The organism is Pseudomonas sp. 05N432 (genome assembly GCF_056396945.1).
In genome coordinates, this window is the sequence record NZ_JBFTMM010000013.1 from 115,343 (window position 1) to 202,356 (window position 87,014).

The following is an 87,014-nucleotide window of genomic DNA, read 5'->3' on the forward strand; positions in this document are numbered from 1 at the left end:
TTTGATCGTGCCAGCCATGGTTATGTCGGCACTGTAGGTCGTGTGATCCGCAGCAGCGGTATCGCCCTGCTGCTGTACGCCGGCCTGATGGCGCTGACGTTCCTCGGTTTCTCGAACACGCCAACCGGTTTCGTGCCGGGCCAGGACAAGCAATACCTGGTGGCCTTCGCCCAACTGCCGGACGCAGCGAGCCTGGACCGCACCGAAGATGTGATCAAGCGCATGTCCGACCTGGCCCTTAAACAGCCTGGCGTGGAAAGCGCGGTGGCCTTCCCTGGCCTGTCGATCAACGGCTTCACCAACAGCCCTAACGCCGGCATCGTGTTCGTCACCCTGAAACCGTTCGACCAACGCAAAGACCCAAGCCAATCGGCTGGTGCCATTGCCGGTGCCTTGAACGGCCAGTACGCCGGGATTCAGGAAGCCTACATGGCGATCTTCCCGCCGCCGCCGGTACAAGGCCTGGGCACCATCGGTGGTTTCCGCCTGCAGATCGAAGACCGGGGCAACCTGGGGTATGACGAGCTGTACAAAGAAACCATGAACATTATTGCCAAGAGCCGCAGCGTGCCGGAACTGGCCGGGCTGTTCACCAGCTACACCGTGAACGTGCCACAGGTCGATGCCGCCATCGACCGTGAAAAAGCCAAGACCCACGGCGTGGCCGTCAGCGACATCTTCGATACCCTGCAGATCTACCTGGGCTCGTTGTATGCCAACGACTTCAACCGCTTCGGTCGCACCTATCAGGTCAACGTTCAGGCCGAGCAGCAGTTCCGCCTCGAACCGGATCAGATCGGCCAGCTGAAAGTGCGTAATAACAAAGGCGAGATGATCCCGCTGGCGACCTTCATCAAGGTCAGCGACACCTCGGGGCCGGACCGCGTGATGCACTACAACGGCTTTATCACCGCTGAAATCAACGGTGCCGCAGCCCCTGGCTACAGCTCCGGCCAAGCGCAACAGGCCATCGAAAAACTGCTCAAGGACGAACTGCCTAACGGCATGACCTACGAGTGGACCGACCTGACCTACCAGCAGATTCTGTCTGGCAACACCGCGCTGTTCGTGTTCCCGCTCTGCGTACTGCTGGCGTTCCTGGTATTGGCGGCGCAGTACGAGAGCTGGAGCCTGCCACTGGCGGTGATCCTGATCGTCCCGATGACCCTGCTGTCGGCGATTACCGGGGTGATTCTCTCCGGTGGCGATAACAACATCTTCACCCAGATCGGCTTGATAGTACTCGTGGGACTGGCCTGCAAGAACGCGATCCTGATCGTCGAGTTCGCCAAGGACAAGCAAGAGGAAGGCCTGGACCCGCTCAGCGCGGTACTGGAAGCCTGCCGTCTGCGTCTGCGGCCGATCCTGATGACCTCTTTCGCCTTCATCATGGGCGTGGTGCCTCTGGTGTTCTCCAGCGGTGCCGGTGCAGAAATGCGTCACGCCATGGGTGTGGCGGTGTTCTCCGGGATGCTCGGGGTGACCTTCTTCGGTCTGTTGCTGACGCCGGTGTTCTACGTATTGATCCGTCGTTTTGTGGAGCGCAGCGATGCCCGCAAAGCGGCCAAGGCCCTGAAACTGGAGGCGCAACAATGAGCCTGAAAGCCTTCCTGCCGAGCTTGCTGGTACTGGCCCTGAGCGCCTGTGCCGTCGGCCCGGACTACAAGACCCCGGCAACGGAGGCGGCCAACATCACGGCCGCCACCGACGGCGCCAACGGCCAGAAGAACTTCGACCGCGCACGCTTTGAAGGTGTCTGGTGGCAGCAGTTCGACGATCCAATCCTCAATCAATTGGTGACCCAGTCGTTGCAGGGCAACCGTGATCTGCGAGTGGCGTATGCCCGCTTGAAGGCGTCTCGTGCGTTTCGCGATGACGCAGTCACCCAGACCACACCCAACGTCACCAGCCGCGCCAGCAGCGATTTGGCCAAGGGCCAGATTCCCGGCCAGACCACTCAGCGCGTCAACAGCGAGCGCTATGACCTGGGCCTGGACATGGCCTGGGAAGTCGACCTGTTCGGGCGCATCCAGCGCAACCTGGAAGCCGCTGATGCCGATCAGCAAGTGGCCGAAGCCGACCTGCACCAACTGCAAGTCAGCATGATTGCCGAACTGGTGGACGCTTACGGTCAACTGCGCGGTGCGCAACTGCGGGAAAAAATCGCGCTGGCCAACCTGCAGAACCAGCAAGAGTCGAGCAAGATCACCGTGAGCCTGCGTGATGCCGGTGTCGGCGATCAGCTCGATGTGGTTCGCGCCGATGCCCGCCTCGCCTCCGTCGAAGCCAGCGTGCCACAGCTGCAAGAGGTACAGGTACGCCAACGCAACCGCATCGCCACCCTGCTGGGTGAGCGGCCAGACAAACTGACCGTCGACCTCAGCCCGGCCAACTTGCCGGCGATTGCCAAGGCCTTGCCGATTGGTGATCCGGGTGAGCTGCTGCAACGCCGTCCGGATATCCGCAGTGCCGAGCGTAAACTGGCTGCCGCCACTGCGCGAATCGGTGTGGCCAAGGCCGATCTGTTCCCACGGGTCAGCCTCAGTGGCTTCCTCGGCTTCACCGCCGGGCGCGGCTCGCAGATCGGCTCCTCGGCAGCCAGCGCCTGGGCGCTCAGCCCAAGCATTACCTGGGCCGCTTTCGACCTGGGCAGCGTGCGCGCTCGCTTGCGGGCAGCCGATGCTAACGCCGAAGGCGCCCTGGCGACCTACGAGCAGCAAGTGTTGTTAGCGCTGGAAGAATCGGAGAACGCCTTCTCCGATTACGGTAAACGCCAGCAACGCCTGATCTCGCTGATTCGCCAAAGCGAATCGAGCCGCGCTGCCGCCGACCTCGCGCAAATTCGCTACCGCGAAGGCACCGTGGATTTCCTGGTGCTGCTCGACGCGCAACGTGAGCGCCTGGCCGCCGAGGACTCCCAGGCCCAGGCCGAGGTTGATCTTTACCGTGGCATCGTCGCCATCTACAAGGCCCTCGGCGGTGGCTGGCAACCCGAGACAGTCGCCAGCAGGTAACCCCTTTCAAGAGCTCCTTTGGTTGGCCGCAACCAACCAATTTCTTTGCCCCGCGCCTCATTCGGTCGCGGGGCTTTTTTTTGCCTGCAAACAGGGGTGACTCCCCACACTCTCCCGTGTTAGCGGTGATCGTCGGATTTGCGGGTTTCCTGGACAGTCACCGTAGCCGTGGTCCCGGCGCGCAGCGTGTTTTTGCCGGCGTAGTCGGCGTCGATCTGAATCCGTACCGGCACCCGTTGCGCCAGTTTGACCCAGGTGTAGCTTGGGTTGATGTTGGCCAGCAAACGGCCGCCGGGCAGGTTCTCCCGGTCGGCAATGGCGAAAGCGATGCTTTGCACGGTGCCGCCAAAATGTTCGCCACTCATCAAGTCGATATCGACCCGGTCACCCTCCGCGATTCGCGGCAGTTTGGTTTCTTCGAAGTAGCCGCTGATATAAAACGAGTCGCTGTCCACCAGCGCCACCAGCGGACCGCCCGCGGTCGCGTAATCGCCCTGCCGCGTCAGCAGATTGGTGACATAGCCACTGACCGGCGATTCGACCCGGGTGCGCTCCAGATCGTGTTCAGCCTCGGCCAATGCGGCGATGGCCAGTTGCACATTGGCCTGGGCAAACCCCAGGTTGGCCTGGCTGCGCAGCAAATCGGCCTGGGCCACCGACACCTCGGTACTGGATTTTTCCCACTCTTCGCCAGAGACCGCCATGCGTTCCTTGAGGGTCCGTCGACGCTGCTCCTCGCTTTGACGCTGCTTGAGCAGCGCCTGGCTGGCAACGATGGTGGCTTGCGATTGCCCCAGTGAGGCCTTCGCCACTTCCACCGAACGCTTGGCATGTTCCACCGCCAGGGTGTAACGCGAGGGATCGATTTCCAACAGCAGCTGCCCCTTCTCCACATGCTGGTTATCCTGCACGCCGAGGCGCACGATGCGTCCTGCAACATCGGCGGACAAGGTCACCACATCGGCACGCACCCGTGCGTCCCGGGTCCAGGGTGCGCGGGTGTAATGCTCCCAGGCAAACCAGCCGAGCACAAAAGCCAGCACGACCACTGCCAGTGTCGAGAGTTGGGCAAGGATCTTCTTCAAGGCATCAGGCTCCCATCGCCAGTATCAACATCGCGCACACGCAGGCGTACAACGCGCCTTCGAACAAGGCTTCATGCCAGACGAATTGCAATACACCGAGGCGCCGCAGGAACCAGTCCAGCACCAGGAAAATCGGCAAGCCCAGCAGCAGCGCCTGGGCAATCGGTGGCAGATAGACGCCGCCTATTTCCAGATCAATGGTCAAGCGCAGGTACTCCTTGCAAGGTGACAGGCTCAAAGTGGCCACGGTGGCGCTCCAGGAACGACACCACGATCAACAACGCCACACGCATGCGAAACACTGACCACAGGTGTTCATGGACGCTGCAGTGCAGCGCGTCCAGCTCATCGCCCAAGCCGTGCAGGCTGTCGAGCACACGATCCACTTCGATGTTCGGCCGACCGGCGACCAGCCGCCCGACTTCCCGAACGGTGGCGAACAACCGGGTTTGCGTCTGCGGGCTCAGTAGCACGTTGTTCTGCCCCTGCTGCCTGAGCTGGTTCAAGGCAATACCCAGGGCCAGACAGCCGAGGCTGACCTCGAACAGGTCGCGCGCCGGCTTGTCCTGGATGGCTGGCAACAGCCCCAGCATCGTGGTCAGACGGTCGACCAGACGACTCTCGAAGGCAAACTGGTTTTCATCGGTGGCCGGTTTTTTCAGCAAGGCATAGACCTGCTCGCAATTTTCCTGGTGCAGCCGGCGAATACGCAGAACGGGCCTGAAGGGAAAGATCAAGGCATACACACTCAACGCCAGCACGGTGGCGCAGGTGTAAGCGCCAGCAAATTCAAACCACTGGATCGCGGTGTTCTGCCCCAACCCGATGTTCTGCGGGCCCAATAACAGAAACGTCGACAATCCCAGCCCGATCCCCGTCCCCGTGGTTGACGGGCTGGACAACCCCACCGCAACGGCATACAGCAATGGCGCCAGCAACAGGGCCAACAGCTCGAAGCTACTGATCATCGGCACCAGCGCAAACTCAAGCACCGCCGACACCACCAGCGCCAGCCCCAGGCCCCGGGCATAACTCTGGGCAGCCAACAACGGGCGGGGAAACGTCGCCATCAACGAGCAGAGGATCCCCGCCACAATCATCCCGCCCCGGGCGCCGTCCCAACCGGTTTCGATCCATATCAGGCCAGCCACCATCAATGCGCAGAACGCACGGATGGCGTTCATCGTCGCCAGGGTGAAATCCAGGTGCAGCGGATTGGCCTGACCGCGAAACACGCTACTGGCCTTGCGTCCGCTCTGGATCGCGTCGCTCAACTCCAGAATCGTTTCAAGCTGCTGCAGCATTCGCGCCTGTTCCCAGCGCAGTGACCATGACAGAGAGCGCAAGGTGGCCTTCAAGGGCTCGGTCAGTTGCTCCGAACGGTAGGCCAGTGCATCGAAACGCTGTTGCAACGCCGCAAACTGGTGCCGTTTCTCGCTGGACAGCGCACGCCCCTGCCGGGCCAACTCATCGAGAAAGGTCAGCTCTTCGTTCAGCAAATGCTGGATTTCGGCAGGGATCTCGCCTTCCCAGCGTTCGAGCAACAGCTCGCGCTGATGGCGCAATGCGGTGAGCCGCGCGGTCAGCAACAGCAGTTGATTGCCAAGCAATTGCACCAGGTCGTCGGCACTGCGCAAACGCGGCGCGTCGTAATACAAATGCCGGCGTACGCCCTCCAGCGCGCTGATCTGCCCAAGCAGCTGCATTTGCCGACGGTGGAAGTCTTCCTCGCTTTCCTCGGTCCGAATGACCGCGCTGGCATGGGTTGCCAGCAGCTTGATCACCTGATCGATCCTGGCAAAGTAATCCTTGGCCACAGCCTCCGGACGCGCGGTCAGCAGGCTGACGACACAGACACAGGCAACCGCCAGCAACGTCTCGGTCACGCGAGTCACGGCCAACAGGAAGGTGCCCTCCAGATCAGGCACTGCCAACAGCCCCACCACTACTGCCGTATAGCCGCTGAGCACAAATGCCTGGGAACTGGTGTAGCGCAACAAGGTGCCACCGGCGGTGCACAGCGCCAGCCACAGGGACAACGTCATTACGAAAGGCACCGGCGCCTGGGGGAAGATCGCCATGATCACCACGGCCACGGCCGCGCCGAGCGTAGTGCCGATGACCTGGCCAAAACTGCGGGCAAGCGCCATCCCGGCCAGGGGCTGGCTGACGATGACCACGGCCATGATCGACCATTTGGGCTGATCGAGGTCAAAAAGAAAGGCCAGGTACAGTGTCAGCAACCCGGCGGTGATCGTTCTCAAGGCAAACAGCAACACCCCGGGACCGGGGTGGAGGATCGCCTTGAAGTACTGCAGCAACGCTTGCATGGCAACGCTCGTCGAGTCATCTCCAGCAAGCGTAGTCACTGCGACGACACGTGAGAGGTTTCAGCTCGACATGTACCGATCAAGTATGGTTTTAACCATGTCCCGGGTTTGACTCGCAGCGCCAGCTGACCGATGCTGGCAGCTTTGCAAACACTGTCAGATTCCGGATTCCTGCATGCCCATGCCTCGCCGCTACCTGTACATCAGCCTGCTGGTCCTGTTTGCCGTCGGCATTGCCTGGTTTTCTCTGCGCAGTACCACGCCAGAGGTGCCTCCTGCGGTCAAGCAGGGCTATCACGACGCCATGGAAAAGGCCCGTAACGGCCAACCTGGTGCGGCGCGAGTGCTCTACCAGCAACTGGCACGTCCGGACTTGTCGGATACGCGCCGTGTCCTGTTGCATGCCGAACTGGCGAATTACCCGAGCCCGCAGGCACTGAAACTGGCAGACGCCGACCTGCAAAGCCCTGTGGCCGAGGTTCGCCAGGCGGCGATCAAAAGCATCGTCGGGCTGGTGCCCAATGGCCAACGCAGCCTGTTACTCGGGCCATTGCTCGACGACCACGAGCAAGCCGTGCGTTTTGCCACCGCGAACGCGTTGCTGGGGCTTTCGCCGGATGATCTGGGGTTGTACTTCGGCCCTTTGCAGCAGGTCATCGACGAGTATGAGCACTCGCTTAACAGTCAGCCCGAAAGCGCCGAGACCCAATACCAACTGGCTCGCCTGCACCTGCACAACGCCCAATTGAAAGAAGCCCAACAAGCGCTCGATCAGACCTTGCGCCTGGACCCGGGCAACTTGCCGGCGCTGGTGATGCAGATCGAGGTCCTGGATAAACAGGGCCAGGCCGATGCAGCCCAACAAATGCTGGCCAGACAGTTGCAGGCCCAACCCGACTCCGCCTACCTGCAACATGCCTTGGGGCTTTGGCTGCTGCATCACGGGCAAAGCGAGTTTGCCTTGCTCGGCCTTTCAAAAGCAGTGGAGCTTGCGCCCGACAACAGGGAATACCGCTACGACCTGGCAACCACCTTGCACGGCCAGGAAGAACTGGAAGCCGCGCAAAAGCAGCTTCAGGAAATCGTTCAGCGCCACCCGGCCGACCGCAAGGCGCGGGTAACGTTGATCAACTACTGGAAGGAAAGTGGCCAGCTGCAGAACGTTCAGGTGCTGCTGGCACAACTTGAGCAGATGAATCCGGATGATCCGGCGTTGCAGCAGGGACTCTAAAAGACCACCAGGTTCGATAGATGCGCGTGGGAACGATCAAACAGCCAATTACAGTGCCGCCCCCCGTAGCAGCTGTCGAGCCCGCGAGGCTGCGTTCGAGGACGCAGTCCTCGCCAATCCGGTGAACGCTGTTTTCCTGAACGAACATGTTGCTTGATATTACGACTGCTTCGCCGCCGAACGCAGCCTCGCAGGCTCGGCAGCTGCTACGACGGGTGTTTAAGCTTGCCTACGCGGTGAATCGTGCACTGGATATCCTCGATACACCTGAACCAGCGTAGGAGCTGGCGTAGCCTGCGATCTTTGATCCCGGAAAGATCGTCCGAACGCGGCCCGAGCCTTCGGCAGCTCGGAGGATTGCGTGGGGCTTACGAAAGCATTTCGTGCATCAAGACCTGCAACTCGTCGAGATCGAACGGCTTGGCCAGGATCGGCGCCTTTTGCGCGATCGGGCTGCCGGACTCACGAATTTCCTGCGGGTAACCGCTGATGAAAATCACCTTGAGTTCAGGTCGCAACTTCACAGCAGGTTCCGCAATCTGTACGCCGGAGATGCCACCGGGCAGACGGTAATCGGTGATCATCATATCCAGGTGCGGTTTGCTCGCGAGAATTTCGAAAGCCTGCTCGCCATCTACAGCCTGCAAAACCCGATAGCCCTCACCCGATAGATAGGCGACCAGTACCATCAGGATCGAGGGGTCATCTTCAACGATCAATACGACGTCTTGTGCATCTTCACTCATGGGAAGCCTTTGTTCGGTCAATAGCTGCTGATACGACCCTTCGGTCACGCAGAGGTTGCGTTGCTTTGTCTGTTTTCCTGCAGCGGTAGGCAAACACGAAATAACGAACCTTGATTAATCTTGCTCTCAACGGTGATGGATCCGCCATGGGCGGCGACGATTTGCTCGGAAATAAATAGCCCTAAACCCAGCCCGGCCACCACGGTTTTCGCCGACACACGCTCGAACTGCTGAAAAATACGTTTCTGGTTTTCCTCACTGATGCCAATCCCCTGGTCCCTGATCTCCATCCGCGCTTCGCCGTCCTGGCTGTACACGCGCACCTCGATCGGACGCTTGGCACCGTAACGCAGCGCGTTGGTCAGCAGGTTGGACACCACCTGTTCGATGCGAAACTCATCCCAATTGCCTTCCACCGGTTGCGGCGCGAAAAACGTTACCGACGACTCGGCAGACTCCACCTGCGGTGCAAAATTCTGCAACAGGTTACCCGTCAACTGTGCCAGGTCAAAACGACTGGGGCGAATGGACAGCTTGCCGGTGCGAATCCGCGACACATCGAGCATGTCCTCGATCAAGCGAATCAGGCTCTTGATCTGCCGCTCATCGCGATCGACCATCGCGTGCATCTTGTCCAGGGTAAACGCCGCAGCATTGTCCCGGGCCAGGTGCATCTTGCGCAGTTGGGTTTCAAGGATCAGCCCGTTCAACGGTGTACGGACTTCGTGAGCGACGATCGACATGAAGTCATCGCGCATGCGCACGGCCTGCTCCAGTTCGTTCTGCGTGACCTGCAATTGCTTGAGTAACGCCTCCTGCTCACAACGGCTTTGCTCCAGGGCGTCGACCTGCAGCTTCATCGCCTTGCGCTGCCGGTACAGGTCGACAAACACGTTGACCTTGCTTTTCACCGCGTGGATATCCAGCGGTTTATGCAAAAAGTCTACCGCACCACTTTCGTACCCCTTGAACGCGTAATTGCTCTCGCGCCCTGCAGCACTGACAAAAATTATCGGAATGCTCCGGGTCTTCTCGGTACCACGCATCAATTCGGCCAGTTCGAAGCCGTTCATGCCAGGCATCTGCACATCGAGGATGGCGATGGCGAACTCGTGTTGCAGCAGTAATGACAAGGCTTCGTCCGCGGATAGCGCCTTGTACACCGTACGGTTTTCACGGGCGATCAGCGCTTCGAGCGCCAGCAGGTTCTCTGGCAGATCGTCGACGATCAGCAATTTGGCCTGGATATTACTCAGCATGCTTGCGGTAGATCCGTTCTTGTTTGACCAAAGGTTCGAACTGCTTGCCATAAGTCGAGAAGTCCAGGGTTTCCTTGCCGCCCAGCACCAGGAAACCACGATGACACAGCGACTCATGAAACAGCCCGAAGGCGCGATCCTGTAATTTTTTATTGAAATAAATCAATACATTACGACATGAAATTAATTGAGTTTCTGAAAAGACACTGTCAGTCGCCAAGCTGTGATCGGCAAAGGTCACGTTCTCGCACAGGGTCTTGTCGAAAATCGCGTGGTCATACGCTGCCGTATAGTAGTCGGCGAACGAGCACTGACCACCGGCCTGCTGGTAGTTATGGGTGTAGGCGCGGATGTTCGCCAGCGAGAAAATCCCCTGCTTGGCCTTTTCCAGCGAGCGTGGGTTGATGTCAGTGGCGTAAATGATGGTGCGCTCCAGCAAGCCTTCTTCGCGCAGCAGAATAGCCATCGAATAGACCTCTTCGCCCGTGCTGCACCCGGCAATCCAGACCTTGATCGAAGGATAGGTCTTGAGCAGCGGCACCACTTCCTGACGAATGGCCTGGAAGTGCGCCGGGTCGCGAAACATCTCGCTGACCGGAATCGTCAGCAACTGCAGCAACTGCATGAACGCCGTCGGGTCGTGCAGCACCCGCTCCTGTAGCGCGGAAATGCTCTTGCATTCGAACTGATGCAAGGCGTGATTGACCCGACGCTTGATCGAAGCGCCGGAGTAATCACGAAAGTCGTAGCTGTATTTCAGGTAGATAGCTTCGACCAGCAACCGCAGCTCGATGTCGATATTGTTCTCCACTTAGATACGTTCCATCTTCGGCAACCACACGCGAATCAGCGAGAACAGGCGGTCCAGGTCGATGGGTTTGGCCAGGTAATCGTTGGAGCCTGCTTGCAGGCAGCGCTCCTGATCGTCCTTCATCGCCTTGGCCGTCACCGCGATGATCGGCAGCTTGCGCCAGCGCGGGTCCTTGCGGATCTCGAGGGTGGCTTCGAAACCGTCCATCTCCGGCATCATCACGTCCATCAGCACCAGGTCGATGTCATCCACCTCATTGAGTCTCTCGATCGCTTCACGACCGTTACGGCCAATCACCACGATAGCGCCCTTGTGCTCCAGCGCGCTGGTGAGGGCAAAGATATTGCGCACATCATCATCCACCAACAGCACCTTGCGGCCTTCGAAGACCCGGTCGCGGCTGCGGGCAGTCTTGAGCATCGTTTGCCGCTCATGGGATAACCGCGATTCGACTTTGTGCAGAAAGAGCGTCACCTCGTCGAGCAGGCGCTCTGGCGAGCGTGCGCCCTTGATGATGATCGAGCGTGAATACTTGCGCAGGTCCGCCTCTTCATCACGGGTCAGGTTACGCCCGGTATAGACGATCACGGGCGGGAACGAGCAGATATCTTCGGTGGACATGCGCTTGAGCAAGTCATTGCCGAGCATGTCCGGCAGTTTCAGGTCGATGATCATGCAGTCATAGATCGTCTCGCGCAGCAGGTCCAATGCTTCCTGGGCCAGGCCGACAGCGGTGATCTCGATGTCATCGTCACCGATCAGCCGGGCAATGCTGTCGCGTTGCAGGTCATCGTCCTCCACCAGCAGCACGCGTTTGACCTTTTGCGTCAATTTGGCTTCCAGTCGTGCGAAGACGTCCTTGAGCTCTTCGCGGGTGGTCGGCTTGAGCGCATAACCGATGGCGCCCATGTGCATGGCGGCCTCGACGCGGTCCTCGACGGAAATCACGTGAACCGGGATGTGCCGGGTTTCGGCATGCTCTTTCAGGCGCTGCAACACCGTCAGCCCCGAATGGTCCGGCAGGCGCATGTCCAGCAGGATCGCATCCGGCATGAAGCGTGTCGCCAGGTCGTAACCTTCGTCGGCACCGTGAGCCACCAGGCATTGATAGCCCAGCTCGTGGGCCAGGTCGAAGAGGATGTGTGCAAAGTTCACTTCATCTTCCACTACCAGCATGCAACGGCGAGTGAACGGCGCCTTGTCACGGTCATCCGCAAAGCGCGGAATCTTCGCTTCGACGATCAGCGGCGCAGGCGCGGCAGTCACCTTGGGAGCGGCGACGACCGGTACGATCTTCAGCAGCTCACGCGGCTCATCGCCAAGGTCGACATACTGCACAGGCAACACCAGCGTGAATGAGCTGCCCTGCCCCGGTTCGCTGATGACGCTGATCGAGCCGCCGAGCAACGCTGCCAGGTCACGCGAAATCGACAAGCCCAGCCCCGTGCCACCGTAACGACGGTTCGTACTGCCATCGGCCTGACGGAAGGCCTCGAAAATACTTTCCTGCTGATCGCTGGCAATACCGATGCCCGAGTCACAAACGATAAACCCAATGCCCTCGCCCGGCTGCCTGGTGACCGTCAGGCTGACGCTACCCCTCTCGGTAAACTTGATAGCGTTCGACAACAGGTTCTTCAGCACCTGCTCCAGACGCTGACGATCGGTGAACATCATCAACGGCACATCCGCTTGCAGTTCGACGTTGAACGCCAGGTGTTTGTGCGTTGCCAACGGCTCAAACATGCCGCGCAAGCCATCGACCAAGCGCGCGACACTGGTGTTCTCCGGGCGTATTTCAAGCTTGCCGGCCTCGACCTTGGAAATATCCAGAATGTCGTTGATCAGGTTGAGCAAATCGTTGCCGGCCGAGTAGATCGACTCGGCGAATGTCACCTGTTCAGCGCTGAGATTTTGTTGTGGGTTCTCTGCCAGCAACCTGGCGAGAATCAACGAACTGTTCAGCGGCGTGCGCAGTTCGTGGGACATGTTGGCGAGGAATTCGGATTTGTACTGGCTGGAGCGCTGCAACTCTTGCGCACGCTCTTCAAGTTGTACCTGGACCTGGTTCAACTCACCGTTCTTGCGATCCATTGCATCGCGCTGTTCGGCGAGCTGTTCGTTGGTCTGCTCAAGCTCGGCCTGCTGGGCCTCCAGCTGCCACTGCGACTCCTTGAGCACCCGCGACTGTTCTTCCAGCTCTTCGTTGGCCGTCTTCAGTTCTTCTTGCTGCACCTGCAACTCTTCATTGAGTTGCTGGGTTTGGGCGAGTACTTCCTGCAATCGTTGGCGATAACGCGCCGCTTCGATGGAGGTGCCGATATTCCCGGCGATCAGCTCCAGCAACTCGACATCGCGCTCGGTCAGGGCACGTAGAAACCCCAGTTCGATGACACCGTTGACCCGATCGTCATCACGGGTCGGCACCACCAGCACACTGCACGGCACGCCCTCACCCAACCCGGAGCTGACTTTGAAATAGCCGGTGGGTACTTCATCCAGACGAATCAGCCGGCCTTGCTGTGCCACTTGGCCAGTAATGCCCTCGCCACTGTCAATCGCTTGCTCGCGCCCTTCCTGCTCGCGGGAGAAACCATAAGAGGCAATGCGCGCGAGGCCTCCGTGCTCTTCTTTGACGTACATCGCGCCGACGGCGCTGCCGAGGTATTGCGCGCAAAACTGCAGAATATTGCGGCCCAACCGATTTAACGTCAGTTGCCCAAGCACCTGCTCCGCCAATTCGGTCTGGCCATTGCGCAGCCAGGCTTGTTGTTCCAGCCGTTGCGCGCTGTTCTGTTGCGCCGCGAGGTTGGCGCTGTACTTTTTCGACAGACTGAGCAAATCGCGACGGCCGACGTAGGCCAGCAAACCACTGATACCGGCCACCAACAGCAGATACAGGGAAATGCTCCAGATCGTCGTGCGTCGAACCTCTTCGTTGCGCGTGATACGCAACTGTTGCTCCATGTCGATGACATCTTCGTACTGCTTGCGGATTTCATCAGTCAGTCGCTTACCGCGGCCGGATTGCACCGCTGCTCGGTAATCACCGCTGCGATGCTGCAAATCGATCATGGTCTGCGCGTAATCGTTCCACTCGACCTGCAACGCCTCGAGCCTGCGCAGGCGATCAACCTGTGGCGGGTTATCGGCCGTCAGTTCCTGCAAGGTCTTGAGCGCAGCGATGATCCTCGGTTTGGCCGTTTCGTAGGGATCGAGAAAGTGCTCGTCACCGGACAACAGAAAACCCCGCATCCCGGTTTCCAGATCGACCGTCAGCGTTAACGCTTGGTTGGCGTTATTGATCACCCGGTCCGTGTGCTGGACCCATTGGATCACCGACAACAGATAGGTGATCAAAGAGACAAAAAATACCGCGCTAAGCACGCCCATACCCAGCGGCAAGCTGATATTGCGGCTCAGCAGTTTGCGAAAACCTTGCTCATCAACCGAAGACGAAGCAGTCATTGGATGGCCTTGGTGAACCGTTGTAAGTGAAGGAGTTTGCTCCATAAACGCTCTCGAATGCTTTTTTCTGACAACCTTGCGGCAATATCCTGCATCGTTCTGCATGATTCAGAGCGAACGGTTACCCTGTCGACTCACGCCGGTAACTACAATCAACCTGTGACCGACCGCCTTCTTCCGAGAGCCACCACCATGTCCGCCACAGCGCCCACCATCCTTGTAGTCGAAGACGATAGCATCGTGCGCATGCTGATCGTCGACGTGCTGGAAGAACTCGAGTTCAAGGTGCTGGAGGCCGACAGTGGCAAAGCAGCGCTTGCCCTGCTCAACGATAGCGCGCAAATCATCGATCTGCTGATGACCGATGTGGGATTGCCAGAGATGGATGGCCGGGAGCTGGCCGCTCAGGCGCGTGTACTGCACCCGGCGTTGCCGATACTGTTTGCCAGTGGTTATGCGGAAAGTATCGACGTGCCGGAAGGTATGTCGGTGATTGGCAAGCCGTTCTCTATCGACCAGTTGCGCGACAAGGTCCTGAGCATGCTCGCGGCTTGAGCTCAGCTTTTCTTGCGCACTTCATTCAAGGTACTGGCCACTTTCAAGTGCCGGTACAGCAAGGTCGACGCCCATTCCCGATCGCCCTGCTCCAGCGCGTCGATAATTTCCAGGTGCTCACGGCAGGAGGTGCGGACCCGTTCCAGGTTCGACACGGTATGAAATTCGGTCAGCCGGCGCAGGCGGTTTTGCTGCTGCAGGGTTTGCAGGATGAAGCTATTGCCGGATGCTGCAGCCAGTAACTCGTGAAATTCGGCATTGGCTTCGAAAAAGCTCAGGCTGTCTGGAGTCCCTTCGAGCAGCGCCTGCTGCTTTTCACGGCAACGCTGCAAGCGTTCACGCGGCAGATTGAAGGTCGGTTCGAGCAAGCCCGCGGGTTCCAGGAGCATGCGGAAGCGATAGCTTTCGAAGCGCTTTTCGGCCGAACCCAAGGTGGGTAAAAACATCCAGCCGTGCCCGTGTTTGCGCTGCATCACGCCTTCGTCGGACAACCGCAGCAAGCAACGGCGCAATACCGCTTTGCTGGCACCGTAGCGACGCAGCAGGTCACTCTCCATCACCTGATCGGGAATCGCCTGAGCCAGTCGATCATCGATCAGCCGCTGATACAGCTCCTCATCCTCACCGATCGGCAGACTGACCTTGGCCAACTCATCGCTGAGCGGTGTATCCAGCACGCAGTAACCCTGATGGGGCAAGCGCCCGATCACCTGCTCTTGCGCCAGATAGACCAGCGCCCCGCGAATCGGCGAGCGAGACACGCCAAAGCGCTCGGCCAGTTCGACCTCTTTGAGGTGACTGCCGGGGGTTAACTCGCCAGACCTGATCGCCATGAGAATCTGCGAAGCGACTTTGGTCTGGAGTGCGGTGGGTTGGGTCATCGAAAAACGTCCATGAATCAGCTGTCAGACGCTAACTCATGAATCGGCAAACTTCCAGTCAATACAAGCGCATAAGGCGTCGCTGGGCGATTGCCGGGCACAATAAACATCATCAGCTGTGGTTTAATTGCGCCCCTCATTTCTCCCCAGCCTTCTGCCCGCATCAAGGAAATCCCGTTCATGAGTCAGCCCCGCGCAACCAAAGTCCTGGTCATTGGTTACGTCTGGCCCGAGCCGCGCTCATCCGCAGCCAGCGGACATGTGATGCAAATCCTTGAAACGTTTCTACAGCAAGGCTGGGACATCACGTTCAGCAGCCCGGCCGGTATCGGCGAACACAAGGCCGATCTGGCGGAATTGGGCATTCGTGAAGTCCCCATCGAGCTGAACAACAGCAGTTTCGATGCCTTCGTCAGCGATCTGGCTCCAGATATCGTGCTGTTCGATCAGTTCATGATGGAAGAACAGTTCGGCTGGCGTGTCGAGAAACATTGCCCTGGCGCCTTGCGCGTACTTGAGACCTCTGATCTGCAGAGCTTGCGACATGCCCGCCACCAGCGGCTCAAGGACCGCCTCAAGGCCAGTGACGACGCCAATGACTTCAGCGAGTTGTTCGCCCCGGCGTTGCGCGAAGAGTTCGAGCTCATGGCCGATACCGATCTGGCCAAGCGCGAAATTGCCGCGCTGTTCCGCTGTGACCTGAACCTGATGATCTCGGAAGTGGAAATCGAGCTGCTGGTCGAGCAGTTCAAACTGCCGCGCCAGTTGCTGCACTGGTGCCCGTTGATGATCGACCCGATCACTCAGCCGTTCACACCCTTCGAGGACCGTGCGCATTTCCTCAGCATCGGCAATTTCCGCCATGCGCCGAACTGGGACGCCGTGCTCTGGATGAAAACCACCCTCTGGCCACTGATCCGGCAACAACTGCCCGGTGCGCAACTGCACATTTATGGCGCTTATACGCCGCCAAAGGCGACCGCGTTGCACAACCCGAGCCAGGGGTTCCACGTGATGAACTGGGCCGAAGACGCCTTGCAGGTCATGTCTGCGGCACGCATCTGCCTGGCTCCGTTGCGTTTCGGTGCTGGCATCAAGGGCAAGATTGTCGACGCCATGCTGTGCGGCACACCGAATGTCACCACGCCGGTCGGTGCCGAAGGCATGTCCGGGGACATGCCTTGGCCGGGCGCGATCGCCGAAAGCGCGCAGAGCCTTGCCGATGCAGCCGTGCGCCTGTATCAAGACAAGACGCAGTGGACCCTGGCTCAAAACGCCGGCATAAACCTATTGGCTGGTCGTTACCAACAGCGCGTCCATGGCCCGGCACTGATTGAGCGGCTGATGGATTGCCGCGAAAACCTGTTGAAACGGCGCAACGACAACTTTGTCGGCAGTATGTTGCGGCACCATCAGCACAAGAGCACTCAATATATGTCGCAGTGGATTGAAGAAAAAAACCGTTCCAATGGATAAGTCTTCGTTGACCTGGTGACCGTTTATGCTGACTTTTTGGCCGAGCCCAAAACAAAAGACCATCACTTTTGTTTGGCTTTCGCCTTCATAAGATTGGCTGTCATGCAATGAGCAACCAGCGCCGACTCTTCAAAGAAATCAACATTGATCACACTGCAATTCAAAACCTTCTCATGGCGAGCAGGGTCAAACCACTCGTTCAAATGAGTGGTTATATTCACGGGCCCTTGTGCCAAACCGTAACTCGTGGCGGACAATGACCATGGCATGCCCAAACCATCTGGACGCTCTATTGTTTTGGCAATAAACATCTTCACATCAGCGACACTGGCGAAATCGATCCCCGTCCATTCGCATCTCAGTCCCCAATTGAAGTAATTGCGGTCAATGTTTCCATAAGACGCCAGCATGACACGTTGAAATGGACTGATTCTTTTTAGTTCCCCCAATGTCAAATAACGATTTTCGGGGGGAATCACCCGCCCTCCCAAGTGTTGCGTCAGCAGTCGGGAAAATTCCTTTGCGTCGAACGGACTGCTATTGGAGCTTAGTTGCTGGAAGTTCAAGACAATGAACTCATCAGGATTTTGCTCAAGGAATCTGTCCACGGCCATGATCAGATCTTCCAGGGCCCGAGAAGATCGATATCCATTGTGCTGAAACCAGAAGCCGCCCTTGCCGTCATACTCAAGCCTGAGATCAAGTGCGCGGGCACCGTTGACCAGTTGATAGTAAAAACTATTATTCTGGCAAGCTGCCCAGTGGCTGACACCCGGAACCGCATAAGAAGCTTTTTTATCGACCCCCGAATTGTGAGCACCCGGCAATACCAACTCCCCCAGTGTCAGCACGTCGATGGCAGGCAGGCCGGTCATCCATTTATAAAAATCGTTAGCCATATTTCATCCATTACCTATGTTTTCGCGCAGTATGAAAGTTTGCACTTCGCAACGTTCGCCACCTTTATATCCACCTACACGCCAGTTGACCACTCACCCAGCACTCTCAAGATTGACAACATATTACTGTGCCGTCAGCGTATTCCTACGTAACAACAGGACCGTAGAAGCTGTCCCCCAGCACACATTGCACTTAACTTGTCACGCGCAGCCTGTGCCCGCAAAGGCCCAGACCCCCCCCTAAAAAACACTGCACGCCGATGGATTGACACGTGCAACAGAACGCAGGAGCACACATGCCACGAAACACGGTAAGACATTTAAACAAGCAGGCCTGGATGAGCGAAGTCCTGGATATTGACACCCTGAAGTTAACCGACATTATCTGGCCAGGCGCCCACAATTGTGGAATGGATAAAAAGGCCCCTAACTACGACGTGCTGATCGGTCATTGGACAACCTGTCAGAACGATACATTTTCCTGGCAACTGGCCCAGGGTGTCAGAGCGTTCGATATACGCCTGGGGTATAAGCCGGGACACGATCAGGATATTTTTTATTTCCACCACAATGGCCTGGAATCTCATCGCGTCCTGGATGAACTTATCGACGCCGTTCTGGCGTTTCTGGAACGCAATCCCAACGAGTTCATCGTGCTTGATTTTCACCTTCTGGCGGGTGGCAAGCACGCCTTCGACTATAAAAAGTTCAACGCCTTGCTCTCGAGGCGGCTGGGACACACGGCCATTCCATTTTCACAATCGCACCTCTCCATCGGGCAACTGAAGCGAGCCAGCCCTCGTCGCAGGCTAGTGCTGGCCGCCCATGGGCCGGATGATCTTGATGAAACCACGTTCTGGCCAAGAGTTGTTCACAAGTGGAGCGACAAGGCATTCACTGATATCGACGATTTGCGCAGCCACATTGCCAACACATTGAGTAGTGAGCATTCCGGCGATTTTCTATGGTCCCTGTCAGCCACCAGTTATTCGTTTCTTGGAGGTCCCGTGGACATCAAGCACTCTATCAACGACTGGTTTCACCAATCACGGGACTGGGTGAGCCGCTGCTGCATTATCAACACCGACTTTGTCGAAGAGTCCGAAATTGTTCGTTATTGCTGGATAGCCAGCAGCATGAAGGCCGTCAGCATGCGCTGATAGCGCTCGCGCCAGGCGCGTACTTCAAGACTGGTGTCCCTTTCTTGAAGAAGGCATTATCGGCTGCAGTTACCCACAAGCGTGCAGCCATGACCCGAGCGGCAAGAGTCACCGACCCCTCATACGAACTGATGGACGACCACAACGGGTTGTCCATCATTTATCGCCAGCACGGATTCCCCTGCCCGCTGGTGCGTTGGCATTTCCATAAGGAATACGAACTGCACCTGATTGTCGCAAGCTCAGGCAAGGTGTTCATCGGCGATTACATCGGCAACTTTTATCCCGAAACGCTGTTTCTGACCGGCCCTAACCTGCCCCATAACTGGATCAGCCAGGTCGCCGAAGATGAAGTGGTACCCAAGCGCGACATGCTGGTGAACTTCACCGATGAGCTGTTCGAAAGCGGCCATCAGGTGTTCAGCGAACTCAAGAGCCTGACACCCCTGCTGGAACGTGCGCAGTACGGCATCGAGTTTCGCTGTAAACACACGATCCGCCAGGCCATGGACCTGATGCAGCGGATCGCCGACGCCAAAGGCGTTACCCGCCTCGGGTACTTTTTCATTCTGCTGGAGTTGCTGGCGGCCACCGACGATTACCAGTTGCTGTCCGGTGCCACCACGCCGCAATTGGCCGACGAACACAACATCGACCGTACCAACCGGGCAGTGGATTACATCTTTGCCCACTACGCTCGCGAACTGCCACTGGAAGAAGTCGCCGAACACCTGGGCATGAAACCGACCTACTTCTCGCGAGTTTTCAAACAGGCGACCGGGCGCTGTTTCATCGAGTTCGTCAATCGCTTGCGCATCAGCAAATCCTGCGAGCTGCTGGCCGATGGCGATAAACCGGTAACCGAGGTGTGCTTCGAGTCGGGCTTCAACAATATATCCAACTTCAACCGGCGCTTTCAGCAACTCAAAGGCATGACCCCTTCCCATTACCGTCGGCTGGCGGTGCAGCGTTTGACTGAACAAAATCTCGGTTAGCCGAATAGGTTCAGGCTTCGGCAAAGCGCCGTAGTTGCATTTCCTTCAACCGGCTGTGGGTCCGGCGAAACGGGAACTCCAGGTAACCCTCGGTATACAGCTCATCCATCGGCACCTGCGCGTCGAGGTACAGCGGCACTTTGCGGTCGTAGCACTCGTCGACCAGCGCGATAAAGCGCCGCACGCTGTCGTCGTGAACCGACAACTGCGGCAGTTCGCGGTCGCCGGCCTCGACGCGCTCGGCACCATCCTCGGTGCCTCGGGCAATGCGACCGGGGCGCTGATGGGCGCTGAGGTTGGGGACTTCGCTCAACAAAATAGCGCTGAAGCGATCACACAACGCCATGAAGTCCATCGCCGCAAATGGCTGCTCGCACAGGTCCGCGTAACGGCACCAGAGCACGGTTTCACTGGCCTTGACGACCGTTACCGAGCGATAGCCGATGATCACCGGATCGCTGGATACCGACTGTCCTTCGGTCAGTTGTTTGAACACCTCACTCATCGGATCGGGCTGACCGGGTGCGCTGACCCAATAACGCTGCAGAGCTGCCCCAGGATGCAATCGGTGATCTTCGCCACCATCCACCGCCACCACTTGCATGTGGCCTTTGATCGCGGCAATCCCCGGCAAAAACCGGTCACGGTTGAAACCGTCTGCGTAGAGCTGATCCGGTGGTTGATTGGAGGTGCAGACCATCACCACGCCTTCGTCGAACATCACCTGAAACAGCCGCCCGAGGATGATCGCGTCACCGATGTCATTGACAAACAATTCGTCGAAACACAGCACCCGCACATCCCGGGCCAACTCACGGGCCAGAGCCCGCAGCGGGTCGGCGGTGCCGGTCAGTTGGAACGAGCGTTGGTGCACCCAGCCCATGAAATGGTGAAAGTGCTGACGCCGCGCCGGCACCCGCAGGCTTTGGTAGAACTGATCCATCAACCAGGTCTTGCCACGCCCGACCGGGCCCCAGAGGTAAACCCCGGTGACCGGCGTTCGGCCCTGATGCAAGGCTTCGTGACACTGCTGCAATGCCATAACGGCATGTTCTTGCGCGGCATCCGGCACGAAGCCTTTTTGCTTGATTGCGTATTGGTAAGCGCTGAGGGGTGAATCGAAGGTCATATCGGCCATGGGTCCGAACGCAAAAGTCCAGAGTATGCCACGACACACGTAGCAGCTGCCGCCAGGCTGCGCATGTATTCAGATAGACCGAGAAGACCGGATTACGAGTGCTTCGCCCTCGAACGCAGGCTTCGCCAGYTGCTACAGAACTCKCGGCGCACACCATTCCGTAGCAGTTGCCGCAGGCGACGTCCGGCTGCGCAGCAGTCGTAAAACCATSCCCCTCGGTGATTCAGGTTCACCGAGTCGTCAGCATTTACGACCGCTRCGCRATCGAACGCAGGCTTCGCCAGYTGCTACAGGGGGGGCTAGAGCGAGATATCGAGTCGGGCGATCTTGCCTTGCTCGTTCAGGCGGAACACATAGCGCAGTTCCAGCGGGCTGCCGGGGAACGTGCCGGAAATCAGGTTACTGACCAGAACTTTGCCGGTGCGTTGCTGCACCTCCAGCACTTCGACCCGAGGCTGGTAACGTCTTGCGGTGTCTTCCATCCATTGGGCGATGGCCTGGGTGCCGACCTGATGGGCGCCCTCATCGAAAACATTCGCATCCTCAGCGAAAAAACTGGCGACCGCCGAACTGTCACGGGCATTGGCGGCAGCGATATAGGCGGCAATGGCAGGTGCGAGTGAAACGGCTGGGTTCGACATGGTACGGCTCCTTGTTGGTTGATTCTGGAGCCATTTTAAAGCAGCGCTGTGTCAGTTCTTGTCAGGAGTGAATCGCCCTGCTTCATCCAGTTGCATCGCCTTGCGCCAGGCTCGCAACAGGTCGCTGCGACGCCCCGGATAGCGTTCACCCAGCTCTTGGGCGGCGGCAATCCGGTCGGTACGAAAGGTTCGATAATCCCCGCGCAACTCGCACCAGGCAACGATCACCCGTGCCTCATTCAGAAAACCCAGTGCCAACGGCCAGATCAACCGCTGGCTAGGGGTTTTGTTCACGTCTGCGTAATCGATATGCAACTTGGCCTGCGCACGAATCGCCTGGCGAAACACATTCAATTCCACAGCGTTTTGCGGATAACCGTAACCCGGTGGCCCCGGCAAAACCGTCGGGTTGCGCAAGGCTTCCTGAGCGTCCGGCGCCAATACGGCGGCAATCTTCGCCAACGCATCGGCGGCGGCCTTGCTCAACACCTCATCGCCACGCTGATCGACATAACGCAACCCCAGCACCACTGCTTCCGTCTCGTCGGCATTGAGCATCAACGGCGGCAGAAACAGACCGCTGCGCAGCACATAGCCGATACCCGCCTCGCCGAATATTGGCGCACCGAGGGCCGTCAGTTCGGCGATATCGCGGTACAGCGTGCGCTCCGAGATCTCCAACTCGCTGGCCAGTGTCGCCGCCGTCACCGGACGACTTTTACCGCGCAGCACTTGCAACAAGGTCAACAACCGACTGGTACGCGACACGATCAGCCTGCTCTGTGGAATGAAGGTTGACGGAGCTTAGCAGAGGCCACTGTCAGAAACTGTCAGCAGCAAAAGCCCCTTGTGGGAGCGAGCCTGCTCGCGATAGCGGTGTGACAGTAACTATTACTGCCGAATGTAAAACCGTCATCGCGAGCAGGCTCGCTCCCACAGGGTTAACGTACGATCAAAACGAACGTGTTGCCTGATTTTACGACTGCTTCGCAGCCGAACGCAGCCTCGCAGGCTCGGCAGCTGCTACGACGGGTGTTTAAGCTTGCCTACGCAGTGCCCATCAGAGGCTACAACGCCTTGCGTCATGGCCTACACCTGCGCCAGAATCCGCCGGCTTGTGCGCTTTGGTCCTCGCCTCTATCGTTTCCGTGTCGCTGATTATCAGCGATCGGGTTTGGTAGCCCGGGTAAGGCGCACAGCTCCGGCATTTCCATTCAGTGACGCTTTTTTGTCGTCTGCTGTTTGTTATGGCGGCTGTGCGCAGGGCGCCTTCGGGTGCGCCGGTTTCCTTACCCGGTCTACCAACCTGCGTTCAGTCGCCACCCTATCGTTTGGTAGCAATAGGTTGCGACTCCACTGTTAAGTAAGGAGATTCGCCATGTTCAAAGCCACGCCCAATCCCCCCGAAACCGATCCGGTTTCCCCCTACGCCTCCCTCAATTCAAAAGAACTCCACGCCGCCGCGCACCGTGCGCTGGATCATTACCTGGTGCTGCCGGAAACCAAGACATTGCTAGCCGACCGACGCCCCGGCTGCATTTTCGTCATCGCTCCCGACGTCGACAGTGAAACCCTGCTGGCCCACGCCTGCGAGACCCTCGCCTCGGCCAATGTCATGGCCAGCGATCTGGCGTTCGAACTTGAAGGCCCCAAACGCAATACCGCGCTGGCGATTCAGCAGATGATTTCCCTGGCCGAACTCGCCGTGAATCGCGCCCTCGATCACCTCGACCCACCTGATTCTCCGCAGTAGCCAATCCGGCTTCAGTCATAGTGGCGAGGGAGCTTGCTCCCGCGGGTCGGTCCGCGCTCGGGCGAAGCGACCCTAAAATCAGCCACCGCGAATATCCAGATGGAACGCGATTGCCGGATTACGACCGCTTCGCGGCCGAGCGGGAGCAAGCTCCCTCGCCACAGGTTCTCGGCCGTGTCTGCGAACAACACAAAACCCGCCACCTTTTCACAAGGCTGGCGGGTTTGTCGTTCCAGCCCCGTCCGTTTTGAACAACCGCGCGTTGCCCTCGATGCCTGCGGCTGGCATCCTGCGCCTCCCTTTTCTGACCTGGCCTTTTTGGCGCCCTCCCCGTGACCTCATCTGACCACTCGAAAACTGCGCTTCGTTCCGACCTGATCTACGGCCTCAACGACCGCCCGCATTTCACTGCGACCCTCTTCGCCGCGCTGCAACATGTATTGGCGAGCTTCGTCGGGATCATCACGCCGACCCTGATCATGGGCAGCGCCCTGGGCCTGCAAAGCGAAATCCCCTACCTGATCAGCATGGCGCTGTTCGTCTCGGGCCTGGGCACCTTCGTTCAGGCGCGGCGTTTCGGACCGATCGGTTCCGGCCTGCTGTGCCTGCAAGGCACCAGTTTCTCGTTTATCAGCGTGATTCTCAGCGCCGGGTTCATGGTCAAGGCGCGTGGTGGTGGCACCGATGAAATCCTCTCGACGATTTTCGGCGTGTGCTTCTTTGCCGCGTTCATCGAAGTGGTGCTGAGCCAGTTCATCGGTAAGCTGCGAATGCTGATCACCCCGGTAGTCACCGGCACCATCATCACCCTGATGGGTTTGTCGCTAGTCAAGGTCGCCATGACCGACATCGCCGGCGGCTTTGGCGCGACGGATCTGGGCGCCGCAAGCCACCTGGCGCTGGCCGCATTGGTGCTGGGCACCATCGTCGTGCTCAACCGGGTCGATGTACCGTTCCTGCGCCTGGGCGCCATCGTTATCGGCCTGACCCTCGGTTACGTCGTTGCGTGGCTGATGGGTGACGTCGATTTCGCCAACATGACCGCCGTGCCGCTGATGAGCGTTCCGGTGCCGTTCAAGTATGGCTTCAACTTCGACTGGGTGGCGTTCGTTCCGGTGGCAGTGATTTTCCTGGTCTCGCCGCTGGAAGCGGCCGGCGACCTGACCGCCAACTCGATGATTTCCCAGCAACCGGTCAAAGGCCCGATCTACATTCGGCGGATCAAATCCGGCTTGCTCGCCGACGGTCTCAACTCGGCGATGGCCGCAGTCTTCAACAGCATGCCGATGGTGACCTTCGCGCAGAACAACGGGGTGATCCAGCTCACCGGCGTGGCCAGCCGCTACGTCGCGTTCTTTATCGCCGGACTGCTGGTAGTGCTCGGGCTGTTCCCGATGATTGGCGCCGTGCTGCAACTGATGCCCAAACCCGTACTGGGCGGCGCTGAGCTGGTGATGTTCGGCACCGTAGCGGTGGCCGGGATCAAGATCCTCGCCGAGGCAGGCCTGCATCGGCGCAACATGCTGATCGTCGCCATTTCGCTGGGCATGGGGCTGGGTGTTGCGGCCGTACCGGAAGTGTTGCGCGAATTGCCCAAGGCGTTGCACAACATCTTCGAGTCGCCGATCACCGTCGGCGCATTGTGCGCTATCGTGCTGAATATCTTCCTGCCCGAAGAGTTCATCGAGCTGGAAGAAGACGATTTTGATCCGGAAGCTTCGATCCTCACGGTCATGGAGAACCCGGATGTCACGCCGCACGGCGAACCACTCAAGCCTTCCGTGGTCGCACAGGTGAACCGCTAACGCCGCTCGAGGGTCGAGCCGCCGGCGGTTCGACCCTTATCTTTACGAGAGCTCGTTCATGCGCAGATTCCTCGCCTTAAGCCTTTCCCTGCTGTTGCTCAGCCTGAGCGCCTGCGCACTGTTCCCCAATCGTGATCCGCTGAACATCAACGTGGTCGGCATTGAACCGCTGCAAAACCAGGACCTGGAAGTGCGCTTTGCAGTGAAACTGCGTCTGCAAAATCCCAACGAAACGCCCATTTATTACAACGGCGTGGCCCTGAGCCTCGAGGTCAACGGCCAACCCCTGGCCACTGGCGTGAGCGATCAAACCGGATCGATTCCGCGTTACTCGGAAGCGATCATCACGGTGCCCGTGAGTATTTCGGCGTTCTCCGTGCTGCGTCAAACCCTTGGCCTGAGCCAGACGCAATCGCTCAACAACCTGCCTTTTGTATTACGCGGCAAGCTGTCTGGCGGTGCGTCAGGCACCGTCCGTTTTGTCGACAAAGGCACACTCAACCTGCCTGGCTCGACAGCCGGCATCTGGTAAATCAGCCGCAGAGCACAGCGTCTCAGATAAACCGCACACCGGGTTTGGCCCGTTCATCCACGGTCAGCTCGAACACGTCCGGGCGCGCATAGTGCCCGACCACGTCGTAGTCGTAGCGCGCACGCACCAGTTCATCGATGTCGATCTCGGCCGTCAGTAAACCTGCACCGCCCAACAACGGACCGGCCAGCACGTCGCCCATTGGGCCGATGATTACACTGCCACCGGCAATCAATGGGCGCTCGGCCGGCCAGTTGGCAATTTCCAACCCCAAGGCTTGTGGCGATGGCTGGACCTGGCAGGCGCTGACCACGAAACAGCGGCCTTCATGAGCGATGTGGCGCATGCTGACTTGCCACATTTCGCGCTCGTCGACCGTTGGCGCGCACCAGACTTCCACACCTTTGGCGTACATCGCCGTGCGCAGCAGCGGCATCATGTTTTCCCAGCACACGGCGGCGCCAATGCGCCCGACCTGGCTGTCGATCACCGGCAGTGTCGAGCCGTCGCCCTTGCCCCAGATCAACCGCTCGGTGCCGGTGGGCATCAGTTTGCGGTGCTTGGCGACCAAGCCGGCTTGCGGTTCAAAGAACAACGCGGTGCAGTACAAGGTGCTGCCTGAACGCTCGATCACGCCTAGCACCAGATTCGCCCCGGTTCGCGCAGATAAACCCGCCAAGGCTTCGGTTTCAGCACCCGGCACATCGATGGCATTGGCGAAATAGCGCGCAAACGCCTCACGCCCTTCCGGCAAGCGATAACCCAACTGCGTGCCGAAGCCTTCGCCCTTGGGGTAACCGCCGAGCAACGCCTCGGGCATGACCACCAGCCCGGCGCCAGACTCGATGATCGCCTGTTCATAAGAAAGAATCTGTTCCAGGGTCTCGCCCTTGCCGCCTGGCAACGAACCGATTTGCAGTGCAGCAACAATGGACTTTGGCATCGCGGTAACTCCCTGAGCATTGAGGTATTGCTCATTCTCCGGCCACCGCCGATCATGAATAAAGCCCCGTTCACTGCTGAAAGATATGAGCCAAATGAATATCGCCGACATCGACCTCAACTTGCTCAAAGTCTTCGAAGCGCTGCACGACGAGTCCAGCGCCAGCCGCGCCGCCCTGCGTTTAGGTGTTACGCAATCCGCCGTGAGTGCAGCACTGCGCCGACTGCGCGACGTCTACGCCGATCAATTGTTTGTGCGCACCGGTCGCGGTCTGGCGCCGACATTGCGCGCCAATCAATTGAAACCGGTCGTCAGCGACGCGCTGAACAAGTGCCGACAAAGCCTGGCGATGGTCGATCCGGCGGCCAACCAGTACGAAGGTCGTTCAGTGATTGTCGGTTTATCGGATGATTTCGAGATTGCCTATGGCCGGCGATTGATCGAGGAAATCGCCCAGCGCGCGCCAAAGCTGCGGCTGATCTTTCGTCAGACCCACAGCCAGATCGTGGCTCAGGCCTTGATGGAGCGCAGCATTGACCTGGCGATCACCGCCGGCGGTTTTGCCGAACGCTTGCTCAGCCGTCAGGTGCTGGGTGAAGGGGGCTATCAGTGCCTGGTCGACCCCGATAGCCTGGCCGACGGACAACAGGAAATAGGCCTCGACGAGTTTGTCGCTCGCGAGCACATTCTGGTGTCGTCTGGAGGGTTTATCGGCATTACCGATGAGGGTTTGGCGGGGCTGGGATTGAGTCGCCGGGTGTGTGCGTCAACCACGCATTTTGCCGCGTTGCCGTTCTTGCTCAAGAGTAGCCGGGCCGTGGCGACCATTCCGGCCCATGCGGCGCAGAGCATCGCGGCACTCAGCGGGTTGACCGTGCTGCCCTGCCCGCTGGCATTGCCGCGCTACCCGATCGAACTGGGCTGGCGAACCAACAACCAGCTCGATCCGCTGTTGCTGAAAGTGCGTGAAGCGATCGTAGCGAGCTTTTTACAAGCGTCTACTTGGCGGCCATCAAGCGATTGACTTCGCTGCGGACCATATTCGCGTATTCCGGCGGTGACATGGCATCCAGTTCAGAGCGCACCCACTCGGCCCATTTGCCCTTACGCTTGGAGCGCTCGCCGAACAAGCGTGCTGCTTCGCCTTTGGATTTACCCAGGTTGCTCTGCCAGAGATCGAACAGACGGGACTTTTCATCTTCAAGCGCAGCGCGCTCGGCAAGGGGCTTGTCGGCCAGATTGAAGCTCATGGGAGTTACCTGCTGCATAAAATAGGCAACATCTTACACTGTAGGTGGAAATCTCCAGAGGCAGATTTTCCATTGGCGTTGATTTTCAGGGCAAAAAACCTGCAACTTTTCCGCCGCGCCTACACTCCATTGATCACTGTCCCTTAACCTGCAAGGAGTCACCTGATGGCCCGAAAAACCCCGGTGCAAGCAAACGACGAGCAAATCAAGGATCAAGTCTTCAGCGAGCTTCAAGCGTTGATCGAAGAATCGGAGAAACTGCTCAAAAGCAGTGCCTCGCTGGTCGGTGAGGAAGCTGAGAACCTGCGCGAACAAGTCGCGCTGAAACTGCGGCAGGCACGCGATTCTGTCTCCAGTGTGCGTGAACGGACCCGGCCAGTGGTCGAGGCGACCGAAACCTACATCGGCGGTCACCCTTGGCAAACCGTTGCGATCTCGGCCGGGTTCGGTCTGGTGGTCGGGTTGCTGCTGGGGCGGCGCTGAAATAACAAAGGCGAGCCATGGGCCTAATGCCAGCCAGTTAGGAGCTTCCGGGTACAACGCATAATCCGTAGCAGCTGGCGCAGCCTGCGTTCGGCTGCGAAGCAGTCGTAAAATCTGGTCATGCGGTATGTCAGACAGACCGTGCAAGTAGGACTTACGACTGCTGCGCAGCCGAACGCAGGCTGCGCCAGCTGCTACAGGTTACGTCATGGCTCTCAATTACCCGCCAGTTCGCGCAATTGCGCCAGGGTCTGCGCATCGAGCGCGATGCCCCCGGCCAACGACTTGGCCCGCTCGCGATGACGTCGGTCACCCGGCAAACGCCGCAGTCCCACAGCATGCATCTGCCTGACCAGTTCTTCACTGCGTTCGGCGAAGTTCTGCCCGGCGGCTTTGCTCGGGTCGATCACAATCAGTAACTGGCCGGTCCACGGGGTTTTCGCCCCGGGATGATTCGACCAGTCGAACTCGAACGAGAAGTTGCCACCGGTCAACGCCGCCGCCAGCAGTTCGACCATCATCGACAACGCCGACCCCTTGTGCCCGCCGAACGGCAGCAATGCGCCGCCCTCCAGAATCGCTTTCGGGTCCTGCGTTGGCTGGCCCAGGCTGTCGACACCCATGCCGGGTGGCAGACGCTCGCCCTTGCGCGCAGCGATCTGCACGTCGCCATGGGCGATGGCGCTGGTGGCCAGGTCGAACACGATCGGGTCTGCACCCGCGCGTGGCGCCGCGAAAGCAATCGGGTTGGTGCCAAACAGCGGGCGATCAGCACCGTGCGGCACCACGCAGGTCATGCTGTTGACCACACTCAGCGCCACCAGACCTTCATAGGCAAAGGGTTCGACGTCTGGCCAAAGTGCCGCGAAATGATGGGAGTTGCGGATCGCCATGACCGCGATGCCGGCGCTGCGGGCTTTCGCCACCAACAGTTCGCGGCCTGCAGCCAACGCCGGTTGGGCGAAGCCGTTGCCGGCATCCACCCGGACAAAACCCGAGGCCACATCCTCGACCACTGGAACGGCCTTGCCATTGACCCAACCGCTGTTGAGCGTCGAGACATAGCCGGGCATCCGGAACACGCCATGGCTGTGGGCACCATCGCGTTCGGCGCCCGCACAGTTTTGCGCCAGCACCCGGGCAACCTCGGGGCTTGTGCCATGCCTTAGAAATATCGATTCCAGTAAGCCAACCAACTCTTCGTACGACAAGTGTTGCGAGACTGCATTGACGGCATGATCGTGTGGCACAGACATCTGAAGCTCCAGGTTTTTTATTGGAGGGGGCAACAGCGTACGGGGACCTTACAGGCTGATTAAACACCGTTTTGCGAGCCCTCTGTCAACCTTCGTCGTTCAACGACGCCGAGACCTGCAACGGGCCTGATCATCAACGATGCAGGCGCCGCGCATGCACTAACTATCTACCACCGTTTGACGCTGCCAAGACGCTAGCCTTGGGCTTTCTTCCTGCGACGTAGAACCGTCGCTTCAGCTGAGGCAAAAACAATGACTGACGATTCGTTACCGCTTTTTTTTCCTGAAGCATTACGCGACACCAGAATATTGAGCCCACGCATCCGGGCCATGGGTTTCACACTCGCGGACCTGTCCTGGCTGCGTACCGTTGAACTGGCGACCCACGCACTGCGCTCAGCACAAACAATACCGATGACCGTCGAGAACATCATGCTGAAGGCTGCGGGTTCAGACGCCGAGCCCCTTGCGGGCAGCTTCATGATGCATCCGGTACCCAACGGCACACAGGCCATCCTCTACACGCCCTATGGCGGGCTGCAAAAGTTCGATGATCGACAAGCATTGTTGAAGGCGCTGGACGACAAACTGAAAAATGCTGCAGAGCGCAAGGACCTGTTGCGCTTTCTCCCCATCGCCCAACGCAATGCGTCAGGTACCAACGACGCACTCACATTGACAGGTCAAGTCATCGACGGTCTGGTATTCGAAGAACAGACCCGCATTCTGAAACAGAGCCATCGTAAAAATGTCGAGCTCATGCTCCAGGAGCTGAGCGCAATACCGACACTGACGGACATGCTCAATCAATTGCTCAACAACGCGCTGCGCAAGTCCTTTCCCAAGCTCGATCAAAGCGCCACCCATGTCAGCTTTTTCGTTGAAAGCCGGGCCGCTGGAGCGACGAACACTACCACCGCTCGACATCAGGTGGACTCCATGCCCCTGAGTGATGCGCTACTGCGCTTTTACCTGCATCAAACATGGCCTTTGGGACAGGTTCGCGAGTTCACCAATCCTCTGCAACCCTCCTCCCCCGTTAACCCGGTACATCAGTATCAGTGGGAGCAGGCCACAAAGGCGCTCGCGGCAAGTTTGATGCCCATGCTGGCAAGTCTGCTGCAGGTCTATTGGGCAACAGACGTTCATACCGGTGTTTCTCGCCGGGACTTCTTTGCTCAAGCCATGAGCGACAAGGCCCGAACGGATCTGTTGTTGAAGCGCCAGAGCGCAATCATCAGCCCTGAGCAAAGCCTGGCATTGACCGCACTCCTCGACCACGAAAGCGCTACACGCAGCAACGCTGCCAGCGACCTGAAACCGGAAAAAATCCGCATCTGGGAACACCGCGAGAATTACGTCGAACTGGCTGGCGCCATGATGCTGAACAGCGACTCCACGGCTTATCTGTATACCCAGTCCAATGGCTTGCAGGTCCTGAAAGATTACGCCGACCTTAAAGCGATCATACAAACCATGGTCAGGTCGGCCGGACACGACGACGAACTGTACAGCTTGCTGACACGGCAACAGCGTGATGTGTTTCTGGGCTTCGACAAGCCTGAGGTGTCGGGAGTACCGATGCTTGGTCCGGTGTTTCACGACATGGTCGACGACATCATTGCCAAGCAACAACACAGCATCACGGATGCACTGGACACCTGCCGACACAGCGATGGTGCCATCGATGTCCAGGCCTTGTTCGACCGGGCACTGGATGTGCGTGGCATGCTCGACAATCAATTGCTGGCGACAGCAATCTCGGAGCGCTGGAGTACGCGCCCGCTGATTTCCGGCGACAATCGTCCTTCGGTCCTGCTGGCAGAAAAGGCTGCCCTGTCGCTAAAAACATTTCAAAGCGTTCAATCGTCCCTTGACCTGAAAACAGCCGCTCAACCTTCAGGCAGTGTTGAACAACAAAGCACTTTTCTGGAGACCATCAAGGCCGATCTCGCCCATGCAATGTCGGTGGGAATCCGCGGTGAAGCCACGCTGAGAGTGAGCACCAAGACACTCCGTGCAGACGAAAAGGCCATGCTCGATACCCTGCTCAACCCCGACAAACCGACCCGAAATCAAAGGGAGGCGCTGAACGGGTTTCGACCAGATGCCTGGTCGTTGACGCTTGAGTGCTCGACTGAGCCGGATCCAATGCCGCTGGCCAACTGCTTTTTGCTGACCGAGCGTGGCGGGCTTGACCCGGCACACTCCGGTCGGGCGATCCTGTGGACGCCCGGGCGCGGGCTCGAAACCTTCAGTTCCGTCACCAGTGTCAAGGTCGAGCTGGGCAGGCGTCTCCTGGATGACGAACAACGAATGCTGCTCCTGGAAAATATCCCTCGCACGCAATATCGCCCACACCGAACCTGCACGCTTGGGCCTTTTCGACTGATTGAAAGAAATGTGCTTCAGGATCGTCAACAATCAGCCATCGAACAGTACCTGGACGCCCGAAGGCACACCCATTCACTTGAGTTGCCCAGCTCGGTGGTACAGGCTGATTTTGAGCAACACAAACAGACTCCCACCCCACTCAACCTTCAGCGTGCGATGCAGATTGCCGAGGGGATCGTCACGCAACAATCACTCCCCGTCTGGCTCGGGGCGGCGCCCGAGAGTGAAGTGCTGCGACACCTGGAAATACTGGAGCAATTACGACACAGCATAGAGAGCGGCAAAGACTACCTGCATGATGTCAAGCCGCTGACGGACTATGCCCGCGAACAACTGAAAGCGCTAATGACCAGGCAATTTCCGGGAGCCAGTCTCGATCCGGATCAACTGTTAGTGACGCCCAATCTGGCGCTGGCCGGTCCTGCGCGAACATTGACCGATTTTGCGCTGAACCATACCAATACCTTGCAAAACACCGGGTTCAGCATTGCCTCGAAAATCGCTCAGACGCTCCCGGCGGCCCTTGATGCCAGCGCAGTCAAAAGGCTTTTGCTACAGCTGGACATCAAGGCGACCTATCGTCAATTTCTTTCAAATACATTGGCGATCGACGCGCCAGGTGTCGCGACCCGACAGCTGCGATTCATCAAGCAACTGCCCTGGCAACTGCTGTTGCATGCCCACACGCTGAAGCTTCAGGGAAAACTTTCCGAACGCGGCTTCGGGTTGGTTCAGCAAGTTCTCGACATGCCGGACGCCCTGGCACGCGCAGCGGTAACGGGCGCCAAGGCAATCGTGCGTCCCCTGGAGCTGATCGCGACAGAAGGCGCCGCGGCCGTCAAGACATTAGGGCTCTACCTGATCGGAGAATCCGCTGCGGCGCCGCAGATTCTGTATGCGCCATACGACAGGCATCTGGGAATCACCGAGTATGAAAATGAAGCCAGCGTCCTGAACGCAATCAACCTTCCGGGGGCATTGCAGGATCTGCTGATCAGACGCCTGCCGGATCCGCATCAGGCGACCTACAAAAATTTGCTGGCCGGCAGCGGCACGTCCGACATTCGACTGGCATCCAGTCCTGTCGATGGAAATCTGTTGCACCAATTGTTCATCGATAACAAAGCGCTGCTGTCACACATGCTCGACAGTCAATCGCAACCTGCCGGGCAGTCCGACTGGGAGGCGCTCAAGGCATTGTTCAGCAAAGGCCTCAGGTACGGCATAGAGTTTCTGCCAGGCAAACTGGCGATCCCCCACCTTCTGTGGGAAAGCTACACGTCATTCAAACAATCGGCCGAGGCCCTGCAGGACCATCATTGGAAGGCTGCGCTCAAGACCTTTATCAACGGCGTGTCGCAAATGGCGACACTGGGCAAGTTGTTGCATCAACCTGGCGCTTCGACCGCTGAGCCGGTCGTGCACAGCGGACCCGTCGTCGAAAAGCCTTTCGTTGCCACCGACATTGCCAAGGTCGATCTCACCTCTCCTTCTCGCACTCTGCTGCAATCCTTTGAAGCCAGCACCATCGAGTTGAAAAAGCTGGGTGCCAAGGCTGTCGACGGCACTTACCTCGATTCAAAAACCAGGTACAAATATGCCCCGGTCAACGGAAAGGTTTTCCGGATCGAAAAGTTCGGTGTGGCACCACGCATCGTCGATGATCAACGACAAGGCCCTTATCTGAAGAACAGCGGCACGCAGTGGGTGCTGGATCCGGACGTGCATACCGTTCATTTCGGTAAAACCATGTCTCAGATGTACAACCAGTTCCAGTCCCACTTCAAGGCGCGAAAACACATCAACATAGAGGCTCAAGGCATGGAGGCCATCCGTCAGCTCTACCCGGAAAGGGCCCGGATGATTGAACAGTCGCTGGATCTGGCCCGTTCATACGCATTCAACAGTCTGCACAATCTGGTTCAATTGAGAGCCGTCACGCCCGGAACACGGCTGGATGGCTTTTTCAAAGCGTTCTTTGATGTGCCGACGGTCGATAAGTCCCTTCTGGATAAAATCAAGGCAACCATTGTTCCGCTGTGCAAGGCACTGGTAGATCCGACACTGGACAAACTCGACCATAAGCGCTTTGTCGTCGGTTCAAACCGTTATCCCTGGGAAGGCTTGATTGCCTTTGTATTCGACGATGACCAGCAACAGAAAGTGCACTTTACAGAGAAGTTCTTCGATCAAAATCTAAACCACTACAACCATGTGCTGACGGAGCCCTTTGATGTCGTTGCCCATGCGCAGGCGGCAACGCTGATCCATGAGTTCTCGCACCTGTTTTCAAATACGCTGGATATCGCTTACCTGGAATCGAGAAGACCCTTCAGCGACCTGATCTCGACGATCACCACTCAAGCCAGCAAGTTGAAACAGGATCAAGAGCAATTTCAGCGCGAGGCATTGTCGATACAGACCCCCATCGATGAATTGTTCGCCTACTGGAACAGCGCGGAGAAAGCCTGGCAGGACCTCGATGACATTCCTGCCGCCAAAAAACTGAGTGATGGGATCAAGACCATCACCGGCACCAGCAATCTGAAGGAAGCCCGCAGAGTGTTTCGCGACCGGGCTTCACCGGATCGGCGGATCGACACCATCCTTCGCAATGCCGATTCTGTCGCACGTCTGGTCTGTGAAATGGGACGTCAACTCGACCCGGTACCTGTGACCGAAAATTGATGCCCGTGAATCAAACGTGAAGGGTAGTTTTCGCCGGCTCATCGCGAAGGTTGGAATCCAGGAAAGACCACCCCGGCAGCTGGCGGGAATGTGCCTTGTCGAAGTAACGCGTCAGCATGAAGAAAATTTAATGTGGCCAGCCCCGGAAAAACAGTGCATCTCACCTTACGCTGACGTAACCCCGACAAATTTTCTACATCCGAGCCTTCATGATTTGCGCAGCTCATTCGTCATTAATCAATGAGAGCACCCATCACTTTTTTTCCTGATCAGGCTCTGAAAAGGAGTTTTTGCATGTACAACTCGCAACTGCCAACGGATGGCAACCTTGCGCCAAACGGATCACTGAAACTGGACGTTGGCGCGTTCGCCGAAAGCGCTGAACGCCACAGCAACGAGGACATCAGGCAACTGCTCAAAAGCTTCGGCCTGCGAACCAGCCTGATTCGCCTGAAAGTGATCGACGCGTTACTGACCGCCATCGAAAACGATCGTCCGCTGGGCGGACGCGGCGTGCACAGCCACTTGCTGGACCTGGGTATTCCCCTGTCCTTTCTCAGCGTTCGCGAAGTGTTGAAGCGACTGTGCAGCGAAGGCGTGATTGTCTTGAACGAAGACAAGAGCTACAGCCTGCACCCTCAAGCCGTAGCCGTGCTCTACGGCAGTCAATGACGCATACCGCGTCGTTTAAGGCTTGACCTTGCGGCGCATCACACCATTGATCACCACGACGATCACCGCAACGCCAATGGCGATGTACTGGAACAGTTTTTCGCTGATCATCCCGGCGTTCTGCATGTACGACAGACCAAGCATGATCCCCAGCACGACAAGGGAGATCAGAATCGAATATTTCAAACGTTGCGACTGGGTCATTGCGGGTTCCTGAACCTGAAAATATGTATCCGGTTTGTATCGTGATGCATGCCAAGCTCATACGCTTCTTCGGGGATGAGCGGCTGCAAGCGGGGTCTCATGTTACAGCCCATGAAGCATTTTGGCTGCATGCGGTTCAAACGATGAGGATTGAGAAATGTTCCGTCGAATCACACTGCTGATTCCCCTGCTGATTATCCTGACCATGAGCGGTTGCGTCTGTTTTCCAGGCGGAGGTGGCTGGCATGGCGACCATCGCTACCACCATGATGGTTACTACCGTCGTTGACCTGTACGCCCCCCCCCTCTTCAGTTACCTGAATCTCTGCGCACCAGCCCGTTACCTGGCTGAGCGCAGAGCTGCACCAACCAGTCGACAAACACCCGCACCCGCAGAGACAACTGTCGATGCGGAGGATAGAGCGCCGTCAGGGGTAACCCTGGCGGCGGCAGATGCTCCAACACCTCGCACAACGTTCCCTCGCGCAACTGCCGTGCAACGTGATAGTACGGCGTCTGGACCAGGCCATAACCCGCTTCACAGGAGGCCAGATAACCATCGGCGCTGTTGACCGCTACCTGTATGGGCAGGTTCACCGGGTGCACGTGTCCGTCTATTTCAAACTCCAGGCCGAAACGCTTGCCGGTGGTGCTGGAGAAATACTCGACCATCTGGTGCCCCGCCAGATCTTCCAGACACCGTGGAGTGCCCTGGCGTTGCAAGTAGCCGGGACTGGCGCAGGTGACCTGATCGAGCAACGCCAGCGGTCGCGCCACTAGCGAATCATCCAGCGATAAGCCGCCGCGCAGCACACAATCGACGCCCTCGCGAATCAGATCTACCGGGCGATCGTTCAAGCCGATTTCCAACTCTATCAGCGGGTAACGCCGGGTAAATTCCGGCAAGGCCGGGATCACCAGCAAACGCCCGATGCCGGCAGGCATGTCGATACGCAAAAGCCCGCGCGGATTTTGCCGGGAGCTGGAAAACGCCGCCTCTGCCTCCTCCAGATCAGCCAGCAATCGCACGCAGCGCTGGTAATACGCCGCGCCATCGGCGGTTGGACTGACGTGTCGTGTGGTCCGCTGCAACAGCTGCACACCCAAATGCGCCTCAAGCTGCTTGATCAGGATGGTCACCGAAGCCCTGGGCATTTGCAGGCTGTCCGCAGCCTTGGCAAATCCTTCCAGCTCGACAATGCGAGTGAATACTCGCATGGCATTAAAACGGTCCATTGCTCTTGGTTACCTGCGGATTATTTAGAAATTACAAACAGTGATAGCGTTTTTAGCCGGTTTATCTTGTTTTTGTCGAGCGCAACAATGGGTCCACATCAAAAAAGGAGCGACACCATGCACACTCGTCAATTAGGCAAAAACGGCCCTCAGGTTTCTGCGATCGGTCTGGGCTGCATGGGCATGACCGACTTCTACACCACGGGCGGCGATACTCGCGAGGCATTGGCGACATTGCATCGCGCCATGGAGTTGGGCGTCAATTTGCTCGACACCGCCGACATGTATGGCCCGCACACCAACGAAGAACTGATTGGCAAAGCAATTGCGGGTAAGCGCGACCAGGTGTTCCTGGCCAGCAAATTCGGCATCGTGCGTGATCCGGCCAACCCCACTGCACGTGGAGTCGATGGCCGACCGGAGTACATCCGTACAGCCATCGACGGCACGCTGAAACGCCTGGGCGTGGACACCCTGGACTTGTACTACCAGCATCGCGTCGATCCGGACGTGGCCATCGAAGAAACCGTCGGTGCCATGGCCGAACTGGTCCAGTCCGGTAAAGTGCGCTACCTCGGCTTGAGCGAAGCCTCAGCGATAACCCTTGAACGAGCGCATAAGGTTCACCCGATCAGCGCGCTGCAAAGTGAATACTCGCTGTGGAGTCGCGATCAGGAGCACAACGATTGCCTGGCCACCTGCCAGCGCCTGGGGATTGCCTTTGTACCGTACAGCCCGCTCGGTCGAGGCTTTCTGACCGGAGCCCTGAAAAGTCCCGACGATTTTGCAGCGGATGATTACCGACGCTTCAGCCCGCGTTTTCAAGGCGAAAACTTCAACAGGAATTTGCAGTTGGTCGAGCAGGTGCAAGCGCTGGCTGCGGAAAAAGACGTAACCGCAGGGCAACTGGCGTTGGCCTGGGTACTCGCGCAAGGCGATTACCTGATCCCAATTCCGGGCACCAAGCAACGCAAGTATCTGGAGGAGAATGTCGCCGCGCTGGACGTTGTATTAAGTCCGGAAGACTTGTCGGCGCTGGAGGCGATTTTTCCGGATGACGCAGTGCTCGGGGCGCGTTACCCGCAAGCCGTCATGCAGATGCTCGATCGATAATATTGAGCGTCGCAGGCCCGTTCATGCCGTGTATGACGGGCCTGTTGCACTTGAAGATCAGGCTTTGCCGCTGACACCCTTGGTGTTCGGAACGGCGGGGCCATTGCCCATGCCATACGTCTTCAGGTTCTGCAGTACGTAAATCGCCTTCTTGTACTCGGGAATCAGGTGGTTGGCGTACTTGTTGCCCTTGAGGTTGTTGTTCTGGATGGTATCCAGTTGCGTGGCGAAGTACTCCAGCGCATTGAATTTTTCGTCCAGGTTCTTCGGCACCCCAAAGCGATCGAACTTGTCGCCAGCATTGAGCAGCGTCAGGGCCGTCACATCGCTGATCAAACCGCGATCACGCAAAAAGGCGCTGATGTTTCCGAGCTGTTTGACCGTAACCGTCTCGGGGTCGAATCCCTTGAAGTTCTTGTAGAGCTTCTGCTCGTTCATTTTCGCGGTGTTCAGCGCCAATGGGTCGTTGCCCACCAGTGCGAGCATCTGCTTGACCTTGACGTTCTGCGGTACGGGTTTACTGCCACTCGTTCCGCCCTCGCGAATCAGTAATCCGGCCTTGCTGGTCCAGCCACCGACATAACCGATAGTCATGACAATGTCCCTGTGCGCAGACGTCCTTCTAAGGCGACCATAAAAAGTCCTTGTTCAACCGATGAATTGGTACGCGAGTATCAATGTGCCAGCGTCCCTCGGACTACAAATATTTCAGCTTTTTACAATTCTTGTACATTTCGGATACAAATCACCAAACCCTTGAATTCATTGACTTGAAACAATTGTTTAACAATCAGACCGTCACTGAATCAGGCTGATAACCCCCGAAAGAAACCACGTCACCAGCCCGGAATGAAACCGCACATGGCTCATGTCCATGACCAACCGGTCGTCTGTAAAAGACCCTATTTGGGACGATGGTACTAAAGTCGGCCTGCCACGGGCCGATAGCTGCTAAAAGCCGCAATAGATCAACAAGAGCGCTCAGCACAAGGACAGGTCCAATGCCCGCATTCCGTACCATTCAAGCCCGTTACACACTATTTTTGGTGTTGTTTATCCTGTTGTTATTCGCCTTGACGGTGGTGGGCATCAGCCAGTTGGTCGCGCCGAAACTGAGGCATACGGAAGAACAGGTGGCCCTGAACCGTATTGCCGAAGTGGCCGAACAGATCCAGGGCGAACTGAACAAGGTTCAAGCGCAACAACGCAGCATCACCCAGACCATTCCCCTGCTCGACAGCGCGACCATCGACACCGTGTTGCCTGGCCTGGTGGACCAGTACGGTGAGCTGAAGGTGTTTGGTGGCGGGATCTGGCCGTTGCCTGGCCAGCGCGAAGCCGGACGCAACAAATTCAGTACCTTCTGGCACCGGGATGCGTCGGGAAAACTGGCCGTCAACACCTTCTGGAACAGCGACGCGGCGCCCAACTATTACGATCAGCCCTGGTACAAGGGCGGCATGCAGACACCCCGCGGCCAATGCGCCTGGGCCGCGGCCTATAAAGACGACGCCAGCGCCGAACCGCGCACCAACTGCGCCATGGCGATAGCGCGCAATGGCGTGCCGTACGGGGTCGCGACCATTGACGTCACCCTTGGCTTCTTCAACGACCTGGTGGCGCGCAAGGAAAAAGACCTGGGCGCCGAAATGCTGATCGTCGAGGCCGACGGCAAGATCATCAGCAACAGCTCGCGCATCAGTGCACCGATTGTCCTGAAAAACATCCGTGAACTGGCTGGCAATTCACCGTTTGCGGCGCAAATCAAAACCGCACTGGAGCGCCGTGATGCTTCGCTGCAACGCGTCGAGTTCGACAATCAAGGCGTGGCGAACACGTTCTTCATGCGTCCGATCGAAGGCACACCGTGGTTCCTTGCCACTGCCCTGCCGACCCACCTGATCACCGCTCAACGCGACGATGTCTTGAGCACCTTGAGCCTGTTGCAGATCCCGATGGTTTTGCTGCTGGTGCTGCTGCAGATTTATGCAATCCGCCAACTGATCCAGCGCATGAAAGCCTTGAAAGCCAACATCGACGCGCTGTCCACCGGCGACGCCGACCTGACCCGGCGCATCACCATTCGCGCCGAGGATGAACTGGGCGCAATCGGTCATTCGGTCAACACCTTCATCGCCTACCTGCAAAACATGATCGGCGAAGTCACCCAGGCCACAGGCGCCATGGCCTCAAGCCTGGAAAAGCTGCAACAGACCTCGGCACACACCAACCAGATCCTGCAGCGTCATGCCTCGGAGACCGACCAGACCGTCACCGCCATCACCGAGATGAGTTCGACCGCCGACAGCGTTGCCGAGAACGCCGCAGAAACCGCGGCGTTTACCCAGCGCGCCAACGAACACGCGGACCGCTCGCGGGTGGTGGTGGGCGAAGCCTCGAGCAGCGTGATCGCCTTGATCGGTGAAGTGGCCAGTGCCACCCATAAAGTCGAAAGCATGCAGCAGGACGCCCAGCGCATCACCGAAATCCTCGGGGTGATCGGCGCGATTGCCGGACAAACCAACCTGCTGGCACTCAACGCTGCGATTGAGGCGGCGCGGGCCGGTGAACAAGGTCGAGGCTTTGCCGTGGTCGCCGATGAAGTCCGCGCCCTGGCCGCCCGCACCCAGGCCAGCACCTCGGAGATCAACGAGATGCTCAGCCGTTTGACCCAAGGTGTCAGCTCTTCGGTGGCGGCGATGGAAAACACCCAGGCCAGTTGTCAGTCCGCCGCCGATGCGACAGCGCGCGTCAACGCCGGGCTGGACGAAATGGCCGGCTCGGTCAGCCACATCAACAGCCTCAGCACCCAGATCGCCACGGCCGCCGAACAACAGAGCGCGGTGACCGAGGAGATCAACCGCAGCATGGTGCAGATCCGCCATATGGTCGAAGAGCTGGTGCAAAGCGGTCACGCCACCGACCTCAATACCCGCCAGCTGCTGGACGCCAATAGCCGGGTCAGTTCGATCATGGGACGCTTCAAGGTCAGGTGAACCCGTGAATGCCGCCCGCGCGTTTCGCGTGGGCATCACCTTCAAGGGATACCCATGAATAACTTTGAAACATAAGCCTCCTTTTTCATTGAGGAAAATGGTCAAAATGCGCAGCGTGAATTGATCAACGAGAGATAACCGATGAAAACCACACTGCGTCTGGCGGCCCTTGGTGCCCTGTTCATCAGCTCCCTGGCCCATGCCGCCGAGCTGATTCCGATCGATGTCCACCGCGATGCCAATTGCGGTTGCTGCAAAAAGTGGATCGCGCACCTGGAAGCCAATGGCTTCAAGGTCAACGATCACGTCGAAACCAACATGAGCGAAGTCAAGCAGCGCCTCGGCGTCCCGCCGCGGCTGGCTTCGTGTCACACCGCGGTGATCAACGGCAAATTCGTCGAAGGCCATGTTCCCGCTGATCAGGTTCTGGCCTTGAGCAAATCCGACCTGCTTGGCGTGGCTGCTCCGGGGATGCCCATGGGCTCGCCAGGCATGGAAATGGATGGCATGGCCGATGCTTATCAGGTCATTGGGTTGACTGAAAATGGCACCGATAAAGTGGTCGCCAACTACCCGGCCCGGTAATGCTCGTTGGCTATCTCGGGCTGTTCTTCGCGGCATTCGGTGCCGCGACGCTGTTACCGTTGCAGTCCGAGGCCGTGCTGGTGGGATTGTTGCTCAACGGCGAGCATGGGCTGTGGTGGCTGCTCGCCGTCGCCACGCTCGGCAACGTGCTGGGTTCGTTGCTGAACTGGTGGCTGGGACGCAGCATCGAGCGCTTCAGGGAGCGTCGCTGGTTTCCGGTCAGCCCTGTTCATCTGGACAAGGCCCGCACTCACTATCAACGTTATGGCCATTGGTCACTGCTGCTGAGCTGGGTGCCGATCATTGGCGACCCACTGACCCTGGTGGCCGGCGTGATGCGAGAACCCATGGGGCGTTTTTTGCTGATCGTGACCTTCGCCAAAGGTGCGCGTTATGGTGTGCTGGCGCTGGCGACACTGGGCTGGATACCTTGACCCTTGGGTGCGGCCACATTGTTAATGTCGCCCTAATCACCACGCTCCAGCATCGACCGATTCGCAACGGAGTTCACCTATGCCCCGCTCACGTCCTCTTCGGTTGTCCGGCCTGCTCCTGACGCTCGCCCTGCCCGTCCTGGCCCACGCCGACGGGCCTGCCTATGGGCCGGAGCTACAGGGTTTCGACTACCCCTATACCCTCAAGCATTTTGCTTTCGAGTCTCAGGGTAAAAACCTGCAAATGGGTTACATGGACGTCGCCGCCAGCGGCAAAGCCAACGGTCGCAGCGTCGTGCTGATGCACGGCAAGAATTTCTGCGGCGCAACCTGGGACAGTTCGATCAAGGCCCTGAGCGATGCTGGCTACCGGGTAATCGCCCCGGATCAGATCGGCTTCTGCACCTCCAGCAAACCGGAAAACTATCAATACAGCTTTCAGCAACTGGCGAGCAACACCCACGCACTGCTGACCAAACTCGGCATTCAAAAGACCAGCTTGCTGGGCCATTCCACCGGCGGCATGCTTGCGACCCGTTATGCGCTGCAATATCCCGAGCAAGTCGAGCAACTGGCGCTGGTCAACCCCATTGGCCTGGAAGACTGGAAAGCCCTCGGCGTACCTTATCGCACCGTCGATCAATGGTATGACCGCGAACTCAAACTGTCCGCCGACGGCATTCGCAACTATGAGCGCAGTACCTATTACGCTGGTCGCTGGAAACCTGAATTCGACCGCTGGGTGGACATGCTCGCCGGCCTGAACAAGGGGCCGGGTCATGCTCAGGTGGCTTGGAACTCCGCGCTGATCTACGACATGATCTTCACCCAACCGGTGTTCTACGAGTTCAAGAACCTGAAAATACCGACCTTGCTATTGATCGGCACGGCCGACACCACGGCCATCGGCAGCGACATTGCGTCACCTGCGGTCAAGGCCAAAATTGGCCATTACGACGTCCTTGGCAAACAGGTCGCACAACTGATTCCACAATCGACGCTGATCGAATTCCCCGGTCTGGGTCACGCACCACAAATGGAACAACCCGCACAATTTCATCAGGCGTTACTTGGCTGGCTGGCCAAGACCACGCCAACCCTTTGAAGAGGCAATGCTCATGGCTGTACAGATTGCGGTGATCGATGACTGGCAGGACGTGGCCCGAAACGTGGTGGATTGGTCAGTGCTGGAGGGGATCGGCAAGGTCAGCTTTTTGCATGATTACCCTGCCGACCACGCCACACTGAGCGAGCGCCTGCGATCCTTCGAGGTGATTTGCGTGATGCGCGAGCGCACGCTGTTCGACGAAGCACTCCTGCGCAGCCTGCCCAGACTCAAACTGCTGGTCACCGGAGGCATGCGCAATGCCGCCATCGACCTCAAGGCCGCCGCCGCGTTGGGGATTCAGGTCTGCGGGACCGACAGCTACAAACAGGCGGCGCCCGAATTGACCTGGACGCTGATCATGGCCCTGACTCGCAATCTGCTCGCAGAAGCCAACGCCCTGCGGGCCGGTCACTGGCAACAAGGCCTCGGTGGCGACCTGTACGGCAAGACCCTGGGTATTCTGGGCCTGGGCAGCATCGGCAAACGAATCGCCGAGTTCGGTCAAGTGTTCGGGATGCGCGTTATCGCCTGGAGCGAAAACCTCACCGCCGAGCGCGCAGCCGAAGCCGGGGTTACTTATGTCAGCAAGCGCGAACTGTTCGAACAAGCCGATGTGCTATCGATCCATCTGGTGCTCAGCGAGCGCAGCCGGGGCCTGGTCGATGAACAGGCACTCGGCTGGATGAAACCGTCAGCGTTGCTGATCAATACCGCGCGCGGACCGATCGTCGATGAAGCCGCATTGATCCAGGCCCTTGAACGGAACCGTTTGAAGGGCGCAGCGCTGGATGTCTTCGAGCGGGAGCCATTAGCCGTCGACCATCCGTTTCGGACATTGCCCAACGTACTGGCCACGCCGCATGTCGGCTATGTCAGCGAGCAAAACTACCGGCTGTTCTTTTCACAGATGATTGAAGATATTCAAGCCTGGACAACTGGCCATTCGATCCGGCTGTTGAATTAGGCCACAGCGTCCCGACCCACAACTTGTAGCAGCTGGCGTAGCCTGCGTTCGGCCGCGCAGCGGTCGTAAATACTGACGACTCGGTGAGCCTGACACACCGCAGGGAATGGTTTCACGACTGCTTCGCAGCCGAACGCAGGCTGCGCCAGCTGCTACAGGGTTGGTGGTGCCTGCTTCTGCAAGTTGTTCGCACCAATAGGGTGCGAGCGGCGCATTGCCACGCCCCACTCTCTGGCAACCTTCTCCCTGTTTTTGTGCCTTGGCTGCGAAAGAACCTGCACTTCGTCGGTGCGGGCGCGGCTTATTGAGCCCGGAAATCGTGACGTCAGACCGATTGTCGAACAATTTCAAATCGTCACACACCCCGCTCTACGTTCTGACCTAGACTCCATTTCGTGACTGGAAACCGGCCGGTCATTTTGTGGGGAAAAAATCGAAACTTTCTGCCGAAGCAACAGGTCAGGTTAAAGGTGGGGCCGCAGCGACTGGTGCAATCCTTGCAACAACCACTACAGCCTTTGAGATTCAGCGCATCGACCAGCGTTTGCTGCTCCTTGCGTAGCGCTTTTGCGCCCGGCCACGGGAACTGGCCGCCTGCATCATTGGGGTGAGATGCCTGAAACAGATCAATAAAACGGGAGAAACACATGAACAGTGCCGCTTTAGAAATCCAGGGAGAGCGTTCTCACCAGCAAGTCGGCGAGCCGACCTCCATGTCGGTTCTTGCCCCGGGTGCGAAAACGGTACTGCCCGCTCCACGTCAGAATCCAAACAAGAAGAAAGTGTTGTTTGTCACCTCGGAAATCGCCGACCTGGTGAAAACCGGTGGCCTGGGTGACGTTTCTGCCGCATTGCCCCGAGCCATGGCCCATCTGCACGATGTCCGGGTGCTGATTCCCGGTTATCCGCAAGTGATGCACAGCGAAAACCCAATCCATATCATCGGCGAACTGGGCGGACACGCCGCCTTGCCACCGTGCAAGATCGGCCGCATGGACATGCCCGACGGGCTGGTCATCTACGTCCTGATCTGCCCTGAACTGTACGAACGCGAGGGCTCGCCCTACGGCGCCAACAATGGCCGCGACTGGCCGGACAACCACATCCGTTTTGCCCGTCTGGGCCTGGCTGCCGCCGACCTCGCCGCCAACCTGGCACACATCCACTGGCGCCCGGATCTGGTGCATGCTCACGACTGGCCCGCCGGCCTGGCCCCAGCCTATATGCACTGGCGTGGTCAGCGCACGCCGACCCTGTTCACCATTCATAACCTGGCTTACCAAGGCGTGGTCAGCCTCGCTTCTTGCCCTGAACTGGGTATTCCCGAACATGCCCTGCAACAGGAAGGCATGGAGTTCTACGGCAAGCTGTCGTTTCTCAAGGCGGGCATGGCCTATTCGAGCCATATCACCACCGTCAGCGCGACCTACGCCCAGGAAATCACCACCCCGGCCTTCGGCTGCGGTCTCGACGGCTTCCTCGCCAGCAAGACCCAGCAAGGCCTGCTCAGCGGCATCCCGAATGGCATCGACGAAAGCTGGGACGCGGCGACCGATCCCCACCTGTTTTGCCCGTTCAGCATCGGCGACTGGGACGGCAAAGCGGTGAATGCCACCCACGTGCGCAAACTGTTCGGCCTGAAGGACTCCAAGGGTCCGCTGTTCGCCGTGGTTTCGCGACTGGTCTACCAGAAAGGCCTGGACCTGACTGAAGCCGTGTCCGAGTTCATCGTCTCTTCGGGTGGGCAAATCGCAATCATCGGCCGTGGCGAGCCGGAAGAAGAACAAGCCATGCGCGCCCTCGCCCTGCGCTTTCCAGGGCAAATCGGAGTGCGTATCGGCTTTAACGAAACCGATGCGCGACGGATGTTCGCCGGCAGTGATTTCCTGTTGATGCCTTCACGCTATGAGCCGTGCGGCTTGAGCCAGATGTATGCGCAGCGTTTCGGCTCGTTGCCGGTCGCACGCAACACCGGCGGGCTGGCCGACACCATCGACAATGGCGTCACCGGTTTTCTCTTCGATGAGTCGACGGTTGCCAGCTACGAGGGCGCCTTGCGCCGGGCGTTCAAGGTGTTCGCTCACCCGCCCCTGTTGAACGCCATGCGCTGCCGGGCCATGGCCGCACCGTTCAATTGGTGCAAAGCGGTCGAACCCTACGCTGAACTCTATGAACAACTGGTCGCCAAGGCGTTGGGTCATTCGGTCAAGCAGTGAGAGGGATTCTTGAATGCCGTTACGGACTCCGGAAACCTGGCCCCACGGCGCCGTCATGCTGGATGCCGAACACACCCGTTTCGCCCTGTGGGCGCCAGATTCGTTTTATGTGAGCGTCGAGCTGGAAGACGGGCAATCACTGCCGATGGTGCCTCAGGCGGACGGCTGGTTCGTGATCGAGACCCGTTGCCCGGCCGGCACTCGCTATCGCTACAACATCGATGGCGAACTCGACGTGCCGGACCCCGCGTCCCGAGCGCAAGCCGGCGGTCTTGCATCACCCAGTGTGGTGGTTGACCCGCACGCTTACCGTTGGCAGCACCTCTTGTGGCAAGGCCGCCCCTGGCATGAAGCGGTGATCTACGAACTGCATGTGGGTGTGTTGGGTGGTTTTGCCGAAGTCGAAAAGCACCTGCCACGACTGGCCGAATTGGGCGTTACCGCGATCGAACTGATGCCCCTGGCGCAGTTTCCCGGCGAGCGTAACTGGGGCTACGACGGCGTGCTGCCCTACGCGCCCCAGTCGTCATACGGCACACCTGATGCGCTCAAGCACCTGATCGATAGCGCCCACGGTCTGGGTCTGGCGGTGATCATCGACGTGGTTTACAACCATTTCGGCCCTGACGGCAATTACCTGCATCACTATGCCAAGGGCTTTTTCCGCGAAGACCTGCACACGCCTTGGGGTGCGGCCATCGATTTCCGCCGTCGCGAGGTGCGCGACTTCTTTATCGACAACGCGCTGATGTGGCTTCTTGAGTACCGTTTCGACGGTTTGCGTCTGGATGCGGTACACGCCATCGAAGATCCGGATTTCCTTCAGGAACTGGCGGCAACCGTGCGCGAGCACATCGACCCACCCCGTCATGTCTGGCTCACCCTGGAAAACGAGCACAACCAGGCCAGCCTGCTGGAGCAGGGGTTCGACGCGCAGTGGAACGACGATGGGCACAACGCGCTGCACGTACTGCTGACCGGAGAAACCGAGGCTTATTACGCAGACTTTGCCGAGCGACCCACCGAAAAACTGGCGCGCTGCCTGAGCCAGGGCTTCGCCTATCAGGGCCATACCAATCGCCACGGCCATGCCCGCGGCGAACCCAGCGGACATTTGCCGCCCAGCGCCTTCGTGCTGTTTCTGCAAAACCATGACCAGATCGGCAACCGTGCCTTTGGCGAGCGTCTCCACCAGTTGACTGCACCTCAGGCGTTGCATGCGGCGACGGTCCTTCTGTTGTTATCACCGATGATCCCGTTGCTGTTCATGGGCGATGAATACGCCGCTGGCGAGCCGTTCCTGTTTTTCACCAGCCACCATGGAGTCTTGGCCAGGCAGGTGCGAGAAGGTCGACGCAATGAGTTCGCAGCGTTCAGCGCATTTGCCGATCCGCACACCCGCGAGCAGATTCCCGACCCGAATGCGTTGCACACGTTCACGGCTTCGCGTCCGACACTGACCTCATCTGAACCGCTGACACAGCAAGCAACCCTGACGCTGTATCGACAGTTGCTGCTGATCCGTCATCGGGAAATCATCCCGCGCCTGCCCGGTGCTCACGCACTGGGCGCCACGGTTCTGGCAACGGGGGCGATAAGTGCGCGCTGGCATATGGGCGATGGCAGCCTGCTGTGCATCGACCTGAACCTCACGGCGGAGCCCGTGTCCCATTCATCACAAGCCCATTCCCGGTTGCTGTTCGAATACCCGCAGCGGTCCTTCGAAGCCCTGCAACAAGGCACCCTCGCCCCCTACTGCGCGCTGGTCAGTCTGACGGCAGCGGCACCTTTGCTACCCACCACTGGAGAGCGTCCATGAGCGATGCGCAACTGGAAATCCTCGCCAGCCGAGCCGGCCTGGCAGTCGACTGGATCGACGCCAATGGCCGCCCCCAAAAAGTCGCTCCGGCGGCACTGCGTGCGATCCTCACCGGGCTCGGCCACCCGGCTGGCAGCGCTCAGGAAATCGACGCCAGCCTGCAGGAACTGCAACAGAACCAGCAAAAAAAGCGCTTGCCGCCATTGATGACGGTCGATGTCGGCACCGGGCTCGACCTCGGGCATCATTTTGCCCCTGAAACGCCCTGCGAGATTCACTTGGAAGACGGCGCGATCCTCCACCTGAAACTCGATGAGGAAGCGGTTCTTCCGGGGCTGATCCCGATCGGCTATCAGGACGTTCGCATCGCCGGCCAACGCTTCACACTTGCCGTCGCCCCCTTGCAGTGCCATAGCGTGGCCGCTGCCGTTGACAACCCGATACCCCGGGCCTGGGGCCTGAGTGTGCAATTGTATTCACTACGACGCCCCGGCGATGGCGGCTTCGGCGACCTGCAGGCACTGGAAAACCTCGCCCGCGTTGCCGGTGAGCGCGGCGCCGATGCATTGGCGATCAGCCCGTTGCACGCGATGTTCAGCAACGACACACAACGCTACAGCCCTTACTCGCCTTCCAGCCGTCTGTTTCTCAACAGCTTGTACGCCTCACCCGGGGAAGTTCTCGGCGAACGCGCGCTGCGCCTGGCCATCGACGCCACTGAATTGGCCGACGAGTTCAAACACCTCGAAGAGCAACCGCTGATCGACTGGCCCGCGGCTGCCAAGGCCAAACAGCAATTGTTGCAAGCGCTGTATGAAGGATTCTCCCAGGGTGATCATCCCTTGCTCGCGGACTTCAACAGCTTTCGTCACGACGGTGGCGAGGCCCTGGAAAACCACTGCCGTTTCGAGGCGCTTCAGGAAGCCTGTACCGCCCTTGGCGAAAGCCTCGACTGGCGCCAATGGCCTGAGCACTGGCGCGACCCGCGCAGTGTCGAACTGACGGTATTTGCCGAGAAAAATGCAGATCGCATCGGCTTCTACGCCTTTTGCCAATGGTTGATCGCCCGCAGTTTGCAACGTGCACAAACCGTTGCGCGTAGCAGTGGCATGGGCATCGGTTTGATCGCCGACCTGGCGGTCGGTGCGGATGGCGGTGGCAGCCAGGCCTGGAGTCGTCAGGACGAATTGTTGGCGGACCTCACCGTCGGCGCCCCCCCGGACATTCTCAACCGCACGGGTCAAGGCTGGGGGATTTCTGCGTTTTCCCCCGAAGGGTTGATACGTAATGGGTTTCGCGCGTTCATTGAAATGCTGCGGGCCAATTTTGCCCATACCGGCGGTCTGCGCATCGACCATGTCATGGGTTTGCAGCGGCTGTGGGTGATCCCCCTCGGCGCGCCGCCGAGGGACGGCGCGTATCTGTATTACCCCGTAGACGACCTGCTGCGTCTGGTGACGCTGGAATCCCATCGACATCAGGCGATCGTGCTTGGCGAAGACCTCGGCACCGTACCCGATGGCCTGCGCAACAAACTCATCGCCCGCTCGATCCTGGGAATGCGCGTACTGCTGTTCGAGCAGGAGCACGGGACACACTTCAAACCGATTCTTGATTGGCCGGATAACGCCCTCGCCACCACCAGCACCCATGACCTGCCAACGCTCAACGGTTGGTGGCATGGCCGCGACATCGAATGGAGCGTCCGCTTGGGGCTGGTCGACAGCCACGGTGAACAGCAATGGCGCGAGCACCGTCAGCGCGAACGCGAAGGTTTACGTCGAGCCTTGAGTCAGGACCCGCAAAATTTCCGTGAAGAGAGCCACGAGACCGATCAGGTACTCGACGCCAGCGTGCGTTTCCTGGGTCACACCCGCGCCCCCTTGGTGTTGCTGCCGCTGGAGGATGCGTTGGGCATTGATGAGCAGGCCAACCTCCCCGGCACCACGGACAGTCATCCGAACTGGCGCCGGCGCTTTGCCGATGAAAGCGACGTACTGCTGGACGATGCGGATGCCGCACGACGGCTGGAACTGCTTGCTTGCGCGCGCCTTCAGGCAGCCGAGCGTGATCAATGAGTGAGGTGCAAACCCTCTCGGTACGGGCGACGTTGCGCCTGCAGTTTCATCAGGGGTTCACCCTGGATGACGCCGTGCCGCTGGTGCCGTATTTCAGCGGTTTAGGCATCAGCCACCTCTATGCCTCGCCGCTGTTGAGTGCGCGCGCCGGGTCGATGCATGGCTACGACGTGGTCGACCCCAGCCGGGTCAATCCCGAACTGGGCGGCGAGGCAGCCCTGCGGCGACTGGTGAGTGCGCTGCGCGCCCAGGACATGGGGCTGATTCTGGACATCGTGTCCAACCACATGGCCGTAGGTGGCGCCGACAATCCCTGGTGGCTGGACTTGCTGGAGTGGGGGCGATTAAGCCCCTACGGTGAGTTTTTCGACATTCAATGGCATTCGCCAGACCCATTACTCGAAGGCCAGCTATTGCTGCCGTTCCTGGGCAACGATTACGGCAGCGCCTTGCAGGACGGTACGCTGACGCTGCACTTCGATCCCGGACGGGGCAGTTTCCATGTCGAACACCATGAGCACCACTTTCCGATCTGCCCCACCGACTACGCTGAACTGCTCAAGCCTGACGACTCGCTCGACGTTGAACGGGCACTGCAGCTCAAGGTATTGGCCGATCAGTTCACTACCCTGCACTACCAGACCGATGCCCATTCCCTTGCACGCCCCTTGCAACAAGCGCTCATCACACTGGCGTCTGATCCGGCGATCTTGCGTTGCATCGAACACAACCTTAGCCGCCATGACTCCCGCCAGCCCGAAGGTTTCAGCCGTCTGCACGAGCTGCTCGAACGCCAAAGCTATCGCCTGGCCAGTTGGCGCACGGCAGCCGATGACATAAATTGGCGGCGCTTCTTCGACATCAATGAACTGGCAGGGCTGCGGGTCGAACGCCCGGCCGTGTTCGAAGCCACCCATGCAAAAATTTTCGAGCTGATTGCCGAAGGGCTGGTGGATGGATTGCGTATCGACCACATCGATGGACTCGCCGACCCACGGGGTTACTGCCGCAAACTCAGACGTCGGGTGAACGTCCTGTCACCGTTGCGACACGTACCGATTTACGTCGAGAAAATACTCGGCGACGGTGAAACGCTGCGTCGCGACTGGCAGGTCGATGGCACCACGGGCTACGAGTTCATGAATCAACTGTCGCTGCTGCAACACGACCCGCAAGGCGAGCAAGTCCTTGGCGAACTGTGGAGCCGACACACCGAACGGCCCGCGGCGTTCGTCGAGGAAGCACAACTGGCACGCCAGCAAATCCTCAACGGTTCGCTGGCCGGCGACTTCGAAAGTGTCGCGCAGGCCTTGCTGCAAGTGGCCCGCGATGACCTGATGAGCCGAGACCTGACCCTGGGTGCGATTCGTCGGGCATTGCAGGAACTGATCGTGCATTTTCCGGTGTACCGAACATACATCGGCCCGTGTGGGCGCTCGGCACAAGACGAGGTGTTTTTCCAGCACGCGATGAACGGCGCGCGCCAGACCTTGAGCGAAGCCGACTGGCCGGTGCTCGACTATCTGGCGCAATGGCTGGGTGGGCAGCCCTGGCGCGAGCGCCCGGTAGGCCGTCAACGCAAGATCCTCAAGCATGCCTGTGTGCGCTTCCAGCAACTGACCTCACCGACCGCCGCCAAAGCCGTGGAAGACACCGCGCTCTATCGCTCAGGCGTGCTGTTGTCGCGTAACGATGTCGGCTTCAACACCGAGCGGTTCAGCGCCCCACTTGCGGACTTCCACACGGCGTGCAGCCAACGCCTCAGCGAATTCCCGGACTCGCTGCTGACCAGCGCCACCCATGACCACAAACGCGGTGAAGACAGCCGCGCACGTCTGGCATTACTCAGCGAGCGCAGTACCTGGTATGCCGAAACCGTCGAAGGCTGGCGGACACAGAGTGCTGCCCTGCGCCGCGATCCGTCGATGCCCTCACCCGCCGATGAACTGCTGCTCTACCAGACCTTGCTCGCCAGTTGGCCACTGGAGCTGCATTGCGAAGACCTGCCGTCGATGACGGCCTACACCGAACGCCTGTGGCAGTGGCAACAGAAAGCCCTGCGCGAAGCCAAACTCCAGAGCAGCTGGAGCGCACCGAACGAGCCTTATGAGCAGGCCACGCGGGCCTTCCTCGAGCGCCTTCTGCTCAGCCCCGAAGGCCTGCCTTTACGCAGTGCCATCGCCGATGCTGCGCAAGCGATCGCCTGCGGCGGCGCGCTCAATGGATTGGCGCAAACCTTGCTGCGCATGACAGTGCCGGGGGTTGCGGATCTGTATCAGGGCAATGAGTTCTGGGACTTCAGCCTGGTGGATCCGGACAATCGGCGACCGGTTGATTTCACCGTCCGCCAGCAAGCATTGCATACGCCGGTGGACACTCGACAGTTGCTGCACAACTGGCGTGACGGGCGCATCAAACAGGCGTTGATCGCCCACACGTTGGCGTTACGCGCGCGATACCCGCAACTGTTTCAGCGGGGCCGTTATCAAGCGTTGCAGGTGGTGGGCAGCCAGGCTGGGCGGGTATTGGCTTTCGCCCGCGAACTCAACGGCCAACGGGCGATTGTGCTGGTGCCGGTGCGAGTTGCGTCGCTGCTGGAAAGCAGTGCCACACCGCAAGTACCTGCCCTGCTCTGGGGCGATACCCGGGTCAAACTGCCGTTCACTGCCGCCGAAGAAAAGCTGAAGGGACTTTTTACAACAGGTGCAGTCACACACCACAAGGAATTGCTGATCAGCGCCGCGCTGGGAGATTTCCCGGTCAATCTGTTTATCCAGACTTGAGCTCAACTCAGGAGCATTACGATGAGTACCGATGACAAACGCATTCGTGAATTTGCCTATCTGATCTGGGAGTCCGAGGGGAAACCCGAAGGCCAGGAGACGCGCCACTGGGAGATGGCGTGCAAGCTGGCAGAAGCCGAAGCCCTGGCCCCGACCAAACCTGCCCGAACCGCCAAACCCAATAGCGGCAAAACCAACAGCAGCAAAACCGCAGCCAGCAAGCCCCCGGCGACCAAGCCTAAAACCAAAGCCGCCACAACCGCCAAGGTGGTAACGCCACCGGGTGAAAAGCCGGTGACCGCAAAAAAGCCTCGAGCACCGCGCAAGCCAGCCGGTTGAGAGTGCCAGGCTCTGATTGACCGCGTGGCGAGCAGATTCGCCACTTCGGGGTTGGCTCGGCGTTGAGAAACCAGCAATGCCGGCGCCGACACCCAAGCCCAATTGCAGGAGCAATGATGACCACGCCAAAAAAAACCGCGCCAGCACCTCACGTCGAGGCCTCGCGAATCCGTGAAGGCTTGCCCTTCCCGCTCGGTGCGACCTGGGATGGTCTGGGGGTCAACTTCGCGATATTTTCGGCTAACGCCACCAAGGTCGAACTGTGTTTGTTCGACGACGCCGGTGAAGTCGAGCTCGAACGTATCGAACTGCCGGAATACACCGACGAAATCTTTCACGGCTATTTGCCGGACGCTCATCCGGGGCAGATCTATGGCTACCGGGTTTATGGGCCTTACGACCCGCAAAACGGTCACCGCTTCAACCACCATAAATTGCTGATCGACCCCTACGCCAAACAGTTGGTGGGGAAATTGAAGTGGTCCGAAGCCTTGTTCGGCTACACCATCGGCCACCCCGACGCCGACCTCAGTTTCGATGAACGCGACAGTGCGCCCTTCGTGCCCAAGTGCAAGGTCATCGACCCGGCGCACACTTGGGGCCATGACCATCGGGTCAATGTGCCGTGGGATCGAACGATCATTTATGAAGCTCACGTACGCGGCATCAGCATGTGTCACCCGTCCGTCCCGCAAGCGCTGCGCGGGACCTTCGCCGGGTTGATGGTCGATGACCTGTTGGAGCACATCCGCAAACTGGGCGTGTCGTCGGTGGAGCTGATGCCGATACACGCCTTCGTTAATGACCAGCACCTGCTGCACAAGGGCATGACCAATTACTGGGGCTACAACAGCATCGCGTTCTTCGCCCCCGATCCGCGCTACCTGGCCAGCGGCAAGATCGCCGAATTCAAGGAAATGGTCGCGCACCTGCACGAAGCCAATCTTGAAGTGATTCTGGACGTGGTCTACAACCACACCGCCGAGGGCAACGAACAAGGCCCGACCCTGTCGATGCGCGGCATCGACAATGTTTCCTACTATCGACTGAAACCCGATGACAAACGCTTCTACATCAACGACTCCGGTACCGGCAACACCCTGGACCTGAGCCACCCCTGTGTATTGCAAATGGTCACCGATTCGCTGCGTTACTGGGCCACCGAAATGCATGTCGACGGGTTCCGCTTCGACCTGGCGACCATCCTCGGGCGTTACCACGACGGTTTCGACGAGCGTCACAGCTTCCTCGTTGCCTGCCGCCAGGACCCGATCCTGCGTCAGGTAAAACTGATCGCCGAGCCTTGGGACATTGGCCCTGGTGGCTATCAGGTCGGCCATTTTCCGCCAGGCTGGGTCGAGTGGAACGACCGCTTCCGCGACACCGTACGCGCCTTCTGGAAAGGTGATGACGGCCAGCTCGCCGACTTCGCCGCGCGCATGACGGCATCGGGGGAGATGTTCAATCAACGCGGCCGCCGTCCCTACGCCTCGATGAACTTCGTCACCGCCCATGACGGCTTCACCTTGAATGACCTGGTCTCCTACAACGAAAAACACAACGAAGCCAACGACGAAGAAAACCAGGACGGTAGTAATCACAACCTGTCCTGGAATCACGGCGTTGAGGGCCCCACCGACGATCCCGAGATCAATGCGCTGCGCCAGCGGCAACTGCGTAACTTCTTCGCCACCCTGCTGCTGGCCCAAGGCACACCGATGCTGGTGGCCGGTGACGAATTTGCCCGAACCCAGCACGGCAACAACAACGCCTACTGTCAGGACAGCGAAATTGGCTGGGTCAACTGGGACCTGAGCGAAGACGGCAAGGCCTTGCTCAAATTCGTCAAACGCCTGATCAAGCTGCGCCTGGCCTATCCGATTCTGCGGCGCGGACGCTTTCTGGTGGGCAATTACAACGAGGATATTGGCGTCAAGGACGTCACCTGGCTGGCACCCGACGGCAGCGAAATGTCCACCGAACAATGGCAGGATAGCCACGGGCGATGCCTGGGCATGCTGCTCGATGGACGCGCCCAGGAAACCGGAATCCGTCGCAAAGGCGCCGACGCCACCTTGCTGCTGGTGGTTAACGCTCATCACGACATTGTCAATTTCCTGCTACCGGAAGTGCCTGACGGCGGATTCTGGACCTGCATGATTGACACCAACCAACCCTCGATTCAGGGCCAGGAGCGGTTCGACTTCAATCATCAGTATTCGGTAACCGGACGCTCATTGCTGCTGTTCGAGTTGCAGCATGAGGAGCAAGACTGATACGCAACTGCCAGCCTCATCGGCAGCGCTTTAGCAAGCCACTTCATAAAAAAACGCTCCTCAGGGCGGTGACGAGGCGACGAATGGTGATCTATGAGCAATACTCTGCTCGCAGCAATCCAGGGTTTGGAGCGCTGTGCCCTGTGATCATCCGGCCGCAAGGGGTCTGCGCCGGAGTGTTCAGCCTGCCGTAATACGTGTGACGGCACACCAGAACAAGGACGTATCGCCATGAAATCCAGCACCCTCGTCGACAGTAGTTTGCCTGTGCAGATCTGGAACACTGCCCGTCAACTGGACAATATTCCCGTCATCAGCACATCCACCCTTATCCCAGCAGGCGCTCGCGCGGTGGTGATCGCCCCGCATCCGGGTGATGAAGTCGTGACCTGCGGTGGCCTGCTGCAGCTATTCGCCACCCTTGGCCACCCCCTGCAATTGATCTCGATCACCGATGGCAGCGCCAGTCATCCAGGCTCGAACCTCTGGTCGGAGAAGCGCCTGAGTGTGTTCCGCCCACAGGAAAGCGTCGAAGCCCTGCGTCGCCTCGGTTTGCCCATGCATAGCCTGAAATGGATTCGCGGCGGTTTCACCGACAACGGGCTGGCCGAGCGTGAACTCCAATTGACACAATTCATCGCACGCTACCTGCGAGCGGGAGATGTAGTGTTCAGTACCTGGAGCGAGGACGGCATCATCGACCATGACACGGTAGGTCGAGCCACCGCAAAAGCCGCCCTTATGGTGGGCGCGAGTTTCAATGAAGTGCCGGTCTGGGCCTGGCACTGGCCCGCACGCGATCATGGGCTGATTCCCTGGCACCGTGCCCGCAAGGTTCGCCTCGACACCTGGACCGTCGCACGTAAATGCCATGCCACCCATGCGTACGCCAGCCAGCTGAACGGTGAACCGGAGATCGGCATCGCGCCGATGCTGCCCAGGGCGATCCTGGCGCGAATGCGTCAACCCTATGAAATCATTTTTGTATGACCGCGAAAGAGGTGATGCGTTGGCGCTGTTCAAAATGCTGATTTACAGGCCAATGCACCCGTCGCCCCCAATAAACAACAACTTAGATAATTACTAAATATCAGTCAGTTGCAGAGCCTAAATTAGACATACCACTCATCGTTCAATTTCTTGACGCAACGCCAACGGTCTTCTTAGCTAAACGTTACTACCCCCGGAAATACCTCCTGGGGCACGCCTTGAAAACCCGCTGAAGCGGGGCGGAGGGGTTTGCCTCAATGAAATCGGTCGCCCCTCATTCGGGGTAGGAGAGACGCCAATTAGAAATATGGCATGCGATTGCAAGGTAGCCCTCCATGAACACCTCCTTCATCCAACACGAGATCAAAATCACTCTGTACACCGTTTCCACTTCGTTGTTGCTGTGCACATCCATGGAGATTCAGGCGTCCTCTGCCGAGGACGAGGCGATACCCTGGTATCAGCAAGATGTCCCGGCGCTCAACCTCCCGACGCCTGATAGGGGTAACAGCATCCGCTATATCCGCAATCCCGGCCTTGATAATCAGTTGCTGACAGTCGAGCAAGCCGCTCCTTCTGCCTGGGATCGGGTTTATGGCCAGCCTGCCAGGAGCGCAGAGCGCGACGTCCTCAGCTCACCGTTTTCCGGCATGAGCGGTTCCGAGCTCAAGGCCCCGGCGTTGATTACCCTGCAAAGCAGCGGCGGCAGCACTCAGCGCGTTGGCCTGATGGGCGGTACAAACCAGTTTCAGGGCAATGGCAATGGCCTGTTGGCCAGCTCTGCCATTGTCGACCCGAACAACACCCTCAACGTGCAAGGCCCCAATCTTGGCGCCTATTGGAGCCTGACCGGCGCAAACGGCTGGCACGTGGATTTGACCGCCAGCGGTGGTCGGGTCAATGGCTACAGCCTCAATGACCAGGGCCAGCGCCAAGCCGCTGAAGGCACCGCCATGACCCTTTCGGTGCAAGGCGGGTTCCCCATCGGCATCAGCGAAAACTGGATAATCGAACCCCAGGCGGAACTGATCAACCAGCGTATTAGCCTGGCCACCCCGTATGCCGGTAGCGCCAATGCCTCATCCACCGACCTGACGTCCTGGAGCGGCAGGGTCGGTGCAAGCTTGAAAGGCAGTTACGCCATCAAGGGCCTGCCGATCGAACCCTATGTTCGTACCAATTTCTGGCATACGGTCAATACCTCCGACACTGTGACCCTCGGTCAGGTCGACAAGCTCAGCAGCAGCCGGAACGCGTCCTCGATCGAATTGGGACTGGGCCTGGTGGCTAGAGTCACACCCACTGTCAGCCTGTATGTCAGCGGCGATTACAACAGCGCGACCGTCAACAACGACTTGTATGGATTGATCGGCAGCCTCGGGGTGCGGATGCGTTGGTGACTGTCAGGGAGATTTGCGAACCGTAGGCGCACGGCTTGCCAGCGATGGCAGCCGTAAGATCGCCATCGCCGGCAAGCCGTGCGCCCACCGGTCGCGCGCAAAACAGCGCTGATTCAGGCTCTGCACGGCAAAAAACCTGAATATCCCCCAAACCAGCCCACAAAACCCAAAAAATCCCTGATCGCCGTTAGTCTCCACCCCCTGCGATGGATTAAAGTAACGCCCCCAGCCCTGGCGTTATTCGAACGCCTTTGCTCACCCTCTCCAGGAACAGTCATCGATGGAACATCGTGAAGCGCTGCTTGCGCTGCGAACCTTTCTTTCAACGCAGATTCTCGGCCAGGAAAAACTCATCGAGCGGTTGCTCATCGCTCTGCTCGCTGACGGCCACATGCTGGTCGAAGGCGCCCCTGGCCTGGCCAAGACCAAGGCCATCAAAGAGCTTGCCGAAGGTATCGAAGCACAATTCCATCGCATCCAGTTCACCCCCGACCTGCTGCCTGCCGACATCACCGGTACCGAAATCTACCGCCCGGAAACCGGCAGTTTCGTGTTCCAGCAGGGACCGATCTTCCATAACCTGGTACTGGCCGACGAAATCAACCGGGCACCGGCCAAGGTCCAGTCGGCCTTGCTCGAAGCCATGGGCGAGCGGCAGGTCAGCGTGGGCCGCAGCACGTATGAGCTGTCGCCGCTGTTTCTGGTCATGGCGACCCAAAACCCGATCGAGCAGGAAGGCACCTACCCACTGCCTGAAGCCCAGCTCGACCGTTTCCTGATGCACGTCAAAATCGGTTTCCCGGACGCGGCCGTCGAGCGGCGCATCCTGCAACAGGCCCGCGGTGAAGCGCTGCATGGCGAAACCAAGCCCGAGCGGCGGATCAGCCAGCAGGCGATATTTGCTGCACGCAAGGAGATCCTTGGTTTGTACATGGCCGACGCCGTGGAGGAATACCTGGTGCAGCTGGTCATGGCGACCCGTACGCCGGGCAAGTTCGACCCGGAAATGTCCGAGTGGATTGCCTATGGCGCCAGCCCGCGTGGCTCCATCGCCCTCGACCGCTGCGCCCGTGCTCACGCCTGGCTGGCCGGTCGCGACTTCGTCAGCCCCGAAGACATTCAAGCGGTGCTGTTCGACGTGTTGCGCCATCGCATCATTCTTTCCTTCGAAGCCGAAGCCGCTGGCATTGACCAGGACCGCGTGGTCCAGCGGATTCTCGACGTCGTTGCCGTCGCTTGACCCCGATGACCAAGCCGCTTGCGCCCGAACCGGGTATCCGTGTCAGCCTCTCCGAGCTGATCGAGATGCGCCATCGCGTGCGCGAAGTGCAGTTGTTTTCCACGCCGAGCCAGCGCAGCCCGCTGATTGGCCTGCACCACTCCAAACTGCGCGGGCGTGGCGTGGACTTCGATCAGGTGCGGGTCTATCAGGCCGGCGATGATGTGCGAACCATCGACTGGCGCGTCACCGCACGCACCCAGGAACCGCACACCAAGCTGTTTCACGAAGAGCGCGAACGGCCGATTTTCATCATGGTCGAGCAAAGTCGCCGCTTGTTCTTCGGCTCGGGGCTGATGTTCAAATCGGTGTTGGCCGCACAAGCCGCGAGCCTGATCGGATGGGCTGCACTGGGACACAACGACCGCGTTGGCGGGCTGGTGTACGGTGACAACGAGCACTACGAAATCAAACCCCGGCGCAGCAAGCAAAGCCTGCTGCAACTGCTCAACCGCATGGTACGTGTCAACCAGTCCCTCACGACCGAAAGCGAGCCGGATCGCGACAGCCTGGGCATGGCCTTGCGCCGCGCTCGCGAAGTACTGCGCCCCGGGAGCCTGGTGATCGTGATCTGCGACGAGCGCGCCTTGTCCGAAGGCGCCGAGCAGCAACTGAGCCTGCTGTCGCGCCACTGTGACTTGCTGTTGCTGCCGGTCTCCGACCCTCTGGACCACGCCCTGCCCGCTGCCGGTTTACTGCGTTTCGCCGAGCGAGGGGCGCAACTTGAACTCGATACGCTGAACGTCGACCTGCGCCAAAGTTATCGCGCCCAGGCTGAAGCCCGTATCGCCCACTGGGAATTGCTGGCGCAGAAACTGCGCGTGCTGTTAATGCCGCTGAGCACTCAAAGCGAAATGGTCGAACAATTGCGTGAGTACCTGAACCCGAAACGTCCGGGCAAAAGCCAATGAACAGCCTCGATCAACTGCAACCCCTGATGACTCCGCCGCCCATCGAGTTCTGGCCGCCGGCACCGGGCTGGTGGCTGCTATTGGTGCTGCTGCCACTGATCGGCTTTGGCCTGTGGCAACTGCGTCGCTTTATTCCCGTCAAGCGCTCTATCGTGCGCGCCGAACAGCCGTTGGACCCGGTGCGTCTGGCGGCGTTGGCGGAACTGGCGCAGATGCCCAAACCCTATGACGGTGCGCCCGCCGGTGCCTGGTTGCAGCAACTCAACGGGCTGCTCAAGCGTCTGTGCCGCAACCATTACCCCTACAGCCAGAGCCACACCCTGAACGGTCGTAAATGGCTGGCGTTTCTCGACAACCGGTGCCCGGCCGCCGGCCTGACACGCTGGATGATTCTGGTTGAAGGCGCTTACAAACCGGAATGCAAACTCGACGACAAGGCCATCGCCGGCCTGACACAAGCCGTCGACACCTGGATTCGCAAGCATGTTTGAGTTCGCCTGGCCATGGATCTTCGCCCTGCTGCCACTGCCGTGGCTGATGCGGGTTGTGCTGCCGGTCGCTGACAGCGGCGAACCGGCGCTCAAGGTCAGCTTTCTGTCCGACCTTGAAGGCCTGGCCCGGCGTCGTGCGCGTGCCAACCTGCCGACCTGGCGCCAGCAAGCACCGTTCATCCTGCTCTGGCTGCTGCTGTTGATCGCCGCCGCACGCCCGCAATGGCTCGGCGAACCGCTGCCGATTGCCGCCAGTGGGCGCGACTTGCTGGTGGCCGTCGATGTTTCCGGCTCCATGGATTTCCCCGACATGGAGTGGCAAGACGAAGACGTCAGCCGCCTGACACTGGTCAAACACTTGCTCGGTGACTTCCTTGAAGGGCGCGATGGCGATCGCGTCGGCCTGATCCTGTTCGGCAGCCAGGCGTATCTGCAAGCACCGCTGACGTTCGACCGGCGCACCGTGCGTATCTGGCTTGACGAAGCGCGGATCGGCATTGCCGGCAAGAACACCGCCATTGGCGACGCCATCGGCCTGGCCTTGAAGCGCTTGCGCCAACGCCCGGCACAAAGCCGCGTGCTGATTCTGGTCACCGACGGCGCCAACAATGGCGGTGAAATCGATCCGCTGACCGCGGCAAGACTGGCCGCCGAAGAAGGCGTGAAAATCTACCCGATCGGCATTGGCGCCGATCCTGAGCAAGCCGGCCCCCTGGCTTTTCTGGCAGGAAACCCGACCATGGACCTTGATGAACCCGCCTTGAAAGCCATCGCCGAGGCTACCGGTGGGCGCTACTTCCGTGCGCGTGATGGCAAGGAATTGCTGGAGATCAAGAAGACCCTCGATCAACTGGAACCTGTGACTCAACAACCGACCCAGGCTCGCCCGGCGCAAGCGCTGTACAGTTGGCCGCTGGCCGCCGCGTTGCTGATGAGTCTGTTGCTGGTGATCCGCGAACGCTGGCCAGACAACCCGTTGCAACGTTTTTTCACCCGCTCGAATTTTCTGCAACAGCACCCTGACTGGCGCCAGCGGCTTAAACGCCTGCGTCTGCGGAGGCGCCGATGATTGCGCTCTGGCCGTATTGGTTCCGCCCCTGGTGGCTGCTGTTGCTGCCGCTATTGGGCTGGTTGCTGTGGCAACTCTGGCACCGGAAAAAACGCGCGGGTCGCTGGCAGATGATCCTGCCGCCGGCCTTCCATGCCGTCCTGCTCAGCGGTGGCAACGGACGTGAAAGCAAGTTGCCGTGGGTTGCCCTGGGCCTGGCCTGGGTTCTGGCGGTATTGGCGTTATTGGGACCGAGTTGGGAACGGGTTGAACAATCCGCGCAGAAACCTGCCGACCCCTTGGTGGTTCTGCTTGAACTGACCCCGGAAATGCTCGCCACCGACGTGCCGTCCACCCGTCTTGAACAGGCCCGGCGCAAGCTGCTCGACCTGTTGCAGGTGCGCAGTAACGCGCAAACCGCCATCGTCGTCTATGCCGGCAGCGCGCATACGCTGGTGCCGCTCTCGGACGACCTGGCCACCAGCAGCAACCTGCTGGAAGCGCTGAAACCGTCGATCATGCCCGAGCCCGGTCATCGCGCCGATCTGGCCGTGACCAAGGCGCTGACATTACTCAACCGCGGCGCCCTCGGCCAGGGCCGGATTCTGCTGATTGGCTCATCCCTCAGCGAACAGGAGCGCCAGGGTATTCGTCAGGCCCTGCGCGGTCAGGCACCGCAATGGTTGATGCTCGGCATCGGCACCCCGCAAGGCGCACCGATCGCTGACGAACACGGCAGTTTCCTCAAGGATGCACAAGGCGCGATCCTCGTACCGCGTCTCGACGGGCCGAGCCTGAAAGCCTTTGCCAGCGAAATGGATGGGCGTTACCGGCAAGCGCAACTGGACGACAGCGACCTGCGTGGTCTCGGGCTGCTCGATAGCCCGCATAGCGTGCGTAACGATGGCCAGACCCTGCGCCTCGATACCTGGGCCGATCAGGGCTATTGGCTGTTACTGCCGCTGTTGCTGCTGACGGCCTGCGCAGGACGCCGAGGCTGGTTGTTCTGCCTGCCATTGCTGTTCATGCTGCCGCAACCGAGTTACGCCTTCGAGTTCAACGATCTTTGGCTGCGCCCGGACCAACAGGGCCTGCACTTGCTCAAGCAACACCAGCCCGCGGAGGCCGCGCAGCGTTTTCAGGACCGGCAATGGCAAGGCGTAGCGCTGTATGAGGCCGGTGAGTATGCCGCTGCCGCCGAGCGTTTCGCCGAAGGCAACGACGCCCGCGCACACTACAATCGCGGCAACGCCCTGGCTAAAAGCGGTGAACTGGAAGCTGCCGTCGATGCCTATGAACAGGCCCTTGAGCTGCAACCTGATTTACGTCCGGCGCAGACCAACAAAGCGCTGGTAGAAGCGTTGATCAAACAAAAAGCCCCCACCCCACCCAATGAGCCCGATAAAACCGACGGCGAAGAGCACCCGCAAACCCAGCAACCCCCACCACCGGGTGCGTCGACACAAACCTCGACCGCTGACGAGCAAAAAACCGACACGCAAACCGCGCAATCGCGCAACGACACCAATAGCGAAAACCAGACGGACAGCCCGCCACAACCGGGCAATAATGACGTGCCGGGCAGTGAGCTGGGCGACGAACAACGCAGCACACCGCCGATCCGCACTGCCGACGCCAACTTCGACGACGAGCACCGGCAGGCCCTGGAGCAATGGCTGCGTAAAATCCCGGATGAGCCGGGCGAATTGCTTAGACGTAAATTCTGGTACGAACAGCAACAACATCAGGATCAGGGAAAAACTCGATGACCCGCTTCACCGTTCTATTGCTCAGCCTTTCGCTCTGGACCGTGGGTGCCCAGGCTGCGGGGCTGGTTGCCAGCATCGATCGCAGCCGCGTGAATTCCGGCGAGACGGTCGAACTGACCCTCGAATCCAGTGATGTCACGCAGTTCGGCAAACCTGACCTGAGCGCACTCGACCCGCTGTTCGAGGTTCGCGGCACCCGCCAGGTCAACCAGCTCACCACCCTGGGCGACGACAGCCACGCCACCACCCGCTGGATCATCACCCTCCTGCCCCGGCACAACGGCACGCTGGTGATCCCTCCGCTGCCGCTCGGCGAGTCCAAAAGCCAGCCGATCAACTTGCAGGTAGTCGAAAGCGAAAAGCAGGACAGCGCAGACAAACTGGCGCCCGTGTTCATCGAGACCAGCCTCGATCAGGACACCGTGTACGTGCAGGCCCAGGCGATTCTGACCTTGCGCATCTATCATTCGGTGTCGCTGTATGACGACAGCAGCCTGACCCCGCTGCAAATCCCCGATGCGCGCGTCGAACAACTCGGTGAGTCGCGCACTTACGAAAAAGTCATCAATGACCTGCGCCACGGTGTGATCGAACGGCGGTACGCAATTTACCCGCAACACAGTGGCCTGCTGACGATTCCCGCACAGATGTTCAGCGCCACCCTGGCGGAAACGCAACCCGCTCAGGAGCCGGCCCCGCAAGGGCCAAAAGCGGGCAAACTGATTCGCGTGAGTTCCACCGGGCTCAACCTGACCGTCAAGCCCAAACCGATCGAGTATCCCGCCGACGCCCCTTGGCTACCCGCGCGTAGCCTGAGTCTCAGTGAAAGCTGGAACCCTGCGCCTGATCACGTTCAAGTGGGCGACTCCATGACCCGCAGCCTGACCCTGAAAGCCGAAGGCCTGGCCAGCTCGCAACTGCCGCCCCTGCCCGCCACTGAAACCAGCGGATTGCGGCGTTATCCCGATCAGCCACAATTGAGCAATCAACCCAGTGACCGGGGGTTGATCGGCATCCGCGAAGACCGTGAAGCACTGGTGCCCACTCGCATCGGGCAGATCGAATTGCCGCCCGTGGAAGTGGTCTGGTGGAACACCCTTCAAGATCATCTGGAGCGCAGCAGCCTGCCCGCTCGCACCCTGAACGCCGTAAACAACCCGAGCCTGATGGTCGACGCTCCAGCGGGCAACGTGCCGGCTACCGTAGTGCTCGGCAATGAAGCACTCTGGTACTGGAAGCTCAGCACCTTGATCCTCGCCTGCACCACCTTGCTTGGCTTCGGCCTGTGGTGGCGTGCGCGTTGGCAGCCGGCGATTCTGCGCGCCGCGCAAACGGGCCCGAGCCCGCGCACGCTACTCGACGACCTCAAGCGAGCCTGCCAGGCCAACGACCCTCAAGCCACCCGCCAGGCGCTCGACGCCTGGGCCCGCCAACAGCCGGAAACCCTGGCCGACATGGCTGCACGCTTCGTACCGCTGTCCGACGCACTCGACGGCTTGAACGGCGCGCTCTACAGCGAAACCGGGCATTACTGGCAAGGCGAAGAACTCTGGCGCGCGATCCGCGCCATCCCGATTGCCGAACGGGTTCATGATCCGGTCGGTGACAGTGGTTTGCCGCCGCTGTATCCGAAGTAAAAGATGATGGTGGTATTTTCAGAATCGCCGGTAACTATCCCTGCGCTCCACTCGTTCCATATCTATGGACCCTCTGCGAATGGAGCCTTTCAATATATCCGCCTCGAAGTAACGTGAATTTTCAGGTGGTTCATGGCTATTTTGGACAGATGTCTCACTGTCCACCTCATTCGCCTGTCGAGCCGACAATTTGATCGTTTTGGGCTGCACACGAATCAGAAAATCAATCCTCCCCTCTGGCCCTTTAATTCTTTCCACGCTAACGGGTTCAAGATCGAAGTCTTCCATTATCCGCATCGTGCTTTTTCCATTAGGCGTCTTGGTAAAAAAAACATTCATCAAGTCTTTCCCATCATTCCCAGTGCTCACCGTATTAGCGAGAGCGATGTAACTCATGACATTCTCTCGTTTGATCACGGAAGGTAGCTTGCCAAAAAAGCTACGCTGGCTGGCGACCAATTCATATTGGTATCTGGCAACATCACTGGCATGGAACCTGTCAGGTTCACCGGAACCGGAAATGTCCCTGCGAGGTGGATTGGTTTTATAGTTCTGTTTGAAAATCCAAATATCTTCATGGAATTCGTTCACGAACCAACTTTCATAACTATGACCGCCTACCTGATGGAAATATGTTGAACTGACTTCATGAGAATTAGGCTCGAGTTCGTGGGCCTTAAATCTATCCTTTATAAAACGCTGCGCCGCTTGACTGGAGTCACCCAGGCTATCAAGTCGTGCCCTCAAACCCTCCTGCCAGAAGGATTGGTATGCGCTACTCGGCGGTACTGGTTCCAAGCCATACATGTCAACGAGCGTAGTGGGTCGGTTTTCGACCATTCTGTACAAATTCTGCCCATATAACGTGCCTGCTGGATCAGGGCTCATCCAGCGACACAACCAAGGTGCGTAATACCGATACCCATAGTAGTAAAGTCCGGACGCATCCCGCTCTTTTCCTGAGTAACGAATAGTTTTGTATTTAGCCTCCAACGTACTTCTACCCACCCACCAGGCCGTACCGCCAAACGGGTAATAACCCTCTTGGCTCAATAGTCCGGCTTTCTCATCCAGCTCCAACGTGCATGAACCCAGGTGATCACTCAGACTGAAGCGCACTTGATCATTGCTTATGCCGTCGGGCGGCTTCGTTTCCCAATGTAATACCCACACACGGCTGCGTCCGGCCTCGACGCTGATCACCTGGCGCTCTTCGCCTGTTACCGCGTCACGATGAATCTCTAGTCCCGGTAAATAACGAACCTCAGCGCGCAAGATACGACTGCCGGCTTGAGTAAGGCGCACCTTGCGCAGACGATGGCCGGGGCGGTCGTAGACATGGCACTCAAGATCATCCGCCCCATCCTCACGCTTCACCATCGTCACCAGACTCAGTTGATTGCGAACGTCCCAACTCATGGCCTGGCCGCGTTGCAACTCCTGCTGGTTGCCGTTGGCATCGAAGCCGTTGGTAATTTCCTCCTCGTCCGGTAGAGATCCATCTTCGCGCTGAGCCAGGCTGTGGTTGTTGAAACTGGAGGTACTCATATTGAACGTCGGTGCGCCGCTATGATGGCGGGAAAGTAGATTGCCGGCTGCGTCGTAGAGGAACGACTGAGTGTAATTGCGCAGTTGATTCGAATCCAACGGCATGCGCTTCAACGCTGGTAGTGCTAGTCCGTAGCCAGGAGTGATGACCTCCCGGCCACTGGCTTCGACCAGCTGATAAAGGCTGTCGTAGCGATAGCAGTTGATCGGATCGATACGCTGATTGTTGAAATAGCGCACCGACTGAGACTTGTCTTCAAGACTGACAATGTTTCCCACCGGGTCGTAACAGTAATTCAGATTCTGAAGAGGAGCACTGCCGGGAATACCGGCCAGGAGCTGGATCAAACGACCATCGTCAGCGCCATAAAAAGCCTTGTTCACCACGCGATTGCCGGCAGTTTCGCTCTCGATTTGACCAAGGGCATTGTAGTGAATAGAGCCGACCAGCAAGCGCGGCAGCTCATCAGAGCCCGCCAGTTGCAGCCGGGTTTCTTTCAGTTCGCCGGCCACCGTATAGTCGAACATCCTTAAGTTACCCATTGCATCGATCTGGGTCTGCATCTCATTTGTAGCAGTGAAGGTCTGAGCAGTGATAAAACCCTTACCGTCTTCCAAGAGATCATCACGCAGTGAAATGTCGGGAGGCCAGTCCGGCGCCTCCAGACCGCTCAGGAACTGCCGTGCTTCCACCAGACACGTATCGAACAAACTATATTCGGATAACCGCAAGGTGCCCGCAGGATCATCATGTCGAATTAGCCGACCGCATTGGTTATGGGCCGCGACTTCGTCACCGCAATCGCCATAGGTAAAGCGCTCCACCACCTTGGGTAACTGACCTGCCGCGTGTTCACGTACGGTAACAGGGCGCAGTAACGAGTCGTGCTCGATCTGTTGCTGGTTGGCGCGACTGTCCCAGGAATGAAGTAGTTGCCCGGCTGCGCCTGGCAAGGCCAGGCGCAGCCCCGCATCGACGCATTGCGTTGACAGTACAGCGTCGTGAAGTGTGTAAAGAGTGATCCTGTTGGGAACTTGCTTGCCCCCCATTGCAGCCTCCTTCCAGAAGCGCGGATCCCAACTAGCGATCTCTCGCCCGGCTGCATCGTAGGCATGCCGGGTAATCCGCGAGTCGGGCACCTGGCCAGACTCCGAGCGGCAGTAAGCAACTTCCCGACTCAACAGACCACGCGGGTCCATGACTGTCAGAGTGGGAGTTGAGCGATCTACAGAGATGTTGTCCATGGCTTTGAATAACACAGTAGGAATACGACGCCTACTGTCAGAAATTACAGGTAGATCTCTGCGTAATGCAGACACACCCGGTCCATCAGGCCGACATGGCTGCACGCTTCGTACCGCTGTCCGACGCACTCGACGGCTTGAACGGCGCGCTCTACAGCGAAACCGGGCATTACTGGCAAGGCGAAGAACTCTGGCGCGCGATCCGCGCCATCCCGATCACCGAACGGGTCCATGATCCGGTCGGTGACAGTGGTTTGCCGCCGCTATATCCGAAATAAACATCGAATGCCAGCTGCTACAAATACCAACCTGGAACAATCACCTTCAGGATGATTGTTCCAGTGCGCAGGTCAGGGTTGTTTGATCCAAAGCACATTGTCGCCCACACCAGGCGCCCAGTCCGACACGTACGAAACATGCGCCTGAATGCACCTCCACTTGCTCCCCGAATGGCTGACCCGTGCGTCTTTTTCATACCTCGCATTCAGCTCCCAAGCCGGATAATCCCCTCCTCCCCCTTCGGTTCTGACGCCCAGAGCGTTACTGGATGACGACAGTTTGCCGTTCTGGTCGAGCGCTTTCACAAAGTATTCGTAGGTGGTATCTGGCGTCAGGCCTGGATCTTCAAACGAGGTCTTATCGCCGTCTACGCGGTCGACTTCATGGTCGTTACGGAAAATGACGTATTGGGTAATCGGAGTTGTGCCGGTAGAGACACCCCACATCAGTCTGACGCTGTACGGAGTCTGGCCCATGCTGTGCAGATTCACTGGGGCAGTGGGTGCTCCATCTTCTGTCAACGTATGCACGTCGATGGCCCGACTCGGCGCAGAAACCTTGCCCTCATTATTGATTGCGGAAATAAAATAGCTGTATCGGGTTCCGGCCGCCACGCTGTTATCGGTCCAGGTCTGTTGCGTTGCGTCAATATCGACAATGCTGATCCCGTTTCGTGTAATACGGTACTTGGCAATGGGGGTGACTGCCTTGTCCCACGTCAGCACCACTTGCTTGTCAGTAACGTCACTGGCCGTCAGCCCGGTCGGTGTGTCGGGACGTTCGCCTCCGTCGGACGTCTCAAAGAGCAGATCAATTACCTGATAGAAAGCCATCCCCGTATCGGCAACGACATAAATAGCCAGTAACACGTGGTAGCCCTCACGCTTGGGTAGCGGGACTTCATGTTCGGTAGGGGAAGGTGGCATCAATTCATCTGGATATTTCCAGAATGGTTGCCAACTGTTTTGCACCGTATAAAACGGCTTTGCGCCGAACTGATAGCGCGCCAGGGGCCTGCTGAAATCCCAATCTTCTTCGGTTATGAAATACTCCCAGCGTCTTGCGGGGTGATTTGCAGTAAAGTTCCATGAGACAGGTAATAATTCGCCACTACACACTTCGTGCTTTTGCCAGTGGTCACCGGGCTGATCAAGAAACGCACCGGTCAGCTGCCCCGCACTGGCAATCATTCCATCCAGAGGTGGCGTGGCACTAAGCACATCGTCCAGAGCCAAAGGATCCTTCAAGCCGCCAGCGGTCTGCGGGAAATGCTTTCCGGACTCCCGCTGATTCAGCGCGCCCTCATCCAGTTTCCCTTCCTGCCAGGCAAAATAGGCCCGTGAGGCGGGAGAAAAGACATGACCGTGACGCGGTGTATTGCTTCGACTGATCGTGTTCGAGCTACGCTGTGACATAGTGTTTCTCCACATTTGTTTAATCACTGCAAGGGATCCATACCCTCCGCCACCATTAAACGCTCCGCCCTCCGCCACGAATACTGTTAGAAGTAATAGGTCAGCGCGTCATTGGTCGGTTATTAACCTCCGCGATCTGCAAGAAGCCCCTCAGCAACCCAAAGCATTTGCCAGTAAACTCCCTCCCCTTTAGCCGCCATCATTTTTCCCGCGGCCATCACCTTATTTCCTACGGAGTTTGCCTTGCGTCTGTTCCACACCTCCGACTGGCACCTTGGGCAAAACCTGCATGGCCAGGAGCGCGACTTTGAACACGGCTGTTTCCTCGACTGGCTGCTGCGTCAGCTGGCGCTGGAAAAGCCTGATGTGCTGCTGATCGCCGGCGACATCTTCGATACGGTCAATCCACCGGTCAAAGCCCAGGAACGTCTCTACGACTTCATCGTCAGCGCGCATGAGCAGCAGCCATCGCTGACCATCGTGATGATCGCCGGCAATCATGACTCCGGTTCGCGGATCGAATTGCCCGCGCCGCTGATGCGCCGGTTGCGCACTCACGCGCTGGGCCGGGTGTTGTGGCTCGATGACGGGCAACTGGACGCCGAACGCTTGCTGATTCCGCTGCCCGATGCCTCGGGTGAAATCGCCGGTTGGTGCCTGGCGCTGCCGTTTCTGCGGCCCGCCGAAGTCACCGGTGCCCACCTGGGCGACAACTACCTGCGCGGCATTGGCCAGGTGCATGAATGGCTGATCGAAGCCGCCAATGCCAAGCGTCAACCCGGTCAGGCATTGATCGCCATCAGCCATGCGCACATGGCCGGTGGATCAGTGTCCGAGGACTCCGAGCGCAGCCTGATCATCGGCAACGCCGAAGCCCTGCCCGCCAGCCTGTTCGGCCCGAGTATCGGCTACGTTGCCCTTGGCCATTTGCACAAGCCGCAGAAGGTCAACGGCGAGGAGCGCATTCGCTACAGCGGCTCGCCGATTCCGTTGTCGTTTTCCGAAATCGGCTATCAGCATCAGATTCTCGACATCACGCTCGACGGCGAGACGCTGCTCAGCGTCGAACCCCGGTTGATCCCCCGTGCGGTCAACCTGCAACGCCTGGGCCCTGCTCCGCTCAGTGAAATCCTGACGCAGCTCGCGGATTTGCCGAATATCGACCTGTTGGCCGATCTCCAGCGCCAACCATGGCTTGAGGTCCGCGTACGCCTCGATGAACCGCAGCCGGACTTGCGCCAACAGATCGAAACCGCGCTGCAAGGCAAAGCCGTGCGGCTGGTGCGAATCGCTGCCGAATACGCAGGCAATGGCAGTCGAGACGGCGCGGATGACACGGGTCAGTTGGTCGAACTGGACCAGCTCACGCCACAAGAATTATTCAGCCGTGCCTGGCTCGATAACTACGGCAGCGCGGTCGACGAACAAACACTCAAGGACTTTGCGGTGCTGCTGCAAGACGTTCAGCAGGAGAGCGAACAGCCATGAAAATCCTCGCGATCCGCCTGAAAAACCTCGCCTCGCTGGCGGGCCCCTTTGAAATCGACTTCACTGCCGAACCCCTGGCCAGTTCCGGTCTGTTTGCGATTACCGGGCCGACCGGTGCCGGTAAAAGCACCTTGCTCGATGCCCTGTGCCTGGCGCTGTTTGGCGCAGTGCCGCGCCTCAACAACACCGGACGCGACGCCAAGGTACCGGATGCAGACGGCGAGATCGCCACGGGCGACCCGCGCACCCTGCTGCGCCGTGGCACCGGTGACGGCTATGCCGAGGTCGACTTTGTCGGCATCGACGGCCGTCGCTACCGCGCGCGCTGGGAAGCCAATCGCGCCCGCGAAAAAGCCAACGGCAAGCTGCAAGCCAGCCGTCAAAGCCTGCGTGATCTCGACACCGATCAACTGCTGGCCAGCCAGAAAGGCGAATACAAGACTCAACTGGAAGCCGTGCTGGGCCTGAACTTCGAACAGTTCACCCGCGCGGTGATGCTCGCTCAAAGCGAGTTCAGCGCGTTTCTCAAGGCCGATGACAACGACCGTAGCGAACTGCTGGAAAAACTCACCGACACCGCGCTCTACACGCGCCTGGGCAAACGCGCTTTCGACAAAAGCAAGGAAACCCGCGAAGCCCACAAGTTGCTGCAAGACCAGGCCACTGGCGTCACGCCGCTTGAGCCCGAGGCCCGTGCCGAACTCGATCAGCGCTTCAACGACGCCCAGCAACAACTCAAAAACCAGCAAGCACAGCTCAAGCAGCTTGAGCTGCAAAACACCTGGCTCAAAGAACTGCAGCAGTTGCAGGACCAGCAACAGGCCGCTGCTGAACAACTGCAACAGGCTCAACAGTCGTGGGACGCCCAGGCGGGCGAACGGCTGAACCTGGCGCGCCTGGAACAACTGGCGCCGCAGCGGCATCAGTTTGCCCGGCAAACCGAGCTGAGCGCGCAACTGAGCCCATTGGCCGCGCTGATTCAGCAACACGCTCAACAGCAAAGCGAGCTGCAAATCCGTCAGGTGCAACTCGAAACCAGCCTGGAATCCGCAAAAGCCGCGCTGATCCAGGCCCAAAGCCAGCACAGCAACAACGCCCCGCTGCTGCGTCAGGCCTTCGAAGAACAGAGCAACCTCGCGCGCCTGACTCAGGCCATCAACGCCTCAGCCGAACTCAAGCACAACGCCGAACTGGCCAGCTCCGAAGGCCAGCAAGCCATCGCGCAAATGCTCGAACAGCAACAACGGGTTGCCGAACGCCTTGCAACGATTGCGACGCAGCTGGAACAGAGCCTCCAACTGGCTCCCGTCAGTGACGCCTGGAACGCCTATCGCGAGCGTTTGCAGCAACTGATGCTGGTGGGCAATCGCCTGAAAAAGGGCCAGGCTGAACTGCTCGAACTGGAGCAACGGGCGGCCGACACCGCAACCCAACTAAACACTCAGCGACAAAGCCTGGAGCTGCTCTACAGCGAAGCCGGCGCTGAACCTGCGGCCGTTGCCGAACAGATTCAGATCCTCGGCAGCCTGCTGCAAGACAACCGCAAGCAGCAGCGCGCCATCGAAGATCTCGCGCGATTGTGGGCTCGTCAGCAGGAGCTGGACACGCGCACGCAGGACCTGCAGCAGCGCCTGCAAACCGTCCAGACAGAACGCGAACGCCTGACCCGCGAAGGTGTCCAGGCCAAAGCCGAACTGACTGTCGCCGAGCAAACCCTGACAGTCACCCGGGAACTGCTGGAGCGTCAGCGCCTGGCGCGCAGTGCCAGTGTCGAAGAGTTGCGCGGGCAGTTGCAGGACGATCAACCGTGCCCGGTCTGCGGCAGCGTCGAGCATCCTTATCATCAGCCAGAAGCGTTGCTGCAAAGCCTCGGCCGGCACGATGAAAGCGAACAGGCCAACGCACAAAAAGCCGTTGACCGGCTCAAGGAAAAACTCGCGGACCTGCGCACCGAGGTCGGCGGGCTGATTGCCCAGCAAAAAGAACTGCTGCAACAACAGGAACTGCTGGCAACCCAGCAGCAGAGCCTGACACCGAGCCTTGAAGCGCACCCACTGGCCGCCCAGTTGCTGACCCAGGAAACCGGCAAACGCGACGCCTGGCTGAATCAGCAAAGCGCTCAGTTGAATCAGAGCATTGCCCAGGACGAACAACGACAAAGCGCCCTGCTCACCTTGCAGCAAGACGCCGCACGTCTTCAGCAACAGCTGCAAGCCGCCGACCAGGCCAGCCAGCAGGCTGCCCAGCAACTGACGATCCAGCAGCGCGAGTTGAGCAACGACAGCCAGCGCCTTGAAGAAGAACTGGCAGCATTCAGCGCCCTGCTCCCGGCGGCGATCCTTGACGGTTTGCGCAACGAGCCCGCTGCGACCTTCATGCAACTCGATCAGCAGGTCGCCCAGCGGCTGGAACAGCTGGAACTGCAACGCGAAGAGCTCAGCGAACAACAACAGCGTCAGCAAGCCCTCGAGAAAGAACAGGACCGGCAGCTGACACGCGTGCAGCAATTGCAAGCCGCACAGCTGCAATTCAGCGCACTCGCCGAGCAGCAACACGCCGCCCAACAGAAACTCGCCGAACTGCTGGGCGAGCAGCCGAGCGCCGAGCAGTGGCAACAGCAACTGGATCAGGCCGTCGAACAGGCTCGACAGGCCGAAGCGCTGGCCAATCAGCACTTGCAGGAAGTCCGCAGCCAGCAGATTCAACTGGCCGCCGAGCTCCGGGCGGAGCAACAACGCCAGCACGCGCTGGAAGCCGAAAGTCATGAGCTGAGCGGCAGGATCGCCGAATGGCGTGCCCTTCATCCTGAACTGGACGATGGCGGTCTGGAGCAGTTACTGGCGTTCAGCGACGAGCAGGTCACGCAGTTGCGCCAACAGCTTCAACTCGGCGAAAAAGCCATCGAGCAAGCCAAGGTGCTAGTGCATGAACGCGAACAGCGCCTGCACAGCCATCAGGCGCAGCACAATGGCAACCTTGATGCCGAACAACTGGCCACCGCCCTCGGCGAGCTGCAAAACCAGTTCGGGATCAGCGAACAGCTCTGCGCCGAACTGCGTGCGCAACAAGCCGAAGATCAACGCCGTCAGGACGCCAATCAGGCGCTGGCACAACGCATTAGCGAGGCCTACAGCGAGTGGCAGCGCTGGGCACGGCTGAATGCCTTGATCGGCTCGGCCACCGGAGACACTTTCCGCAAGATCGCCCAGGCCTACAACCTCGATTTGCTGGTGCATCACGCCAACGCCCAGTTGCGCCAACTGGTGCGCCGCTACCGGCTCAAGCGTGGTGGCAGCATGCTCGGCTTGCTGGTGATGGACACGGAGATGGGCGACGAACTGCGCTCGGTGCACTCGCTGTCGGGCGGCGAAACCTTCCTGGTGTCGCTGGCACTGGCGCTGGGCCTGGCCTCGATGGCCTCGAGTACGCTGAAAATCGAATCGCTGTTCATCGATGAAGGCTTCGGCAGCCTCGATCCGGAGTCACTGCAATTGGCAATGGACGCCCTCGACGGTTTGCAGGCGCAAGGTCGCAAGGTCGGGGTGATCTCCCACGTACAGGAAATGCACGAGCGAATCCCGGTGCAGATCCAGGTTCATCGCCAAGGCAATGGCCTGAGCACGCTGGAGGTCAAATGAGCACGCCGACGCTCTACTCCTTCCGCCGTTGCCCCTACGCCATGCGCGCACGCATGGCGCTGCGTTACAGCGCAGTGGCGGTGGACATTGTCGAGGTCAGCCTGAAAGCCAAGCCGCCGCAGATGCTCGCGCTGTCGAGCAAGGGCACCGTGCCGGTGCTGAGCCTTGACGGTCGGGTGATCGAGCAAAGCCTGGAGATCATGCAGTGGGCGCTGGAACAGAACGACCCGCAGGATTGGTTGCTCAAGGACGATCCTGCGGCGCAGCAACTGGGCGCTGCGCTGATCGAAGCAAACGATCAGACGTTCAAGCTGCACCTCAATCGCTACAAATACGCTGAACGCTACCCGGAACACCCCATGGAGCATTACCGCGCAGAAGGCGAAGTGTTTTTGCGCAAACTGGATGAGTTGCTGCAACAGCGAGCTTATCTGGTGGCCGATCATCTGAGCCTGGCGGATATCGCCCTGACACCGTTCATACGCCAGTTCGCGCATGTCGACCGCGAGTGGTTTGCGCAGACGCCGTATCGGCATCTTCAGGCCTGGTTACAGGGGATTCTGGAGTCGGATCTTTTTACTGCAGTCATGGCAAAGACCTAGTGTGGGAGCGGGCTTGCTCGCGATGACTGACTGACATTCAACATTGATATCGACTGTCATACCGCTATCGCGAGCAGGCTCGCTCCCACATTCACTTACGTCAACGCATTGCACATTTTGAGCGCCGAGCAATCAACCTCAAACGGCCCCAGAACCACTGCTTTGGGTTTGGCTGGCGGATTACCCGCCAACAATCCCAGCGCCTTGGCGGTCTGGATGTTGTGGGCGATGTTGTGATTGCACTCGATGGCCCGTGCCAGAGAGCCCGCCGAGCCTTGGCCGATGCCGAGCAGTGAAGATCCATTGGTCAGGAATGCCAGGAAGGCCACGACCATCAGTTTGTGCCCTTTCATACCCCAACCACTCCCGCGACGTCGGAATGCTCAGCGCCGGCGTGCTGCGCGTGCTCAAACTGGATGGCGGGATAAGCGACCTGAATCGGCGCTTGCATGACGCGCTGCGACTGGGCCGAGAGGCTGACCACCAGAACCATCGCCACGTATAAACCAATGGCTACATACGCGCCGTGTTTGGCAGAAGAAAGGATTGCGCTGGCCATGGGATTCTCCGTGGGCATGTTTCAGTGCCCACAGGATCAATCAAATAGCCTGCTATGAATAGCGACCTTTATGCATAGTAGCTATCAGTTTAATTGATCGAAAATCCGACGACGTTCAGTCCTGCAACACGCTCATCAAACGCTCGTGCGCGGCTTCAGGCTCGCCGTCAACCGGGCGGGCAGCCGAGAGAATCGGGGTGGAATAGAGAAACAGCAGCACCACAGCCAGACGCATCGCCATGTCATCGATCCTTGGGAAAGATTGAGTCAATAAATTAGCGTCAAATTTAAACACATGGCCATGTGATATTACACGCGGTATTTGTGCTGAATGGGGTGCGGAGTCGCAAATGCTTTATGCAGGAGCGACATCACTCGGGTCTTTCCAGCGAAGGGATCGCCGATCGGATCAAGTGACTTCGCTCCTGCATAAGGTCGGCAGGGCTTGAATCTCAGTGTTGGATCTTGTGATCCAGCGCGGCGTAGAAGTTGGCGCTTTGTTGCAGGTATTTCTGGGTGTAGCTGTGGGTGCCGGATTTTTTCGAGCTGATCTCGACGCTGGCACTGGCTGGCAGAGCAACGCTGGCGGAGATGGCGGATGCGGCAATCACGGAGAAGAGATTGAAGTTCATGGCGGTAACCCTCGTAGATTCAGTTGGCTTGCTTGCCTGTGTAGGCCGTGAAGCAAACTTACGCCCGAGGGTTGGCGCTCTTGAAATCTTTTGCAGCAGTAGCGGATATCACTCGGATTAATAGAACCGCGCAGGCCCCGGCGTACGGGGCCTGCGGCTTATTGACGCAGGAAGAACTTGATATCGCTGGGTGAGTCGAACGGCAGTTTTTGCACGGTTTTGCCCAGCAGACCGGTCTTCACATCACGCGCGATGATGACGATCTGATTGCTCTTCTGGTTGGCGACCAGCATGAACTTGCCGCTTGGGTCGAGGCTGAACTCACGCGGGTGATCACCCTCCACCGAACGGCGCTGAAGCTCCTTGAGCTCGCCACTGGCCGGATCGATGGCGAACACCAGCAACTCGTTCGTGGTGCCACGGTTACTGACGTAGAGGAACTTGCCATCCGACGAGGCATGCAACGCAGCGGAGGCTCTCTGCGCCGGGGGTTTGCCGGCTGCCAGGTCGACCATCTGCCGCTGGGTCAACTTGCCCGCCTGATAATCGAAGACGGCGACTTGCGCGCTCATTTCCAGAGTCAGGTACGCGTGCTTGCCGTCTCCACTGAACAGCAAATGCCGCGGCCCGCTGCCGGGTGGCAACTGAACCGAAGCCGGCGTGGCAGCGGTCAGCGGCCGTTCCGGATTGGCCTTGGGGTCATAGCGATAGACAAAGATCTTGTCGGCGCCCAGGTCATTGGCAAACACGTACTGACCGTCCGGCGAGGACACCGTCGAATGCACATGCGCCGACATCTGCCGCTCGGGATTGACCCGGCTCGGCTGATGGCTGCTCAGTTGCACCGGTGGCGCCAGCTTGCCATCGGCACTCACCGGCAATGCCGCCAGGCTGCCACCCGGGTCTTCGGCCACCGAGTAATTACTGACAAACAGGTACTTGCCGTCAGCGCTCAGGCTGGAATGGGTCGGCTCGTTGCCCAGGCTCTGCACCTGACTGATCAGGCTCAGCGCGTGGGTGTTCGGCTCGACAGCGAAGCTGCTGACGCGCCCTACCGGGTCGGTTTGACCCGGACCATTCTCGTTGACCACAAACAGTCGACGCTGATCGCTGGACAAGGTCAGCCACGACGGGTTGGCACTCTTGACCACCTGCAACGGCGTCGCGTCGAGGTGACCGCTCTGGCTGTCGAATTTGAGTCGGTAGATCCCCTGGCTCTGGCCTTGGGTGTAGGTGCCGATCAGCAGCTCATGGAGGTCAGCGGGGGCGGCCTGCACCCCCATCGCGCCGAAACTGCCGGCCATCAACAGTGGCCAGACATTACGCATCTTCATGCTCGTCGTCCCCTTCGTCATCACCACCGAACGCTTCCATGCACACCAGTCGGTGCTCGCCGGAATCACCGGTGATCAGCCAGCTCTGCAGGCCTTGATCGAAGGTCGCGGCCTCAACCTGAGCCGGGGTGAATTCCCAATGTTTGGCCGCTCGGCCGTCCATGCATTCGATGTGCAGATTGTCGTTATCGTCGAGAGCGAATTCGAAGGCGTGCAAGCCGTCGATTTCGACCATCGCGCAGTGTTCGAGGGCGTTGAGAAGTGTTACGGCAGTCATGGTCGTCAATCTTTGAATGGGAAAGACGCCATCATAGCTCAATGTGGTAGCCGGCTACCGCACACATCACCCGGCCTCGTCGTATGTTGCAGACTCAACTCCATGCAAAGGATTGCATCATGTCGAGACCTGCATCGCCGCCCGTTACGGCGGGCTATACCCACATCATTGCGCGCGCGATCAACGCCCGGTTCAGCACCCGGCCGACGTTGCGCTCGGTAACCTCCCGCTTGCTCAAGGACGGTTTGCTGGAAAAATACCCTCAACTTGATTTTGACCCTGACCGGACCAAGGTCGCACAACCGATCCCGGATGGCGCATGGCGTCTCACACTGCTTCTGGATGTTGTGCTGGAGTATCTGGCCAGCGACATACCTCCTGTATTGAGCGAGCAATACGGTCGCGATTGTTTTCTGACCAACAAGGCCCCTGCCCGGTTGACCGTCGGCAAAAGCACCTCCCGCGTGCCCGACATGCAGGTGATTGCAGACGTCATCCGTGAATTACCGACGATTCTATTCATTGCTTTTCAGGAGTCACTGACGAGCTATTGGAACGAGAGCGTCGACACCGGGTCCAGCCGCTGGCAATGGCTGGGAGATCTGTTTGCCGGAGTCCTGAAGACGTCCGCCACACGTCTGTCGGTGAGTAACGCAGTGCAAGCCGACATCCTCACGGAACTGGCCGATCATCCTGACCAACAGCAACGCCTTCAAAGGCCCTGGTCCAAAGGCGTTATCCATGCCTACACCCTTCAAACGACCCTGAGTAAAGGTCAGTCGGCAGTCAGCCTGCAGAGCCCCGACATACTCGTGGAATGCGGTGAGACCCTGTTGTTGTGCAGCGTGACCGGGAGCATCGAGTCCTTCCCTTCCCTGGATGCTTTTGGTCTGGCCTGGGGGGCTCGGTTTGAACAGGACTTCATGACCGACACCATCACGTGGAAACGCTTTGAGCCCGACGGGAACATTTTTGACACCCAGGCCGCCTTGCTCTTGAACCAGCAACTGGAGGACCTGGCTTCACTGCAACTACCGGCCGACCAAAGCCTGGACGACCTTGAAAAACGCGTTGATTCGATCACCGATGTCGCCACGCTGTTCAACGGTCACCCAGCCCGTTCGATGCACCTTCAACCGGTACAGGCAACGATTCCCGAGTGGCTGCAAACGGCTGCAACCGCTGAGCGCATGGCCTACCGCAAGCACGTGCTGATGATGGCCAGCGTCAAGCAGCAAACCCAGGGGCGCTCGTTCCGGGACGACATCGATGACATTCACACTTTCGCCAAAAAGGCGTTGCACACACAGATGCTGAAGGATCAACCCCAAGCCCCGGCATACAATGCCGATGAGCTGGAACTGACCTTTCATGTCCCGGTCGGTGACCTTGGCAGCGGCTACATCGAACCGGTCAAAATGTCCCTGACCGAGTTGGCGATCAAAAACCTGGCAGGTAAACCCAAAGGCCGGATGAGCATTCGCCACACAGCGGATCAATTGATCCAGGACTGGACCACCGAGGCCTACTTGCTGGATCTGGTGAGCCGGGTCGACGTGGGTAAACACTATCCCGAGCTGATCGAAAACCTGTTGTTCGCAGAGAGCGCCGAGGCTAAGGAGCGCGCGCGCCTGTTCGGCCTGGAGCTGAGCATCCATTTGCCGATGCTGGCCCTTGAGCATTCAATCAAGGCTGAGCACGGCTTCACCCGCCGGGGATACCGGTATGTCGACGCAGTGATGAACCCACTGGCTGCCGAGCGATTCGTCGATGACCAGGCGATCGTCATCAGACCTTTGGCTTTTCAACGCAAAGCCGGGGCCGACTGCGACGTGGTGAGCAACATGTTCATCATTGAGCCCAAAGACCTGAATGCCGATGGCCCGCATATTCTCTATCGGCCGTTGTACTCACCGGCCTTGCATGAATACCCCAGCCGTCAAGACTTGCTGAGCGCCATTGCGCAGTCCGGTCCGTTGCAAACCAGCGTGCTGACCTGGCTGTCCGATCGAGCACGACCGGTCTATGACAACAACGGTTTCAACGAGCCGCACATTGTTCATTTTCATCCAGGCGATGAGTTCATACGCCCTGAAAAGCCGAAGCCGGCGATTCTGGTGGGCGACGAGGCCGCCAACGATTGGCTCTCGGCAATGGAAAACGGTCGGTTGCTAGCCAGCCTGTTCGCCAGCAATGGCCGTGCACTGGTCGATCTGGCCGACCGGCAATCGGTGTCCAATGCCGAAAGTCGTTGGTCGATCATCCTGGAGGGCGGCTGGCTGGTATTCAACAACCTGATTCTGCCCCTGTTACGCGGCCCGGCCATGCTGGTGGGCTGGATGCTGCAAATCTCCCACAGCCTGATCAACGATCTTCCGGCCCTGGACAGTGAGGATGCCAACGCCCGGAACCAGGCCTGGATCGACGTACTGTTGAACATTGGCCTGGTGCTTTTGCATGTAGCCCGTGAACACGGTGCCGTTGATACGCCGTTGTCAGACAGAATGGGTAAAGAGCTTCCGGTAGCCCTCGACCCACTGCGCCGCCCACTGCGGCAATCCTCACTCAACACCGAGACAGCCATTACCCAGGAAACGCCTGGATTGCCTTCCGAGCCACCGGGCAGCGGCGATACCCTGCTGGACTTCAACCTGTCGACCGCTCGCGACTCCGCCTCGGCCCGGCTGTTCAACAAGCTGCTCGAAGTCAAGGTTCCATGGCCGGAATCTCTACCAGAGCCCATTGCAACCGGTCCTTTCAAGGGTTTGTACCGGATCAGGGGCCTATGGCATGCCACCCTCGCCGGCCTGCTGTTTCGCGTCAGTATCGCGCCCGGATTCGGTGAGGTTTATCTGGTGCATCCCGAGCACCCGGATCATCCGGGGATCAAGCTCAGATCCAATGGCGATGGCAAATGGACGCTGGACCAGGGGCTGAAACTGCTCGGGGGTGGACCCAAGAGCCGAATCGCCGCCAAGCGCGAACAGGACCAACAGCGCATCGACCTGCTGGAGCTCAATCGCCGGGAGTTCTTCGAGCAACAGGAGCGAGTGCAAAAGCGTGTCGATATCGCGGAAAACCTGATGCAGCTGAAAAGAAACCACCCCGCCAGTACCGAGACAGAGCGCGCGACATTCAGGCAACGGTTCGCCATTGAGCTCGACAGGCAGAGCGAAAGCTACGTCACGCAGATTGCCGAGATCAAAGAGATAAGCACCCTGAAAAAGACTGATCCCGACAATCAGCTACTGTGCAACTTATTGGAAAACATCATCAACAATGCTCGCAAACAGGTGGTTATTGCAGATCTGGATCGCGCCGCAAACAGCCGAAACTACGCAGATTTAAGCGGCGGCGTCAGGCAGCTCTATGAAGCGCTGAATGCCGAGGGCCTGGTGGTGATGGATCGGTATTTCGACTACGTGCGCAAAACTTCCGAGATCAACGAGACCATGATCAAGTTCTATGAAGAGGTAGACCGCCGTCTTCAGGAGCTTAAACAGATCCCTCGCCTGGGTGCCGAACCCTGGAGTCGATTGAGCCAGAACAGACCGGAAAATGAAATGACGGCCCTGAGGGTCAAGTCCTACCAACTGGTTATCCTGCGTATCCTCAGCGTCAAGGCGCTGGGAACTGAAACCTCGGCAGCGCTGGAGAGTGTCGTTGATCCTGTACTGCTGTTGTCCCGATCCCATGCCGAACTGCAAGGCTTGCACGTCTATGAACGCGGCGACCGCATTGAAGTGCTGGACAACCTGGTTGATCACTACAACAAAGCGCAGGACGGCCTCGAGAGTATCGGCATCTTCAATAGCGATGATTTACAGTCGCCAGCCTTCAATCGTCTGCGGGAAATCATCGAACAACTGCGCGTCGATGCCGAGCGCCGTCTGGCCGAGGAACTTCAAAACCTGCCGCAACCCGAGGAACCATCTCCCTCCCCATCGACCAGCCGCAAGAAGGTCATCAAGACCGCAAAAGGCACACTGATCGGCGATATACGCCCGCGAATTTCCAACCAGGGCGGGGACATTGTCGACATCAACGGCCCTCTTGAAGACGAGCCTCTGGCGTCTTTCCACGAACATGAGCCGAATGTCTGGGTAGAAATCGTCGATGTCAGACCACCCGCCCCCAAAGCTTCCTCGCGCCCCTACCCGCAGCTCAAAGGCGATGCCCGCAAGGCAATGGTCAATGTCGATAAACAGGTGAAAAAGATCGATGGTTACGCGCAACGTGCAAGCTCGCCCAAGGAAATCGAAGAGCAACTGCAACGCGAAGCGCAAAAACTGGTTGGGTATGCCGATAACCTGGAACGCCATGAAAACGCCCCGTCAAACCGGGAACAGGATGCAGCGCTTGTCAGCGAGCTACGAGACAAGGCGCGAGCCCTCGACAACAAGGCAACGGAACTGCGTACCCGCATGACCTTGGCCCAGGCGCCTACCAGCGAAGGCGTGGAATATTTGTTGCGACGTAACGAAATATACGTGCATGTCAGCGGCAACCGGGTTCAGCTGAAAACCGGACGCAGGGACTTCATGCAGGAGTACGTCCTGCTGCACCGTGATAGTCAAGCCTGGTGGTATGGGCACTTTCACTATGCCAATTTCACTGATGCCAAGACCGACTACACCCAGGCACATCTGAAAACCAAAGAGCAGCGTTTCGAAACGTACGAATCGGCACTGGCCAAGGCTAAGGACCCGAAACAGAAAATCGACATTCATCGCGGCTTCATCAGCAAGGCACTGGCCGACAGCGATTTCTTGCCACTTGAACCGCGTTGAATCACGCTAAAGCCGCAAGCGACATGCGAATAAAAAAAGCCGCAACCTGAGGTTGCGGCTTTTCTGCTCCCACCCGGAATCAGTGAGCGAACAGTGAGTTACCCTTCTGCCCGGCGAGGCTTGAAGGTTTGATCAGGAAACGTGCCAGCGCCGGCAACAGCCACAGCGCACCAAACATGTTCCAGAGCAGCATGAAGGTCAGCATCAGGCCCATGTCGGCCTGGAACTTGATCGCCGAGAAGATCCAGGTGCAGACGCCGATGGCCAGGCACAGACCGGTGAACAGCACCGCTTTACCCGTGGACTTGAGCGTTTGGTAGTACGCCTCTTGCAGCGGCAAGCCGGCACGCAGGAAGCTTTCGAGGCGGCTGTAAATGTAGATGCCGTAGTCCACGCCAATCCCCACCCCGAGCGCCACCACCGGCAAGGTCGCGACTTTAACGCCGATGCCCATGAACGCCATCAGCGCGTTGCCCAGCACCGAGGTCAGCACCAGCGGCAACACGATGCACAAGGTCGCCGCCCAGGAACGGAAGGTGATCATGCACATGGTGGCCACGCAGATGTACACCAGCACCAGGATGGTCAGTTCCGATTCCTTGATCACCTCATTGGTGGCCGCTTCGATCCCGGCGTTCCCGGCAGCCAGGATGAACTCCAGGCCTTCCTTGTTGTTCTCCTTGGCGAAGTCCTGCACCGCATGCACCGCGCGGTCGAGGGTCTCGGCCTTGTGGTCGTTGAGGAACACCAGCACCGGTGCCAGCGAGCAGCTGTTGTTGTACAGGCCATCGGCGCGGGCGATGGAGTTGTTCAGCACGTCCGGGTTACGCGACAGGGTTTCCCACTTCAGGTTGCCCTCGTTCATGCCCTTGATCATCTGCTTGGAGACAGTCACCAGGGAAATCGCCGACTGCACGCCCTCGGTGTTCTGCATCTTCCACATCAGTTCATCGATTGGCGCCATGGCTTCGTAACGCGAGCAGCCTTCCGCCTTGGTCTTGACCATCACTACCAGCACATCGGAGCTGGTGGAGTAGTTCTTGATGATGAAATTGTTGTCCTGGTTATAGCGCGAGTCCGGACGCAGCTCCGGCGCACCTTGGTCGAGGTCACCGATTTTCAGGTTCTGGCTGTACCAGAGGCCGCCACCAAAGGCGATCAGCGCCAGGAGGATCGAAACCGGAGCGACTTTCGAGCTGGCAAAATTCGACAGCAAACGCCAGAACGAATGCTCGCGGACTGCATCTTTCTTGCTGCGCTCGACGGCGCGTTTGCTGATGCCGACGTAGGAAATCGCTACCGGCAGCAGAATCAGGTTGGTGAACACGATCACCGCCACGCCGATGGACGCGCCGATGGCCAGTTCACGAATCACCCCGATATCGATGATCAGCAAGGTAATGAAGCCCACCGCATCCGCGAGGATCGCAATCATCCCCGGTAGAAACAGCTGACGGAACGTGCGCCGGGCAGCAGTCAAGGCGTTGTCCGCATCGCTGGACTGCAAGGCAATCCCGTTGATCTTCTGCACCCCGTGGGAAATACCAATGGCGAAGATCAGGAACGGCACCAGCATCGAATACGGGTCCAGACCAAAGCCGAAGGCGTGCATTAACCCGAGCTGCCAGACCACCGCCACCAGGGTGGTGCTCAACACCGCCACGGTGCTGCGCAGGCAGCTGGTGAACCAAAGGAGCAGGATCAGGGTGATGACGAACGCCACGCCGAAGAACATGACCACCATGATCAGGCCGTCAATCAGGTCGCCGACCTTCTTGGCAAAACCGACGATGTGAATCTGTACGTTGGGGTTCTGTTTTTCGAACTTGTTGCGGATCTTGTCTTCAAGTTCGTGGGAGAACTTCTGGTAGTCCAGTGCCAGCAGCTTGCCCTGGTCCTGCGGGTCCGGGTAGGACTCCAGCAGCGGAATATCGACGATGCTCGACTTGAAATCGTTGGCCACCAACCGACCGACCTGACCGGATTTGAGCACGTTGTTGCGCAGCAGATCGAGGCTGTCGGCCGAGCCGTTGTAGCTCTGCGGGATGACTTCACCGCCGGCAAAACCCTCCTCGGTCACTTCGGTCCAGCGCACGCTCGGACTCCACAGCGACTTGAGGMCGGAGCGGTCAACACCGGAGATGTAGAACACTTCATCGTTGATCTGGCGCAGGGTCTCCATGTATTCCCTGGAGAAGATGTCGCCATCGGTGGCTTCCACGGAAATACGCACGGTATTGCCGAGGTTGGCCAGGTCATTGCGGTGCTCGAGCATCTTCTCGATGAAAGGATGCTTGAGCGGGATCATTTTTTCGAAGCTGGTGGACGGCCGGATCAGTGTTGCCTGCCAGAACAGGAACATGCTGACCAGCAGGCAGATGACGATCACTGCCGGGCGGTTGTTGAAAATCAGGCGCTCGAGAAACGTCGCCTTGTCCTGATGATGACTGCTCATGGATGTCATAGCTCCGCCTTCTTATTATTTGCCCAGCTCGGCACCGATTGGCGAAGTAGCGCGAACGCCGCCCTGTCCTACCAGAATCAAGTTTCCATTGCCTGCCGCAGTGACCGCCGAAACGGAAATGCGGTCGGGTCGGTTGAATACGCTGAACGTTACGCCGTCGTCACTGCTGCGCACCACGCTGCCGCCGTTGCCGACGATCACGATGCTGCCGTCGTCAAGCAAGGTCGCACCGGACAGACCGAACTCCAGCGCGCCGCGCGCAGCCTTGAGCTCGACCTGCTCCCAGGTAGTGCCAAAATCAGTGGAGCGGAACAGATTGCCGCGCAGACCGTAGGCCAGCAACGTCGCCGGTTTGGCGGTGCCAATCACCCCGAACAGCGACCCCTGGTACGGACCTTGAAGGCGTTCCCAGGTTTGCCCCCAGTCAGGGGAACGGAACATGCTGCCCTGCTCGCCCACAATGAACAGCCCGGAATCCTTTACCGCTGCGATCGCGTTGAGGTGGTATTGATCCGGGTTATCGAGGCGATCGCCGACATCTGCCCAGTTCTTTCCACCGTCAGTGGTTTCCAGCAGAGCGCCGTAAGCACCCACGGCAAAACCGCTGCTGACATCCTTGAACCAGACAGCCAGCAGCGGCGCTTCGCGCTTCAAGTCTTCGAATTGTTTGATCCAGGTAACGCCGCCGTCTTCACTGGCGAGAATTTGCGCGTCATGACCGACAGCCCAGCCATGCCTGTCATCGACGAAATAGACCGCGGTCAGCAGCTGCCGACTGGGCACTTTGGCCTGGGTCCAGGTCTGGCCCTGGTCATCGGAATACAGAATATGGCCGCGATCGCCGACGGCCACCAATCGCTTGCCTGCATGCGCAACATCAAGCATCAGGCCCTTGGCGGACTTCGCGGATTCAATCGAATAGACCGTATCGGACACCGGTGCATCTGCGGCCACTACAGGTGCCGACAGCACAGCAGAACCCAACAGCGAGAGCGCTGTAGCCAGCAACGCGAATCTGCGTAACGCCGGCGGGCGGCAAAAACCCACACCCATGACAGGCTCACTCATAGACCTTTCCCCCATTATTATTGTTAGGTCGTTCAACCTTTCAGGGCGCCGCAGGGCTGCTCGTCGCGATTGACGGTTTTTGGAGCATAGTCCTGAAACGCGCAATCTAGAGCCCCTTCGGAAGCTGACCTATCCTATCCAGCTTTCGAAAGGTCTGACAATCAACGCCACGTTATCTTTTGTTAACTGGGGGGGAATAACGGACGGTCGCTGAATGACCAGGCATTCGCAGCGATGATCTGAAACCAGCGATTGAGCGGGATTTTCCGACACAAAGGTTTGAGCTTTGGCTTTGGCTTTGGCTTTGGCTTTGGCTTTGATCTTGATCCGGCTTTTGATCCACCCGCCCCTTCGGAAGGCCGAGCGCAGGTGTTCATCAGGGGGTTGGCGCGCAGCGCCGTACGGCGCAGCCGGACACATCGAGAGGAGGTCGTCGCGAAGCAGACCGTAGGCGATGCCCCCTGATGGACACCGGAGTGAGGGAACGCCGAGCCTAGGCGAGGTGCCGTACGCTTGGGGCGAGCGTTTTTTTGC

At 58.9% G+C, this 87,014-nt stretch carries 70 protein-coding genes and 1 pseudogene (1 of these 71 cut by a window edge); 40 read left to right on the forward strand and 31 right to left on the reverse strand.

Going from position 1 to position 87,014, the window contains the following annotated elements:
• Both AC1DHT_RS15535 and AC1DHT_RS15540 read left to right on the forward strand, forming a co-directional pair.
• A protein-coding gene (locus AC1DHT_RS15535; RefSeq protein ID WP_427528762.1) for an efflux RND transporter permease subunit crosses the window boundary here: on the forward strand, positions 1–1,596 show its 3' portion. 1,584 nt of this gene lie to the left of the window's left edge; 1,596 of the gene's 3,180 nt are visible here — the last part of the coding sequence; its start codon lies off the left edge, out of view; its stop codon occupies positions 1,594–1,596.
• Entirely contained in the window at positions 1,593–3,014 is a 1,422-nt protein-coding gene (locus tag AC1DHT_RS15540) for an efflux transporter outer membrane subunit (protein ID WP_427537359.1), read from the forward strand. The genes AC1DHT_RS15535 and AC1DHT_RS15540 overlap by 4 nt, the downstream gene beginning before the upstream one ends.
• A 119-nt stretch (positions 3,015–3,133) precedes the next feature.
• Here the strand turns inward: AC1DHT_RS15540 and AC1DHT_RS15545 are convergent, their stop codons facing one another.
• Genes AC1DHT_RS15545 through AC1DHT_RS15555 form a run of 3 tightly spaced genes read right to left on the reverse strand, consistent with a single transcriptional unit; the run spans position 3,134 to position 6,429 of the window.
• Positions 3,134–4,099 (reverse strand): HlyD family secretion protein, encoded by a 966-nt coding sequence (locus AC1DHT_RS15545; protein WP_427537362.1) that lies wholly within the window; start codon positions 4,097–4,099, stop codon positions 3,134–3,136.
• A gap of 4 nt (positions 4,100–4,103) precedes the next feature.
• The gene (locus AC1DHT_RS15550) at positions 4,104–4,304 is read right to left on the reverse strand and encodes a DUF1656 domain-containing protein (RefSeq protein WP_054597206.1); all 201 of its coding nucleotides are present in this window, start codon (positions 4,302–4,304) and stop codon (positions 4,104–4,106) included.
• Positions 4,294–6,429: an FUSC family protein gene (locus AC1DHT_RS15555; protein ID WP_427537366.1), complete on the reverse strand. Its 2,136-nt coding sequence runs from the start codon at positions 6,427–6,429 to the stop codon at positions 4,294–4,296. The genes AC1DHT_RS15550 and AC1DHT_RS15555 overlap by 11 nt, the downstream gene beginning before the upstream one ends.
• A 175-nt stretch (positions 6,430–6,604) precedes the next feature.
• Between AC1DHT_RS15555 and AC1DHT_RS15560 the strand changes: the two genes are divergently transcribed.
• A complete protein-coding gene (locus tag AC1DHT_RS15560) occupies positions 6,605–7,660 on the forward strand; it encodes a tetratricopeptide repeat protein (RefSeq protein WP_427537369.1) in 1,056 nt (351 codons plus the stop codon).
• Between the two features lie 368 nt (positions 7,661–8,028).
• Here the strand turns inward: AC1DHT_RS15560 and AC1DHT_RS15565 are convergent, their stop codons facing one another.
• The 4 genes from AC1DHT_RS15565 to AC1DHT_RS15580 are packed head-to-tail and all read right to left on the reverse strand — an operon-like array spanning position 8,029 to position 13,944.
• On the reverse strand, positions 8,029–8,406 hold the full coding sequence (locus tag AC1DHT_RS15565) for a response regulator (protein ID WP_054597203.1): 378 nt from the start codon (positions 8,404–8,406) through the stop codon (positions 8,029–8,031).
• 44 nt (positions 8,407–8,450) lie between these two features.
• Positions 8,451–9,665: a hybrid sensor histidine kinase/response regulator gene (locus AC1DHT_RS15570; protein WP_427537373.1), complete on the reverse strand. Its 1,215-nt coding sequence runs from the start codon at positions 9,663–9,665 to the stop codon at positions 8,451–8,453.
• Positions 9,655–10,476, reverse strand: coding sequence for a CheR family methyltransferase (locus AC1DHT_RS15575; RefSeq protein WP_427537377.1), 822 nt, complete (start codon positions 10,474–10,476; stop codon positions 9,655–9,657). The genes AC1DHT_RS15570 and AC1DHT_RS15575 overlap by 11 nt, the downstream gene beginning before the upstream one ends.
• Positions 10,477–13,944, reverse strand: coding sequence for a response regulator (locus AC1DHT_RS15580; protein WP_427537380.1), 3,468 nt, complete (start codon positions 13,942–13,944; stop codon positions 10,477–10,479). It lies immediately after the preceding gene.
• A gap of 192 nt (positions 13,945–14,136) precedes the next feature.
• Here AC1DHT_RS15580 and AC1DHT_RS15585 point away from each other — a divergent pair, with 192 nt between their 5' ends.
• Entirely contained in the window at positions 14,137–14,499 is a 363-nt protein-coding gene (locus AC1DHT_RS15585; RefSeq protein ID WP_427537383.1) for a response regulator, read from the forward strand.
• A 2-nt stretch (positions 14,500–14,501) separates the two neighbouring features.
• Here AC1DHT_RS15585 and AC1DHT_RS15590 read toward each other — a convergent pair whose 3' ends face one another.
• Positions 14,502–15,380, reverse strand: a complete 879-nt coding sequence (locus AC1DHT_RS15590; protein WP_427537386.1) for a GntR family transcriptional regulator — start codon at positions 15,378–15,380, stop codon at positions 14,502–14,504.
• Between the two features lie 180 nt (positions 15,381–15,560).
• Here AC1DHT_RS15590 and AC1DHT_RS15595 point away from each other — a divergent pair, with 180 nt between their 5' ends.
• On the forward strand, positions 15,561–16,856 hold the full coding sequence (locus AC1DHT_RS15595; protein WP_427537389.1) for a glycosyltransferase: 1,296 nt from the start codon (positions 15,561–15,563) through the stop codon (positions 16,854–16,856).
• Between the two features lie 62 nt (positions 16,857–16,918).
• Here AC1DHT_RS15595 and AC1DHT_RS15600 read toward each other — a convergent pair whose 3' ends face one another.
• Positions 16,919–17,755, reverse strand: a complete 837-nt coding sequence (locus AC1DHT_RS15600) for a phosphatidylinositol-specific phospholipase C domain-containing protein (RefSeq protein ID WP_427537391.1) — start codon at positions 17,753–17,755, stop codon at positions 16,919–16,921.
• Between the two features lie 296 nt (positions 17,756–18,051).
• On the opposite strand from AC1DHT_RS15600, the gene AC1DHT_RS15605 reads away from it, so the two are divergent.
• Both AC1DHT_RS15605 and AC1DHT_RS15610 read left to right on the forward strand, forming a co-directional pair.
• Positions 18,052–18,915, forward strand: coding sequence for a phosphatidylinositol-specific phospholipase C domain-containing protein (locus AC1DHT_RS15605; protein WP_427537394.1), 864 nt, complete (start codon positions 18,052–18,054; stop codon positions 18,913–18,915).
• Positions 18,916–19,004: 89 nt separating this feature from the next.
• Positions 19,005–19,910 (forward strand): AraC family transcriptional regulator, encoded by a 906-nt coding sequence (locus AC1DHT_RS15610; RefSeq protein ID WP_427537606.1) that lies wholly within the window; start codon positions 19,005–19,007, stop codon positions 19,908–19,910.
• Between the two features lie 10 nt (positions 19,911–19,920).
• Here the strand turns inward: AC1DHT_RS15610 and zapE are convergent, their stop codons facing one another.
• From zapE to AC1DHT_RS15625, 3 genes are all read right to left on the reverse strand, one after another.
• Entirely contained in the window at positions 19,921–21,039 is a 1,119-nt protein-coding gene (zapE, locus tag AC1DHT_RS15615) for a cell division protein ZapE (RefSeq protein WP_427537609.1), read from the reverse strand.
• 308 nt (positions 21,040–21,347) lie between these two features.
• Positions 21,348–21,689, reverse strand: a complete 342-nt coding sequence (locus AC1DHT_RS15620; RefSeq protein ID WP_427537396.1) for a nuclear transport factor 2 family protein — start codon at positions 21,687–21,689, stop codon at positions 21,348–21,350.
• Between the two features lie 51 nt (positions 21,690–21,740).
• Positions 21,741–22,457, reverse strand: a complete 717-nt coding sequence (locus AC1DHT_RS15625) for a helix-turn-helix transcriptional regulator (protein ID WP_103314518.1) — start codon at positions 22,455–22,457, stop codon at positions 21,741–21,743.
• Between the two features lie 610 nt (positions 22,458–23,067).
• Here AC1DHT_RS15625 and AC1DHT_RS15630 point away from each other — a divergent pair.
• From AC1DHT_RS15630 to AC1DHT_RS15640, 3 genes are all read left to right on the forward strand, one after another.
• Positions 23,068–23,442: a DUF6124 family protein gene (locus AC1DHT_RS15630; RefSeq protein WP_054597191.1), complete on the forward strand. Its 375-nt coding sequence runs from the start codon at positions 23,068–23,070 to the stop codon at positions 23,440–23,442.
• A 332-nt stretch (positions 23,443–23,774) separates the two neighbouring features.
• A complete protein-coding gene (locus AC1DHT_RS15635) occupies positions 23,775–25,247 on the forward strand; it encodes a nucleobase:cation symporter-2 family protein (protein WP_427537401.1) in 1,473 nt (490 codons plus the stop codon).
• Positions 25,248–25,305: 58 nt separating this feature from the next.
• On the forward strand, positions 25,306–25,779 hold the full coding sequence (locus tag AC1DHT_RS15640) for an LEA/WHy family protein (RefSeq protein ID WP_427537404.1): 474 nt from the start codon (positions 25,306–25,308) through the stop codon (positions 25,777–25,779).
• Between the two features lie 22 nt (positions 25,780–25,801).
• Here the strand turns inward: AC1DHT_RS15640 and AC1DHT_RS15645 are convergent, their stop codons facing one another.
• Complete coding sequence (locus AC1DHT_RS15645) at positions 25,802–26,722, reverse strand: carbon-nitrogen hydrolase family protein (RefSeq protein ID WP_427537407.1); 921 nt, start codon at positions 26,720–26,722, stop codon at positions 25,802–25,804.
• Between the two features lie 85 nt (positions 26,723–26,807).
• Between AC1DHT_RS15645 and AC1DHT_RS15650 the strand changes: the two genes are divergently transcribed.
• Positions 26,808–27,746 (forward strand): LysR family transcriptional regulator, encoded by a 939-nt coding sequence (locus tag AC1DHT_RS15650; RefSeq protein ID WP_427537410.1) that lies wholly within the window; start codon positions 26,808–26,810, stop codon positions 27,744–27,746.
• On the opposite strand, the gene AC1DHT_RS15655 is transcribed toward AC1DHT_RS15650, so the two are convergent.
• Entirely contained in the window at positions 27,721–27,972 is a 252-nt protein-coding gene (locus AC1DHT_RS15655) for a hypothetical protein (protein WP_019690567.1), read from the reverse strand. The genes AC1DHT_RS15650 and AC1DHT_RS15655 overlap by 26 nt on opposite strands.
• A gap of 165 nt (positions 27,973–28,137) precedes the next feature.
• Here AC1DHT_RS15655 and AC1DHT_RS15660 point away from each other — a divergent pair, with 165 nt between their 5' ends.
• Positions 28,138–28,455: an ElaB/YgaM/YqjD family protein gene (locus tag AC1DHT_RS15660; RefSeq protein ID WP_347929938.1), complete on the forward strand. Its 318-nt coding sequence runs from the start codon at positions 28,138–28,140 to the stop codon at positions 28,453–28,455.
• A gap of 215 nt (positions 28,456–28,670) precedes the next feature.
• Here the strand turns inward: AC1DHT_RS15660 and AC1DHT_RS15665 are convergent, their stop codons facing one another.
• The 3 genes from AC1DHT_RS15665 to AC1DHT_RS15675 form a co-directional block, all read right to left on the reverse strand.
• Positions 28,671–29,711: an Ldh family oxidoreductase gene (locus AC1DHT_RS15665; RefSeq protein ID WP_427537413.1), complete on the reverse strand. Its 1,041-nt coding sequence runs from the start codon at positions 29,709–29,711 to the stop codon at positions 28,671–28,673.
• 194 nt (positions 29,712–29,905) lie between these two features.
• Positions 29,906–30,193 carry a hypothetical protein gene (locus AC1DHT_RS15670; protein WP_427537416.1) on the reverse strand — a complete coding sequence of 96 codons (288 nt, stop codon included), beginning with the start codon at positions 30,191–30,193 and terminating at the stop codon, positions 29,906–29,908.
• Positions 30,194–30,362: 169 nt separating this feature from the next.
• Positions 30,363–30,638 (reverse strand): hypothetical protein, encoded by a 276-nt coding sequence (locus tag AC1DHT_RS15675; RefSeq protein ID WP_427537419.1) that lies wholly within the window; start codon positions 30,636–30,638, stop codon positions 30,363–30,365.
• Between the two features lie 588 nt (positions 30,639–31,226).
• Between AC1DHT_RS15675 and AC1DHT_RS15680 the strand changes: the two genes are divergently transcribed.
• On the forward strand, positions 31,227–34,793 hold the full coding sequence (locus tag AC1DHT_RS15680) for a dermonecrotic toxin domain-containing protein (RefSeq protein WP_477750005.1): 3,567 nt from the start codon (positions 31,227–31,229) through the stop codon (positions 34,791–34,793).
• 294 nt (positions 34,794–35,087) lie between these two features.
• Positions 35,088–35,465 carry a fe2+ zn2+ uptake regulation protein gene (locus AC1DHT_RS15685; RefSeq protein ID WP_427537425.1) on the forward strand — a complete coding sequence of 126 codons (378 nt, stop codon included), beginning with the start codon at positions 35,088–35,090 and terminating at the stop codon, positions 35,463–35,465.
• Between the two features lie 15 nt (positions 35,466–35,480).
• Here AC1DHT_RS15685 and AC1DHT_RS15690 read toward each other — a convergent pair whose 3' ends face one another.
• Positions 35,481–35,669: a hypothetical protein gene (locus AC1DHT_RS15690; protein WP_019690573.1), complete on the reverse strand. Its 189-nt coding sequence runs from the start codon at positions 35,667–35,669 to the stop codon at positions 35,481–35,483.
• Positions 35,670–35,826: 157 nt separating this feature from the next.
• Here AC1DHT_RS15690 and AC1DHT_RS15695 point away from each other — a divergent pair, with 157 nt between their 5' ends.
• On the forward strand, positions 35,827–35,958 hold the full coding sequence (locus tag AC1DHT_RS15695; protein ID WP_427537428.1) for a hypothetical protein: 132 nt from the start codon (positions 35,827–35,829) through the stop codon (positions 35,956–35,958).
• 20 nt (positions 35,959–35,978) lie between these two features.
• On the opposite strand, the gene AC1DHT_RS15700 is transcribed toward AC1DHT_RS15695, so the two are convergent.
• Positions 35,979–36,905, reverse strand: coding sequence for a LysR family transcriptional regulator (locus AC1DHT_RS15700; protein WP_427537431.1), 927 nt, complete (start codon positions 36,903–36,905; stop codon positions 35,979–35,981).
• 117 nt (positions 36,906–37,022) lie between these two features.
• On the opposite strand from AC1DHT_RS15700, the gene AC1DHT_RS15705 reads away from it, so the two are divergent.
• On the forward strand, positions 37,023–38,018 hold the full coding sequence (locus AC1DHT_RS15705) for an aldo/keto reductase (RefSeq protein WP_427537434.1): 996 nt from the start codon (positions 37,023–37,025) through the stop codon (positions 38,016–38,018).
• Between the two features lie 57 nt (positions 38,019–38,075).
• Here the strand turns inward: AC1DHT_RS15705 and AC1DHT_RS15710 are convergent, their stop codons facing one another.
• Positions 38,076–38,612: a hypothetical protein gene (locus AC1DHT_RS15710; protein WP_427537437.1), complete on the reverse strand. Its 537-nt coding sequence runs from the start codon at positions 38,610–38,612 to the stop codon at positions 38,076–38,078.
• A 407-nt stretch (positions 38,613–39,019) separates the two neighbouring features.
• On the opposite strand from AC1DHT_RS15710, the gene AC1DHT_RS15715 reads away from it, so the two are divergent.
• From AC1DHT_RS15715 to AC1DHT_RS15805, 19 genes are all read left to right on the forward strand, one after another.
• Positions 39,020–41,014 (forward strand): methyl-accepting chemotaxis protein, encoded by a 1,995-nt coding sequence (locus AC1DHT_RS15715; protein WP_427537440.1) that lies wholly within the window; start codon positions 39,020–39,022, stop codon positions 41,012–41,014.
• Positions 41,015–41,155: 141 nt separating this feature from the next.
• Positions 41,156–41,599, forward strand: coding sequence for a DUF411 domain-containing protein (locus AC1DHT_RS15720; RefSeq protein ID WP_427537443.1), 444 nt, complete (start codon positions 41,156–41,158; stop codon positions 41,597–41,599).
• Positions 41,599–42,033 carry a YqaA family protein gene (locus AC1DHT_RS15725; protein WP_427537446.1) on the forward strand — a complete coding sequence of 145 codons (435 nt, stop codon included), beginning with the start codon at positions 41,599–41,601 and terminating at the stop codon, positions 42,031–42,033. Before AC1DHT_RS15720 ends, AC1DHT_RS15725 begins: the two co-directional genes overlap by 1 nt.
• Positions 42,034–42,112: 79 nt before the next feature.
• Positions 42,113–43,138, forward strand: coding sequence for an alpha/beta fold hydrolase (locus AC1DHT_RS15730; protein WP_427537449.1), 1,026 nt, complete (start codon positions 42,113–42,115; stop codon positions 43,136–43,138).
• Between the two features lie 13 nt (positions 43,139–43,151).
• The gene (locus tag AC1DHT_RS15735; protein WP_427537452.1) at positions 43,152–44,105 is read left to right on the forward strand and encodes a D-2-hydroxyacid dehydrogenase family protein; all 954 of its coding nucleotides are present in this window, start codon (positions 43,152–43,154) and stop codon (positions 44,103–44,105) included.
• Between the two features lie 647 nt (positions 44,106–44,752).
• Positions 44,753–46,321 carry a glycogen synthase GlgA gene (gene glgA, locus AC1DHT_RS15740; RefSeq protein ID WP_427537455.1) on the forward strand — a complete coding sequence of 523 codons (1,569 nt, stop codon included), beginning with the start codon at positions 44,753–44,755 and terminating at the stop codon, positions 46,319–46,321.
• A 13-nt stretch (positions 46,322–46,334) separates the two neighbouring features.
• Positions 46,335–48,140: a malto-oligosyltrehalose trehalohydrolase gene (gene treZ, locus AC1DHT_RS15745; RefSeq protein ID WP_427537458.1), complete on the forward strand. Its 1,806-nt coding sequence runs from the start codon at positions 46,335–46,337 to the stop codon at positions 48,138–48,140.
• The gene (malQ, locus tag AC1DHT_RS15750) at positions 48,137–50,218 is read left to right on the forward strand and encodes a 4-alpha-glucanotransferase (protein ID WP_427537461.1); all 2,082 of its coding nucleotides are present in this window, start codon (positions 48,137–48,139) and stop codon (positions 50,216–50,218) included. The genes treZ and malQ overlap by 4 nt, the downstream gene beginning before the upstream one ends.
• On the forward strand, positions 50,215–53,001 hold the full coding sequence (locus AC1DHT_RS15755; protein WP_427537464.1) for a malto-oligosyltrehalose synthase: 2,787 nt from the start codon (positions 50,215–50,217) through the stop codon (positions 52,999–53,001). Before malQ ends, AC1DHT_RS15755 begins: the two co-directional genes overlap by 4 nt.
• 21 nt (positions 53,002–53,022) lie before the next feature.
• Complete coding sequence (locus tag AC1DHT_RS15760; RefSeq protein WP_427537467.1) at positions 53,023–53,340, forward strand: DUF2934 domain-containing protein; 318 nt, start codon at positions 53,023–53,025, stop codon at positions 53,338–53,340.
• Positions 53,341–53,456: 116 nt separating this feature from the next.
• Positions 53,457–55,616, forward strand: a complete 2,160-nt coding sequence (glgX, locus tag AC1DHT_RS15765) for a glycogen debranching protein GlgX (protein WP_427537470.1) — start codon at positions 53,457–53,459, stop codon at positions 55,614–55,616.
• A gap of 231 nt (positions 55,617–55,847) precedes the next feature.
• On the forward strand, positions 55,848–56,606 hold the full coding sequence (locus AC1DHT_RS15770; RefSeq protein ID WP_427537473.1) for a PIG-L deacetylase family protein: 759 nt from the start codon (positions 55,848–55,850) through the stop codon (positions 56,604–56,606).
• Between the two features lie 335 nt (positions 56,607–56,941).
• Complete coding sequence (locus tag AC1DHT_RS15775; RefSeq protein ID WP_427537476.1) at positions 56,942–58,006, forward strand: autotransporter domain-containing protein; 1,065 nt, start codon at positions 56,942–56,944, stop codon at positions 58,004–58,006.
• A 280-nt stretch (positions 58,007–58,286) separates the two neighbouring features.
• Entirely contained in the window at positions 58,287–59,246 is a 960-nt protein-coding gene (locus AC1DHT_RS15780; RefSeq protein WP_019690591.1) for an AAA family ATPase, read from the forward strand.
• 5 nt (positions 59,247–59,251) lie between these two features.
• The gene (locus AC1DHT_RS15785; RefSeq protein ID WP_427531499.1) at positions 59,252–60,196 is read left to right on the forward strand and encodes a DUF58 domain-containing protein; all 945 of its coding nucleotides are present in this window, start codon (positions 59,252–59,254) and stop codon (positions 60,194–60,196) included.
• The gene (locus AC1DHT_RS15790; RefSeq protein ID WP_054597167.1) at positions 60,193–60,687 is read left to right on the forward strand and encodes a DUF4381 domain-containing protein; all 495 of its coding nucleotides are present in this window, start codon (positions 60,193–60,195) and stop codon (positions 60,685–60,687) included. Before AC1DHT_RS15785 ends, AC1DHT_RS15790 begins: the two co-directional genes overlap by 4 nt.
• The gene (locus AC1DHT_RS15795; RefSeq protein ID WP_427537479.1) at positions 60,680–61,756 is read left to right on the forward strand and encodes a vWA domain-containing protein; all 1,077 of its coding nucleotides are present in this window, start codon (positions 60,680–60,682) and stop codon (positions 61,754–61,756) included. The genes AC1DHT_RS15790 and AC1DHT_RS15795 overlap by 8 nt, the downstream gene beginning before the upstream one ends.
• Complete coding sequence (locus tag AC1DHT_RS15800; protein WP_427537482.1) at positions 61,753–63,504, forward strand: VWA domain-containing protein; 1,752 nt, start codon at positions 61,753–61,755, stop codon at positions 63,502–63,504. The genes AC1DHT_RS15795 and AC1DHT_RS15800 overlap by 4 nt, the downstream gene beginning before the upstream one ends.
• Positions 63,501–65,141 carry a BatD family protein gene (locus AC1DHT_RS15805; protein WP_427537485.1) on the forward strand — a complete coding sequence of 547 codons (1,641 nt, stop codon included), beginning with the start codon at positions 63,501–63,503 and terminating at the stop codon, positions 65,139–65,141. The genes AC1DHT_RS15800 and AC1DHT_RS15805 overlap by 4 nt, the downstream gene beginning before the upstream one ends.
• 18 nt (positions 65,142–65,159) lie before the next feature.
• Here AC1DHT_RS15805 and AC1DHT_RS15810 read toward each other — a convergent pair whose 3' ends face one another.
• Positions 65,160–67,739 carry an RHS repeat domain-containing protein gene (locus AC1DHT_RS15810; RefSeq protein ID WP_427537488.1) on the reverse strand — a complete coding sequence of 860 codons (2,580 nt, stop codon included), beginning with the start codon at positions 67,737–67,739 and terminating at the stop codon, positions 65,160–65,162.
• A 272-nt stretch (positions 67,740–68,011) separates the two neighbouring features.
• Here AC1DHT_RS15810 and AC1DHT_RS15815 point away from each other — a divergent pair.
• Positions 68,012–68,212: pseudogene (locus AC1DHT_RS15815) on the forward strand (BatD family protein); the annotation flags it as partial.
• Positions 68,213–68,284: 72 nt separating this feature from the next.
• On the opposite strand, the gene AC1DHT_RS15820 reads toward AC1DHT_RS15815, so the two are convergent.
• Complete coding sequence (locus tag AC1DHT_RS15820; RefSeq protein WP_427537491.1) at positions 68,285–69,628, reverse strand: lytic polysaccharide monooxygenase; 1,344 nt, start codon at positions 69,626–69,628, stop codon at positions 68,285–68,287.
• A gap of 243 nt (positions 69,629–69,871) precedes the next feature.
• On the opposite strand from AC1DHT_RS15820, the gene AC1DHT_RS15825 reads away from it, so the two are divergent.
• From AC1DHT_RS15825 to AC1DHT_RS15835, 3 genes are read left to right on the forward strand one after another with little or no spacing between them, the layout of a single operon-like run.
• Positions 69,872–71,116, forward strand: a complete 1,245-nt coding sequence (locus tag AC1DHT_RS15825; protein ID WP_427537494.1) for an exonuclease SbcCD subunit D C-terminal domain-containing protein — start codon at positions 69,872–69,874, stop codon at positions 71,114–71,116.
• On the forward strand, positions 71,113–74,754 hold the full coding sequence (locus AC1DHT_RS15830; protein WP_427537497.1) for an AAA family ATPase: 3,642 nt from the start codon (positions 71,113–71,115) through the stop codon (positions 74,752–74,754). The genes AC1DHT_RS15825 and AC1DHT_RS15830 overlap by 4 nt, the downstream gene beginning before the upstream one ends.
• Entirely contained in the window at positions 74,751–75,356 is a 606-nt protein-coding gene (locus AC1DHT_RS15835; protein ID WP_427537500.1) for a glutathione S-transferase, read from the forward strand. The genes AC1DHT_RS15830 and AC1DHT_RS15835 overlap by 4 nt, the downstream gene beginning before the upstream one ends.
• A gap of 95 nt (positions 75,357–75,451) precedes the next feature.
• On the opposite strand, the gene AC1DHT_RS15840 is transcribed toward AC1DHT_RS15835, so the two are convergent.
• The 6 genes from AC1DHT_RS15840 to AC1DHT_RS15865 form a co-directional block, all read right to left on the reverse strand.
• Positions 75,452–75,709 carry a hypothetical protein gene (locus AC1DHT_RS15840; RefSeq protein WP_427537503.1) on the reverse strand — a complete coding sequence of 86 codons (258 nt, stop codon included), beginning with the start codon at positions 75,707–75,709 and terminating at the stop codon, positions 75,452–75,454.
• Entirely contained in the window at positions 75,706–75,915 is a 210-nt protein-coding gene (locus AC1DHT_RS15845) for a hypothetical protein (protein ID WP_427537506.1), read from the reverse strand. The genes AC1DHT_RS15840 and AC1DHT_RS15845 overlap by 4 nt, the downstream gene beginning before the upstream one ends.
• A gap of 115 nt (positions 75,916–76,030) precedes the next feature.
• On the reverse strand, positions 76,031–76,156 hold the full coding sequence (locus tag AC1DHT_RS15850; RefSeq protein WP_427537509.1) for a hypothetical protein: 126 nt from the start codon (positions 76,154–76,156) through the stop codon (positions 76,031–76,033).
• Between the two features lie 211 nt (positions 76,157–76,367).
• The gene (locus tag AC1DHT_RS15855; protein WP_427537512.1) at positions 76,368–76,547 is read right to left on the reverse strand and encodes a hypothetical protein; all 180 of its coding nucleotides are present in this window, start codon (positions 76,545–76,547) and stop codon (positions 76,368–76,370) included.
• A gap of 158 nt (positions 76,548–76,705) precedes the next feature.
• On the reverse strand, positions 76,706–77,881 hold the full coding sequence (locus tag AC1DHT_RS15860; protein ID WP_427537515.1) for a lactonase family protein: 1,176 nt from the start codon (positions 77,879–77,881) through the stop codon (positions 76,706–76,708).
• Entirely contained in the window at positions 77,868–78,158 is a 291-nt protein-coding gene (locus AC1DHT_RS15865) for a DUF5629 family protein (protein ID WP_427537518.1), read from the reverse strand. Before AC1DHT_RS15865 ends, AC1DHT_RS15860 begins: the two co-directional genes overlap by 14 nt.
• A 119-nt stretch (positions 78,159–78,277) precedes the next feature.
• Here AC1DHT_RS15865 and AC1DHT_RS15870 point away from each other — a divergent pair, with 119 nt between their 5' ends.
• Positions 78,278–82,948, forward strand: a complete 4,671-nt coding sequence (locus AC1DHT_RS15870; RefSeq protein WP_442114791.1) for a dermonecrotic toxin domain-containing protein — start codon at positions 78,278–78,280, stop codon at positions 82,946–82,948.
• A gap of 79 nt (positions 82,949–83,027) precedes the next feature.
• Here the strand turns inward: AC1DHT_RS15870 and AC1DHT_RS15875 are convergent, their stop codons facing one another.
• From AC1DHT_RS15875 to AC1DHT_RS15885, 3 genes are all read right to left on the reverse strand, one after another.
• Entirely contained in the window at positions 83,028–85,403 is a 2,376-nt protein-coding gene (locus tag AC1DHT_RS15875; RefSeq protein WP_477761396.1) for an efflux RND transporter permease subunit, read from the reverse strand.
• A 24-nt stretch (positions 85,404–85,427) separates the two neighbouring features.
• Positions 85,428–86,480, reverse strand: a complete 1,053-nt coding sequence (locus tag AC1DHT_RS15880; RefSeq protein ID WP_427537527.1) for a WD40/YVTN/BNR-like repeat-containing protein — start codon at positions 86,478–86,480, stop codon at positions 85,428–85,430.
• Positions 86,481–86,609: 129 nt separating this feature from the next.
• A partial coding sequence (locus tag AC1DHT_RS15885; protein ID WP_442114792.1) for a hypothetical protein occupies positions 86,610–87,014 on the reverse strand: 405 nt, incomplete at its 5' end.

Bases quoted from the DNA above. Each gene is read 5' to 3' on its own strand.
- AC1DHT_RS15630 (WP_054597191.1), top strand. From the start codon at position 23,068: ATGTTCAAAGCCACGCCCAATCCCCCCGAAACCGATCCGGTTTCCCCC.
- AC1DHT_RS15845 (WP_427537506.1), bottom strand. From the start codon at position 75,915: ATGGCCAGCGCAATCCTTTCTTCTGCCAAACACGGCGCGTATGTAGCC.
- AC1DHT_RS15760 (WP_427537467.1), top strand. From the start codon at position 53,023: ATGAGTACCGATGACAAACGCATTCGTGAATTTGCCTATCTGATCTGG.
- AC1DHT_RS15595 (WP_427537389.1), top strand. From the start codon at position 15,561: ATGAGTCAGCCCCGCGCAACCAAAGTCCTGGTCATTGGTTACGTCTGG.
- AC1DHT_RS15755 (WP_427537464.1), top strand. From the start codon at position 50,215: ATGAGTGAGGTGCAAACCCTCTCGGTACGGGCGACGTTGCGCCTGCAG.
- AC1DHT_RS15775 (WP_427537476.1), top strand. From the start codon at position 56,942: ATGAACACCTCCTTCATCCAACACGAGATCAAAATCACTCTGTACACC.
- AC1DHT_RS15610 (WP_427537606.1), top strand. From the start codon at position 19,005: ATGACCCGAGCGGCAAGAGTCACCGACCCCTCATACGAACTGATGGAC.
- glgX (WP_427537470.1), top strand. From the start codon at position 53,457: ATGACCACGCCAAAAAAAACCGCGCCAGCACCTCACGTCGAGGCCTCG.
- AC1DHT_RS15655 (WP_019690567.1), bottom strand. From the start codon at position 27,972: ATGAGCTTCAATCTGGCCGACAAGCCCCTTGCCGAGCGCGCTGCGCTT.
- AC1DHT_RS15805 (WP_427537485.1), top strand. From the start codon at position 63,501: ATGACCCGCTTCACCGTTCTATTGCTCAGCCTTTCGCTCTGGACCGTG.
- AC1DHT_RS15880 (WP_427537527.1), bottom strand. From the start codon at position 86,480: ATGAGTGAGCCTGTCATGGGTGTGGGTTTTTGCCGCCCGCCGGCGTTA.
- AC1DHT_RS15810 (WP_427537488.1), bottom strand. From the start codon at position 67,739: ATGGGGGGCAAGCAAGTTCCCAACAGGATCACTCTTTACACACTTCAC.
- AC1DHT_RS15695 (WP_427537428.1), top strand. From the start codon at position 35,827: ATGTTCCGTCGAATCACACTGCTGATTCCCCTGCTGATTATCCTGACC.
- zapE (WP_427537609.1), bottom strand. From the start codon at position 21,039: ATGACCTTCGATTCACCCCTCAGCGCTTACCAATACGCAATCAAGCAA.
- AC1DHT_RS15685 (WP_427537425.1), top strand. From the start codon at position 35,088: ATGTACAACTCGCAACTGCCAACGGATGGCAACCTTGCGCCAAACGGA.
- AC1DHT_RS15565 (WP_054597203.1), bottom strand. From the start codon at position 8,406: ATGAGTGAAGATGCACAAGACGTCGTATTGATCGTTGAAGATGACCCC.
- AC1DHT_RS15665 (WP_427537413.1), bottom strand. From the start codon at position 29,711: ATGTCTGTGCCACACGATCATGCCGTCAATGCAGTCTCGCAACACTTG.
- AC1DHT_RS15705 (WP_427537434.1), top strand. From the start codon at position 37,023: ATGCACACTCGTCAATTAGGCAAAAACGGCCCTCAGGTTTCTGCGATC.
- AC1DHT_RS15570 (WP_427537373.1), bottom strand. From the start codon at position 9,665: ATGCTGAGTAATATCCAGGCCAAATTGCTGATCGTCGACGATCTGCCA.
- AC1DHT_RS15855 (WP_427537512.1), bottom strand. From the start codon at position 76,547: ATGAACTTCAATCTCTTCTCCGTGATTGCCGCATCCGCCATCTCCGCC.
- glgA (WP_427537455.1), top strand. From the start codon at position 44,753: ATGAACAGTGCCGCTTTAGAAATCCAGGGAGAGCGTTCTCACCAGCAA.
- AC1DHT_RS15715 (WP_427537440.1), top strand. From the start codon at position 39,020: ATGCCCGCATTCCGTACCATTCAAGCCCGTTACACACTATTTTTGGTG.
- AC1DHT_RS15795 (WP_427537479.1), top strand. From the start codon at position 60,680: ATGTTTGAGTTCGCCTGGCCATGGATCTTCGCCCTGCTGCCACTGCCG.
- AC1DHT_RS15540 (WP_427537359.1), top strand. From the start codon at position 1,593: ATGAGCCTGAAAGCCTTCCTGCCGAGCTTGCTGGTACTGGCCCTGAGC.
- AC1DHT_RS15725 (WP_427537446.1), top strand. From the start codon at position 41,599: ATGCTCGTTGGCTATCTCGGGCTGTTCTTCGCGGCATTCGGTGCCGCG.
- AC1DHT_RS15600 (WP_427537391.1), bottom strand. From the start codon at position 17,755: ATGGCTAACGATTTTTATAAATGGATGACCGGCCTGCCTGCCATCGAC.
- AC1DHT_RS15780 (WP_019690591.1), top strand. From the start codon at position 58,287: ATGGAACATCGTGAAGCGCTGCTTGCGCTGCGAACCTTTCTTTCAACG.
- AC1DHT_RS15640 (WP_427537404.1), top strand. From the start codon at position 25,306: ATGCGCAGATTCCTCGCCTTAAGCCTTTCCCTGCTGTTGCTCAGCCTG.
- AC1DHT_RS15670 (WP_427537416.1), bottom strand. From the start codon at position 30,193: ATGAAGCTGCCCGCAAGGGGCTCGGCGTCTGAACCCGCAGCCTTCAGC.
- AC1DHT_RS15555 (WP_427537366.1), bottom strand. From the start codon at position 6,429: ATGCAAGCGTTGCTGCAGTACTTCAAGGCGATCCTCCACCCCGGTCCC.
- AC1DHT_RS15770 (WP_427537473.1), top strand. From the start codon at position 55,848: ATGAAATCCAGCACCCTCGTCGACAGTAGTTTGCCTGTGCAGATCTGG.
- AC1DHT_RS15690 (WP_019690573.1), bottom strand. From the start codon at position 35,669: ATGACCCAGTCGCAACGTTTGAAATATTCGATTCTGATCTCCCTTGTC.
- AC1DHT_RS15675 (WP_427537419.1), bottom strand. From the start codon at position 30,638: ATGTCGAGCGGTGGTAGTGTTCGTCGCTCCAGCGGCCCGGCTTTCAAC.
- AC1DHT_RS15620 (WP_427537396.1), bottom strand. From the start codon at position 21,689: ATGTCGAACCCAGCCGTTTCACTCGCACCTGCCATTGCCGCCTATATC.
- AC1DHT_RS15720 (WP_427537443.1), top strand. From the start codon at position 41,156: ATGAAAACCACACTGCGTCTGGCGGCCCTTGGTGCCCTGTTCATCAGC.
- AC1DHT_RS15645 (WP_427537407.1), bottom strand. From the start codon at position 26,722: ATGCCAAAGTCCATTGTTGCTGCACTGCAAATCGGTTCGTTGCCAGGC.
- AC1DHT_RS15585 (WP_427537383.1), top strand. From the start codon at position 14,137: ATGTCCGCCACAGCGCCCACCATCCTTGTAGTCGAAGACGATAGCATC.
- AC1DHT_RS15860 (WP_427537515.1), bottom strand. From the start codon at position 77,881: ATGAAGATGCGTAATGTCTGGCCACTGTTGATGGCCGGCAGTTTCGGC.
- AC1DHT_RS15590 (WP_427537386.1), bottom strand. From the start codon at position 15,380: ATGACCCAACCCACCGCACTCCAGACCAAAGTCGCTTCGCAGATTCTC.
- AC1DHT_RS15800 (WP_427537482.1), top strand. From the start codon at position 61,753: ATGATTGCGCTCTGGCCGTATTGGTTCCGCCCCTGGTGGCTGCTGTTG.
- AC1DHT_RS15790 (WP_054597167.1), top strand. From the start codon at position 60,193: ATGAACAGCCTCGATCAACTGCAACCCCTGATGACTCCGCCGCCCATC.
- AC1DHT_RS15730 (WP_427537449.1), top strand. From the start codon at position 42,113: ATGCCCCGCTCACGTCCTCTTCGGTTGTCCGGCCTGCTCCTGACGCTC.
- AC1DHT_RS15650 (WP_427537410.1), top strand. From the start codon at position 26,808: ATGAGCCAAATGAATATCGCCGACATCGACCTCAACTTGCTCAAAGTC.
- AC1DHT_RS15785 (WP_427531499.1), top strand. From the start codon at position 59,252: ATGACCAAGCCGCTTGCGCCCGAACCGGGTATCCGTGTCAGCCTCTCC.
- AC1DHT_RS15700 (WP_427537431.1), bottom strand. From the start codon at position 36,905: ATGGACCGTTTTAATGCCATGCGAGTATTCACTCGCATTGTCGAGCTG.
- AC1DHT_RS15560 (WP_427537369.1), top strand. From the start codon at position 6,605: ATGCCCATGCCTCGCCGCTACCTGTACATCAGCCTGCTGGTCCTGTTT.
- AC1DHT_RS15840 (WP_427537503.1), bottom strand. From the start codon at position 75,709: ATGAAAGGGCACAAACTGATGGTCGTGGCCTTCCTGGCATTCCTGACC.
- AC1DHT_RS15605 (WP_427537394.1), top strand. From the start codon at position 18,052: ATGCCACGAAACACGGTAAGACATTTAAACAAGCAGGCCTGGATGAGC.
- malQ (WP_427537461.1), top strand. From the start codon at position 48,137: ATGAGCGATGCGCAACTGGAAATCCTCGCCAGCCGAGCCGGCCTGGCA.
- AC1DHT_RS15710 (WP_427537437.1), bottom strand. From the start codon at position 38,612: ATGACTATCGGTTATGTCGGTGGCTGGACCAGCAAGGCCGGATTACTG.
- AC1DHT_RS15865 (WP_427537518.1), bottom strand. From the start codon at position 78,158: ATGACTGCCGTAACACTTCTCAACGCCCTCGAACACTGCGCGATGGTC.
- AC1DHT_RS15580 (WP_427537380.1), bottom strand. From the start codon at position 13,944: ATGACTGCTTCGTCTTCGGTTGATGAGCAAGGTTTTCGCAAACTGCTG.
- AC1DHT_RS15835 (WP_427537500.1), top strand. From the start codon at position 74,751: ATGAGCACGCCGACGCTCTACTCCTTCCGCCGTTGCCCCTACGCCATG.
- AC1DHT_RS15850 (WP_427537509.1), bottom strand. From the start codon at position 76,156: ATGGCGATGCGTCTGGCTGTGGTGCTGCTGTTTCTCTATTCCACCCCG.
- AC1DHT_RS15870 (WP_442114791.1), top strand. From the start codon at position 78,278: ATGTCGAGACCTGCATCGCCGCCCGTTACGGCGGGCTATACCCACATC.
- AC1DHT_RS15735 (WP_427537452.1), top strand. From the start codon at position 43,152: ATGGCTGTACAGATTGCGGTGATCGATGACTGGCAGGACGTGGCCCGA.
- AC1DHT_RS15820 (WP_427537491.1), bottom strand. From the start codon at position 69,628: ATGTCACAGCGTAGCTCGAACACGATCAGTCGAAGCAATACACCGCGT.
- AC1DHT_RS15660 (WP_347929938.1), top strand. From the start codon at position 28,138: ATGGCCCGAAAAACCCCGGTGCAAGCAAACGACGAGCAAATCAAGGAT.
- AC1DHT_RS15830 (WP_427537497.1), top strand. From the start codon at position 71,113: ATGAAAATCCTCGCGATCCGCCTGAAAAACCTCGCCTCGCTGGCGGGC.
- treZ (WP_427537458.1), top strand. From the start codon at position 46,335: ATGCCGTTACGGACTCCGGAAACCTGGCCCCACGGCGCCGTCATGCTG.